Source organism: Arthrobacter sp. KBS0703, from assembly GCF_002008315.2.
Lineage (GTDB): Bacteria > Actinomycetota > Actinomycetes > Actinomycetales > Micrococcaceae > Arthrobacter.
The window spans coordinates 3643610-3756438 of sequence record NZ_MVDG02000001.1 but is presented as its reverse complement, the minus strand read 5'-3'; the positions used below and the strand labels follow the sequence as shown (position 1 = coordinate 3756438).

The following is a 112829-nucleotide window of genomic DNA, read 5'->3' as shown; positions in this document are numbered from 1 at the left end:
GGCGCGCGTGGAAGCCTCGATGGCCACCTTGGGCTACCGGCCCTCCGCCCTGGCCCGCGGCATGCGCGGCAGCAGTTTCACCCTGGGTGTCTTCGTGGTGGACCTGCACAACACGTTCATGTCGGTGCTTATCGAGGGGATCCGTACGGAAGCGGAGCTCAACGGTTACCAGGTCTTCATCGGGGAGGCGAGCAGGGGGCTTGCCCAACAGCGGCAGATGATCGAGGCCATGGTCGACAGGAAGATGGACGGCCTTCTCCTCATTGCCCCGTTCGGCACCGCAGACGACCTTGAGGATATAGCGCGCGGCACCCCGACCGTTGTCCTCGGCCGGCATGGGCCGAGCCGTTCCTACGACACGGTGGCCAGCGATGACATCGCGGGCAGTGCGCTGATTGTGGACCATCTGGTGTCCCTGGGCCACCGGCGGATTGCCCACCTCATGCACGTCGGGAGGGAGAATAACGAGAGCGGCATGCCTCAGGTAGTGCGCGCCACGGGATACAAAGACGCGATGATGCGGAACGGCCTCGAAGCCGAGATCGATGTCTGGGAAGGCCGGTGGAGCCAGGAGGGCGGTCAGCATGCCGCCGGGCTGATGGCGCAGCGGAAGAACCGGCCCACTGCCGTTCATGCCGGAACAGACATGGCAGCCCTCGGCGTTCTCGCCGGGCTCCACGAAGCCGGAGTCAGGGTGCCTGAAGACTTCTCCGTGGTTGGCTACGACAACGTGTTCGCGGCATCACTGCCCCAGGTGGGACTCACCTCGGTGGATCAGTCGGGCATCGAGATGGGCGCGCTGGCGGCGAAGCTGCTGGTGGAGCGCATCCAGGGGCGTCAGGAAGCTGTTTCGGCCATCGTGGCCCCGCGGCTCGTCATCCGCAGGACCACGGCGCCCCCTGCCGGCATGTGAAGGGCTTAGGTCCTTGGGCGCCAGGTCGCTGTTGAGGACCGGATCTTGAGCTGGGGTTGTATGAGGGTCAGCTGCGTGGGCAGTTCGGAATTGCCGTCCGCGAGGCGTTCCATCAGCATCTCGGCGCCTGTGGTGCCGATCTGCTGCGGGAAGCCTGCCACCGAGGTCATCGGCGGAACCTGCCTCGCGGCGATGCGCGTGTCGTCGAAGGACGCGACGGCGATATCGCGGCCGGGTTCGAGCCCCCGGCGGCGCATCTCGCCGTAGACGCCTTCGGCCACAATGTCGTTGTAGGCGACCACCGCATCCGGAAGCCGGCCCAGATCGAAGAGCCGGCCCACCGCCGTCGCGCCTCCCTCGGGGGTGATGGGACTGCGGAACTCATCCACGCTCCACAGTTCGCAGCCTTTGCGCTCGAGCGATCCGCGAAGGCCTTCCTCCCGTTCCGTGAGGGACGGAGCGGGCCGGCCGCCGAGGAACGCAACGCTCCTGCAGCCCAGCGCGGAGAGGTGTTCCCCGAGCATCGTCGCGCCCTTGACGTTCTCGCTGCCGACGTAGTCGAAGCCGGCGAACCGGCGCGCGAGGAGCACCACCGGGACGTTGGCGGCATTGACCTGCTTGGCGAGCCTTTCCGGGTCCGTATCGGGAGCCGGGAGCAGGAGCAGCCCGTCGACCTGGCGCTCAATCATGGAGGCGATGATTTCGTGCTGCCGGTCGGCAAGGTCGCGGCTGTAGCCGATGAAGATCGTGTATCCGGCGTCATGGGTGATCTGGTCCACGGCCATGGCCAGCTCGGCAAAGTACGGGTTGATGATCTCGGTGACGATGAGGCCGATGGTCATGGACCTGCTCTGCCGCAGGTTGGCCGCCTGGCGGTTGTACACGTAGCCAAGCTGGTCCATGGCTTCGCGGACCTTCAGGGCGGTGGACTCCGGAATGCGGGAGCTGCCGCGAACGACGAGCGAAGCGGTTGAACGTGAGACGCCCGCGGCCTTGCTCACGTCTTCGAGGGTGATGCGCGGGGCCATGCTGTAGTCCTGCCGGTGAGTCGATAGGCGGAGAAGCGGCGCTCCCCGCCTATCGACTTTACCAACGCGGATGTCCCGGACGGGGGACATCCTGTCCGTCAGGCTGCCTTCTCGTGGATTGCGTCCCGCGGGTCTTCCAGGTTCCGGCCCCTGGTCTCGGGAACGGCGAAGGTCGCGGCGATGGTGATGGCCGTCAGCAGTGCGAGGTATCCCGCGATGGGAAGCCACGCGCCGGCGCCGGCACCCTGGACGGAGCTGCCACCCTCGGCGGTAACCGCGAGGGACATCAGCCAGGCACCGATCATGGGAGCGATGCCGCCGGCGATGACCGCGGAGCCTTCCCGGGCCACCGAGACGCCCAGGTACCGCTGCCGTGATCCGAAGAGTTCGCACATGAGGGCGCTTTGGGAACCGAACATGCCCCACGTGCCGACGCCCAGGCCGATGGAGACGACCACGATGGTCAGCACGGTGTCACCGAAGCTGAGCGCGTACCAGACGGGGAACGCGGCGGCCAGCTGGAAGACCGCGAACGCGCGGTACGTGCGGACCCGCCCGTACCTGTCCGTCAGCCAGCCGGCAAGGGGCACGACGGCGGCGCCTACGGCGGCGGCGAAGACCAGCGAGAGAGCCCCGATGGGGCCCTTGATGCCGATCGCTGCGCTGGAGACGTAGGCAATCGCGAGCGCCTGGTAGATGGACGAACCGCCGTTTTCCGCCATGCGCAGCCCGATTCCGAGCAGGACGGTCTTTCCGGAGCGCTTCAGGAGCGTCCTGAGGGGCCGCTCGGTGACCTGTTCGGAGGGTTCGAGTTTCGCGAAGGTGGGGGACTCCTTGAGGCGGAGCCGGATGTAGATGGCGATGCCGAGGATGAGGACGCTGGCCAGGAACGGCACCCGCCACAGCCAGGTCTCGGTGATCTTGACTGCCTGGTTCGTGTTCAGCAGCAGGAAATAGACCAGAGCCGCCGTAACCGTGCCCATCTGGACGCCGAGGAAGGGCAGGGACGCGATGAATCCGCGGCGGCGTGCGGGAGCGTACTCGGTCATCAGGATGGACGCGCCGGCCATCTCGGCTCCTGCGCCGAGTCCCTGCATCAGCCGAAGCGCTATGAGCAGGATCGGGGCGAACATTCCTGCGCCGGCCCCGTACCAGTCACCGGGGGAGCCGTTGTACGTGGGCAGGACACCAATGAGGGTGCTGGCGCCGCCCATCAGCAGGATGGTGGCGAGCAGGACGAACTTGCGGCCGAGCCTGTCACCCAGGCGGCCGAAGATGATGCCGCCCAGCGGCCGGATGGCGAAGCCCAGGAAGTACGTGCCGAAGCTCAGGATCAGGCCCGTCGCAGGGTTGCTGCCAGGAAAGAACAGGGGGCTGAACACGAGGGCGGAGGCCAGGCTGTACAGGGCGAAGTCGTAGTATTCCAGGGCGCTGCCCAGGGAGCTGGCCCAGGCAGCCCGGGCCAGGTCGCGGGTCGAAACCCCGGGCTCCTGGGCGGCCCCTGCTTGTGTTGTCTCGTAGTTAAGGCTCACGTGAGTGCCTGTCTGTCGTTGGTGACGGTGGAGTCGGCTGAACGCTTTCGGCCGGGCGAGCTGCCGCCGGCGAGGATCCTGTCCGCGACGCGAAGTGAATTGGCAGCGATGGTCAGCGCGGGATTCAACGCAGCCGAGGAGGGAAAGAAGGAGCTGTCCACGATCCAAAGGTTGTTGAGGTCGTGTGCCCGGCAGTCGGGCGTGAGGACGCTGCTGTTCGGGTCGTGCCCGGCCACCGCGGTTCCGCACTGGTGGGAGTTGGTCTCGATGCCCATCCGTTCGGTGAAGATCACCGGATAGCCGGCCTTTCGGATGGCCCGGCTGACCCGCCGGACCAGTTCCTTGTGGGGCGCGAGGTTGTTCGGCTCCCACCAGACGTGGATCTTGCCGTTGACGACGCTGACGCCGCTGTTCCGCCGCGGCAGGTCTTCGGTGGTGAGGTAGATGTCGATGCTGCGGTCCGACATGGCCTTCAGGAGCCAGGTCGGTGCCCAGCTTCGGGCCATCTTGAGCATGCTGGCGCGCAGCTTCCCGAGCATCTGGAGGTTCCCGAGGGGGTACGGGTTGGTCGGTCCGGCTTCGTACCAGTCGTTGAGGCCGAGCGTCTTCTGCCACAGGGTGCGGTTGATCTTGAACGGGTTGATGCCGATGAAGAACGTGCTGTTGTGCACCATGTAGTTCCGGCCCACCAGTCCGGACGAGTTGGCCAGGCCGCGGGGGTGTTCCGGAGTGGCCGATCGCAGCAGCAGCGCGGCCGAGTTCACGGCCCCGGCGGCGAGGATGAATTTGTCCGCCTCGACGCGGATGAGCCGGTCGCCGCGCTCGGCGAGGGCGGCGACGATGGTGCGCCCGTCCGGTCCCGGGATGAGGCGGATCACTTTGGTGTCCGTCATCAGGGTGGCGTTGCTTTCGAGCGCCGGGTTGATGGCGATCTTTTCGGCATCGGACTTCAGCCCGGCTTCGTTGGGGGCGCCGTCGCTGGTCGCGCACAGGGCACGCTTTTCCGGGGTGCCCGCGTCCAGGCCGTTGGCCATCCGGAAGGGGTGCAGCCCCTGGCGCCGCAGCGAGTCGGCCAGGTCCTGGACGGCCGGTTCGTGGTCCAGGGCGGGGTACGGGTAGGCCTCGGAGTGCAGCGGCTCGGTGGGGTCCTCACCGATCTGTCCGCGGACCTGGAAGAGCTGCTCGGCACGGCTGTAGTACGGTTCCAGGTCGGCGTAGCTGAAGGGCCACGCCGGTGAGGTCCCGTCCTGGTGCTGTGTTTCTTCGAAGTCGCTGGCGCGGAACCGGGGCAGGCATGCGCCGTAGACCTTGGTGCAGCCCCCAACCCAGTAGTAGACGCCCGGTTTGAAGGGGACACCGGTGCGGCCGTTGTACCAGGTGTCGGCATTCTTGTACCGGCCCTTGAGGTAGACCTCGTCCAGGTCCGAATTCTCCGGCTCGGCCGGGAGGCGGCGGCCGCGTTCGATGATGAGGACTTTGGCGTCGGAATCTTTCAGGGCGTAGGCCATGGTGCCACCGCCCATGCCGGAACCGATGATGGCGATGTCGGTCCGGACCGCCTCGTCCGGGGCCGCCGCCTCTGCCGGGGCCGCCGGCAGAGGCGCTTCGTCGATGCTTTCCCAGGACATGGTGGTCACCGGCTCCGCGGGGCTGCGTCGAGGCGGTGGGCTTCGTCGAACTGCTGGATCTGGTCAACGGTGTCCAGGAACCAGTAGTCCCCCCACATGACCGATTCATCGACGCCCAGGTCCTTGCCCTCGTGGTAGCTGCCGTGCTTGAGCATGCCCTCCCACTCTTCGTCCGGGCTGGCCAGGAAATCGTCTTCGGTGAGGCGGCGGAGGATGTTCACGGCGTAGTCGGCATAGATTGTGGCCTTGGTGCGGTCTTCGACGAGGCCGGCCAGCTGCCAGAACCCGCCGGCAGCTGCGGCAGCTGCGGAGGATTCATACGGACGGACGGGTGCGGGTTCTTCCCAGTCGTTCGGCGGCACGAGGCGCTCGCCGGTCTTTTCCATGTAGAAGTCGGCGGCCGCCACTGCCGTCTCGAGGAAGCGGCGCTCGCCGGTGAAGCGGTACACGGTGCCGAAGCCGTAGAGCGCCCAGGCCTGACCGCGGGCCCACGAGCCGTCGTCGGAATAGCCCTGCTGGGTGGTCTGCTTCAGGAACGCGCCGGTGGCGAGGTCGAACATGCCTTCGTGGGACGCCGACCCGTCGCCGCGCATAAGGAAGCGGCGGGTGGTGAGGCAGTGGTCCACGGCCTTGCGGGCCATGTCCTGGTCGCCGGTCTGCTGCGCGGCGTACAGGGCCATGTGGATGTTCATCATGATGTCGATGAACAGGCTGTCCGGTTGGCGGAAACTGGGCATGTAGCGGCCCGCCTCCCGGTAGCGGCTGGCCGTGGTGCGTCCGGCCTCGATGACGACGTCGCGCTTGGCGGTGTCGCCGGTGGCCTCAAACCAGCGCCGGTACGTGGACCAGAACAGGAAGCCGAGGTCGTGGACGGTGTCGTCGTCCTTGCGGTGTTCGATGAGCTCCGAGTAGTGCTCGGCGGCACCGCGGAAGCGGGCCCGGTCGGCGTCGCCGGCACGTCGGGCGAGCATCCACAGCTGGCCGCCGAGGAACCCCTCACACCAGTTGGTCCAGGCCTCGCCGTCAACCACCCATTTGCCTTCTTCGGTGTAGAGCGGGAACCGGTCCGGGTGTTTGGTGATGAGTCCGTCCAGTTTCGCGGAGGCGGTTTTCCAGGCCTTGGACGCGGCCTCGCGGAACAGTGCCGGCACTTCGTAACCGGTGGGGAGGGTGAGCGGCAGCATGACGGGCAGGACGGTGGCGGCGGTTGCCGGGGCTGTTGCGGTGGTGGCAGTCATGGTTGTTCCTTCGGGGTTTCTGTGGATTAGCGGCGGGGTGCGTCGGGGGCGTCGACCCACCGGGTATGGCGGGCGCCCACCTGGAGCTGGATGGTCTTCAGTTCGCTGAACTCGGCGAGGGCCTGGCGGCCGAGCTCGCGCCCGATCCCGCTTTGGCCGTAGCCGCCAAACGGCAGCTCCGGGTAGCCGTCCATCCAGCGGTTGACCCAGACGGTGCCGGCGCGCAGGTCCCTCGCGGCGGTGAGGGCCTCGTTGATGTCGTTGCTCCAGATGCCGGCGGACAGTCCGAAGGACGTGGAATTCGCGATCCCGACGGCCTCCTCGAGAGTGTCGTAGGGAAGCACGGACAGGACCGGGCCGAAGATCTCGTCGGTGGCAATGGACATCTGAGCCGTGACGCCGGTGAAGACGGTGGGCTGGTAGAAACGGCCGTCCAGGCCCGTGTCGAGCCGGTCGCCGCCGGTGAGAAGGTGGGCGCCGGCTTCGCGGCCTTCGGCCACGTAGCGTTCGACGACGGCGAGCTGGGCGTCGTTGACGAGGGACCCGACGAGGGTGTCGGCCTTCAGCGGGTCGCCGACGCGCATGTGCCTGGCCCGTTCGACGACGGCGGCGGCGAACTCATCGGCGATGGAGCGGTGCACGATCAGGCGGCTGCCGGAGTTGCAGCACTGGCCGACGTTGAAGTAGCCGCCGAAGACGCCGGCATCCACCGCGGCGGTGAAGTCCGCGTTGGGCGTGACGATCTGCGGGTTTTTCCCGCCGAGTTCGAGTTCCACCTTCTTCAGGTCCCGGCCGGCGGAGGCGGCGATGCTCTTGCCGACGCCCGTGGAGCCGGTGAAGCTGACCATGTCGATGCCGGGGTGCTCCGCGATGGCCGAGCCGACCACCCGGTCGCCGGTGACGATATTTACGACGCCGGCGGGGAAGCCCGCTTCGCGGATGAGCCGGCCGAGCATCACCGTGGTCGCGGAGGTGCTTTCGCTGGGTTTGATCACGGCGGTGTTGCCGGCGGCGAGGGCGAAGGGAAGTTTCTGGCTGATGATCAGCAGCGGGAAGTTCCACGGCGTGATCATGCCGATGACGCCGATCGGTTCGTGCACCACCAGGGCGAGGGTGTCGGGTCCCAGGGCGTTGTGGGCGTCGCCCTGGGTGTTGCGGGCCAGGCTGGCGGCGTATTCCCACAGCTCGGCGGTGCCGGCGACTTCGTTGCGGGACTGGGTGATCGGCTTGCCGGTCTCCAGGGTTTCGGCCAGGGCCAGTTCCTCTGCATCCCGGCGGACGAGCTCGGCGACCTTCAGCAGCAGCTTGGAGCGCTGGGAGCCGCTGGACTGCCGCCAGCCCCGGTCCAGTGCCCGCCGGGCCGCGCTGACTGCCCGGTCGACGTCGGCCTCGGCGCCCTTGGGGAACGAGGTGACCTCGACCTCGTGGGCCGGGCTCAGGCGGGTGAAGGTCTCTCCGCCCTGGGCCTGGGTGTCTTCGCCGTCGATGATCATCGGGCGGTAGGTGGGCTCGACGTCGTCGAGCGTGTAGCTCTTGGTTTCCATCTCGGGTGTCCTTAGAAAGTGTGTGATTCGCGGGCGGCGATTTAGTGGTCCGTGAAGTGCGGGGTGCGCTTTTCCCGGAAGGCTGCGACGCCCTCGGCGAGGTCATCGGTGGCGGCTGCGAGGCCGCCGGCCAGCGCCTCAAGTACTCTGGACGGCGCCCCGTCCGCTGCGGCGTCGATGATCTGCTTGCCCAGCTGCACGGCGAGCGGGGCGCCGGCAAGCAGATCGTTGCTGAGCTGCGAAACGGCCTCTTCGAGGCCCTTTTTGGGTGCGACGGCGGTGGCCAGCCCCCAGGCGACGGCTTCCTCGCCGGTGAGCTGACGGCGGGTCAGGACGAGTTCCTTGGCCCTTGCCCTGCCGATGAGTTCGGTGGCTCGCTCAGTGCCGCCCCAGCCGGGTACCGTGCCGAGGCCCGTCTCGGGCAAGGCAACGCGGGCTTCGGCGGCGATGACGCGGAAGTCGCAGGCCAGCGCGAGTTCCAGGCCGCCGCCGAACCCGAGGCCGTCGACGACGGCGATAGTGGGCTGGCGCAGGCGGGCCAGGGCATCGAAGGCCCGGTGGCCCGTGGCGATCCAGTCCCGCCACATCCGGGCCGCGGAGAGGCCGGCGAAGTGGTTGATGTCCGCGCCGACGCAGAAGACCTTCTCACCCGCGGTTCGTACGACGACCACCCGCGCCGCCGAAGCGGAAACCTCGCGGGCCGCGGCGGCAAGGTCATCGAGTAGTCCAAGGGTGAGGGCGTTCAGCTTCGCCGACCTGTCGATCAGGATGGTGGCGGTGTGGCCGTCCTCTGAGTATTCGACGGTGACCTGCCCGGTGATCTCTTCCGTTGCGGTGCTCATGGCTGGTCCTTTCGCTGGCCGCCGAGCTCGCCGGCCAGGTGTTCGGCCGCGCGCATCACGATGGCCCAAATGGTCAGGGTGGGGTTGATGCCGGGGCAGCTGGGGAAAGCGGCGCCGGAGTACAAGTACAGGTTGCGGGTGTCGTGCACGGCGAGGTGTTCATCCAGGACGGAACCGGCCGGGTCGTGGCCGAAGCGGGCGCCGCCGAGGTCGTGGCTGGAGCCGACGCCGGTGAAGTACGGGCCCTGCCAGGTTTTGGTGGCACCCATGTCCTTGAGCAGCCCGGTTGCCGTGTCCGCCATCCAGGAGGCCAGGCGGCGTTCGTTGTCCCGCAGCCGGTAGGTCACGCGGACCAGCGGCATGCCCAGGCCTGAGGAGTCGCGGTGCCGCGGGTCGATTTCCAGGCGATGGGAGGCGTAGGGCAGGGCGTCGGGCTGGATCCGAATCACGCCCTGTTGGGACCAGAGCTTCAGGTGGTCGCGGTAGCCGGCGCCCCAGCGCCGGACGTCCTCGGGCAGGGTTTCGCGGGCGATCTGCAGCGGCAGGGCCTGCTGCTCGGCGCCGAGGGTGGCGCCTCCGATGAAGCCGTGGTCCAGGGAACGGAACCCGGGGGAAAGGAAGTCGTCCAGGACCACGCCCTGCGCGGCCGGGCCGGTGTGCCGGTTGAACTCCGTGCCCGGGAAGAGCGCATCGACGTGGCCGAACATCTTGGTCATGTAGTGCATGCCCAGCTGCCCGGTGTTGTTGCCGAGGCCGTTCTCGTGCCGGGAATCGGAGGACAGGTACATCAGGCGGAGGTTTTCGTAGGTGTAGGCCGAGAGGATGACGGCGCGGGCGTACTGGCGCCGGACCCGGCCCAGGGGATCCACCCATTCGACGCCCCGTGCCGCGCCGGATTCATCCATGATGATGCGGGTGACGCGGGAATGGGTCCGCAGTTCGAAGTTGCCGGTGGCGATGGCCGCGGGCACGGGGCCGAGGCCGGGGTGCCAGCGGTCCCCGCGGAACGAGCCCAGCCCGTTGTTCCAGGCGCTGTAGCCGGTGGCGGGACGCCCGCCGTAAGACTCGGTGGTGAATCCGACGGGAACGGGGTGGGGGTGGAGGCCGGCGGCCCGCGTCGTCTCGGTGAACTTGTTGCCCAGGATGAACGGACGGGTGGGCGGCAGCGGCAGGGGCCTGCTGCGCTTGATGAACGGGTTGGAGTCGTCCCCGGCGATGCCGATCAGGTGTTCGAGCCTGGTGTAGAACGGCTCCAGCTCCTCGTAGCTGACGGGCCAGTCCGCCAGGGTGCAGTCCTCGGGCAGGGCGTCGGGCCCGTAGAGGCCGTCGTAGTGGCTCTTCGGCGCGAACTGCCAGGGGTGGAAGCGGCGCAGCCAGGACCCGTAGTGCCCGGCGGATCCGCCGACGCCGTTGACCATGCGGCCCAGGGAGAACGTGGCTTCCCGGCTGTCCTCTTCGTCGGCCGATTCGCGCCAGCGCGGGGTCTCCTGCTGGAACTTCGGGCCGAGTCCGCCGCGGGTGTAGTAAGCGTGTTCGAGTTCGTCGGGGAGGAACTCGTCCAGCGGCCGGAACGGTCCGGCTTCCATGCCGACCACGCTGAGGCCGGCTTCCGCGAAGACCTGGGCGCTGAGCCCGCCCATGGCGCCGACACCGACCAGCAGGACGTCCACTTCATCGGTCAGCTGCGGGTTGACGGCGTTCTCGTAGCCGAGCTGCTTCAGCTTGTGGCCCTCGGTGTCGCGGGGGATTTCCTGCATGGCGTCCGCGAGGGTCTTGATGACTCCGCCCTTGGTCACGTGCCCGGTGCTGAGGTTTTCCTCGGCCGAGTTTTCCAGCCAGGCACCGGGGTGCTTGAGGAACCTCCAGCCGACGGCGTCCTTGTTGCCGCCGTGGGCGGGGTCGGCGAACAGGCCTTCCTGCAGGTGGGCGACGACGAGCCCGAAAAGATCGCGCTGTTCCTTCGCCGGCAGCTGGGCTGTGAGTTCGCCCTGTTCGAGCAGGGCAACCACGTCCGTGCGCTCGTCCAGGGTGAGCGCGGCGAAGTTCCGCCCGTGCTTGTCCTCGGCGTAGCGGTCCAGGGCGCCGAACAGCCATTGGTACCGCGGAAGGTCCTTGCGTCCGTAGCCCTCCAGGGTCAGGTCCAGGTATTCGGTGACTCCGGCGTCGCGGACGTCGGGGCTGTCGCCGTCGGAGGGGAACATCGCTTCGAACAGGGCATCGGCGAGCTCGGTTTCGTACGGGGTGAGGATGCGGAGGCTTCTCATCGCAGGGGTCCTTTCAGGCTGTTCAGCCGGCGTCAGCGCGCGGCCAGGGAGGAAGTGCGCTGTTCGATCCGCTCGTGCAGCGGCAACGCGGGAAGGCGGAGGCCGACGGGGGCGTCGGCGAAGAGAGCGAGATCCATGGTGCGCAGTTCGTCCGAGACGATCAGCGGGAACTCGCTGCGGTCCAGGACGTCTTTTTGCAGGTCCACGCCGGGGGCGATTTCGGTGACGACGAGGCCGTCGGCGGTCAGCTCCAGCACGGCGCGTTCGGTGATGTATTTGACCTTCTGGCCGCGGGCCAGGGCTCTGGGTCCGGAGAACGTGACGGCGGAGACGTCGTTGACGAGCTTCGTGAAGGGCCCGTCGGAGCGGATGTCCAGGCCGGCCTCCCCGGCGGCAATGTCACGGCGCCCGGCCGTGAAAGCGCCCATGAAGACGATCTCCGGGGCCGAGGAGGTGATGTCGGCGAAGCCTCCGACGCCGGCCGTGACGTGGCGCTTCTTGGGCAGGTGGTGGACGTTGACGTTGCCGTGCCGGTCGATTTCCAGGAAGGAGAGCAGCGAGCGGTGGAAGCCGCCGCCCTGCAGGAGGGTGAACTGGTCGATGCTGGGCATGATCGCGTCCGGGTTCTGGGCGCAGCCGAAGGCGAAGTCCAGCAGCGGGATGCCGCCGACGGCTCCCTGTTCAATGACCCAGCTGACTTCCCGTCCCTGGTTTTCCTCGACCAGGACGTGGGGCACCAGGGCCGAAACGCCGAAGCCGAGGTTGACGATCTCCCCGGCCCTGAGCTCCTGGGCGGCACGGCGGGCGGTGATCTTCTCGATAGAGAATTCGATGTGGGGGAGCGAACTCAGCGGCCGGCGCAGCTGGCCGGAGATGGCGGGATCGTTGGGGGTGAGGGTGGTCTGCAGCTGGTCTTCGGCGATCACTACAGCGTCGATGAGGATGCCCGGGACTTTCACATGCTGGGGGTGCAGGCTGCCGGCCTCGGCCACACGTTTCACCTGCGCGATGACCACGCCGCCGTTGTTGTGGGCGGCGTAGGCGAGGTCCAGCGCACCGAGGGGCGAGCCTTCGTCCTCGAACGTCAGGTTGCCGTATTCATCGGCGGTGGTGGCGCGGATGATGGCGACGTTGGGGACCACCGAGGGGAAGAACAGCCACTCCTGCCCGGCCACCGCGGCCGTCTCGACGTGCGCCGCCGGGGTGGAGCCGTTCATCCGGCCGCCCTGGAGGCGGGGGTCGATGAAGGTGTCGAGTCCCACCTGGGTGAAGACGCCCGGCTGCTTCGCGGCGGCCGTGCGGTGCATCTGGTAGATGACGCCGGAGGGGAAGTTGTACGCCTCCACTTCATCCCGCTCGATCATCTGCCAGATCAGGGGCGGCTCCGCGCTGGAGGGTCCGGAGGGGTAGGAACCGGCGATGACCTTGCGCAGCAGCCCGGGCCGGGCGATGTGGTCGATGCCCTTGACCCCGTACATGTCTCCCGCTGCGATCGGGTGCACGGAGGTCAGGTTGGCCGGGTGGGTGGTTTCCTCGAACCGCTGGCCGATGCCGGCCAGGACGCTGTCCGGGCACCCGAGCGCACTGGAGGAGCTGACGGTGATGACGTCCTCGTCGTTGATGAGGTCCGCTGCTTCGCGGGCTGAGAGGATCTGTACCTTCTGCATGGCGTTCTTTCTGGCTGTTAGTTGATGTGGACGGTGCGTCCGGAGATTGCGGATTCCTGCGCTGCGAGGGCCACCTTGAGGGCCATGAGGCCGTCGCGGCCGCTCGCCGCTGGGACGCCGGTTCCTTCGACGGCGGCGGCGAAGGCGCGCAGGCCGGTGACGTAGAGGTCTTCGGAACAGTCGACGTCGACCGTTTGGCTGCCTGATCCGGTGGTCAGGATGACCTGGCCCCCGGTGTCCTGTGTCATCGCGTCGAGGACTTCGATGGTGCCTTCGGTGCCGTGGACTTCCAGGGAGGTCCTGGCGTATCCCACCGTGAAGGAATCATGGGTCTGGGCCAGGACGGGAGGGCGTCCGTCGTTCTCGTACCGGATGACGGTCATGGCGGCGTCCTCCTGGCCGCCGGTGTTCCACACGGCCTGCTGGACGGCCACGGCGGTGACTGCCACGGGACGTCCCAGCAGGGGGTTGAGGACCGACGCATCGTGGCAGGTGATGTCCAGGATGACGCCGCTTCCGGGCGTTCCCTGCCCCAGCCGCCAGCCGCGCAGCCGTTCCGGCAGGAGCACGGCGTGGGCGACCTTGGCCGAGAGGACGGTTCCGATGGCCCCGGCCGCCACCAGTTCGCGGACTTTGGCATGCAGGGGGCTGCCGGGGAGGTGGTGGTTGGCTGCCAGGGTGAGGCCCATTTCTTCCGCCAGTTCCACCATGGCTGCTGCCTGCTCCGCTTCGAGGGCGAGCGGCTTTTCGCACAGGACGTGCTTGCCGGCCTTGAGCGCCCTGGTTGCCTGGTCGAAGTGCTTGTCGTTGGTCGAGGAGATGTAGACGGCGTTGATGTCACCGGCCAGGAGTTCGTCCAGATCGGTGGTGGCGCTGGCCAGCCCGTGGCTGGCCGCGAAGTCGCGTGCCCGGTCGGCGGATCCGCTGAAGACCCCGACGGCGTTCCCGCCGCTGGTGCGGATGGCACCGATCACTCGCGTGGCGGCGATGTCGCTGGCGCCGATCAGGCCCCAATTCAGTGCTGGCATGGTGTTTCTCCTACGTTCGGGGTCGCCATTGGGCGGTGGAAGCTCGGACCTTAAGAGCCGGTTCGACAAGGAATCGTTGCGGCCCCAGCGACGAGTCGCGGATCCGGTGGAGCAGCATGTTCGCTGCCTTGCGGCCGATGAGGTCCGGGTATGTGGACACCGACGTCAGGGGCGGCAGCAGCAGCTCCGCCATCGTGATGTCGTCGAAGCTCGCCACCGACACGTCACGGCCCGGTTCAAGGTCCCGCCGGCGAAGCTCCGCGTAGATTCCCAGGGCCACCGCGTCGCTGTAGGCGATGATGCAGTCCGGCCAGATTCCCTGGTCAAGGACCCCGGATACACCCTGGGATCCGCCGCCGGCGTTGTTCGTGGTTGGCGCGGAGCGGGACGGATCGAAGGCCACACCGCTGCCGGCGAACCCGGTTTCCAGGCCCTTGATGCGTTCCGTCCGGGCCGATGAATGCTCCGGACCGCCGATCAGGACCGCGGAGGACGCGCCCAGCGAGGAGACGTGCCTGGCCAGCTGCTGACCGGCCGCGATGTTGTCCGGGCCGACGTAGTCCATCTCTTCGGAGAAGTAGCGGGCCAGCTGCAAGACCGGTACCGCGGAGCGGTCAATGATCTGACAGACCGGGGTCAGCTCGGTTCCTTCGGCCGGCAGCAGGAAAATACCGTCCACCTGCTGCTGGACCATGGTCTCGAGCTGCAGGGCCTGCCGCTCGACGTCGTCCCGGCTGTAACCGACGAACAGCGTGTAACCGGCCTCGTGGACAGCTTCCTCGATGGTCATGGTCAGCCCGGCGAAGTAGGGGTTGCGGATGTCCGTCACAATTAGCCCGAGGGTCATGGATTCGCTGCGGCGCATGTTGGCGGCGTGGCGGTTGTAGACGTAACCGAGCTCGGCCATGACGAGCCGGACCCGGTCCGCCGTCGCCTCCGGAATGCGGGGATTTCCGCGCAGGACCAGCGATGCGGTAGATCGAGATACTCCTGCGGCCCGGCTGACGTCATTCAGTGTCACCCTTTTCATTTCGTGTCCACCTCCTCCGAGAACCTGTTGATCATTTTTAGCACGTTATTCGGTCGGGCGGTAGACCGATCTACCAACATTTTTGCGAGTTATTTCCCGAAAACAAGCGGAATTTCGTTGATTGACCTGATGAGCGCGGTGCAGCGCGGTAGAAATAACGCCGTCGTCACACAAATCTATTGCATCGATCTACTTAACTATGTAACCTGAACCACAACGCAGGCTCTAGCCGGGCCTTATCCGGCGTCTGACAACCCAAAGGAGAGTAGTCATGCGTGCACTAAACAAGCTCAAGATCTCGTTGGCCGTAACGGCCGCGGCAAGCCTCATTGCAGTAACCGGATGTTCCGCCAACCAGCCCGCGGGAAGCTCCACCGGCGGCTCCGACAAACTCGAAATCACTTCATGGTGGACCTCCGGTTCGGAAGCCGACGCCCTGAACGTTCTGATTGACGGTGTGAAGGCGGCCAAGCCCGGACTGTCCGTGGATAACGCCGCAGTCTCCGGCGGCGGCGGCTCCAACGCCAGGCAGGCACTGGCGGCGCGGCTTCAGGCCGGCAGCCCGCCGGATGCCTGGCAGGTACACCCGGCCGGACAGCTCAAGAGCTACGTCGACGGCGGGCAGGTCGCGGACCTGACCGAGCTATGGACGCAGAACGATTGGGCATCCCAGATGCCCAAGGACGTGGCCGAAGTCCAGCAGGTCAACGGTAAGTACTACACGGTCCCGATCGGAGTCCACCGCGGCAACGTGCTCTGGACCAACCCCGCCGTGCTCGCCAAGGCCAACGTCAAGATTGATCCGGCAGGCGGCGTGGACGGACTGATCAGTAGCCTCAAGCAGGTTCAGGCGGCCGGGGCCACACCGGTGTGCCTGGGGGACAAGGACATCTTCGCGTCCTCCCAGCTGCTCGAGTCCATCATCATGTCGCGGGCCGGCGCCGACAACTGGAAGAAGCTCTTCAGCAACGAGTACTCCTTCGACGCACCCGAGGTAAAGCAAGCCCTCGAGGACTACAAGACCATCCTGTCCCTTGCCAACAAGGACCACTCCGCCATCACCTGGGATGAAGCCTCGAAGAAGATGGCAAACGGTGCCTGCGCCGTGAACCTCATGGGTGACTGGGCCTACGGCGAGCTGATCAACGCCAAGAAGAAGCCGGGCACGGACTTCGCCTGGGTGACGTTCCCCGGCAAGGAAGACATCTTCGACTACGTCGGTGACGGCTTCTCCATCCCGGCAAACAACATTCCGCACGCGGAAGCTGCCAACGCCTGGCTGAAGACGCTGATGGACCCCAAGGTCCAGACTGACTTCGCAGCCAAGAAAGGCTCCATCCCCGCCGTGAAGTCCGCCGACATCTCCGGTCTGTCCAAATACCAGCAGGAAGCCGCCAAGAGCTTCGCTTCGGCCAAGGTTGTTTCCTCCCTGGCCCACGCCCAGGCCGCGGGAGCGGAATTCGCCCAGACTTACGCGGATGCCGTTTCCACCTTCAACGGCAGCGGTAACGCCGATGCCTTCATCGCCAGCATGACGGCGGCCCAGAAGACCCAGCTCTAGCAGCCGGTCAGCCAACCAAGTCGCAAAGGGTGTGGCTGCAGACCCCTGCAGCCGCACCCCGGACAGGATCAGTTTTCATGACAACCTCAACAGCACTGCCGCCCGCGCCGGCCAGCCCCGGCCCGCGGCCCAAGAAACAAGTCCCCCATAACGTCAAGACCTCCCGCCGGGCAGCCTGGATCTTCGCACCCAGCCTTCTGGTCAGCTTCCTCTTCGTCTACGTCTTCATCGGCATCACGGTCTACATCTCCCTGTCGAACTGGAAGATCGGCACCAGCCCGGATCTGTCACTGCGCCAGCCTTTCGGAGGCACCTACGCCGAGATCGTGAAGGAACAGCGCTTCCAGGCAGACATCCGCAACGTGGTGATCTTCACCGTCATCTTCCTGGTCCTGGCCATCCTTGGCGGACTCATCGCAGCCCTCTTCATCCACCACGTCTCGATCGGCAAGGGCCTCTTCCGGACTGTCTTCCTCCTGCCCTACGCCCTGTCCTTCATCGTCACCGGTGTTGCCTGGCGCTGGATATTCTCCCCATCCACCGGCGTCAATGAAATCCTTCGGAGCATGGGCATCGAGAACCCGCCCGGCTGGACCACCGACCCGACCGTCCTGGGGGCACTGAACGACCCCTCCGGTACGGACTTCCTGAAGGTTCAATTCGGCATCCCGGTGGCGCTGCTTCCGATCATCTTCGCCGCGGCCTGGCAGCTCGTGGGCTTTGCAATGGCCATGTACCTGGCCGGCCTGGCCTCAATTCCGGAAGAACACCTGGAGGCGGCAAGCGTTGACGGCGCCAATATCTGGCAGCGCCTGCGCCACATCGTCCTGCCCCAGCTGTGGCCCTCCACCATCACCTGCTTCGTGCTCCTGCTGCACGTCGCCCTGAAAATCTTCGACCTCGTCGTCGCCATGTCCGGTTCCGGCCCCGGCTTCGTCACGGACGTCCCGGGCATCTACATCTACAACTACCTCACCAGCCGTTACGACAAAGCCTCGGCAATGGCGATCATCCTGCTCCTGCTAACCCTCGCGGTAATCGTTCCGTACCTCATCCGCGGATACCGCAAAGAGCGAAAGGCATAGAAATGGCTGTCGAAACCCTCGAAGCGACCCCTGCCCTGCCCGCCCGCACGTCGCGCCGACGCCCCGGGAAGCCGGCCCCCAAGCCCCGGTCCTGGAGCCTGCCCAGGTCCCCGGGCGGCTGGATCGTCCTGGCCGCCTGCGCCATTGCCACCCTTGGCATGCTGGTGCCCGTGTACGTCATCATCACCACGGCGCTCTCCGGAAGCACCGGGGCGCCCAACTTCTTCCTGGCCTTCCCGGACGCGCCCAGCCTGGATGCCTTCAAGGGGGCCTGGACGAAACTCCACGGCTCCCTGGCCAACTCGCTGCAGATCACCGTCCCGGCCGCACTGATTTCCTGCCTCCTCGGATCGATCAACGGCTACATCCTCTCCAAGTTCCCGTTCCGGGGCTCCAATGCCCTGTTCACGGTGCTGCTGGTCGGCATGTTCATTCCGTTCCAGGCCGTCATCATTCCCGTCTTCCAGTTCCTGAACATGCTGCACCTGCAGGGAAGCATCATCGGCCTGATCGTGGTCCACATCATCTACGGCATCCCGATCACCACACTGATCTTCCGCAACTACTACGAAGGCATCCCCAGCGCCATCATCGAGGCCGCCTCCATTGACGGCGCCGGGATCTGGAAAACCTATGCCCGCGTGATGCTGCCGCTGTCCGTGCCCGGTTTTGTCGTCGCCGGAATCTTCCAGTGCACCAACATCTGGAATGACTTCCTCTTCGGCTTCATCCTGGCCTCCCCGGCCGCGTGGCCTGCCACCGTGACCCTGAACAACCTCATCGGAACCACCACAGTCGACTACTCCGAGCTGATGGCCGGCGCCGTGCTCGTTGCCGCACCCACCGTCCTGCTCTACCTCGTCCTGGGCCGGTTCTTCGTCAGCGGGCTCACCGCCGGAGCCGTCAAATGAACCTGGACGTGCTCTGCGTCGGAGAAACCATGGCCGTCGTTACGCCGGCAAGGGCTCAGCCGCTGAGCGAGGCTGAGGAATGTCTGCTGGGTTACGGGGGAGCGGAGTCCAATGTCGCCGCGCACCTGGCCGAATTCGGCTACCGGTCCGGGTGGGCAAGCCGCCTCGGCCAGGACCCGTTCGGGGACCGCATCATGGAGGGCCTGACCGCCCGGGGCGTGGACGTCAGCCTGGTCGCCCGCGACAGCACCGCCCCCACCGGCGTGTACTTCAAGGACCCCGACCTGGGGCATGGTGCCAGGACGCTCTACTACCGGGCCGGGTCGGCGGCCTCAGCCATGGCGCCCGAGGATTCCGGCGCCTGGCCGCTGGAGCAGACCGGCTGGATCCACACCAGCGGCATCAATGCGGCCCTGTCGGCCAGCTGCTCCGCGCTGACAGAGCGCCTCCTGAGCCACGCCAGGACGAAAGGCTACAAGGTTTCCTTCGACGTCAACTACCGCCCCGCGTTGTGGAACGTGGACGTCGCCGGCCGTCGGCTGCTGGAACTCGCCGGCATGGCAACCGTGGTCCTCGTTGGCCTGGACGAAGCAGCAGCGCTGTGGGGCTGCGCCACCGCCGTAGAAGTCTCGAACCTGCTGCCCGGTCCCCGGCACGTGATCATCAAGGACTCCGCAACTGAAGCGGTGGAATTCGTCCGGGAACAAAACGGGGAAGAACGCGCCTTCCGCGTCCCCGCCCACCGGGTTGACGTCGTCGAACCCGTCGGCGCGGGCGACGCGTTTGCTGCAGGATATCTGGCCGGACTGCTCCGGGGAGACCAGCCCGCCGACCGGCTCGCCCTGGGCCATTCCTTCGCAGCCTGGACGCTCGGAACCCGCGCCGACTTCCGCCCCGGCCACGGCACCAGGCCCCGCAGCTACGCCACCCGCTGACGTCCGGTGATCGAGCTTGTCGAGATCCGGGAGTTAGCTCCCCGCCACCCCACAGCCCTAGCCCGGAAAGAGGATACTTTGGCACACGCACCCCTCCACGACTGGTTTGACGACGACTTCTTCCGCATCCCCGTCATCGCCGTACTTCGCGGGCTCACCCCCGATGAAGCCGTCAGGTCCGCTACGCGGGCCTGGGACGCCGGCGTCCGGCACGTCGAAGTCACCATCGAAACACCCCAGGCCGTCCGCGCGCTGGCAGCTGTGGCCAGCGCCGCCGCCGAACGGGGCGTGGCCGCGGGCGCAGGAACCATCATCAGCCTCGATCAGCTGGACGCCGCCGCCTCCGCCAATGCGTCCTTCACCGTTTCGCCGGGGCTGGATGACGGCATCGTGGAGGAAAGCATCCGTCGCGGCATCCCGCACCTGCCCGGCGTGGCTACGGCGAGCGAGATTCTCCGTGCCAAAGCCTTCGGCCTGTCCTGGCTCAAGGCGTTCCCTGCCTCGGTTCTCGGCCCGGAGTGGGTCAAAGCCATGAAGGGTCCCTTCCCCGACGTGCGATTCGTGGCCACCGGCGGCATGAAGGCCGCCAGCGCACGCACGTACCTGGCAGCCGGGGTCAGCGTCGTAGGCTTGAGCTCAGACTTCTCCTCGGACGAGGGCGCGGCCGCCGTCCGGGATCTGCTCGCATCCGTCGCCGGGAACGCGGTGCGCGGATGAAGGCAACAGTTCTCCGGACTTCCGAAAGGACGGTTGGGGTGATGACGTCAACAGACCCGCAGCGCCTCAAAGCCGTTCTCTGGGACATGGACGGCACCGTGGTTGACACGGAACCGTACTGGATGGCGGCCCAGCGCGATCTTGCCGCGACACATGGCGTGGAGTGGACCGCCGACGACGGCCGCTCCACTGTCGGGCAGGCCATGCAGGTCTCCGCGGCCATGCTTCAGAAACACGGCGTGCCGATGTCCGCGGAGGAGATCATCGACGAGCTCCTCAGGCGCGTTGTGGCGAAGCTCGAAGAGGGCATCCCGTGGCTCCCGGGCGCCGAAAGGATCCTCGCTGAACTCGCCGCGGCCCGGATTCCCTCGGCCTTGGTCACCATGGCCTTCAGCCCGGTCGCCACCCGCGTGGCATCCGCAGCACCCATCGGCACCTTCCACGCCGTCGTCGCCGGTGACATGGTCCCGCAGGGAAAGCCCCACCCGGCGCCATATTTGGCGGCCGCCGAACTCCTCGGCGTCGACCCCTCCAATTGTGTGGCCGTGGAGGATTCCGTCAGCGGCACAACAAGTGCGCAGGCCGCGGGCATGGACGTCGTGGTGGTCCCGGGAGTCGTCCAGCCCCCAGCCGCCGCCGGCCGCCACTTTGTGCCGTCGCTTGAGGCCGTCACCGTGGAGAGCCTCCGGAACATTCTCCGCGGGTAGGGCGGCGCCCTACCCGCCTCTTGACGGACGGACCAAAACCCGCCGGTGATCAGTCCGACCCGGGGGCGGCCGAAAAGGCCGGGCTCGGTTCATAGCGGATCGTTTCGGATCGTCCGCTGCGGAGGGATGCCGTGGCCGCCTCCGCGATGGCCTGCGCCTTCAGCCCGTCCTCCAGCGAGGGCGTGATCAGCGTACGGGTCCCTGCGCCGGCGCCGTCCGCACCGCCGTCCGGACCGCCCTTCAGGACGCCGTCCAGCGCATCGACAAAGTGGGCGAGGGCGGCCGCATAGGTGGGCTGGACCCTTTCGAACCAGCCCGGGTGCAGGCCGTCGTCGGTGACGCGTCCGGCCTGGTAGCGGGAGACGGCGCCAGCCCTGTGGCGGCGGGCCTCTGCCATGCCGGTGGACCCCATGATCTCGATGCGTTCGTCGTAGCCATAGCCGGTGCGGCGCGCACAGTCGATCTGAACCAGGGCGCCACCGTGGAGCCGGAGCGTCACCGCGGAGGTGTCGACGTCGCCGTACTCCGCGAGCCGGGGCTCGGCCAGGGCGGATCCGGTGGCGAAGACCTCCACCGGGTCGAGGCCGGTGAGCCAGCGGGCCAGGTCGAAGAAGTGGACGGTCTGATCGCGCATCTGGCCGCCGGACGTGGCGATGTAGGACAGCGGCGGCATCGCGGGGCCGCGGCTGGACAGCTGAATGAGTTCCACCCGGCCGATCTCACCGGCGTCGACGATCCGTTTGAGCTCGGCGTAATCGCGGTCGAACCGGCGGTTGAAGTCCACCATCACCGGAATCGCGCGCTCGGCGGCGAACGCTGCCGTCTCCCGGGCCCGCTCCAAGTCCAGGTCGATCGGCTTCTCGCACAGCACCGCCAGGCCGGCCTCGGCCGCCCGGCGCAGGTGCTGCGCATGCGTGTCCGTGGAGGATGCGATGAAGACGGCGTCGATGGCGGACGCGTCAAACACCTCGTCCAGGGAGCTGGCCGCCCGTGTGCCGTGGGCCGCGGCCAGGGTCCGGGCCCGGCTTAGATCGACGTCGTACACGAGGCGGAAGTCGACGCCGGGGTTTGCCGCAAGGTTGGCGGCGTGGACCGCGCCGATGAATCCGGCGCCGATGAGCGCAAAGCGTTGCATGGCTAGACCTGTGCTTTCTGTGTGGCGCCCGCCGGGACAGCCCAGGCGGCATCGTGGTGGTGGGAGGCGGCGACGGCTTCGACGAACCTGACACCGGCGAGGCCGTCCTCGCCGGTGGGGAAGCTCAGCTCGCGGGTGGCAGGCAGTGTTCCGTCCCGGCGGGCGCGCAGTTCCCCTGCCAGGTCGCGGTAGAAGTTGGCGAAGGCCTCGAGGAATCCTTCGGGGTGGCCCAGGCCGACCCGGGTGAGGCGCGAAGCGTCCTCGGACAGGGTGCTGAGGCCCTCGGTGAGGATGGTCGTGGTCCCGTCCAGGTCCTGAACCCTGAGGTGGTGCGGATCCTCGTGTTCCCACGCCAGGCTTCCCTGGTCACCGAAGACGCGGATGCGCAGGCCGTGGTTGTTGCCGGTCGCGGCCATGCTGGCCCAGAGCCGGGCGGGAACCTCGCCGGTCAGCTGCAGTTCGACGGTGGCGTGGTCGAACACGCGCCTGCCGGGAACCAGGCTGCGGAGCCGCCCGGACAGCCGCTCGGCCTCGAGCCCGGTGATGTAGCGCAGCAGGTGGAAGGCATGCGTGCCCAGGTCTCCCACCACGCTGGGGAACCCCGCAACGTCCGGATCGGTGCGCCAGGCGGCCTGCTTGTGCCCGAGCTGCTCCAGCGGAGAGGCGGCCCAGCCGGACGCGTGCTCCACGTCCACGAACGTGATGTTGCCCAGCCTGCCGTCGCGGACCATCCGGGCCGCCTGGCGCACCATGGCGTAGGCGGAGTAGCAGTGCGGGACCGCCAGCACCACGCCGTTCGCCGCGGCCACCCGGACCAGCTCCGCTGCGGTGGCCGAATCGCTGGTCAGGGGCTTCTCGCACACCACCGAAATGCCTGCTTCGAGAAACGTCCGGGCGATTTCGAAGTGGCTGTCATTGGGCGTGGCAACAACCACCACGTCCACGGCGTCCGCGCGGCCGGATTCCGCTTCGGCCATGTCCCGGTAGTCCCGGTAGACACGGTCCGCCGGCACGCCCAGCCCGCCGGCCAGCACCGCGGACTGGAGGGGATCGCGGCCGAAAACGCCGGCCCGCAGGTCGAACAGGCCGTCCAGCCGCATCGCATGGCGGTGGGTCTTGCCGATGTCCGCGCCGGAGCCGCCTCCCACCATGCCGGCCAGCAACTGTCGTGTGTGCGGTGCGCTCATGAAGATTCTTCCTGTTTGGACATTCCTTGGACCGGTCCATAATGGATGACGCGAGACAGCACCGTCAACCCCTTAGGCTGAGATGGCACCGAGAGGAGTAACCGTGACCCACCCGTCCGCCGCGAGCGGCGCGCCCGCCAACAGGCCCACCATCCGTGATGTCGCCACCCAGGCCGGGGTGTCGAAGTCGCTGGTCTCCCTTGTGCTGCAGGGGTCCGGAAACGTCAGCGAAAGCCGACGCCGGGCGGTGCTGGAGGCGATGGAGGAACTGGGATACCGCCCCAACAAGCTGGCCCGCGGGCTCTCGATGCCCCGCACCGGCACGGTCGGGGTGCTGCTGAACGACCTCCGGAACCCCTGGTTCGTCGAACTCCTCGAAGGGCTGACCGCCTCGCTGCACGCAGCCGGAGTGTCCCCCATCCTCGCGGATTCCTACACGGACCGCCGGGTGGGCCGGCGCTCGGTGGAAGCCCTGCTCGATCAGCGCATTGACGGGCTCGTGGTGGTGGGAACCACCACGGAATCGACGGCCATCGAAATTGCCGCCGCAGCCGTGCCGGTCGTCCTGGCCGGAACGCTAGACCCTGCCCTGCCGGGCGTGGACATCGTGGTCAACGACGACGAAGCGGGCGCGCGAAAGGCGACCGAGCACCTGCTGGCCCTGGGCCACCAGCGCATTGCCCATCTGCAGGGGCCCGACGAAATCGGAAAGCGCCGGCGGGCGGGCTACGAACATGCGATGAAGGCCGCCGGACTCGAACCGAGGGTGGTGTCGGGCGGCATGAGCGAGGAAAGCGGCTTTGCCGCCGCCGGCCGCCTTCTAGCCGGCGGCGGCCGGCCAACGGCAATCTTCGCTTTCAACGACATCGCCTGCATCGGCGCACTTTCCGCTGCGGCCGAGCACGGCCTGGCCGTGCCGGGGGACCTCTCGCTGGTCGGCTATGACAACACGTACCTCGCTCGGATCCGCCACATCTCCCTGACCTCGGTGGACAACGGCAACCTGGCCGTTGGGGTCCAGGCGGGCAAATTCATCCTCGAACGCATCGGGAGCCCGGATGTGCAGGGCCGCCTTCATCTCGTGTCCAGTGAACTGCAGGTGCGGGGGTCCACCGGCCACCCGCCTGCTGCGCCGTAACGCGGGAGGGCGGCGGAAGGAGCCCGACCGGTCGGCTCTGCGTGCCCACGTAGACTGGCAGCATGCGGTTGGTAGCGAGTGACATAGACGGAACGATCCTTGGGCACGACGGAAAAATCAGTGACCGCACCGTCCGCGCCTTCCACGCCTGCCGGAGCGCCGGCGTCGAACTCGTTTTCGTCACCGGGCGCCCGCCGCGCTGGCTGCACCCGCTCGAAGAGCAGCTGGGCCACACCGGCACGGTGATCTGTTCCAACGGTGCCGTGGTGTGGGACCTCGAGGCGGACAAGATGGTTTCCGCCCGGACCATGGCCCTCAACGATGTCTTCGAGGTCCGCCGGATCATCAAGAGCCTGCGCCCCGCGGCCCTGTTCGCCGCGGAAACCCTCACCGGCTTCCACCTCGAGCCCGGCTTTATCGAAAACGGCTCCAGCGAGCTTCTTGCCGAGTTCACCCCGGCGCCGCTGGCCGAGACGCTCACGGCGGATGACGCCGTCGTCAAATTCCTGGCGATCGTCCGCGAAGGCACCGCCGACGACTTCCTTGCCGAGGTGGCGCCCGCCGTCGGGAACCTCGCCACCGTCACGCATTCGGCGCCCACCATCGCCATGCTGGAGCTGTCCGTCCCGGGCGTCAACAAGGCCGTCACGCTGGCGGAGTACGCCGCCTCGCTGGGCATCGAAGCCGCGGACGTCGTGGCCTTCGGTGACATGCCCAACGATATCGAGATGCTCCGCTGGGCCGGCCACGGTTACGCCATGGCCAGCGGCCACCCCGAAGCGATCCGCGCAGCGGGGCAGCAGGCGCCGCACTTTGACGACGACGGCGTGGCCCAGATCCTCGAGGAAAGGCTCGCCGCGCTCGGCGTCAGGCTGCCGTAACACTGCCGTCTCCGGCCTGCCACCGTTCTCCCAGCTGGCGGTCAACTCACGTTCACGTTCGAACCCTAGAGTGGGGCGCGTCCGATGATGCAAGAGTGTTGCCGATAGGGGACGTCGTGGCCAGGAACAAGACACTAAACGCGGCCGATACTCCGTTGCGCCGCGCGGAACCGGATGCGCACTGGTCCGCCCTGCGCCCGGGGGACCGTGTCACCGTACGGCTCTCGCCGGGCTACGAAACCGGCGGGCTGATTTCTGCGGTCACGCCGGATCACGCGGTGGTCTGGGTTGACCTCGACGGCGGCCGCGGCCGCATGCTGCTGCACTGCGGCGACGGCGTGGAGATCCTGCCGGACTGACCGGCAGCCCGGGCCCTCCGCTACGCTTCGAAGGTGACCGAACCGCTCCCGTTCTTCTCCGCTGCCGGCACTGGTGCACATGCTGCCAAGGCCGCTCCCGGTGTGGGCAGGCCGGTCGCCCTGGCCCACCGCGGATTCTCCCGCGAGGGCCTGGAGAATTCGATGGCCGCGTTCCGCGCCGCCGTCGAACTCGGCTGCCGGTACGTCGAGACGGACGTCCACACCACCTCCGACGGCGTGCTGCTGCTCTTCCACGACTCCTCGCTGGACCGGCTCACGGACGGCATCGGGCGGATCGCCAGCCTTAGCGCGGACGAGGTTTCACGGGCGCGGATCCGCGGGACGGAGCCGGTGCCGAGCTTCGACGAACTCGTGGCGGCCCTCCCGGACACGCGGTTCAACCTCGACGTCAAGGACCGGCACTCCGTGCGCAGCCTCGCCGCCGCGATCGAACGCCACGGCGTCCATGACCGGGTGCTCATTGCCAGCTTCTCGGACCGCCGGCGGCGGGCCGTGCTGAAGCTGCTCAGCCGCCGCACCGCGTCCTCGGCCGGGATCGGCAGCAACGCCCTTGTGGTGCTGCTGGGCCCCCTGCTGGCCGTTCCGGGGCTGGGGTCGTTGGTGCGGGCCGCGCTGCACCGGGCCCTGCGCAGCGTCGACGCCCTGCAGGTGCCGGTCAGCTACAAGTCCGTTCCCGTGGTGACGCCGGGTTTTGTCCGCCGGGCGCACGGGCTCGGGCTGTACGTGCACGTGTGGACCGTCAATGAGCCGGCGGAGATGCGTCGGCTCCTGGACCTCGGCGTTGACGGGATCGTGACGGACCGTGCCGACCTGCTGAAGGAAGTCCTGCAGAGCCGCGGCGAGTGGTCCTGACCGGTTTCACAGCCCGGCGCTTGGGGCAGGGTCACCGGCCCTTTCCGCGCCGCGCGGCATCTGGCTGTTCCGGAATTATCAGCATGCTTACAATTAGTCCCGTGTCGTCGGTGACGGAAATGCCAAGCTTCACCGACCCCCGGCGTCATCAGCAGGTGACCCTAGCCACGGAGGACCGCAGGAACATGAGCAGCTACCATCCCGAAAACGACCCCGCCAACCCGGACCGGCCCGCCCCGCGGGACAGTGCGGATGAACAGTCAAAGACCACACAAGAGGACTCGGCCAGCTCGCCGAATCCGGATCCGCTGAACGGCAACATCACCGGCCTGGAACCGGGCGGCGGAGTCCCGCCGGGGGAGACGCCGCCCGCCGAAGACCAGATGAGCGGGGACCAGGGGCACGGGGAGTAGCCCTGCGCCTGCTTACGCCAGCCAGCGCTGGCCGAAGGATGTGCCGCCTGAACGGGGCGCCGGCCGCAAGACGCCCCGCGCTGCCCGGATGTCGGAAAGGGTAAGCGCGTTCCCCTGCATTGCTGGCAGGATGGTGCCATGCGTATCCTGATCGCCCCGGACAAGTTCAAGGGGTCCCTCACCGCCGTCGAAGCCGCCGCCGCCATCGCCGAGGGTGCCCTCCGCGTGTATCCCGACGCCATCGCCACCCAGTTCCCGGTGGCCGACGGCGGCGAAGGAACACTTGAGGCGGCGGTCGCTGCCGGCTACGAAGAGCGGATCAACACGGTGGTGGGCCCCATCCTGGCCCCGGTCGGCGCGGCCTGGGCGCTGCGGAAAGACGGCGCCGGCGGAGGCACTGCAGTGATCGAGACAGCGCAGGCTTCGGGCCTCGCCCAGATGGAGCCGACGCCCGAGAACTCCCTCCGGGCGCACAGCTACGGCTGTGGCCAGCTGATTGCGGCCGCTCTGGATGCCGGTGCCACGGAGATCGTCCTGGGCGTCGGCGGTTCCGCCATGACCGACGGCGGCAGCGGCGCCTTGCGCGCCCTGGGCCTCAAGCCACTCGACGTACGGGGAAACGTGGTGCCGCTGGGCGGCGGATCCCTGGCCGATGTGGTGTCGATCGATGTCTCGGGGCTGGACCCGCGCCTGTCCGCCGTGACGTTCAGGATCGCCGTGGATGTCCAGAACCCGCTGTACGGCAATACCGGCGCCGCGTATGTGTTCGGCCCGCAGAAGGGCGCCGACGCCGCCGCCATGGAAAACCTCGACGACGGCCTGCGCAACTGGGCGTCCCTCCTTCGGGAGGCCACGGGCCGGGACGTCAACGTACCGGGCGCGGGCGCGGCCGGCGGCTTCCCGGCGTCGTTCCTTGCCTTCACGCATGCCACGCTGGAAGGTGGCTTCGCGCTCGTGGCGGGGCTGACGGGACTGGACGAACAGCTCAAGGACGCCGACCTGGTGATCACCGGCGAGGGCTCGATGGACTCGCAGTCGCTGACGGGCAAGGCGCCCATCGCGCTTGCGGACGCGGCCCGGGAACGGGGGATCCCGGTGATCGTCGTGGCCGGCAGGATTCTGGTTACACCGGAGGACCTGGCCCAGCACGGCGTGGTGGCCGCGGCGCAGCTGCTGGACGTTGCCGACAGCCCGGAAGACGCCATCGCCAATGCCGGCAAATACCTCGCCTGGGCCACGCGGCAGGTTCTCGAAGGGGCCTGACCGCCTCCGACCAGCCACAGCCTCCGACCAGCCACCCGTCTCGAACTGCGCTGTCTCCGACGGCGGGCGGCTCAGGCTCCGGTCTCGTAATGCGGTTCGGCCACCGGTTTGGACTCGGGCGAGCCCTTCTCGCGCAGGTAGACCGACATGCCCACCAGCACCGCGACGGCGAGGAATTCGCTCTGCCAGTTCTGGAAGGACTCGAACCAGAAGCGGCTGGTGGCGAGGTAGCCCAGGACGCTCACCGTCGGTTGGCCGTGCGTTTCCTGTTCGCTGTTGTATTCCTCGCTGCCGCCGATCGCGTGCAGTGCGAACGAGGCGAGGAACAGCAGCAGGAACATGATCGAGAGAGAGTGTTCATAGAGCTTGAGCACCACGCCGCCGCGCTTGACGGGCCACGGCGTGGAAGGCTTGATGGTCGCGTCGCGCGGATCCTGGTCCTGCGGCGCGTCCTTGCCCATGGGCTTGGATTCCGAGGACCCCTTTTGGAAGAGGAAGACGGTGAGGATGACGTACATGCCCATCTGCAGGAACTCGGATTCCCAGTTTTCGAAAGTGGCTTCCACAAAAGCGCCGGTCCCCAGATACTGCGCGACGGTGACGGCGGGCTCGCCGTGGGTCAGTTGGTCGTCGCTGTAGCTGCTGGCGCCGCTAAGGATCATGCCGCCGAAAAAGATCAGGAACAGCGCCACATTTGCCAGCAGCAAACCGTGCTCTTTGACCCACTTGCTCATTAATCCTCCGTGTTTAGTTGAGTTGAAGCCCCGGCTGACCGGATGCACCCGTCCCGCACTGAATGTCCCCGCCTGGCCCGGCAACCTATTTCCGCGCCTGCCGTTGCAGGTGGAGCGGCACATAGACCAAGAGGATGGCGAGCACCGCGAGGAGCGCGGCTCCCGCGATGAGGCCGACGCTGCGGCCGGCCGTGACATCGAAAACGAGAGCGGCTGACCCTACGCTGAGGGTCGCTACACCGCCTAGGGCGATCTTGGTGATGTTGTCCGCGCTGGTCACGAGCGTTTCCTTGAGCCGTTGCCGGAAAAGCCGCCGGTGCACGCTGACCGGCAGCAGGATGAAGGCGGTGGTCAATGCGGCAAGCGCCACATTCACGAGGTAAAGGTTGGTCTGAAAGCCGTCGAGCGTTTGGAACCGCTGCTGGAACGGCAGCGTCAGCAGGAAGCCGGCAAGGATCTGCACGCCCGTCTGCAGCACCCGCAACTCCTGGAGCAGTTCCATCCAGTTCCGGTCGAGCTGTTCCTCACGGGTCTCATTCCTGCCGCTGCGAGCCGGGCTGTCGGGATCGGTCATGCATCCTCCTCCCTCGGCGTCGCTGCTGGCGCTTTTGCTCCAAACCTAGGCTCAACCCTAGTCGAATTCAACAACTGCTAAGTTTGCTGTCTATTTTCTGCCAGATGATGGACTTGGTCCTTGAAACTGCGTTAGGTTCGAAGAGCCGGACCGTCCGGCCGTACCGGAGCGGGGATGGACGTTGGGGGCGGACCTTGGACCTGACGCCCCGAATGCCGGCCCTGAACGATGCACCGTTATTAGCCCGACACTGTGAGTAGGTGGACTATGAGTGATTCAGCGAAGCAGCCTGACCAGCCCGCCGATCCCCGCGGGACGTACCATGCAGGACCCTTTCCGAAGCAGGAACAGAAACAGCCTGGCCTGACGGCCCCGATGGATCCCCAGCCGGACCATGGCGAGTTGAGCTACGAAGGCAGCGGCGCCCTGCAGGGCAAGGCTGCGCTGATCACGGGCGGCGACTCCGGCATCGGCAAGGCTGTCGCCATCGCCTTCGCCAGGGAAGGGGCCGACGTCGCCATCTCGTACCTCCCCGAGGAAGAGGACGACGCCCAGGACACCGCCGAATGGATCCGCAAGACGGGCAGGCGTGCGCTGCTCCTCGCAGGGGACGGCAGGACCGAGGAGTTCAGCACAGGGATCGTGGACGACGCCGTGGCGGAGTTCGGCCGGCTCGATGTGGTGGTGCTGAATGCCGCCTACCAGAAGAACCGCGACAGCTTCGAATCGCTCCCCACCGAAGAGTTTGACCGCGTTTTCAAGACCAACGTGTACTCGCTGCTGTGGACCGCCCGCGCGGCCGTGCCGCACCTCAAGGCCGGGGCGTCCATCATCACCACGGCTTCCATCCAGGCGTTCAACCCGTCCCCGGGGCTCATCGACTACGCCATGACCAAGGCGGCACAGGTGGCCTTCACCAAGGCCCTCGCCCAGGAGCTGGGGCCCAAGGGAATCCGTGTCAACGCCGTGGCGCCCGGCCCCATCTGGACCCCGCTCATCCCGGCCACCGAATGGCCGGACAAGCTCCCCACGTTCGGCCAGGACACGCCCCTGCAGCGGGCAGGCCAGCCCGCCGAGCTGGCGCCCGCCTACGTCCTGCTGGCGTCCGACGCGGGTTCGTACATGTCCGGGGCAGTGGTTCCCGTCACCGGCGGCAAGGGGCTCTGACTGCGGCGCCCGCACTTCCAGAATTTCCAGCCAACCATTTCCAGCCAACCAGGAGGAAAAACATGAGCCAGGACAACCAGCACGAAGCCCCCGAGGTGGCGGGAGGTTACGGCACGCCCACTGTGGAGCAGGAAACCGGGGATGCCAAGCAGTTCGCCCAGCCCCGTGAGGAAGAGGATTTCGATGCCGCGGGCCTGAACCAGGAAAGCCCGGACGGCCAGACCTTCGAGACCGGAACCCCCAACCTCAGCCACTTCGCCGAGGAGGACCAAGACAGCGCCGGCGAGCCCGGGGCGGGCCGCTTTGGAGGGACCGACGAACAGCTCCATGCGGAAGGTGACAGCAGCGGAGCAGGATTCGGCCAAGGCTCAGGGGGGTCTCCCATTCCCCGCGATCCCGGTGCTCCCCCCGGGGCAGAGCAGGACGACGTCGCCGTGCCGTCCGCGGACGCCGAAATCGATGAGGGCAATGCGGACGAGCCGCGGTCCGGGCGGTTCTCCTCGGAACCGGGCCAGGAGGCCGCGGGCGTGCCGGACGGCAGCGGGAACGATCTGCCGAAGGAAAAGTCACCTAATGACGACGACGAGACCTTCGACGCCGGGTAGCCTTCGGCCCGCTTAGTCCGCCGCATTTCTGCACCACTTTGGAGCCCGAAAAGCCCTTGGCGTCCCGGATTTCCGGGGCGCCAAGGGCTTTGCTGCGCTGAAAACGGTGCAGAAATGCGCGCGGGGAAGCCTGAAACCGCAGGCCTAGCGCTTCTTCGAAGACCGTTTGGCGGCCGCGTTGATGGCCGCCTTGGCCGCCGGGGGCAGGTTGTGCTGCGCCGGACCCTCGGTTTCCGGTTCGGCCGCCGTTCCGCGGGCCTTCGCGATCGCCTTCATGCCGTGGTAAATCACCAGGGCGGCGGCGGATCCGAGCGCGATGCCGGTGAACTTCAGGTCGCCGATGGTCCACGTGTAGTCCGCGATGCCGATGATCAGGGCGACGGCGGCGGTGGTCAGGTTAACGGGGTTGGAGAAGTTGACCCTGTTCTGGACCCAGATCTTCACGCCCAGGATGCCGATCATGCCGTACAGCATGGTGGCGGCGCCGCCCAGCACGCCCGGGGGCACGGTGGCGATCAGTTCGCCGAACTTCGGGGAAAAGCTCAACAGGATGGCGAAGATGCCGGCCACCCAGTACGCGGCGGTGGAGTAGACCTTGGTGGCTGCCATGACGCCGATGTTTTCCGCGTACGTGGTGGTGCCGGAACCGCCGCCGAAACCGGCCAGCACGGTAGCCGCACCGTCGGCCATCAGGGCGCGGCCGGAGACACCGTCCAGGTTCTGTCCGGTCATGGCGGACACGGACTTCACGTGCCCGATGTTCTCGGCCACGAGCACCAGCACTACCGGCACGAAGAGGCCCACCACGCCGAGGTGGAATTCCGGAGTCTGGAAGTGGGGCAGGCCCACCCAGGCGGCCGCGTCCATCTTGGCGTAGTTCACTTCACCGCGGATCATGGCCGCGAGGTAGCCCACCACCACGCCGACCAGGATGCTCAGGCGCCCCACGATCCCGCGGAAGAGCACGCTGACCAGGATGATGGTCACCAGTGTGATGAGCGCTGTCACGGGCGCGGCGTCGAAGTTGTTCTTGGCGGCGGGCGCCAGGTTGAGGCCGATCAGGGCCACGATGGCGCCGGTGACGATTGGCGGCATCAGCCGGTTGATCCAGCCCGCGCCGAATTTCTGGACGATCGCACCGATCGCGGCAAGCCCGACGCCGGCCAGCACCACACCGCCCAGCGCGCCGGCCACGCCGTACTGCTGCTGGGACGCCAGGATGGGCGCGATGAACGCGAAGCTCGATCCGAGGTAGCTGGGCACGCGCCCCTGCGTGATCACCAGGAACAGGATGGTGCCGATGCCCGAGAAGAAGAGCGTGGTGGCCGGCGGCATGCCGGTGATGATGGGCACCAGGAACGTGGCGCCGAACATGGCCACCACGTGCTGCATGCCCACGCCGATGGTCAGGGGCCAGGTGAGCCGTTCACCCGGGGCCACCACTTCACCCGGGCGGACGGCCTTGCCATTGCCGTGCAGCTTCCATTTGGTTCCGAGCATGCTCATTGCCGGGGCCTTTCAGAGGGGTAGCCCGCACTGTCGGGGGCTGGGATCTTTCGGGTGCAACAATACCGCGCTGCGGCCCCGTGCGAGAGGGGCAGCGCGAGTGGGCTGGTGGGAAAGGGACCGCGGCGGGAGGGCCGGCGCGGAAGCGAGCGTGCGAAAGGTCACGCCCCGTAACCGCCCGTCACGGGAAGAGGACACCCGCGCAGGAAGTTGAAACCATGGAGTGCCCGCGCGTCCCGGCAGGGACGGCGGCCAAGTGAAAGGGACACCGAATGACAATCGCCCATGAAGAAGCCGTTATCGATTCCGCCGCCGTGGACGCGATCTTCGCCGAAGCCCGCACCGCCAACGCCTTCACCGGCGAGGTCACGGAGCAGCAGGCCCGCGCCATCTATGAACTGACCAAATTCGGCCCCACCGCCTTCAACTCCCAGCCGCTGCGCGTCACCTACGTGCGCTCGGCGGAGGCCCGCGCCAAGCTCGTGGACGGGCTGTCCTCCGGAAACCGCGCCAAGACGGCTTCCGCGCCCCTCGTCGCGGTCCTCAGCTACGACACCTCCTGGCAGGACCAGTGGGACAACTTCCTGCCCGGCTACAACGCCCCGAAGGCCATGTACGACGCCTCGCCGGACCTTGCGACGTCCACGGGCAACAACAACGCGCACCTTCAGGCGGGGTACTTCATCCTGGCTGTGCGTTCGCTCGGCTTCTCCGCGGGTCCCATGACGGGCGCGGATTTTGCCGCCATCGACGCCGAGTTCTTCCCGGCGGGCGACCAGAAGAGCTTCCTCGTGGTCAACATCGGCCAGGCCGCAGCCGGAGCCTGGGGCGAGGCGAAGCCGAAATTCGCCTACGAGGACGTCGTCCGCACCGTCTAGTCCTGAATTGTGCGGCTCCCAAAAGGGTCGGGCAGCCAAAACGGTCCCGGCGCGAAATGCCTCCGGCAATATGGGGGACATTCCGGAGGCATTCGGGGCAGCCTTTCTGCAGCAGGACTGCACGGCAAGCATCCGCGCCAGTTCCAATGTTAGTCCTGTTCAGGTCCGGCTGGAGAGGTGCCCGGTGCCAAACTTGGGGTATGCGGAACCTCATCATGGTCGCGTTCGCCGAACCCGTGGCGGAAGGTCAGGAATTCCGGCGGACCGACTGGCCGTTGCACATCACCCTGGTGCGGTTCGACGTTGGGAACGACGGCGACACCGCCCGGTTCGCGGGCCTCGCCGAAATGCCGGCCAAGCAGGCGCTGGGCACGGTCCTGGCCGTGGGCGGAGATGACCGTTTCGGGCGCCAGGGGTCCGTTCCGGTCAGTCTCGTCGAGGCTGACCCGGCACTCCAGGCGCTGCACGATTCGCTCGTGCAGGCCGTGGAGCAGGTCTCCGGACGCGTCGCCAGCCCGCACCATACGCGGCGGAACTTCCGCCCCCACGTGTCCCACCACGGCGACAAACGCCTGAACCAGGGCGACGCCGTCGTGCTTGGCCAAATAGCGCTCGTGGACATGGCGCCGGATGGCAACCACACCATCCGGCGCATCCTCGAGCTGTGGGAGCTTAGGAAATAACCCCGTCCACCAGCGCCTTGGCCTCGGCCTGGACCTGCTTGAGGTGGTCGGCGCCCTTGAAGGACTCCGCGTAGATCTTGTAGACGTCCTCGGTGCCGGACGGGCGGGCGGCGAACCAGGCGTTCTCCGTGACCACCTTCAGGCCGCCGATGGACGCGCCGTTGCCGGGAGCCTTGGTCAGCTTGGCGGTGATCGCCTCGCCGGCCAGCTGCGTGGCGGTGACGTCCGTCGGCGACAGCTTGCCGAGCGCTGCCTTCTGCTCACGCGTGGCCGCGGCGTCGATCCGGGCGTACACCGGGGCGCCGAACTGGTCCGTGAGGCCCTTGTACAGCTGGGACGGAGACTTGCCGGTGACGGCGGTGATCTCCGAAGCCAGCAGGGCCAGCAGGATGCCGTCCTTGTCCGTGGTCCACACGCTGCCGTCCATCTTGTTGAACGAGGCGCCGGCTGATTCCTCGCCGCCGAATGCGCCTTCGCCGGAGAGCAGGCCGGGCACGAACCACTTGAAGCCCACGGGCACCTCGACCAGTTTGCGGCCCAGGCCGCCCGCCACGCGGTCGATGATGGAGGAGGAGACGAGGGTCTTGCCCACCACCGAATTCGGGTTCCAGCCGCTGCGGTTGCGGTACAGGTAGTCGATGGCGACGGCGAGGTAGTGGTTCGGGTTCATCAGGCCGCCGTCGGGCGTGACGATGCCGTGGCGGTCGGCGTCGGCGTCATTGCCGGTGGCGACGTCGAACTTCGCGCCCTCGGACATCCGGTTGATGAGTGATGCCATGGCCGACGGCGACGAACAGTCCATCCGGATCTTTTCGTCCCAGTCCAGGGTCATGAAGGCCCACTGCGGGTCCACGGTGGGGTTCACCACCGTGAGGTCCAGGTGGTGCCGTTCGCCGATTTCGCCCCAGTAGTCCACCGATGCGCCGCCCATGGGATCCGCTCCGATGCGGACGCCGGCCTCGCGGATGGCGTTCAGGTCCAGCACCGACGGGAGGTCGTCCACGTAGCTGCTGAGGAAGTCGAACTTGCCGGTGGTCTCGGCGGCGAGGGCGTCGGCCACGGGGATGCGCTTCACGCCGCGGAGCCCGTTTTCCAGCAGTTCGTTGGCGCGGTTGGCGATCCAGCCGGTGGCGTCCGTGTCAGCGGGGCCACCGTGCGGCGGGTTGTACTTGAAGCCGCCGTCAGCAGGCGGGTTGTGGCTTGGCGTGACCACGATGCCGTCGGCCTCCGGGGCGCCGGCCGGGGCGTTCCGGTTGTAGGTGAGGATGGCGTGGCTCAGGGCCGGGGTGGGGGTGTAGCCGTGGCGCGCATCAATGAGGACGTTGACGCCGTTTGCGGCAAGCACCTCCAGGGCGGAGTTCTGCGCCGGTTCGCTGAGGCCGTGGGTGTCCTTGGCGAGGAACAGCGGTCCGGTGATGCCCTGGCCGGCCCGGTATTCCACAATCGCCTGGGTGATGGCCAGGATATGCCCTTCATTGAAGGACGCTTTCAGGCTGGATCCGCGGTGCCCGGAGGTGCCGAACGCCACGCGCTGTCCGGGGTCTCCCAGATCAGGCTTGACGTCGTAATACGCGTCCAGAAGAGCGGTCAGGTCAACAAGGTCTTGGGGTTGGGCAACTGTGCCCGCGCGGCTAGCCATGGCACCAGCATGCCAGACGACGGCGGGGCGCAGCACGGCATGTCCGAAATCCGGCCCCTGTGACGCCGGATGTCTGCAAATAGGGCCGACTACTTGGACGGATTTGGTTTCAGGAACTGAGTACAGGGGCCAAAAGTACCTATATACCGGCCGATTAGGGGACTGCTACGTTCAAAACAACAATGACGACGGCGGGCGTCCGGCCCGGGTGGAAAGTACCGGCGGCGCCTCGCGCGGGCAGCGGCGCGGAACCTTGCGTTCGGGGGAGCGGTTGACCGGAAGTGCGCTGCCGTCTGAAGGGCGAGGAACTCAGGGGGGAAAATGGGGGCTGCAGATGGCGCATTCGAGCGTACCCGGCTGGCCTCAGAGCGGATTGCGCGGCTGAAGCGCGACCTTGACCGGGCGGACCATGACGCGGGGTCAGGTGGAGCGGGCGTGGTTCCGGGCTCTGATCAGCTGATGGCCGCCAAACTTGGAGAGCTGGTTCCGTGGGGCTGGCTCCTGCTGCACGACGTCCACTGGCCCGGGCGGCCCCTTGCCCGCCTGGATCACGTGCTGGTGGGCCCTGGCGGCGTGATGGTGATCGGTGCCAAGGGCTGGACGGGCCGCGTGGAGGTCACTGACGGCGTGCTGCGCCATAACGGCTACGCGCAGCATCCGGCCATCGAGGTGGCCCTGGGACAGGCCGCCGCTGTGGCCGCCCTCCTTCCGGCGTCACGGCGGCGCTTCGTCCGCTCCCTGGTCTGCATCGCCGGGCAGGCCGGCGTGTCCGGAACCACCGGCTCGGGCATTGAAGTGCATGGAATCGACACCGTGGTGGCAGCGGTGGCCGGAATGCCGGATGTGCTGGATTCCCCGGCAATTGCGGAGCTCTACGCCCAGCTCGGGCGGCTGCTGACCCAGCCCCAGGTCCCGGAGGCAACCGGCTTCGGGGGCCGCCCCGGGCGGGTCGCCGTGGCGAAGAACGCAGGGAGCCGCCCCGATGGCCTGGGCTCCACGGCGCCCCGCGCGTCAACCACACAGCCGCCGGCGGCCGGCTCGTCTGCACAATCTGCTGCCGCGGCTTCATCGCCCGCACCGCAGCCCGCTTCTCAACGTTCCGGTCAGCCGCAGTCGGCTCCGCGCCACGCGGCCGGCCTGAACTCCGGGTTTCGGCACGCCACTGTGCTTCCGCCGACGGCAACTCCGTCAGCAGCCCGGCCGCTGTACCCAGCAGGCAGGGAGTATTCGTCCGGGGCTGCGCTTCGTTCCGTCGGGATGGCCCTCATCGCCGGCTTTATCACTACGGCGCTCCTTGCCCCGCCCCTGTGGCTGCTGTGGGAGCTGCTGCCCCAATAGCGCCGGGCCGGAGAAAGCGCTTCGCAGCACTGGCCGCCGCCGACGCAGGAGGATCAAAAGTCCTGGTGCGGCGGTAGTGTTTTGTTCAGGACTTAATGAGGGGAATTTCCATGACAGAGCAGCGCCCCGCCGGGACGGGCGGCGACCAAACACCTGACGGCTACCAGCCGCCGTCGTCCATTCCGCCGCAGGGATCGGATATCCCGGCGCCGCCGCTCTACACGCCGCCGGGAGAGCAGTACGGCCAGCCGTACGGGCAGCAGTACGGCGAGCCGGGCGGACAGAATGACCGGGCCGGAGAAGGGTACGGAAGCCCGTATTCGCAGCCCGGGAGTCCGTACGCCCAACCGGGCGGCCCCTACGGCCAGCCCGGCCAGTACGGCAGCCCGTACGGTCAGCCGGTCCAGTACGGCAGCCCGTACGGCCAGCCTTCCTACTACGGCATGGCCCCCGCCCCGAAGAACCTCAGCATCGCCAGCCTGTGCTGCGGGATTGCGGTCTACGTGGGCTTCGGGGTTTTCCTCCTGCCGCAGCTGGCAGCGGTCATCCTGGGCCACATGGCCCTGCGGCGCGAACCGTCCGGCCGGGGCTTCGCCATTGCGGGCCTCGTCATGGGGTACATCGGGATTGCCCTGACGGTCCTGGCGATCGTGGCACTGGCGGTGCTGGCCAGCCTCGCCACCACGTCGTCCAGCACCTTCTGACGGGTACACGGCCGGCACGGTCTGGCTCCTAGGCTGTCAGCGCATCGATCAGCCGCGCCTGGTTGGCTTCCAGCCAGCGGCCGCGGCGGGTAATCAGGCCGCCCACGCCGTCGGCCCACATCCGGGCCCAGCCGCCTCCAAGGGTGCGGGCGTTCTGCGCCATGCGGTCGTGCGAGAGCCTGGCGGCCACCGCGCCGAATTGCGGCAGCCGCCGTCGTTCCTCTTCCGTCCACCCGTAGGCGTCGGCGAAGATCCGCAGCCGCCGGAACGGATCCACGGCTTCCCAGCCGTCCCACGCGTCCGACGGGTCCCGGAGCGGCGCCCAGTGCATCGCCGTGTTGAAGGAATCCTTGAAGCCCGTGCTGGGCCCGGCGAGGTCGAAGTCCACGACGCCCACAGCCCGGCCGCCGCGGACAACCACGTTCTGCGGGGTCACATCGAGATGGCAGACCAGCCCGCCCTGATCCTGCCGGGCGGGCCGCGGCGGGAACGGATGCCGGGACGGCCCAAAACCCGCCGACGCCTCATGCAGCCGGCGCACCAGCAGCGCCAGGGAGCGCAGCAGCTCCTCGGACTGCGCCCACTGTTCCGGAACTGCCCCGGCGCACTCTCCGGGGACGAACGTGGGGACGTCCCGGCCGGCCTCGTCGCGGCCCAGGAAACGGGGCGAGCCCTCAAAGCCGGCGTCCTCCAGCCAGTCCAGGTAGCCGGCCACGGCGTAGCTCTGCGGCTGGTGCGGGCGGCGGACGGTGCCGCCCACCCGCACCACGCCGTCGGTGACGTCTCCCGCCGGCAGGAGTTCGACGTCGGATGCCTCACCGGGAGCCGCGACGTAATGGCGCCGCTCGACGGGGAGGCGTGTCACGGGGTTCACGCGGTTAGCGTACGCCGCTCATCAATTTCCTGATAGCCGGCGACGCGGCAGCCAGCGCAACAGCCAGCAGCATGCCGGTGCCGCCGATGCCGACGAAGTACGGGAGTTCGTCGTCCGGGTTGTACAGCCCCGCCAGGATGCCCGCCAGGGTGGTGCCGAGCGAGACGGACAGGAAGAACAGCGCCACCATCTGGGTGTGGAAGGCCTGCGGTGCGAGCTTGGTGGTCACGGACAGGCCGATGGGGGAGAGGAACAGCTCGGCGAGAGTGAACAGGAACAGGATTCCCACGAGGGCCAGCAGGGGCGTCTTTCCTCCGCCGGCGAGCGGAATGAACGCCAGGAACGCCAGGCCCATCACGAACAGGCCGATCGAGAACTTGAGGGCTGAGCCGGGCTGCCTGGAGCCGAGCCGTGTCCAGAGAGCGGCCATGACCCCGGCGAAGACGATGATGAACACCGGGTTGATGGACTGAACCCAGGCGGCCGGCATTTCCCAGCCGAACAGGTTCCGGTCCAGCTTCTCCTCGGAGTACACCGCGATGAACGTGAACTGCTGCTGGAACAGCGCCCAGAATGCCGCGGAGGCAATGTACAGCGGGATGAAGGCTGCCACGCGCTTGCGTTCGGTGCCTGTGACTTTCTTGCTGGCGAAGATCAGCGCGAAGTAGAGGACGGATGCGCCGATCGCGGCGTAGGCCACGGTCGTGGCGAGGTTCTCCGCGTTCACCACACCGGTGGCGAGGAGCAGGGCGAGGACCGCGGCGACGCCGAGGAAAATGAGCCCGTACCGGGAGCGCAGCGCGGCCGGCAGCGGGCTGGGCACACGGTGCGCCTCCTCCGGGAGCTTCTTGCGGCCCGCCGCGTAGATCACCAGGCCCAGGGCCATGCCGACGGCGGCGGCCCCGAAGCCCCAGTGGAAACCGTTGCTTTCCTGCAGCCAGCCGGTGACGAGCGGGCCGATCAGCGCGCCCAGGTTGATGCCCATGTAGAAGATCGAGAAGCCAGCGTCGCGGCGGTCGTCCTTCTCGCCATACAGCGTGCCGACGAGGGCGGTGGCGTTGGCCTTGAGGCCGCCGGAGCCGACGCCCACGAGGACCAGCCCGGCGATCAGGCCGGGAATTCCAGGCACCAGCGCCAGGGCTATGTGCCCGCACATGATCATGACGGCGGAGCCGAACAGCACGCGTTCGGAACCGAACAGCCGGTCCGCAAGCCAGGCGCCGAGGATGGTGGAAAGGTAGACCCCGCCGCCGTAGGCGCCCACAAGGCCGGCGGCCAGGCCCTGCTCAATTCCGAGGCCGCCCTCGGCCGCCGTGAAGTACATGTAGTACAGCAGGATTCCCTGCATGCCGTAGAAGGAGAACCGCTCCCACATTTCCACGGAGAAGAGGCTGGCCAGCATCTTTGGGTGGCCAAAAAATGAAGTATCGCCCGGCGTTGTAGCGGGGCGATCGGATAAATGAGTTGTGCTCATTTACTTAAGGGTGACACTCCGGATCCGGATTGTCACATGTTCGGTTGCCCGCAGCAACGGCTTCCGGCCCCGCGGGGCCTAGAATCCCAGCTGCGCCGCCGTCTGCAGGAGCAGGGTCTCCGAACCCGGCTGGCCGATCAGCTGGACGCCCATCGGAAGCCCTTCGCCGGCGGCTCCGCCCGTCCAGTGCACCGGGATGCTGACGGCAGGCAGGCCGCACACGTTCACCATGGAGGACCACGGCGCGAACTCGCACTGCCTGCGGTAGTCTCCGTCGGCGTCGCCGGCCCACTCCGCAACGGGCCAGTGACCGTCCCCGTGGCCGGAGCCCGTAAACCAGCCGACGGGCCGCGGCGTTTGCGCCAGGGAGGGCGTGAGGATCAGGTCCCACTCGGCGTACTGGGCCACGGTGTCGCGCTGGAACTGGCGAAGGAAGGCCAGCGACTCGTTGAGTTTCGAGGCGCTCCGCTGCTGTGCGCGGCGCCGGAACGTCCGGGTCAGGGGGGTCAGGAGGGCTTCGCGCTGCGGTGCAATCCGGGCAGCCCCGACCCCCGCCGTCCACGCCGTCGTGAACGCGTCCGGGTAGCGGTTGTCGTAGCGGACGGACGTTTCGACGACGTCGTGCCCGGCACCGGTCAACAGGCGGACCCCGGCCTCAAGCGCCTCCAGGGCCTCGGCATCCGGCGTGAACGGGAAGATGCCGGACCAGGGGCTGTCCAGGCTCACGCCGACACGCAGCTTTGCGGGTTCGCGGGTGACGGCTTCAAGGTACCCGCCTGCGGACTCCGGGCCTGAAGCCCGGCCCGAATGCCGGCCCGAACCGTGGCCTGCGCCCGACGGTCCGCCGTTGGGGCCGTCCGTGGTTCCGCCGGAGGATCCGTCCCGAACCAGCGCGTCCAGCATCAGCGCGGCGTCCGCTGCCGAGCGCGCGAGCGGCCCGGTCACCACCAGCCTTGCCGGGTCGCCGCCGCTTTCCCCGGCGGGGACCAGGCCCCGCCCGGGTTTGAGCCCCAGCAGGCCGCAGGCCGCGGCCGGAATCCGGACCTGTCTCTTATACACATCTCCGCCGTCCGTTCCCGGTGCGAACGGGACCAGCCCGGCGGCCACCGCGGCGGCACTGCCGCCGGAGGAACCGCCCGAGCTGCGGCTCAGGGAATACGGATTCCGCGATGGTGGGGCGATGCGGTTTTCGCTGTAGGCGGTCAGTCCGAACTCGGGCACCTGCGTCTTGCCGAGTGAAATGGCGCCGGCACTTTTCAACGCCGCAGCCAGGGCTCCGTCCAACGGGGCGGGGCGCCGTTCCAGTGCGGCGCTGCCATGCGTAGTGACCACGCCGGCCACATCAGTGAGGTCCTTGAAGGCCAACGGCACGCCATGGAGCGGCGGCAACTCCTGTTCGGCGGAGCGCCGCGCGTACACGTCGTCCGCTGCTGCTGCGTCCGCCATGGCCATGTCGGCGGTGACGGTCACGAATGCCCCCAGCCTGGGATTGGATTCGTCGATCCTGCCGAGGAAATGGGCAGTCGCTTCCCGCGCGGACAGCTCGCCCGATCGCAGGGCATCCCTGAGCTGGACCGCGGACAGCTGGTGGATATCAGCCATGGAAGCCGGACTCCGGGCGCCCTGGCAGTCGTCTTCCGCGGTCAGCGGAGGCGGCACGTATTGAGCGGGGGCGGGCAGGCACTGAGGCTCTCCTTCGGGGTCTCCTGACCAGCGTAACCTGAGCAGTCCGGAGGTGCGCGGCCCGTTGCTGGCGATACGCTGGTGCTGAGAGCTTGGGCCAAGGAGAGGACTCCCATGAGCGACTTCGATACCGTTACCGTCAACGATGTTCCGGCGGACGCCACTATCCTGGACGTCCGGGAGGACTACGAGTGGGTGGCCGGACACGCGGAAGGCGCCGTGCACATCCCGCTGGACCAGCTTCCGGCACGCCTCGACGACCTTGACCCGGACGATGACCTTTACGTCATCTGCCGCACAGGCGGGCGGTCTTTCCGCGCCGCGCAGTGGCTCGTGGGCCAGGGCTATACGGCAATGAATGTGGCCGGGGGCATGGACCAGTGGCTCGAATCCGGGAAGCCGCTCGTCTCAGACAACGGCCTCAAGCCAGTGGTTCTCTGACCTCCGCGCCGTCCCGTACATAACACCAAAGGAATGCGCATGCCTGCCGCCCGCCCCACCTATACGTTCCTTGGCCCTGAGGGCACGTTCACGGAGGCGGCCCTCATGCAGGTTCCGGACGCTGCGGAGGCAGTGCGCATCCCGTCGTCCAACGTCAACACCGCGCTGGACAAGGTCCGCGACGGATCCGCGGACGCCGCCATGGTGCCCATTGAGAACTCGGTGGAAGGCGGGGTGACAGCCACGCTGGATGCCATCGCCACGGGTCAGGAACTCCGGATCATCCGGGAGGCCCTGGTGCCCATCAGCTTTGTGCTCGTGGCCAGGCCCGGCGTGGAAATCTCGCAGGTCCGCAGGGTCTCCACGCACGGCCACGCGTGGGCGCAGTGCCGGCTCTGGGTGGATGCCAATATTCCCGGAGCGGAATACATTCCGGGGTCCTCCACGGCGGCCGCGGCAATGGGGCTGCTGGAGGACAACCCGCATTACGATGCCGCCATCTGCGCGCCGATCGTGGCCGCGGAACAGCCGGGGCTCCATGTGCTGGCAGAGAACATCGGAGACAACCCCGGAGCGGTGACCCGCTTCGTCCTGGTCAGCCGTCCGGGGGTGCTGCCGGCCCGGACCGGCGCGGATAAGACGACGGTAGTGGTCCCGCTGCCCGAGGACAGGCCGGGTGCCCTTATGGAGATCCTGGACCAGTTCGCCACCCGCGGCGTCAACCTGAGCCGGATCGAGTCCCGGCCCACAGGCCAGTACCTGGGCCACTACTTCTTCAGCATTGACGCCGACGGCCACGTGGCAGATGCCCGGGTGGCCGACGCCCTCGCCGGCCTGCACCGCATCAGCCCGGCAACACGCTTCCTGGGCTCGTACGGCCGCGCGGACGCGCAGAGCCCGGTGGTCCCGCCGCACACGTCCGACGAAGCATTCCGTGCTGCGCATGCTTGGGTCGGAGAGATACTTGCAGGCGAAACTCTCGGCACCGGAATGACGGTCAAAGCTTCGCCCACAGCGTAGACAAATGCCCGTTGGGGCACTTCCCTGCCCTTGTTACTGTGCGTATGCTTGCCTGATCAACAAGGGGGGTGGCCCCAACGAAGGGAGCGGGTCATGTCAGACGGAACCAGCACCGACAACGACGGCCAGGGAATGATCGTCAATCCCAAGCCGACCTCCGAAAACCAGGACTGGGACGGGGACGATGCAGACCGGGCGGACCGCCTGCGCTTCGAAGAGGAACAGGCCATGATCCGGGAGCAGTCCGAGGCCCGCGCAGCCGCCAAGGCCGCCGCCGACGCCGCCAAGCATCCCGGTACGGCCAAGACCGCCTAGGCATCCATTCCGCGGTGGCTCTTCCGTCCTGCACAGTCCAGGGCCGTTGCGCCGTCCAGACCATCCAGCCAGTACTCAACGGCTGATCCCGCCGTTCCCGCCACTGATCGCTACTGGCGGGCTGTGTCTTCCCTGACCCGCACCAGCAACGACCTGGGCTCCACGTGAACGGTGACCTTTGTGGCGTCCCCGGAAGTATCGCCGTCGAGCTGCGTGGGCATGGGTTCCGGGCACTTGATGACCACCTTGCCGGACCGGTAGACGCTCATGACGGGCAGGTGCCGCTTGTGCTTGAAGAGGATTTTCGCGTACATGGCCAGCCATCCGACCGCGCTCCGGGGGCTCATGACCACCACGTCGAGCATGCCGTCGTCGATCATGGCCTGGGGGATGAGGTCGATCCCTCCCGGAACAAGCCCGCAGTTGGCAAAGAGGACGCTCCGGATCTTGCGGGCCTGTTCGGGCTCGTCGTCCAGTGAGATCGACACTTTCTTCCGACGGCCGGGCAGGTGGCGGACGCCCGCCTCCGTATAGGCGAGCCAGCCCACGGCCCGCTTCAACCCGGCGTTCGTGTCGCCCACCACCTCGGCATCCATTCCGATCCCGGCAATCACGAGGAACGCGTGGTTTGAGGAGTGGCCGGTCTGCGAGTTCTCAATCCGCATCCGCGCGGTATCGATGTAGCGCTGGTGGCCAAAGAGGGCAGTCTGGACGCTGCCGTAAAGGTCATAGACGTCCACGTCGACGTTGCGCGCCAGGAGGTTGCCCGTGCCCAGCGGGATCAGGCCCATCGCCACCCCCGTGTGTGCGAGGGACTCTGCCACGACGCGTACTGTTCCGTCGCCGCCGCCCACCAGGACGACGTCGGCCCCGTATTCCAGCGCCGCCCGCACCTGGGAATGGCCGGGGTCCTCCGCCGTCGTTTCAAAGAAACGCGGGGCCTCCCAGCCTGCCGTCAGGCAGGCCCGCTGGATCGTGGAGCGCGCTTCCGAGGACTTGGCCTTGACGGGGTTCAGGACCACGGCAACACGCTGGTGTTCGAGGCCGTGCTCGTGGGCGTTCTCCCGCACGGCGCTGCGGGCGTGTGCTGCCTTGAGCTTGCGCACGCCCCACCAACTGGAGACGGCGAACGCCAGTGCCCCAGCGATCAGGACGTAGAGAAGCAGGTCGCTCATGGTGCTCCAACACTATCCCGCCCGGCGGCGCCCACAGATCAGCAACCAGTCCGGTCATCCGCTGCGGGGAGGGTTGCCGGCGGCGTCCGCCCGGACAGCGCTCCGGATTCGATACTCTTGTCTGGTGATCGACGTAAAAGACCTCAGCGACAACCCGGACAAGTTCCGCGCCAGCCAGCGCGCCCGCGGCGCGGACGAAACCCTGGTGGACGCGATCATCGACGCGGATTCCGCGCGCCGGGCCGCGCTGATCAGCTTCGAAAACCTCCGCGCCGAACAGAATGTGTTCGGCAAGAAGGTGGCCCAGGCCAGGGGCGAGGAAAAGCAGGCGCTCCTGGCAGAGGTCCGCGAGCTCGCCGGGGCTGTCAAGGCCGCGTCAGCGGAGGCCGATGCCGCGCAGGCCAAGCAGGAAGAGCTGCTCCGCACCATTCCGAACCTCATCGAGGACGGCGTGCCGGAAGGCGGCGAGGACGACTTCGTTGTGGTCAGGACCGTCGGCACGCCCCGTGAATTCCCCGACTTCGAACCGCGGGACCACCTTGAGATCGGCGAACTGATCGGCGCCATCGACATGGAGCGCGGCGCCAAGGTTTCCGGCTCACGGTTCTACTTCCTCCGCGGCGTGGGCGCAAGGCTCGAGATGGCCCTGCTGCAGATGGCCATGGACCAGGCCATCGAGGCCGGCTTCGTTCCCATGATCACCCCCACCCTGGTCCGTCCCGAGACCATGCAGGGCACCGGCTTTGACGTCAAGCACGACGCCGAGATCTACCGTCTCGCCGAGGACGACCTTTACCTGGTGGGAACCTCCGAGGTGCCCCTGGCCGGATACCACGCGGACGAGATCCTGGATCTCACGCCCGGACCCATCCGCTTCGCCGGCCAGAGCTCCTGCTACCGCCGCGAGGCCGGCTCGCACGGCAAGGACACCCGCGGCATCATCCGCGTGCACCAGTTCAACAAGGTGGAGATGTTCATCTACACCACTGCCGAAGAGGCCGCCGCGGAACACGAACGCCTGCTGGCCTGGGAAGAGGAGATGCTGGCCAAGTGCGAGCTGCCGTACCGTGTGATCGACACCGCCGCGGGCGACCTCGGAATGTCCGCGGCCCGCAAGTATGACTGCGAAGCCTGGGTCCCCACGCAGGGCGCCTACCGCGAGCTGACATCCACCTCCAACTGCACCACGTTCCAGGCCCGCCGCCTGAACATCCGTGAACGCGTGTTCAGCGAGGACGGCACACCCAAGGGCACCCGTCCCGTCGCCACCCTCAACGGCACCCTGGCCACCACCCGCTGGATCGTGGCCATCCTGGAACACCACCAGAACCCGGACGGCTCCGTCAACGTGCCGGCGGCCCTGCAGAAGTACATCGGCGGGCTCCAGGTTCTCCCCGTTCTCTAGGCCGGTTTCTGCAGGCAGCGCCGCGAGGCGTGCGCCCCTTCGAACGCGGGGGCAGGTAAACACTCACAGCGGGGAAAACCTGTGAGTATTTACCTGCTGTTCACACGGTGCTGTGGCCTGCGTCCTAGCGGGTGTCAGGGGTGTCTGCTCTACTAAGAGGCATGACTACATTGACTGAAAACTCAGCCGCTGGCATCGAAGACCAGCAAGAAGTACAGCAGAAGCTGATGATCGCCCTGGACGTTGACGGAACCCTGGTGGACCACGACGGCCACATGTCCGCCCCCGTCCGCGAAGCCGCCCAGGCCGTGGTAGCCGCCGGCCATGACGTCATGATCGCCACGGGCCGGTCCCTTAACGCCACCCTTCCCGTCATTGAGCAGATCGGGATCGACCGCGGCTACGCCGTCTGCTGCAACGGCGGCGTGACCCTGCGCCTGGATCCCGAGCTGGCGGACGGCTATGAAATTATCCACAAGGCCACGTTCGATCCCGGCCCCGCGCTCCGTGCCCTCCGCAAGCGCCTGCCGTCAGCCAAGTACGCGCTCGAGGACGAGAACGGCAACTTCCTCTCCACCGAGCGCTTCCAGGACGCGAGCTTCGGTGTGGAGGCCATCGGCGTCGATTTCCAGACCATGCTGGAGGCCACGGCCGTCCGCGTCGTGGTCTTCAGCGCCGAAAACACGCCCGAGGAATTCAACGAGGCCATCGAACACATCGGCCTTGCCGGCGTCACCTACTCGGTGGGCTGGACCGCGTGGCTGGACATTGCCGCCGCGGGAGTCACGAAGGCCAGTGCGCTTGAAAGCCTGCGCCGCAGGCTCGGCGTGGAGGCGTCCGGCACCATTGCCATCGGCGACGGCCGCAACGACATCGAAATGCTCACGTGGGCGGGCCGCGGCGTCGCCATGGGCCAGGCCCCGGAGGAAGTGGTTGCCGCGGCGGATGAGGTCACCAAGTCCGTGTACGACGACGGCGCCGCGCACGTGCTGCGCGGACTCCTGTAAGCGCCGGGCTGCTCAGGCGTTGCCGCGTTAGGGGCCCGGCGGGGTAACGGGGCCTTGGCGGTCCTCGGGAACGCTTACCGCACCTCGAGGATCATGGAAAGCAGCCTGGCTGCGGCTGGCCGGGCGGCGTGCTCCTCGTTCCACTGTGACCTCGCCACGGCCTTGCTGACGGCCTGGGAGGTGATGCCCAGTTCCGCTGCCACGGCCTTCTGCTGCCCGCGAACGCCGGGGGTCAGCAGGTCCAGGACACGCCATTCGGCCTCGCTCCTGTCCCGGACAATATGGCCCAGGAGCCGGAGCACCGATTCGGATTCCGCTGCCACTTCCGCCAGGGGTCCCTCCACGGCCACCGGAATGCGCTCTTTGCCGTAGCGGAGCCGGTCCACGGCCCGGCGTGCGTAGACCAGCCCGTGCCCGGAGGCGTCTTTGATCTGGTTCGGCAGCGGCTCGTTCACGGGGCCGACCCCGATCCCCACGAACCAGCTGCCGCACCGCAGTGCGATCATGGCGGCTTCCACAGTCTGGTGGGCACAGTCCAGGATCCCTTGGACTTCGTCCTCCACGGAGCGGTCGAAGTCAAGACGCGCAGGAATGTGCCGGAGGTCCTTGAGGAGCTGCGGAACCCGGTCGCCGTCGCGCCGGCTGTCTGTTTGGTTGATAGTCAGCGTGAACATGGTGGAAATCAGACTACCCGGTGGCTGCCGGGAGGCAAGATCTCCTGGCGTGGGACGTTACGCAGCTCACTTCGGCCCGCGGGGGGCGCTGGGGAGGGGCCGGAAAGTGGTCCGGAAAAACGCGACGGCGGCAGGTGCGGTTCACAAGGAACCGCACCTGCCGCCGTCGTAGGTTAAAGCGGGTACTGGGACCACGCCGTCAGGAAGACGGTGGGGATTAGTGTGCTGCGGGCACGTAACGCTTGATGGAAGCCTCGAGTTCGGCTTCGGCAGCGGCGCGGTCGGCCCAGCCCTCGGCCTTGACCCACTTGCCGGGTTCCAGGTCCTTGTAACGGGTGAAGAAGTGCTCGATTTCCTTGATCAGGAACTCGCTGACGTCGCTGATTTCCTGGATGTGGTCGAACCTGGGGTCGGCCGGCACGCACAGGACCTTGGCGTCGCCGCCGCCGTCGTCGGTCATGTTGAAGACGCCGATGGGGCGGGCCTCAACGATGACGCCCGGGTGCAGATCGAAGTCCTGCAGGAGCACCAGTGCGTCCAGCGGGTCGCCGTCTTCGCCGAGGGTGTTCTCGAAGAATCCGTAGTGGGTGGGGTACTGCATGGAAGTGAAGAGGACGCGGTCCAGGCGGACTCGGCCGGTCTCGTGGTCGACTTCGTACTTGACGCGCGATCCCTTGGGGATCTCGATGGTCACGTCATGCTTCATGGAATGCTCCTCGACGATTGCTTGGTGTTCGCGGCACGCGAAAAGGAGTGTCAGTGCCGCCGACTACTATTGAGGATATAGCGACAGGCCCAGGTTTCAGGAACTAGTGGGGTAATTTCAGAACTTTGAGGACCAGCAGCATGAGTGGCACCACCGGCACAGCAAGCAGCCGCGAAAGGCTCCACACGCTGATCCGGGCCTGGCCCACGGCCCTGCTCACGCTTCTGCTTGCCGCACTGGCGCTGCCCGCCGGAATGCTCATTGCCCCCGCACTGACCGGCCCGGACCAGTCCGCCCCCGGCGCCGCCCAAACCCCCGCATGGCAGCTCGTGCCGGAACGCCTGTCCGTCCCCCAGGGCATCGGGCCGCTCAGCAACGCGGCGCCAGTTCCCGTCCCGGCGAAGGTGGCGGCAAAGCTGGACCCTGCCCTCAAGACCGACGGCGGCGGGACGTTCACGGGCGTGGTCCAGGACGCAGCCACGGGCCAGGTGCTCTTCGACCGGAACGGTGCCGCCAACAGGATCCCGGCGTCGAACATGAAGCTGCTCACCGCAGTGGCGGCCCTGCGGGCCATCGGCCCTGAGGCGCGGTTCAGCACCAAGGCCGTTTCCGTTTCCCCGGCGAAGCCGCAGGCGTCACCGCCGGGCGCAGCCCGCGCCGGGACGCGCTCCGTGGTGCTGGTGGGCGGCGGGGATGTGCTGCTGGGTGAGGGCGAATCCGCCGCGGACAAGGTGCTCGGCCATGCGGGGCTGGCCACCTTGGCCAACCTGACCGCCGAGTCGCTGCGCAAGGACGGGTTCACCGGCAAGGTGGAGGTCCTCGTTGACGATTCACTTTTCACCGGGCCTTCGCTGAACCCGGCCTGGAGCCCGGAGGACGTGGCAGCCGGGGAGATGGCCCCGTTGTTCCCGCTGGCGCTTAACTCTGCGCGGTTCGATCCCGCAGAGACCACGGGGCCGCGGCCCCAGGATTCCGCCCTTGCCGCGGGCGAGGCTTTCGCGGCCCGGCTCCGGGCGGCCGTCGCGGCTGCGGGAGTGACGGTGGCGCCCGCCGTCGCACGTGTTGAGGGGAAGACGGCGGCAAATGCCGCCGTGCTCGGGGAGGTGCAGTCGGCAACCGTCAGCCAGCAGGTCGACCTCATGCTCCAGACTTCCGACAATTACCTCGCCGAAACCCTCGGCCGGATGTCGGCTGTTGCCACCGGCCAGCAGGGGAGCAGCGATTCCGCCAGGACCGCGGTCCTTAACCAGCTCACGGGCCTGGGCATCCCCACGGGCGGCATGGTGGCAGCGGATGTATCCGGCCTGGCGCTGGACAACCAGGTCTCCGCCCGGCAGTTCTCGGAGGTGGTCCGTGCCATCACCACCGGCCCGGATACACGCCTGAGGGCAGCGCTGGCAGGCTTCCCCGTGGCCGGCCTGACGGGGACGCTCGGGGACAGGTACATCGATGAGTCCACGGCCGAGGGCGCCGGGCTGGTCCGGGCCAAAACGGGAACCCTGAACAGCGTCATTGCCCTCAGCGGTTACGTGGTGGACGCGGACGGCCGGCTTCTGGTGTTCTCCTTCATCGGCAACGGCCTGACTGCGGGTGCGGAGGGCAACAAACCCGCCCTGGACGCCTCGGCCACGGTGCTCGCCGCCTGCGGCTGCAACTAACGGTCAAGGCCCGCTTCCTGCCGGCGCCGGGCCCGGCTGCCGACTGTTCGCCGGTGAGCGAACTTTAAGGCGCGTTGCCGGGCGCGTGTGTTCTGATGGTGCGTATGGAGTCAACCGCAGGCCAGACAACAGCACCGGCCCAGGCCCTGATCAACTGGGAGCTTGCCGCGTCCGCAGCAGCACGGCTTGCTCCGGCAGGCCCTTCGCTTAGCGCGAAGGAGATCGGCGAAGCCGTAGACCAGTTGCGCGCCCTGGCCGATGCGTCGGTGCCCCACGTTCACCACATCACCGGGCTGGAGGCCGCGCGCGATCTCCGCGACTCCTCGGTCCTGGTGGTGGACCGCGCTTCCTGGGCAAAAGCCAACACCCAGAGCTTCGCTGTCATGCTGAAGCCCGCCATCGAAAAGATGCTCGAGAACCGGCGCGGGAACATCAGCCCCGGTGCGGCGAGCGTCAGCGGAGCCATCACCGGCAGCCAGTTGGGCGCGGTGCTGGCGTTCCTTTCCAGCAAGGTACTGGGCCAGTACGATCCGTTCGCCGCGCTCGCCGAAGGTTCCCATGCGCCCTCGGGCGGGCGATTGCTGCTCGTGGCCCCGAACATTATCTCCGTGGAGCGCGAGCTCAACGTGTCCCCCGAGGATTTCCGGCTCTGGGTGTGCCTCCACGAACAGACCCACCGCGTCCAGTTCGCCGCGGCGCCCTGGCTCCGGCACCACATGCTCAACGAGATCGACAGCCTCAGCGGCCACCTCCTGGGCAACGTCGACTCCCTCATGGAACGGGCGTCGGCGGCCGCCCGGTCGCTGAAGGACCGCACCGCCTCAGGCACCACGCCGGGCCGGGGCGCCATCCTGGACCTGCTGCAGAACCCCGAGGAGAAGGCCGCGCTGTCCCACCTCACCGCCGTGATGAGCCTGCTCGAAGGCCACGCCAACGTGGTGATGGACGCCGTGGATGAGAGCATCGTGCCCTCCGTGAAGACCATCCGGCAGCGTTTCAACGCCCGCGGCAAGGACAGGGGCGCCATTGAGAAATTCATCCGCAGCCTTCTGGGCCTCGACGCCAAGATGAGGCAGTACAGCGACGGCGCCAAGTTTGTCCGCGCCGTGGTGGAAGTGGCCGGCATGGAAGGCTTCAACCGGGTCTGGGAAGCGGCGGAGAACCTGCCCACCGAGCCGGAGATCCACGACGCCAAGATCTGGATCGACAGGATGGGGCTCTAGTTTCCGTGCAGGGCGCATCAACGGCCTCAGTGCCCGATTCCGACGGCGGCGGCCCTGCCCCGAGTACGGGCCGGCGCCGGCCCGGCCGGCTGGCGCCCGTCCTCGGCACCGCGCGGAAGATGCTGCAGGAAGCGCTCTCCCAGGCCGGTTACCCGGAACGGATCCTCGTCGCCTGCAGCGGAGGCCCCGATTCGCTGGCCCTTGCCGCCGTCGCTGCCTACTTCGCCCGCCGCGGCCACGTGGACGGCCACCCGGTAGCTGTGGGGGCAGTGGTGGTGGACCACCAACTGCAGCCCGGTTCCGCGGACGTCGCGGCCCGAACGGCAAAGACCCTAGGCGAGCTTGGTCTCAGCCCGGTGCAGATCCGCACCGTGGACGTAGCGACCAGCGGTGTGGGCCCTGAGGCGGCAGCCCGGGACGCACGGCATGCCGCGCTTGAAGCGGCAGCGGCCGAGTGGGGCGCGGACGCGATTCTCCTGGGGCACACCCTTGATGATCAGGCGGAGCAGGTGCTGCTCGGCCTCGCGCGCGGCTCCGGCACGAGGTCGCTGGCGGGCATGCGTCCGGTGCGCGGAAGGCTGCTCCGGCCTTTCCTGGGCCTCCGGCGCGCGGACACGGTCGGGATTTGCCGGGCGGAGGAGCTCGAACCCTGGCACGATCCCAGCAACGCGGATCCTGCTTTTGCCCGCTCCCGGACCCGCGTGGAAGTCATGCCGCTGCTGGAGGACAAGCTGGGCCCCGGCGTCGCGGAGTCCCTCGCCCGGACCGCCGCCATCCTCCAGCTGGACGCGGACTATCTGGAGGACGTGGCCAATAACACCTATGCCTCGCTCGCAGAGCGCACCGGTCCCGATGTCGGCCTGCCGGAGGCGGCCCTCAACGAACTGGCCCCGGCCATCAGGTTCCGGGTGATCGCCAAGGCCGCCGCCGACGTCGGCGGCCAGCAGCCCAGCTACCAGCGGCTCCTGGCGGCGGAAGCGCTGCTCCGCCGGCAGGGTTCGGCAGGGCCAGTGGAGCTGCCCGGCGGAGTGAGCGTCTACCGCCTGTCGCTCGCCCAGCTGCTGGCAGGCGAACCGGACGGGGAGCAGAGCGGCGCCGGGGTTCCCCGCGAGGGCGCACGCTGTGGGAAGCTTGTATTCCGGCTTCGAAAACCGATCCGAAAATAGTCGCACCCGCATCTACACTTCCCCGCATCTACACAGGAGCTATTGGTGGATTCATCCGACGTCCAGGCAGACCTCAAGCACGTTCTCTACACCAAGGAACAGATCCAGCAGCGCATCACCGAGCTCGCGGCGCAGATCGACAAGGACTACGAAGGCCGTGAAATCCTCATCGTGGGCGTGCTCAAGGGCGCGGTCATGGTCATGGCGGACCTCGCACGTGCACTGCACAGCCACATCTCCATGGACTGGATGGCTGTTTCCTCCTACGGCTCCGGCACGCAGTCCTCCGGCGTGGTGCGCATCCTGAAGGACCTCGACACCGACCTCATGGGCAAGGACGTGCTCATTGTCGAGGACATCATCGATTCCGGCCTCACGCTGTCCTGGTTGAAGACCAACCTCGAGTCCCGCGGCACCGCATCCGTGGAAATCTGCACGGCCTTCCGCAAGCCGACGGCCGCGAAGGTGCAGATCGACGTCAAGTACGTCGGCTACGACATCCCCAATGAATTCGTGGTGGGCTACGGCCTGGACTACGCCGAAAAGTACCGCAACCTGGACTTCGTCGGCACGCTGGCCCCGCACGTCTACGAATAACGGGTCCTGTAGCCGTTTTACCGCGCATTTCTGCTCCACTTTGGGCGCCCACGCCGCCGTCGAACCTTGGAAACAAGGGGCCGACGGCGGCGTGAGCCGGTTAATAGGGTGCAAAAATGCGTAAGTGACCGGCCCTGGCTGCCGGGCCGGGCACGTTGGCCGGGCTAGCGAGGGGTACGTGGCGGCGTGGCCAGGGTCTGGCGAATCTGTACCAGCATCTCGTCCGGGCGGTGCAGCACGTCCTCGTACAGGTATCTCAGGACGCGGTAGCCGGTGGCTGCACCGACGTTGTTCCGCCTGATGTCCTTCTTGAACTGCGGCTTGTTCAGGTGGAAGCCCACGCCGTCGATCTCGACAATGAGGCAGCCGTTGATGAGGAAGTCCACGTAGCCGATGCCGTCGAGGTAAACCTGCGTCCGGGCGTCGAAGCCGTGCCTCCGGAACAGCACGCGGGCGACTGTCTCAAGCAACGAATCCGACCCGTGTTCGACCAGGCTCAGGACCGCACGTGCCCGGCCGTTGCGGGCGCCCGGGAGAAGCCGCCGCAGGAAATCCGGATCGGTGTCGCCGCGGTTGTAGGCGCATTCCACCATCACCAGGGCCTCCAGCTCAGGTAGGCATTGGAGGGAGTGAACCAGGACGTCCTTTAAAGGCAGGATCGGAGGAAGCAGCGTCGAGACATTTCCGCTGATCCTGTGGGCTGGATGGCCGGCGGGGAGCCTGCGATGCGAGGCCGCCAGGTGCGGACGGTCCGGTGTTCGGATGGTCCACAGTGCGTAATGGCCCGCGGCCGAGACACACGTGACAGCGGCGTTGAGCTCATATGCGCGGACGAAGTCCGGATCGGCCTGGGGCAGGCGGTAGACCCCGTGCCGGTGCTTGAGCATCAGGCCGCAGTTCACGGCATGGTCGATCTGACCCCGCGTGAAGCCCGCCTTTCGGAGGTGCGCGAGCCTGGTCACTCCGCCCTGCCGGGTGAGGAAATCCGCGGGAAGCATGCTGTTCAGCCCGCACCGCGCCTTGGAGTTGCTGCAGGTGCCGGGCTGGCTATGTGGACAATCCGGTCCGTTCCTGGGCTGTGGAGGGGGAGTGGCGGCGTGATCATCCGGCATTTCTGCACCTCTTTGGCGGCCGGGGACGGTCCGGGCCCAGCAAATCAGCGGCATCCTGATCCTGGCGCCCGTGGAAGTGGTGCAGAAATGCCGCAAGCGGGGGGGCCAAGCGCACCGCCCCACGCGAAGCCGGCCGTGCCCGCGGGCCTAGCCCGGTCGCACCCTGCTACGCCCAGAGGGAACTTTTGCCCTACACCGTGCGTGATTTACTCCGGACGGTGTATAGCTAGAAGCGAAGCAGCACCACACGCGCGCAGTCCACGCGCCGTGCAGCACTACCAGGAGGGACGGGGCCAGCCCCCGAACAGATGAAAGCTAAGAGTTTCTTCAAAGGCCCGGGCATCTGGATCATTGTTGTGGTCGGCATGCTCCTGCTCGCCTTTGCTACGTTGGCTCCGGGCGGTGCGACACGGATCGACACCCAGCCGGGCCTTGAGCTTCTTGCCCAGAGCGGCAAAGTGGAACAAGCCAAGATCTTTGACGGCGAGAACCGCGTGGACCTCGTCCTGAAGGACAACCTGGTCATCGACGGACAGGACAAGGGCAAAAACGTCCAGTTCTTCTTCGTCAACGACCGCGGGCCGGACGTCGTCAAAGCCGTGACCGACTCGAACCCCTCCAAGGGCTACACGGACCAGCCGGTGGAGAGCAACTGGCTGTCAGGCCTGTTCTCGCTGCTGATCCCGGTACTGCTGCTCGGCGTCCTGTTCTGGTTCCTGCTCTCCCGCATGCAGGGCGGCGGCTCGAAGGTCATGCAGTTCGGCAAGTCCAAGGCCAAGATGGTCAATAAGGACATGCCGCAGGTGACCTTTGCGGACGTTGCAGGTGCCGACGAAGCCGTTGAGGAGCTCCAGGAAATCAAGGAATTCCTTGCCGAACCTGCCAAGTTCCAGGCCGTGGGCGCCAAGATCCCTAAGGGCGTGCTGCTGTACGGTCCTCCGGGCACCGGCAAGACCCTCTTGGCGCGCGCCGTCGCAGGCGAGGCCGGCGTGCCGTTCTTCTCCATCTCGGGCTCGGACTTCGTTGAAATGTTCGTCGGTGTTGGCGCTTCCCGCGTCCGCGACCTCTTCGAGCAGGCCAAGTCCAACGCGCCCGCCATCATCTTCGTGGACGAGATCGATGCCGTCGGCCGCCACCGCGGTGCTGGCATCGGCGGCGGCAACGACGAACGCGAGCAGACCCTCAACCAGCTCCTGGTTGAAATGGACGGTTTCGACGTCAAAACCAACGTCATCCTCATCGCCGCCACCAACCGCCCCGACGTGCTGGACCCGGCGCTGCTCCGCCCCGGTCGCTTCGACCGGCAGATTTCCGTTGAAGCCCCGGACCTCGTCGGCCGCGACCAGATCCTCAACGTCCATTCCAAGGGCAAGCCCATGGCGCCGGACGTGGACCTCAAGGCAGTGGCCAAGAAGACGCCCGGCTACACGGGTGCGGACCTGGCCAACGTGCTCAACGAGGCGGCGCTGCTGACCGCCCGCTCCAACGCCAACCTGATCGACGACCGCGCGCTGGACGAGGCCATTGACCGCGTCATGGCCGGACCGCAGAAGCGCAGCCGGGTCATGAAGGAACACGAGCGCAAGATCACGGCCTACCACGAAGGCGGCCACGCGCTGGTTGCCGCGGCACTGCGCAACTCCGCGCCGGTCACCAAGATCACCATCCTGCCCCGCGGCCGCGCCCTGGGCTACACCATGGTTGTGCCGGAGAACGACAAGTACTCCATCACCCGCAACGAGCTGCTCGACCAGATGGCCTACGCCATGGGCGGCCGCGTCGCGGAGGAGATCGTCTTTCACGATCCGTCCACCGGCGCCTCGAACGACATCGAGAAGGCCACGTCCACGGCCCGCCAGATGGTCACGCAGTATGGCATGAGCGAGCGCGTGGGTGCGGTCCGCCTTGGCCAGGGCGGCGGCGAGCCGTTCCTTGGCCGGGACGCCAGCCACGAACGCAACTACTCGGACCAGATTGCCTACATCGTGGATGAGGAAGTCCGCCGCCTGATTGACCAGGCGCATGACGAGGCCTACGCCATCCTCACCGAAAACCGCGACGTCCTGGACCAGCTGGCGCTCGAGCTGCTCGAGCGCGAGACCCTGAACCAGGCTGAGATCGCGCACGTCTTCCGCGACATCCGCAAGCGCGACTTCCGCGAAGTGTGGCTGTCCAAGGAAACCCGTCCCGTCCAGTCCGCCGGACCGGTGGAATCGCGGCAGGAGAAGGCCGAGCGCGAGGCCCAGGAGGAAGCCAAGGAAGCCCGGCTGGAGGAACCGCTGGACGCCATTCCGCCGCATCCGCAGGGCGTTCCCGAAGACGCCACCTTCCAGGGTGGAGTAACGGAGGCCGGTCCGGGCGGCCACCACGGCTAAGCTCTTTGGTGTGACTCACTTCGACGACGACGACCTTTCCGCCTCCGCCGACCACTCGGCGGAGGGCGGATCCGGCCGGCACCACAAGGTGGACAGGCCGCGAATTGAAGCGGCGGTGCGGGAAATCCTGCTGGCCATCGGCGAGGATCCGGACCGCGGCGGCCTGCATGACACCCCGCGCCGCGTGGCCAAGGCCTATGCCGAGGTCTTCGCCGGCCTGCACCAGGATCCGGCAAGCGTCCTCTCCACCACCTTCGACCTCGACCACGAGGAGCTGGTGCTGGTGAAGGACATCCCGTTCTACTCCACCTGCGAACACCACCTGGTTCCGTTCCACGGGGTGGCGCATGTGGGCTACATCCCTTCCCACGAAGGCAAGGTCACGGGACTGAGCAAACTCGCACGGCTGGTGGATATATTCGCCCGCCGGCCGCAGGTGCAGGAACGCCTCACCACGCAGATCGTCGAAGCATTGGTCACGCACCTCAAGCCGCGCGGAGCCATCGTGGTGGTGGAATGCGAACACATGTGCATGTCCATGCGCGGCATCCGCAAGCCCGGGGCCAAAACCGTCACAAGCGCGGTCCGCGGGCAACTTCATGACCCGGCGACCCGTGCCGAAGCCATGAGCCTCATACTCGGAAGGTAATAAACAGACTATGGATTCCCTAGCTGCAGCACCTGGAACCGGACCCGCCACATCACCCCTGCCCGTCCTGCGCAAACCGCGGCCGGCAGCCAAATTCGAAGACCTGCCCACCGGCCGCACGCTGGTAATGGGCATCCTGAACGTCACCCCGGACTCCTTCAGCGACGGCGGCAAGCACCCGACGCCGGACACCGCCATCGCCGCCGGCCTGCGGATGTTCTACGCGGGAGCCGACATCGTCGACGTCGGCGGTGAATCAACGCGCCCGGGTGCGGAGGAAGTCAGCCCCGAGGAGGAGCAGCGGCGGGTCCTGCCGGTCATTGAGGCCCTGGTCAAGGCCGGAGCGCTGGTCAGCATCGACACCACCCACACGTCCACGGCGGAAGCCGCGCTCGACGCCGGGGCCACGATCATCAACGACATCTCAGGCCTCAGCATCGAACCGGGAATGGCCGAGCTCGTGGCCGCGCGCAAGGCGCCGTACGTCCTGACGCACCGCCGCGGCGATGCGAAGACCATGACGTCCCTGACGGACTACGACGACGTCGCGAACGACGTCGTCTCCGAGCTCAACGGCGTCCGGGACAAGCTCTACGCGGCCGGCGTGCTGCCCGAGCAGATCATCATTGACCCGGGCATCGGCTTCTCCAAGACGGACGAGCAGAACTGGGAGCTCCTCGGAAACCTCGGGCGGCTGGAGGAGATGGGGCACAAGGTCCTCGTGGGCGCCTCCCGCAAGCGGTTCCTCGGCACCCTCCTCACCGTGTCCGGCAAGGCTGCGCTCCCGGAGGAGCGCGACGCCGCCACCGCAGCCATCACGGCCATCAGCGCAGCCCGCGGGGCGTGGGCTGTCCGCGTGCACGACGTCGGATCCAGCCTGGACGCAGTCAAGGTCGCGGCCCGCATGGCCCCCGGTCCCGGCCACTAAGCAGGCGGGCACGATGGACAGGATCTCACTGAGCGGTGTCACGGCCACCGGCTACCACGGCGTGTTCGACTTCGAACGCCGCGAGGGCCAGCCGTTTGTTGTGGACGCCGTGCTGCACCTGGATTTCAGCCGGGCTGCGGCGTCGGACGATGTCCGGGACACCGCCCACTACGGCGAGGTGGCAGGCCGGATCACGGACTGGATCACCGGTGAGCCCCTCAACCTGATTGAGGCCCTGGCCGTGCGCATGGCCGACGGCCTGCTCAACGAATTCAAGATCGACGCCGTGGAGATCACGGTGCACAAACCAAAGGCCCCCATCGAGGTCCCGTTCGGGGACGTCGCCGTCAGTGTCTACCGGGAGCGGCCATGATCACCCAGTACACCCGGGCGGTACTCGCCCTGGGCAGCAACCTTGGAGAGCGGAACGACACGCTGACCGAAGCCGTGGCGGACCTCGTCGACCGGCCCGAAGTCCGGCTCCTCGCGGTGTCACCGGTGGTGCAGACCAAGGCCGTGGGCGGACCTGCCGGCCAGCCGGACTTCCTGAACATGGTGATCTCCGTGGAGACGTCCCTCGCGCCGCTGGAGCTGCTCAAGCACTGCCAGTCGGTCGAAAACAAGCACCACCGGGTCCGCGAGGTGCACTGGGGGCCGCGGACGCTCGACGTCGACATCATCGTGTACGGGGATCTGGAAAGCTCCGATCCCGTGCTCACCCTCCCGCATCCCCGCGCGGCGGAGCGGGCGTTCGTGCTCTACCCCTGGTCCGTGATCGAACCGTCGGCCACCCTGAACGGCGTGCGCATAGGCGAACTGGCGGCCCAGGCCGCCGACTACCGTGACCTCACCCCGTTCGACGGGTTCGGGGACTTCGACGGCGTGCCCACAGCGGGGGCGGTGTAAGGCCGTGAAGCCCATGAACCCGCTCCTGCTTGCCGTGGTCGGCCTGGCCGTGGCCGTTGCGGGCTGGTCCGCCGCCGTCCTGACGAGCCGGTACGGCATGGCCACCCCGGTGTTGCCGGCCACCGCTTTCGTCACGATGGGCGTGATTGTCGCCCTCACCCTGGTCCTGGGCATCAGGGTCCTGCGCTGGCGCAACAGTGCCAAGAAGAAGACCCCGCTCAATCCGATCCTCGCCGCGAGGACCCTCGTGCTCGCGCAGGCCTGCGCGTACGCGGGATCCGTCCTGCTGGGCTGGCACGTCGGTATTTTCGTGGACCAGTTGCGGATCTGGAGCCTGCGCAGCACCCTGGACATCACCTGGCTTGCCTTTGGCATGGCGGGCGGCGGCCTGGTCATGGTGGTGGTGGGGCTCGTCGTCGAACGTTTCTGCAAGATCCCGCCCGAAGACGGCGACACCGATTCGACGCAGGGCCTGCCCGGCCAGGGCCACCGCGGCAAGGCAAAAGGGGAAGGCGAGTATGCATACCGCGGCGATTGATCCGCCGGGAATCACGTGGCTCCGCGTTTCCCCCAAATACGTCACGGTCCGCCTGGTCGAGTGGGCCCTCGGCAACCTGATCGTTATTGCCGTGCTGAGCCTGCCCCTGCTCTTCACCCGCCTCGGCTGGTGGAGGTGGCCGCCCCTCTGGCTGGCCGTCGCCGTGCCCGCGTTCATGCTGGTGCTCGCACTGTGGCGCCTGCTCCTGATTCCGCGCCAGGTGCGCGCCATCGGCTATGCGGAGCGCGACGACGACCTCCTGATCCGCGGCGGCATCTTCTTCCAGCGCGTCATGGTGGTCCCGTACGGACGCATGCAGTACGTGGACATCAGCGTGGGTCCGGTGGAGCGGCGGCTGGGGCTGTGCACGCTAAAGCTGCACACGGCGTCAGCCTCAACCAACGCCTCGATCGCCGGGCTGCCTGCCGAGGAAGGTGCACGCCTGCGCGAACAGCTCTCAGCGCGCGGTGAAGCCAGGCTGGCCGGGCTGTGACCGCCGGCGGTCCCATGGCTGTTCCCGGAGAAGAGTACGACGGCGAGTGGCTGCGGGTGCATCCGGCCTCGCCGTTCGTGCGGGGCTGGGTGGCGCTGGCCGCGATCGGGTACTTCTTCGGGCGTGACACCTTCGAAAGAATGCTCCAGGGTGAGCCGCTAATGGACGGCCGGATTGCCGGACGGGCGCCGTGGCTGCTGGCCGGCGGGGCCCTTGTCCTGGTTCTGGCAGTTCTCGGGTTCATCCTGTCCTGGTATTTCACCCGGTACCAGGTGGCGGGAGGCTACGTACGTGTCAACACCGGCTTCCTGTTCAAGCAGCAGCGGCAGGCCCGGCTGGACCGGGTCCAGGCGATCGATATCGTGCAGCCCCTGCTGGCGAGGATCTTCGGGCTGGCAGAACTGAAATTCGAGGTGGCGGACGCCGGCGAGTCAGCGGTCAGGCTCGCGTACCTGCGGATCGACGATGCCCGGCAGCTGCGGGCCACCATCCTGGCCCGCGCATCGGGAGTTGAACTCGATCCCGGGCGTCCTGAAGCAGCCGCGCCCGAGGCGCCCGAGCAGCAGGTCCTGCAGGTCCCGCCGTCGCGCCTGATCGGTTCGCTGCTGCTCAGCGAGCAGAGCGTCTTCATCGTGCTGGGCGGCGTGGCCTCCGTGGTGCTGTCCGCGGTCACCGAAAACCGGGCGTTCTTCCTGTACCTGATCCCCGCGGCGCTCGGCTTGTTTGCCGCGTACTGGGCGTCGTTCCACAGGGGCTACAACTTCACGGCGGCCATCTCCCCGGACGGCATCAGGCTCCGCTACGGGCTGCTGGACACGCAGGCGCAGACCCTTCCGCCGGGCAGGATCCAGGCGCTGAGGGTGTCGCAGCCGCCGCTGTGGCGGATCTTTGGCTGGTACCGGATGCAGGTCAACGTCGCCGGGTACGGGGCCGCCGGCAGCAACGGCGAGGCGGGCTCCCGCACCACCCTGCTGCCGGTGGGGAAAATCGGTGACGTCCTGAACATGCTGGCCCTGGTTCTGCCGGATCCGGGTACCGCCGACCCCCTGCGCGTTTTCCGGGCCGGGCTGTACGGCCTGGATTCCGACGGCGGTTTTGTCACCACGCCGCGCCGGGCCCGCCCCTGGCGCCGCTCGGCTGGCGGCGCAACGGCTTCGCCGCGACCGATACCGCCCTGCTGATGCGATCGGGACGCTGGTGGCGCCAGCTCGTGGTGGTGCCGCACCAGCGCACCCAGTCGATGGCGCTGCACCAGGGACCGCTGGCGCGCAGATTCGGGCTGGCCGACCTCGTGCTGCACACCACGGCCGGGCCGGTGGCGCCGCGCGTCATCCAGGCGGACGTCGGGGAGGCCCTGGCGCTCTTCGATGACCAGGCGGCCCGCGCCCGCGCCGCCCGCAAACGGCAGACCAGCGAACACTGGCTCGCGCAGGTGGCCACGCTGGTTGCGCCTGCCGCGCTGGTTGAGCCTGTCGAAACCGCGGTTCCCGACGAGCCCGATCAGCGGGTTTCGCACCGGGCGTCCAGTCCAACTCAACAGGAAGGCCCGCAACGTGGCTAAGCCCGGACGCCTCGGCGTCGGAATCATCGGGGCCGGCAAGGTCGGCGCGGTCCTGGGCGCAGCCCTGCGCGCGGCCGAACACGCCGTCGTCGGGGTTTCCGCCGTCTCGGACGCAAGCCGCGAGCGGGCCGAAACGCTGCTCCCCGGAGTCCCCGTGCTTGACGTCCAGGACATCGTGGAGCGCTCGGAGCTGGTGCTGCTGGCCGTGCCGGACGACGCCCTCGAAGGACTCGTGGCGGGGCTGGCCAAACTCGGCGCCTGGCAGCCGGGACAGCTGGTGGCACACACGTCCGGCCGTCTCTTATACGCGTCTAGATGTGTATAAGAGACAGCCTCCATCCCGTGCGAGCCTCCGGGGCCGTGCCGCTGGCGTTGCATCCGGCCATGACCTTCACCGGCATGAGCCTGGACCTGACCCGGATCCTGGACTGCACGTTCGGCGTCACCGCGGACGCCGCCATGCTGCCCATCGCGCAGGCCCTTGTGGTGGAGATGGGCGCGGAACCCGTGGTCATCGCGGAGGGCGACCGCGTCATTTACCATGCTGCCCTCGCGCACGGTTCCAACCACCTGGTCACGCTCGTGGCGCAGGCGTCCCAACTGCTCAGCGAAGTGGGCGTGGACGCGCCGGAACGCATGCTGGGGCCGCTGCTGCGGGCCACCTTGGAGAACGCGCTCGCTTCCGGCGAGTCCGCGCTCACCGGCCCCGTGGCCCGCGGTGACGCGGGGACCGTGGCCGCTCATGCGCTGGCGCTCCGGGAGCACGACGCCGGTGCCGGCGGCGACATCCTCGAGGCGTACCTGGCCATGGCGCGGGCAACAGCGCGGCGCGCTGAAGGGCGGGGGCTGCTGAAACCGGACCAGCTGGAGGGCATCCGCAACGCCCTCGCCAGCACAGATGACGACGGCCCACAGGCCCCGGGAGGAAACTGATATGGGAATCCGACTAGTGACCACAGGAGCGTCGCTCCGTGCCCAGAGCCGCTTGCTCCTGACCCAGAAACACGGCTCCTCCCTGGGCCTGGTACCCACCATGGGTGCCCTGCACGAGGGACACGCGCGGCTGGCGCGGGCCGCTGTCGAGCAGAACGACGTTGTGGTGGCGTCCATCTTCGTGAACCCGCTGCAGTTCGGCGAGGCCGCGGATCTGGAGCGGTATCCGCGGACGCTCGAGGCCGACATGGCCCTGCTCGAGGAACAGGGCGTTGACCTGGTGTTCGCCCCGTCTGTGGAGGAAATGTACCCCGGCGGCAGGCCGATGGTCCGGATCACCGCCGGCGCGCTGGGCGACAAATGGGAAGGCGCGTCCCGTCCGGGGCATTTCGACGGCGCCCTCACCGTGGTGGCGAAGCTGCTCCATTTGGGCATCCCCGGCACCGGACTCCCCGGGAACGGTGCGTTCGTCACCGGCGCGGCAGGAGGCCTGCCGGGTTACCGGGCCTACTTCGGGCAGAAGGACGCCCAACAGCTTGTCCTGGTTAAGCGGATGGTGGCTGATCTGAACTTTCCCGTCGAGATCGTCGGCGTGCCCACGGTGCGCTCAGATGACGGACTGGCGCTGTCCAGCCGCAACCGCTTCCTCTCGGACGAGGAACGCCAAGCCGCCCTGGTGCTGTCGCGTTCGCTGCGGCTCATCGAGGACCGGGCCAACGCGAACGAGGCCCTGGATGTGGACTCGGCCCGGGCGCTCATCGAATCCCAGCGGCTGGTTGAGCTGGACTACCTGGATGTGGTGGATCCCGGAACGCTGGAGCCGCTGGCCGAGAACTGCCGCGAGACCCCGTTCCGCGGTGAGGGGCTGGCGATCGTTGCGGCAAAGGTGGGTGCAGTGCGGCTCATCGACAACGTGCCGCTCAGTTCCTAGCACCACAGCTTCTCCCCATGTACGGGAATGAGTCCGGCCCTTACACTGTTGGAGTCTGCAGCGGCGGTGTCCGCAAGCCATCACTCCCAACTCCGCGAGGGTCTCTCCATGTCTACCGAAGTCACGTCAAACTCCCACGGTGAACCCGTGCGCGAGCCAGACGCCGCGTTGAACCAGCCCGCCGGAGCGGCTCCAGCAACGAAGCAGCCGGCCAGTGCAGCCCCGACCGGGACCCTGCCGGCCGACAAGATGTCCCGCGAGTCCGTGACCGTCATCGTCACACTGCTCGTGGCCACCTTCGTGGTGATCCTCAACGAGACCATCATGAACGTTGCCCTGCAGCGGCTCATGGTGGACCTGCGAGTGGACGCCCCCACGGTGCAATGGCTTTCCACGGGCTTCATGCTGACCATGGCGGTGGTGATCCCCACCACCGGATTCATCCTGCAGCGGCTCTCCACGCGCGCCGTCTTCCTGCTGGCCATGGGCCTCTTCGCCGGCGGAACCGCACTCGCCGCTGCCGCGCCCGGCTTCGAAGTCCTCCTGCTGGCGCGAATCGTCCAGGCCGGCGGCACCGCCATCATGCTTCCCCTGCTGATGACCACCATCCTGACCCTGGTTCCGCTGGCACGCCGCGGGGCTGTCATGGGCAACGTCAGCATCGCCATCTCCGTGGCGCCGGCCATGGGTCCCACGGTTTCAGGCCTGATCCTGGAACACTTCTCGTGGCGCTTCATGTTTGTCTTCGTCCTGCCCATCGCGCTGGCGGCGCTGGCGATCGGTGCCAGGTTCCTGACTAACGTCGGCGAAACAGAGAAATCCAAGCTCGATTTCGTGTCGGTGGTGCTGACCATCCCCGCATTTGGCGGCCTGGTATACGGCCTAAGCCAGATCGGCGGAAGCCACGGCGGCGACGGCGGAGCGAGCACGATCGCCGTGGCGGCCCTGGTCATCGGCGTAGCCGGACTCGTCGCGTTCGTGCTGCGCCAGCTCCAGCTGCAGAAGTCCGAAGCCCCGCTGCTGGACCTGAGGGCGTTCAACTTCCGCATGTTCACGGTGTCCGTGCTGCTCATGGTGGTGGCCATGGTGGCGCTGTTTGGCGCCGTCATCCTGCTTCCCTTGTACCTGCAGGAAATCCGCGGGCTGAAGTCCCTCGAAACCGGCCTGGCCCTGCTGCCCGGCGGCCTCGCCATGGGCCTGCTCGGACCGGTAATCGGCCGGCTGTTCGACAAAGTGGGCCCCTTGCCGCTCACGGTGTCGGGATCGTCCCTGATGGTGCTGGCGCTGTGGCAGTTCTCGATGCTGAACGCCAGCACGCCGGTGTGGTGGATCATCGCACTGCACGTCGGCTTGAGCCTGGGGCTCGCCCTGCTGTTCACGCCGGCCTTCACCACCGGGCTGAATCCGCTGCCTCCGCACCTGTACTCGCACGGGTCCGCCATCATGAGCACCCTGCAGCAGGTTGCCGGTGCCGCCGGCACGGCGCTGCTGGTGTCCATCTTCGCCGTGGTCTCGGCAGGATCCGGGCTCGTCGCCGGGATGAACGCCGCGTTCCTGACGGCCACCATCATCGCAGTAGCCGCCGTCGTTCTGTCCGCCATGATGCGCAAGACGTCCGGCGCCGCATCAGGAGCAGCGGCCCACTAAACGCGAACGGGCACTTAAGCCCCTCCCGCTGAGCGCGAACCGCCAGATAATGCCCGCAAATCCTCATTTTGAGGGCATTATCTGCCTGTTCGCGCCGTGGTAGGGGGCAGGCTCAGCCGGCGAAGAAGTCGCTGAGTTCCGTGATGAGCTTGTCCGGTGCGCGGTTGACGCCGTCGTGCCCGAAGCCCGGCAGGATGGTGTAGCTGGAGCCGGACAGGACGTCGTGGATCTGGCCGCAGGCCACGCCGAAATAGGCAGGGCTCTTCTCGCCCACAATGATGAGCGTCTCCAGCGGCAGTTCCAGGAACGGCTCCGCCGGCATGTCCGCGGCGATGATGGCCTTGATCTCACGGACGCCGGTGCGCATCATCTCGCGCTGCTGCTTGCCGACCGACGTGCCGGCCGTGAGCTTGTTGGCCAGGGTCAGCATGGACAGCGGCATGCGCGACGAGAACGCCCCGCCGGCCTCAAGCCCCCGCTGCAAGACGGCGAGGGCGCGGTCATCGTCTCCGGCCGCCGTCGCGCGCTCATATTCTGTGGTCCAGTCAGCCTTGACGCTGTGGTTGACGGAAACGGCGGGGTCATAGACGGCGAGCCGCTCCACGGGGAGGGTCCGTGCCGCGTGAATCGCCACGGCGCCGCCGAAACTGTGGCCGAAAACGTCCGTGCTGGACGTGTGCTTCATCACCGCATCGAGGTCGCGGATGTCGACGTCCAGCGTGTAATCCGCAGGCTGCTCGGACGATTCGCCGCGGCCCCGGCGGTTGAAGGTGTGGACCGGGCGGCCCAGTTCGGCGCTGAGCTTCTGGGCGAAGCGGGTGTAGTCGGCGGCCGTCACCATGGAGGCCGTGACGACGACGACGCCGGAACCCGCCGATGCGAGCTCCGCGCCCGTGGTGAACAGCTCAAGTTTGCCGTCGTCGGGTGTGCTGATGATCTCGCGCGTCATGCTCCGAGCCTAGCCGAGGCCGGGCCCCGCTGACAGCCCGGCCCGCCCGAGCGCCGGCCCGGTGGTGACCCGATGCCCGGCGGCTGCATGCTTAGCGACGCAGCCTGCCGTCGGTGCCGTCAAGGAAGCGCGCCATCCTGATGGCCAGGCGCTTCCCGGGGCGGATGGGACCCTCGTGCAGCTGGCCCGGAACCACGCCGAACTCGATCGCCGGAACTGCCGCGGCCAGCTGGCGCCCCATGTCGGCAAAATATCCTGGGCTCCAGCCGCCGCTGAGCATGAGCGTGGGTGTGGACACTCCCACGAAATCGTCCGGGCGGGCGTCGGTGTCCAGCACGGCCCGCATTTCCCTGACGGCAGTCGGCAGCAGCTCCCGCATCTCGGCGCCGAGGCTGGTCCGCGCGGACAGGATGCTCAGCATCCGGAGTGCCCCGAGCGGCAGGTGGGAGACCGGCCCCGCGGTCTCCAGGCCGTGCACCAGAAGTGCCCAGGCGTGGTCCAGCTGCCCCGCCGTCATGGCCTGCTCCAGCTCCGGACGCCAGCGGCGGCCCAGGTTTCCGGACAGCGACACCGCGGCGTCATAGGTCACGAGCCGCCGGAACGGAATGCCGCGCGCCGCCTGAAGAGCCACAAAGCCGCCGTAGCTGTGGGCCACCACATCCTCTGATCCCGTCGCCCGCATGACGGCCGCGAGGTCGCTGATCTCGGTGGCCAACGAGTAACCGTCCGGCTGCTGCGCAGACCCGGCCCTGCCCCTGCGGTTGTAGCAGTGCACCGGCCGGCTCAGCAGGAGACTCAGGTTGCGGGCGAACGGACGGTACAGTGCCTGTCTCTTATACACATCTAGATGTGTATAAGAGACAGCCGGGCGCCGCCGGCGCGGGCGGGTCACCGGCGGCGGGGGAGCCGCCGTGCGTTACCGCGAGGCCCGCAGGCCGGAAGGAATGCACCTCAAGCTGGCCGCCGCCTGTCTCTTATACACATCTAGATGTGTATAAGAGACAGGTCCACGTCTCCACAGCGAGAGTCTATGCCCCGCTCCTGACAGGAATCCGGCAGCGGCCGCCGGCGCATCGGCGGCCCCGAAAGCCGGGTACGCGAAGTCCCGGTAAACTTGATGATTGTGACTTCCCAAAACACCCCTGCCCCCAAGAATGCCCCAGAGCCGGTCGACGCCAGCGAACAGATGCGCATCCGCATGGAAAAGCGCGCCAAGCTGATTGAACGCGGGGCCGAGGCATATCCGGTGGGTGTTGAGCGCACGCATTCACTCAGCGAGATCCGGGAAAAATACTCGCACTTGGAAGCCGACGAGACCACCGGGGACGTCGTCGGAATCACCGGACGCGTGGTGTTTGTCCGGAACACCGGCAAGCTCTGCTTCGCCACGCTGCAGGAAGGCGGCGTGGACGGCAAGGGCACTCGGCTGCAGGCCATGCTCAGCCTCGCCAACGTCGGCGAAGAGGCGCTCGCGGACTGGAAGGCCCTGGTGGACCTGGGCGACCACGTCTTCATCAAGGGCGAGGTCATCTCCTCCCGCCGCGGCGAGCTCTCCGTCATGGCGGAGTCCTGGTCCATGGCGTCCAAGGCACTGCGCCCGCTGCCGGTGCTGCACGCGGGGCTGAACGAGGAAACCCGCGTCCGCCAGCGCTACGTGGACCTGATGGTCCGCGATGAGGCACGCGAGATGGTCTACACCCGCGCGGCCATCACCCGCTCCATCCGTGAAAGCCTGTACCGCCACAACTACGTGGAGGTGGAGACCCCCATCCTCCAGCTGGTCCACGGCGGCGCCCTGGCGCGGCCGTTTGAAACGCACATGAACGCGTTCGACCAGAAAATGACCCTCCGCATCGCCACCGAGCTCTACCTCAAGCGCGCAGTGGTGGGCGGCATCGACCGGGTCTACGACATGGGCCGCGTATTCCGCAACGAGGGCGTGGACTCAACCCACAGCCCCGAATTCACCACCCTCGAATGCTACGAGGCCTGGGCTGACCAGTTCGTCATGGCAGACCGCATCAAAGAGATCATCCTCGACGCCGCGGACGCCGTGGGCGCCGGACGCACCCTGCAGACCGATGCCGGCGAGATCAACCTCGACGGCGACTGGGCCTGGCTGGCCGTGTACCCGGGCCTTTCCGAAGCCGTTGGCCAGGAGATCACCCCGGACACCCCGCTGGAGGAACTTCGCGCGGTGGCGGAGAAGCACGACGTCAAGGTGGACCCGAAGTGGGACGCCGAGAAGCTGGCCGTGGAGCTGTTCGGCGAGATCGTGGAGCCCACGCTGCTGAACCCCACGTTCGTGTACGACTACCCACCGTCGGCCCAGCCGCTGGCCCGCCCGCACCGCGAGGACGGCCGCCTCATCGAGGCCTGGGACCTCATCATCGGCGGCATGGAGCGCGGCACCGCCTTCTCCGAACTCATCGACCCCGTCATCCAGCGGGAACGGCTCACCGAGCAGTCCCGGCACGCGGCCGCCGGCGACGTCGAGGCAATGCAGCTGGACGAGGACTTCCTCCGTGCCCTCGAGTACGGGGCGCCGCCCATGGGCGGCATCGGCCTCGGCATCGACCGCCTCGTGATGCTGTTCACCGGCGCCGGCATCCGCGAGACCATCCTCTTCCCGCTGCTGAAGCCCGAGGGGCACTGACCGTGGACTACGTAGCCGTACTGCTGCCCTCGCTCGTGGTGGGCCTGCTTTTCTGGTTCGCCATGAAGTCGATCTTTAACGCTGACAAGTCCGAGCGCCAGGCCGAGGCCCTGTCTCTTATACACATCTAGATGTGTATAAGAGACAGGGTCCGTGCCCGCCGGCGCTTCCGGGCCCGCCGGGCCTGCCGCCGGGCCGACGAGTGCCGGGCCGGCGGCTGCCGGACCCCGGCCGGGTCCGGCCACGGACGCTGTCTCTTATACACATCTAGATGTGTATAAGAGACAGGAATCAGACAAATAGCAGGCAACATTCTTTCCGGGTGCTTTCCACAGGGAACCATTGCGCGTTTTGACGCGTTGCCTTAATGCGGGAGATACTTCAATAGTTACATCCTGCTTTTCTGGATTCAGGACCCTTTCCAAAAGAGAGAATTTTCATGGCACAGAAAGTTAATATCGTCCTCGTGGACGATCTGGATGGGGGATCGGCGGACGAAACTGTCCGCTTTGGGCTGGATGGTGTGAGTTACGAAATTGACTTGTCATCCGCCAATGCTTCAGAACTGCGGTCCGCGCTGGAACGCTTTGTTTCCGCTGGCCGCAAAACGTCCAGCGGCCGCCCCGCCCGCACCAAGACATCGGGCGGACGCAACCAGGACTCGGCGCAGATACGGCAGTGGGCGCGGGACCACGGATACACGGTTAATAGCCGCGGCCGCATCCAGGCTGAAATTCAGGAAGCCTACCAAAAGGCAAATTCCTAGTCCGCTGGGACTCTGAGCATAAGAACGGCGCCTCCGGTGTTTACCGGGGGCGCCATCCTTTAAGCCCGGGGTTCTTTCCCGCCGCCATAAGCGGCCGCCGTCCCCTCTTGGCGGAATCATCTGCCGGGCGGAGTAATCCGCCAGCTCGCGAATACCGGATCTTCATCATCGGCCATATCCGTAAATGTGACGAAGCCATCAGCTGTTATTCCGGGCCGGTATTGCCGCCGAAGGGAACGCAATGCGCGGGCGGGCGGCGCGGGGCAGCGAGGACGCCCGAGGAGACGTTTTGGGCAGCGCACGGCCGGTTCCGGCGGCCGGGTGCGGAGTCGGCGCAAGCGTCACGGTTTCCCCTGTGGCGAACAAGCTCCCCAAGTCTGGATCTCCCACGTAGCATCAAAGTACGTCGTAGCTAGGAGTGTGGCGAAATGTTTGAGCGATTTACGGACCGTGCCCGTCGCGTAGTTGTGCTTGCCCAAGAAGAGGCACGCATGCTGAACCACAATTACATTGGTACCGAACACATCCTCTTGGGTCTGATCCATGAGGGTGAGGGTGTTGCCGCCAAAGCTCTTGAGTCCTTGAGCATTTCGCTCGACGGCGTCCGCGAGCAGGTGCAGGAGATCATCGGCCAGGGCCAGCAGGCGCCCTCCGGCCACATCCCCTTCACCCCGCGTGCAAAGAAGGTGCTGGAGCTGTCGCTGCGCGAGGCCCTGCAGCTGGGCCACAACTACATCGGCACGGAGCACATCCTGCTGGGACTCATCCGCGAGGGTGAGGGTGTTGCGGCCCAGGTGCTGGTCAAGCTCGGTGCGGACCTCAACCGCGTCCGCCAGCAGGTCATTCAGCTGCTTTCCGGCTACCAGGGCAAGGAAACCACCGGCGCAGGCGTCGGCCCCGGACAGGCTGAAGGCACACCTGCCGGCTCGGTTGTCCTGGACCAGTTCGGCCGGAACCTGACCCAGGCCGCCCGCGAGAACAAGCTGGACCCCGTCATCGGGCGCGAATCCGAAATGGAACGCGTCATGCAGGTCCTTTCCCGCCGCACCAAGAACAACCCGGTGCTTATCGGCGAGCCCGGGGTCGGCAAGACCGCCGTCGTCGAAGGCCTGGCCCAGGCGATCGTCCGCGGCGACGTCCCGGAGACCATCAAGGACAAGCAGCTGTACACGCTGGACCTCGGGTCCCTCGTGGCCGGCTCCCGCTACCGCGGCGACTTCGAAGAGCGCCTGAAGAAGGTGCTCAAGGAGATCCGCACCCGCGGCGACATCATCCTCTTCATCGATGAAATCCACACCCTTGTGGGTGCCGGTGCCGCGGAAGGCGCCATCGATGCGGCCTCGATCCTGAAGCCGATGCTGGCCCGCGGTGAGCTGCAGACCATCGGCGCCACCACGCTGGATGAGTACCGCAAGCACATCGAGAAGGATGCTGCACTGGAGCGCCGCTTCCAGCCCATCCAGGTGAAGGAGCCGTCGGTCGCTCACGCGATCGAGATCCTCAAGGGGCTGCGCGACCGCTACGAGGCGCACCACCGGGTCACCATTACCGACGGCGCCCTCGCCTCGGCAGCGAACCTCTCCGAGCGCTACATTTCGGACCGCTTCCTGCCGGACAAGGCGATCGACCTCATCGACGAAGCCGGTGCCCGGCTCCGCATCCGCCGCATGACAGCTCCGCCGGAGCTGAAGGAGATGGACGAACGCATCTCCGAGCTGAAGATGGAGAAGGAGTCCGCGATTGACGCGCAGGACTTCGAGGGTGCTGCTGCGCTGCGTGACAAGGAGCAGAAGCTCATCACGGAGCGTTCGGAGAAGGAACGCCACTGGAAGACCGGCGGCATGGACGACATCTCCGAGGTGGACGAGGACCTAATTGCCGAAGTCCTCGCCAACTCGACGGGCATCCCGGTGTTCAAGCTGACCGAGGAAGAGTCCTCGCGACTGCTGAAGATGGAAGACGAACTGCACAAGCGCGTCGTCGGCCAGAACGAGGCCATCAGGGCCCTGTCCCAGGCCATCCGCCGCACCCGCGCAGGACTGAAGGACCCGAAGCGCCCCGGCGGTTCGTTCATCTTCGCCGGCCCCACGGGAGTCGGCAAGACCGAGCTCGCCAAGGCCCTCGCCGAATTCCTGTTCGGTGAAGAAGACGCTCTGATCACCCTGGACATGTCCGAATACTCGGAGAAGCACACGGTGTCGCGGCTCTTCGGTGCCCCTCCGGGCTACGTGGGCTACGAAGAGGGCGGGCAGCTGACCGAGAAGGTCCGCCGCCGTCCGTTCTCCGTGGTCCTGTTCGACGAAGTGGAAAAGGCCCACGCGGACCTCTTCAACTCACTGCTCCAGATCCTGGAAGACGGCCGGCTGACCGACTCCCAGGGCCGCGTGGTGGACTTCAAGAACACCGTGATCATCATGACCACCAACCTGGGCACCCGGGACATCTCCAAGAGCGTTGCCACCGGCTTCCAGTCCGGCACCGACACCCAGACCGGTTACAACCGGATGCGGGCCCGGGTCACAGAGGAGCTCAAGCAGCACTTCCGCCCCGAGTTCCTGAACCGTGTTGACGACGTCGTGGTGTTCCCGCAGCTGACGCAGGACGAGATCATCGAGATCGTGGACATGTTCGTGACGCGCCTGGAGAAGCGCCTCAAGGACAAGGACATGGGCATCGAGCTGACCAAGGCCGCCAAGGTCCTCCTGGCCACCCGCGGTTACGATCCCGCCATGGGTGCCCGGCCGCTGCGCCGCACCATCCAGCGCGAGATCGAGGACCAGCTCTCGGAGAAGATCCTGTTCGGCGAGCTGCACTCCGGTGACATCGTGGTGGTGGATGTGGACGGCGAAGGCGACGACGCCAAGTTCACCTTCGCCGGCAACGCCAAGCCGCGCATTCCGGAAATCGCCCCGAGCGCCTAGGCTCGAACCGCACTCCAGCGACCAGGAAGCCCCGCCCGCCCCGCAAGGGAGCAGGCGGGGCTTCTGCGTTGCCCGCCCCCATCCCCATAACCGGCCTTCGCCCGTTTGGCCGGCCCTGACCCTCTCAACCGGCCCTGACCCCCTTAACCGGCCCCGGGCGCGGCCGGTCTTGCGGGGCAGGGCCGGTCGCGTTGCTGTGGGAGGTCGATCCTGCGGGGCAGAAGCAGGCCCGCCGCATCACCCGCAGCGCCAAGGGCGAGGCCGGTGCCGCGTTCGCGGCCAACGGCGACGTCTACTTCACGTCCGCCCGCCCCGACCCGGAGAACACCGGAAACGCTGACAGTGACAGCGATTCCGTGACTGCCCTTTGGCTGCTGCCGGCCGACGGCGGGGAGGCCCGGGTGGTGCTGTCGAGGCCCGGCGGAGTGGAAAAGGTGATGACGGCGAGGGACGCGGACGCGGCCTTCGTGGTTGCCGCCGTCCTCGCGGGTTCCACGGACGAAGACAGCGACGCCGAACGCCGCAAGAGCCGCAAGGACAACAAGGTGGCGGCCATCCTGCACAGCGAATACCCCGTCCGGTACTGGGACGCTGACCTCGGCCCCGCCCAGCCGCGGCTGTTCGCCGTGGAACCCGGGACGGAGAAGGAACCCGGCAAACCCGGCACTGTGGACAGCGCCGCGCCGCTGAAGCTCAGGAACCTCACGCCAGCGGCGGGATCCAGGCTCCGTGAGGCCGAGTCGGTCATCAGCCCGGACGGAAAAACCATCTACACGAGCTTCGCCAAGCCGTTGGCCAAAGCTGACCTGCGCTCCGTCCTCGTCGCGGTGGACGTCGCCACCGGCACGCAGCGGGTCCTCCTCGACCGCGAAGGGATGAGCTACTTCCCGGGGCCCGTCAGCCCGGACGGGAGGTTCCTGGCCGTCGTCAGCGAAAGCGACACCACGCCGCAGGAGGCCCCGCAGGTCAAGCTCCATCTTCTCGACGTTTCCGGCCCGGCCGGTGTGGAGGACCTCACGCCCCTGGCTCACGACTGGGACCGCTGGGCGCACGCCCAGTCCTGGCTCCCGGACAGCTCGGCCCTCCTGGTCACCGCGGACGACGACGGCGCGTCGCCCGTTTTCAGCGTCACCGCTGCGGCAGGAGCCGCACAGGGGAGCGTCGCCCGGGTGACGCCGGACGCGGCGGCCTACACCGACGTTGTGGTTTCACCGGACGGCGCGGGCGCCTACGCGCTCCGCAGCTCCTACGAATTCCCGCCGGAGCCCGTGCGCATCGATCTGGCCACCGGGGGCGTCACCAGATTGCCGGGGCCGGCTGAGCGCCCGCAGTTTGCGGGCTCGCTGGAACGGGTGGAGACGACGGCGGCCGACGGCGCGCGCGTTCCCGCCTACCTGGCGCTGCCGGCAGGGGCGTCGGCGGACAGCCCCGCCCCCCTGCTGCTGTGGATCCACGGCGGGCCGCTGGGGTCCTGGAACGCGTGGACCTGGCGCTGGAACCCCTGGCTGCTGACGGCCAAGGGCTACGCCGTCCTGTTGCCGGACCCTGCCCTGTCCACGGGCTACGGCCAGTCGTACATCCAGCGGGGCTGGGGCAGCTGGGGCAAGGCGCCCTACACGGACCTGATGGCGGTCACGGATTCGGTGGTGCAGCGGCCGGACATTGACGAAAGCCGGACGGCCGCGATGGGCGGGTCCTTCGGAGGTTACATGGCCAACTGGGTGGCCGGCCAGACGGACCGGTTCAAAGCGATCGTGACGCATGCCAGCCTCTGGGCACTGGACCAGTTCGGACCCACAACGGACGCGTCCCAGTACTGGCTCAAGGAAATGACGGCGGAGATGGAGCTGGAGAACTCACCGCACCTCCACGTGGAGAACATCCGGACGCCCATGCTGGTGATCCACGGCGACAAGGACTACCGCGTGCCCATCGGCGAAGGCCTGCGGCTCTGGTACGAACTGCTCTCCAAATCCCAGCTCGCCGCCGACGAGAACGGCCAGACCAGCCACCGGTTCCTGTTCTACCCGGACGAGAACCACTGGATCCTGCAGCCGCAGCACGCCAAGGTCTGGTACGGCGTAGTGGAGCACTTCCTCGCCAGGAACGTCCTGGGCAAGGAGCTCCCGCTACCCCCCGAACTCGGCCTCTAAACCACCCCCGCCACCTCCTGCTACCCAACCGTGGTCACCTCGGGCTCGCCGTCCGTGGTCACCTCCGCAGCGACCGGACAGCCATTTGCCGGCGCCTCGCTCGTTCCTCGCTTAGACGGCGCCTACACAAATGCCTGATCAGGTCGCCGCTCAAGCGCACGTTGCCAAACGCCGGGAAGGGTTGGGGCCGGACCGGCCAAGGACCCAAGGTGCGGTACGGCACGAGGCGAAGGAGGCTGGGGCATTTACGTAGCGTGCGTCTAAGCGAGGAACGAGCGAGCACGCGGTAAATGTCGCAGTCTCCGAGCCGGAGGTGAGTCGGAGGTGAGACGGCGCGGCCGCTGCGGGTGGGCTGGGTCGTGGAGGCGGTCGCCGTAAGATGGGGGCTGTGACTGACGCCTTCTCTATTCGCCCCGCACGCACCAGTGACGTGGCTGCCATCAAGAGACTCGTGGCGCCCCTGGCCGACCAACGGATCCTGATGGCCAAGGAGACGGTGGCGTACTACGAGAGCCTGCAGGAGTTCCGGATCGCGGAGTCGGCTGACGGAGAGGTGATCGGCTGCGGCGCCCTTCACGTCATGTGGGAGGACCTCGCGGAGGTCCGCACGCTGGCAGCCTCGGATGCCTGGCGGGGGAAGGGCGTGGGCCACGTCCTCGTCGAGAGCCTGCTGGAGGAAGCCGCGGCGCTCGGTGTCTCGCGGGTGTTCTGCCTGACGTTCGAGGTGGACTTCTTCAAGCGGCACGGCTTCGAAGTGATGGCCGACCAGTCGGCGCTGGACCCCCAGGTGTACTCCGAACTCCTCCGCTCGCATGACGAGGGCGTGGCCGAATTCCTGGATCTGGCCCGGGTCAAGCCGAACACCCTCGGCAACACCCGGATGATCAAAACCCTCTAGGAATCTCCCCGGCCTCCGGGTGGCCTTCCGGATAGATGCTGCGGGTCTCGGACCGCTGCCCGCGCCTCCACTCCGGAGGGTGGAGCCTCGGCAGGATTTTGGCGACGGCCAGCGCCGCGTACATCACCGTGTTCACGGCGACGAACGCAGCCATCATGGCGAACCAGTCCGAATAGAGAAGCGGCTCCGGCAGGAGCAGCCCCGCAGGGGTCGGGCCGAATCCAGTCATCACCGCTCAGCCCACCTTCGCCGGGGCCGAGACTTCCTGCGCCGGTAGGGACGGCCCCTGGCGTGTGATGTGCTTCCAGCTGGCCTGCCGGCCCAGGGAAATGTCAATGATGCCCTTGACGTAGGCAACGTTGAGGAACATGTCGAACACCAGCTCGGGGAAGACGGTGAGGGCCAGGAGCCGCGCCCGCCAGCCCCCGGGCCACGCGGTGATCACCCGCTCGGCTGAGAACAGCACGCCCAGCCCCAGCCAGAACGGGAACCAGATCCAGGTGTCCTGGGCGAGTGCCATCAGGGCTATGAGCAGCAGGTACGAACTCAGGGCGATGACGCCGTAGCCCAGGCAGAACTGCTGGGCCCAGTACCGTGCCGTCTGCGGAGTGAACCCGTACGCGCCGAGGTTCTCCAATGCACCACGCTGCCACCGGAGGCGCTGGGCCCACAGCGTGCGCCAGGTGGGCATGAGCTCCGTGACTACCGTGCACTCCGCGGGAGACACCATGAGCGCGCCGAGGGACTTCAAAGCGATGGTCAGCTCGTTGTCTTCGGTCAGTGCGGCAGTGTCGTAGACGTCGCCGTGAACGCCTGGCAGGGAAGGGCCGCGGTATTCGGCCACAGCCCGCAGCGCCGCCGGCCGGAATATGGAGGCCGTCCCCGTCAGCACAAAGACCCTGCCCCGCCGGCGACGCATGTCCCGGGCATACCTGATGTACTCATTGCGCTGGAACTGGCCGATCAGCCCGTGCCCCTGTTCCCCGTAAAACAGGCCGCCGAGTGCCATCAGGGCACGGTCCCTCGTGAACCGCCCGGCCGCGGCCGCCAGGAAACCGTCGTCGAGCACGGTGTCGGCGTCCATGGCCATGACAAGGTCGTTGTCGCCCTGCCGGGGGAGGAGTTGTTTCAGGGCTTGGTTCAGGGCGCCGGCCTTCTTCTGCGTATTGCCCTCCGATTCGAAGACTTCGACTCCGGCCCGGCGGGCCACTTCCGCGGTTGCGTCGGTGCAGTTGTCCGCGACGACGATCACCCGGTCCGGCGGCCGTGATTGCGTCAGGAGCGACGACAGCGTTGACGGCAGCGAAACGGCCTCATTGTGGGCCGGAATGAGCACGGTCACGGTCAGCGGGCCGGCGTAGGCACCCCGCGTTGCCGCCATCACCAGCCGCGGAGCCAGCGGCTGGGCGGGGCTTGCCGAGCGCCGCGCACGGGTGGCCACCAGCCGCTCTGTGAGCGCCACCCCGGCAATCAGCAGAAGCGCGACGGCGATCGCCGCCGCCAACAGCCACGCCGACGGCGCATCGGCCACGTAGAGGACGCTCCACAGCCCGAGGATGATCCCCCGGCTGGGGGAGTGGGCGGTCACCGGAACCTCTGTGGAGACCATGAGCCACAGCAGCGCGGCGGTGCCGACGGCGAAGGCGGCGATCAGCAGGGCGGCGGCCCCCTGAAAGGGACGTTTCGAGTTCATTGAGGGTACCCCCGCTACGCGGATTTGCCGGTCCAGTGACCGTCTATCGACGCCATAGTGCCAGCGGTAGTGCGGATTTCCCGCTGGAACGAATCAAGATCCGCTCAACGTTCCCTCAACAGGATCTTTCTTTTTGTACATTTGCTGGATAAACTTTCGGGAACGCCGGAAGGGACAGTCATTGGGGGCTGTCCCTTCCGCTGTTCCCGCGCTGTTGCAGCGACTGCCCGCCGGGGTTTCCGCACATGGCGGTCACCAGAGCTACCGAAGGCCGGGTCCCGGTAGTAGGGTCAAATCACATCTTGACCGATGTCAATATCGAAGTACCGAGAGCCCAGGAGCCCGGCCGTGAAAAAGCTCATCAATGACCCCCGCGCTGTGGTGGACGAATCAGTGGAAGGATTTGGGCTCGCCCATGCCGACCTCGTGACAGTCAACGCAGATCCGAAGTTCGTTACCCGCCGGGATGCCCCCGTGGCGGGGAAAGTAGGCCTGGTATCCGGCGGCGGCAGCGGGCACGAGCCCCTCCACGCCGGATTCGTCGGGTTGGGAATGCTCGACGCCGCTGTGCCCGGCGCCGTCTTCACGTCACCCACCCCGGACCAGATCATCCCGGCCACACTCGCCGTCAACTCCGGCGCAGGAGTGGTCCACATCGTCAAGAACTACACCGGCGACGTCCTCAATTTCGAGACGGCCGCGGAGATGGCACAGGCAGAGGGCGTGGAGGTTCGCACGGTACTGGTCAATGATGACGTCGCCGTTGAGGACTCCCTCTACACTGCCGGTCGCCGGGGCGTTGGCGGCACGGTCCTGGTCGAGAAGATTGCCGGCGCCGCGGCTGAGCGGGGCGATGACCTCGATGCCGTTGCGGCCATCGGGGACCGGGTGAACCAGAATGTGCGGACCATGGGTGTCGCGCTCTCCGCATGCACCGTCCCGCATGCGGGCTCGCCGAGTTTCGACCTCAAGGACGACGAGATCGAGATCGGCATCGGAATCCACGGTGAGCCAGGGCGGCACCGGATCGCCATGGAGGGAGCCGACGGCATCACCGACCGCCTGCTCGAACCCATACTCGGCGATCTCGGGGTGGCCTCCGGAGACAAGGTCCTTCTGTTCGTCAACGGCATGGGCGGGACGCCGCTGAGCGAGCTCTACATTGTCTATCGTCGGGCCGCGCAGGTCCTGTCGGACCGGGGAGCCACCGTGGAGCGCTCCCTCGTCGGGAACTACATCACAGCACTGGAAATGCAGGGCTGCTCCATCTCGGTACTCCGGCTCGATGACGAACTGACTGCCCTCTGGGATGCCCCCGTGCACACCCCCGCCCTGCGCTGGGGCGTGTAGCCGTGGGGCTGGACGTCAACTGGGCCGTGAAATGGCTGACGCTCTCCGCTCAGGCGATGGCGGAGCACAGGGTGGAACTCATTGAACTGGACAGGGCCATCGGCGACTCGGATCACGGGGAGAACATGGATCGCGGCTTCCAAGCGGTCTTGGACAAGCTGGCAGAATCCCCGCCGGAAACCCCGGGGGCTGCGCTCAAGCTGACGGCCATGGCGTTGATGTCCAAGGTGGGCGGGGCCGCCGGTCCGCTCTACGGCACGGCGTTCCTAGATGTGTATAAGAGACAGGCACCGCGCTTGGCGACGCCGCCTACATCGATGCCGCGGCGCTCGCCGCGGCGCTGGGCGCCGCACGGGACGGCATCGTGGCCCGGGGCAAGGCGGAGTCCGGCGACAAGACCATGGTCGATGCCTGGACTCCCGCCGTCGAAGCCGCCGCCGCAGCGGCCGCCGACGGCGACACCCTTGCCGTGCTGATTGCCGCGGCGGAAGCCGCAGAAGCAGGGGCCGTGGCCACCGATCCCCTCGTGGCACGCAAGGGCAGGGCCTGTCTCTTATACACATCTAGATGTGTATAAGAGACAGCCCGGGGCCGCCTCGAGCGCTCTGATCCTGCGTGCCGCAGCGGGGGCCGCCGCGTGACAGTGCGCATCGTTGTGGTTTCCCATAGTGAAAAGATCGCCGACGGCGCCGTGGAACTGGCAGCGCAGATGGCGCCGGACGTGATGATGGTTCCGGCCGGCGGAACCTCCGACGGCCGGATCGGCACCAGCCTTGAAAAGGTGATGTCCGCCCTGGAACTCGCCGCCGGCGGCGAGGGCATTGTGGTGCTCACAGACCTCGGATCGGCCGTCATGACCGCCGAGTCGGCGCTGGAATTCGCGGAAGCGCCGGATACGGTGCTGCTCGCCGACGCGCCCATTGTGGAAGGCCTCGTGGCGGCGGCCGTGGCAGCCCAGGGCGGCGCCAGCGTCCACGCGGTCAAACGGGCAGCGGAGGCAACCCACGGCTACCCCGCGTCGCGGCCCAAGGACGAGGAACATGTTCCCTCCGCCGCGCACGTTGCCGCAGGGGCCGCGCACGCCGGAGAAGCCCGCACCGGCGTCCCGCAGCCAGGAGTTTCCGTAGCTGCGCCGGCTCCCGCCGTTCCGGACGCGAGCGGCGACTTTGAGCTCGTCAACCTGGCCGGCATGCACGCCCGGCCAGCGGCAAAGATCGCCGGCGGCCTTGCCGCGCTCGACGCCGAGGTGACGGTTAACGGCGTCGACGGCGCCTCCATGACGGGGCTCATGACGCTGGGGGCAGGCAAAGGTTCGGTGCTCCATGTGGAAGCGTCCGGCCCGGACGCGGAACGCGCCGTGGCCTATGTGGAGGGCCTGGTCAAGGCAGGTTTCGGAGAACCCTGAAGCCCTTCGTGAACGGTCCCGGTGGCCCAACAGCCATGCGTCCCAACAGCTGAAGGGGCCCGGCAGCCTAGCGGTCCTGGCGGAGCCCGGCCTCATCCAACACCACGGAAGCGGAGATAAACCGCCCGCACGGTTGGCCGAACGGGTAGTCGCCCCGCGGAGTGAAGCGCAGGGTGCGCGCGGGCAGGGGGCTGCCGTCGATGGAGGTTCCCGTGGCCGTAACGTCTATCGGCGACTCCGTCAGGACGTCCAGCATGAGCATGCCCCGCTTGGTGCCGTCCGGCGAGGCCGTGGCTGAGCACGGGCGGTCCGGTCCGCGGCCGTCCTGCTCCGGAACATCTGGGCCTGGAAAGCCGCGCCTCGGAACATCGGGCGGCACGGCGGGCTCGCAGCCCAGGTCCACGGAAATGCTGCCGGCCACCAGCGTCAGGTCATTCTCCCGGCACACTCCCTCCTGGCAGGCCTTGACGTGGAGGGCCTTCACCGCAGGGGCGTAGCTTGCCGCCACCGTGACCGACACGCCTGAGGCCTGGGCGATCGCGGGACAGGCCACCTCGAACATGTGGCATCCGGAGACGAGTACGGTCGTCGCAACTGTGGCCAGAAGTACCCCTGCCTTGCCCATACTTCAGCGTAAATCCGGCTCAGTGCCGCGCGGACCCGGAGGCAAAAACTGGTGCAGACATCGTTACCCCTGCCACTGGAACGACTGCCAATTCGAGATCAAAGGGCGGCCCCCACAAGCCCCGGCCGGGGCCCGTCCGCCAGATGTGCAGCTACGCGGGCAGCCTGTACCCGCCCTGATGCTGCTCGGCGAGGCCGTCCGCCAGAAGCCCTGCCAGCGCCCGCTCCAGCTGCTCGGGAGGGCAGTTCAGGCGGTGCAGCGCGGCGAGCGGGACGCCTGTCTCTTATACACATCTAGATGTGTATAAGAGACAGGGATTTGGGCTCGCCCATGCCGGAACATCTCCGCCGGCACCGGCGCGTCGGCCAGCCGCAGGACGGCCATCACGCCGCCGCGGACCTGGCGGTCAGTGCCGTGCCAGGCCTGGCCCTTGGGCGTGTACGACGGCGGCGGCTCGCCCGCCGACATTCCCTTCAAAGGTGCAGGGCCTGTCTCTTATACACATCTAGATGTGTATAAGAGACAGGTGCAGACCAGCGCCCCCAGTTCCATGACTGAGGCGTTCCAACGGACGGAACTGCCGACGTCGTCCGGCAACAGTGCGGCGGCCAGCCGCATTTCCGCAGCCGTCAGCGCCGGAGCGGGCAGTGCGCTGCCCGAAAAGAGCCGCGCGTGGACGCGCCGGATGTTGGTGTCCACCACTGTTTCGCGCCGCCCGAAGGCAAAGGCGGCGACGGCGGCCGCGGTGTAACCGCCCACGCCCGGGAGGCTGAGCAGCTCGGCGTAGCCCCCGGGAACCTCCCCGCCGTGGTCCTGAACGATCGCAGTGGCCGCGCCGTGCAACCGGAGGGCACGCCGGGGGTAGCCGAGGCGGCCCCACGCGCGGACCGCTTCACCTGCCGGTTCTCCGGCCAGGTCAGCGGGTTCGGGCCAGCGCCGCAGCCACTCTTCCCAGACCGGGAGCACCCGCACTACGGGGGTCTGCTGGAGCATTATTTCGCTCACCAGCACACCCCACGGAGAGCAGTCGGGCGATCTCCAGGGCAGGTCGCGGGCTTCGTCCCCGAACCAGTTCTCCAGGGCGCGGTGGATCGCCGGCAGCCCTAGTCCGGCAGGGGCGTCCGTGGACGCGGGGGAGGAAACGGTTTTGGTTTTGATGCCAACACTCTAGTTGAAATCCGGTCCGGCCATGCCGGGGCCCGGATTGTCAGCTGGCTTCCTGATGTATGTCCGGTTCCATTCCGTTGGGCCGAGTTCCGTTGGGCCGTGCGGGCAGGCGTTTCACATGGCCGTGAAGCGTCTCGCCTCCCCGGCCGTTGGCGGCCGGCACCGCAAGCGCGACCACAAAGCTGGCACCGTCCGGATCCGCGCAGCGGATGGTCAGGCTCCGCGTTCCCTCGGGAATCGACGGAGCAAAGAACTGCAGCTGACGGGCGCCAATGGTGGCAACCTGATCCAGCCGGTACTCCGTGCCGAAGTGATCGTGGATGGCAATTTCCGGGGTGTTGGGCTCCGAGCCGTTGGTGGATGCAAGGTGCAGGTTGACCACGATGCCGGTGTTCCAAATCTCAACGGCGAGAACTGTGAACTCCGTTCCGTGGCTCTGGTGCTTTCCAAAAGTCAGCGGCAGCAGGACGCGTTCAAGGTGACCGACAGACACATGATTTTCCATCAATGGTCCTCTCCTACTAGGCCCGGTAAGTGGTAACCGGGATTCAATTTTAGTAAGCCTGCTGACAGTTGTCACGGGAAATTGAACAACGAATTGAACATGGCTGGTCCCGGGCCCGGCGTGGTGGAACCCCATAAACCCCGGCCGTTCTCTAGCCTAGGAGGATGGGTAGGCAAGACGATCCGACATCCGGCGCGGGCCGGGTTCCGGTGCAGAAATCGGCGATGAAGAAGAAACCGGCAGCAAAGGCGCCGGCCGGAAGAACAGCGGGAAAAAAGTCTGCCGGTCCGGGCTCCCGGACTGTGCGGAAGCCGAGCCCGGCAGTGTACCGGCGTCGTCGCCTGTTCGCCGGGGGAGCGCTGCTGCTGGTCCTGGGACTGATCGCCGGCGGGATTGCCACAGTGTCCGCCGCGGTCAACGCCCAGACGGAGCAGGTAGCCGCCACGGAGGGCGGAAGTACCTCGCAGCCGAGCGGCGGGCAGACTGCGGGGGCGCCGTCCGCGACCCCCTCCGCCACGCCGTCGGCCTCACCCGCCTGTGACCAGAAGCTCGTGACCGTTACTGCCGCCACGAACAAGGCTTCCTACGGCCCGGACGAAAAGCCGATATTGACCCTCAAGGTCACGAACGGCGGCAAACTGCCGTGCAAGGTGAACATCGGCACGTCGCAGATGCAGTTCCTGGTCACCAGCGGCTCGGACCGGATCTTCTCCTCCGGTGACTGCCAGGCCTCCAGCAACGACCTCGTCAAGTCCATCGCCCCGGGCAGGAGCGAGACGGCGAACTTCCCGTGGCCGCGCAGCCGCTCGGTGCAGGGCTGCGCCAAGATCGCGGAGGGGTCCGCCGCCGGCAGCGGATACTACGTGTTCATCGCCAAGCTCGGCGCCAAGGTCAGCCCGCCGGCCGTCTTCCAGCTGAGCTGACGCGGGTTTAGAGGAAGCGGTCGAGGAGGCTGGCTTCGGCCATCCGGCTGAGCCCCTCGCGCACCGTGCGGGCACGCTGGTCGCCGATGCCGTCCACGGTCATGAGGTCGTCGATGCTCGCGGCCATGAGGTGCTGCAGCCCGCCAAAGTGGTCCACGAGCCGGTCCGCCACGGCCTTCGGGACGGCCTTCAGCCCGGACAGCAGGCGGTAGCCCCGCGGCTGGACGACGGCGTCGAGCGTGTCCACTCCGCCGGCGAACCCGATGATCCCGGCGATCTTGCCGAGGTCGATCAGCTCGGTGGGGCCCAGGCTGAGCAGGGCACTGACCGCACCGTCGATGTCCTCGGGCGACGCATTCGGCCCGGCGTAGTCGCGGATGATGATGTCGCTGCCCGGCCCGCGGCCCACCGTGAGTTCGTCCAGCTGGAGGGACAGGAGCCTGCCGTCCTCGCCGAGCTCCAGCACATACTGGGAAATCTCCTCCGAGATCCGGCGCACCATTTCCTGGCGCTGCAGCGTGACGGCGACGTCGCGCACGGTCACCATGGCCTCGATTTCCAGGGCGGAGAGCGAACTCGTGACCTGGTCCAGCCGGGACCGGTAGCGTTCCAGCGTGGCGAGGGCCTGGTTGGCGCGGGCGAGAACCTTCTCGGAGCCCTCCAGCACGTGCCGCAGCCCGTTCACGTAGAGGGCGATGATCTGCATGGACTGGCTTACGGAGATCACCGGGACGCCGGTCTGGATGGCCACGCGTTCTGCGGTCCTGTGGCGGGTGCCGGATTCCTGCGTTTCGATGCTTGAATCGGGAACCAGCTGGACCGCGGCGCGGAGGATGTTCCCGGCGTCCTTGTCGCAGATGATGGCGCCGTCCATCTTGGCCAGCTCGCGCAGCCGCGTGGGGGAGAAATCGATGCCGATGTCGAAGCCGCCGGAGCAGATCGATTCGATGGTCCGGTCCGATCCCAGTACAATCAATGCGCCGGTGCGTCCGCGGAGAATGCGTTCCAGGCCGTCCCGCAGCGGGGTTCCCGGGGCCACCCTACCCAAAGTCGCTTTCAGCGATTCTTCAGGGCTGCGAGCCATAGACATTCCCTTCAAAGGTGCAGGGCGGCCCTGCAGGTATGCCGGTTTTCAGGAGTCTGCCGGCAGGATCAAAAGTACTCGGTTTCCCGCATGCACCATCCTAGACGTACATTACCCCAAGAACCGCACGGACAAGCCTCAAAGTGCCCCGTCGAACGTCTGCCGGGAAGCCCCCCGAAGTGCCTCCGGCGGCGGCCGGCGGACGGCCACTTTGGGCCCGCCTTCCGCACGGTTTCCGGCCCTGCGATAAACTTGAAGCCTTGGCTGGCGAGTCACCGCCGCCACCCGGAAGCTGAATTCTCCTGAGCCCCAGATTCATCAGGGCTTCTGACCTTTCAGGCCCCCGCACATATTTCCGAAAACCAGGATCCTCCGCGGATCGCAGCGAAAGTAGCACCGTGTCCCAAGAAGTCCTCAGCCCCGCCCGAGTCCATGAGATTCACAAGCAGGCGGGCCGACGCCGGACGTTCGCTGTCATCTCACATCCGGACGCCGGCAAGTCCACGCTCACCGAGGCCCTCGCCCTGCACGCCAAGGTCATCGGCACGGCGGGAGCCTCCAGCGGAAAGGCCAACCGCAAGGAGACTGTCTCGGACTGGATGCAGATGGAGAAGGACCGCGGCATTTCCATCAGCTCCGCGGCGCTCCAGTTCTCCTACCGCGACACCGTAATCAACCTGCTGGACACCCCCGGCCACGCGGACTTCTCGGAGGACACCTACCGGGTGCTGGCCGCCGTCGACTGCGCAGTGATGCTCGTGGATGCGGCGAAGGGCCTGGAAACCCAGACCATGAAACTCTTCGAGGTCTGCAAACAGCGGAACCTGCCCATCATCACGGTCATCAACAAGTGGGACCGCCCGGGCCTTGACGCGCTGGCGCTGATGGACGAAATCACCGAACGCACCGGCCTCCAGCCCATGCCGCTGACATGGGCCGTGGGCATCTCCGGTGACTTCCGCGGCGTGTGGGACCTGCGCAACGACCGCTTTGCCCGGTTCCAGCGCAACAACGCCGGCGCCAACATCGCCCTCACCGAGTACTTCACCCCGGAGGAAGCCGCCGCCAACCAGGGGGACGACTGGTCCAACGCCGTGGACGAAGCCGGACTGGTCATCGAATCCAACCTTGAATTCGACGTCGACGCCTTCCACGCGGGCAAGGCCACGCCCATCCTGTTCAGCTCCGCGGCGCTGAACTTCGGCGTCAAGGAGATCCTGGACGCCCTGGTGGCTGTCTCTTATACACATCTAGATGTGTATAAGAGACAGGTGTTGGGCTCCGGCCTGTGGACGCGCCCTTCGCCGGATTTGTCTTCAAGGTCCAGGCCGGCATGAACAAGGCCCACCGCGACCACGTCGCCTTCATCCGCGTCTGCTCGGGCGTGTTCGAGCGCGGCATGGTGGTCACCCAGACGCGGACTGGCAAGTCCTTCGCCACAAAGTATGCGCAGCAGGTGTTCGGCCGCGAACGCGAAGTCATCGATGAGGCATTTCCCGGCGACGTGGTTGGCCTGGTCAACGCGTCCTCGCTGCGGGTGGGCGACAGCCTCTTCCTCGAGGACCCGGTGGAATTCCCCGCGATTCCGCTGTTCGCTCCGGAACACTTCCAGGTGGCCCGTTCCAAGGACCCCAGCCGCTTCAAGCAGTTCCGCCGCGGCATCGAGCAGCTCGAGCACGAGGGCGTCATCCAGGTGCTCCGCTCCGACATCCGCGGTGACCAGGCGCCGGTGCTTGCCGCCGTCGGCCCCATGCAGTTCGAAGTGGTGGAGGACCGCATGGCCCACGACTTCAGCGCACCCATGCGGCTGGAACGACTCCCGTATTCCATGGCAAGGATCTCGACGGCGGACGCCATGCCCACGCTGGCCAACGTGATCGGCGCTGAGGTGCTGCTGCGGTCCGACGGCGAATACCTCGCCCTGTTCAACGACGTCTGGGCACTGCGCCGCATCGAGAAGAACCACCCCGACCTCACGCTCGTGCCGATCGGAACGCACAACCCCGCCAAGTAGCCGCTGCGGCCATCCGCCGGCCCCACGGATCCGAATACTCCATGGAACCCGGGGTTGTCCGGTCCTCCGGGCCGGGGCGGTGTTCCGGTCGGCTGAGCGGTGCCGAATTGTCTAACGCCGGGCGTCAGGTCCGGTTCCTGGAAGCAAGGTGTGCCATGTCTGCAGTTTCATCCCGGGCCGTCGTTACCGGCATGGGCTCGCTCAACCCCCTCGGCGCCACGGTTCCCGAAACCTGGACCTCAATGCTGGCCGGGCGTTCGGGCATCGCCGCCCTGAGCGAGGCCTGGGCCCACGCCCTGCCGGTGCGGATCGCGGGACGCGTCACGGCCGATCTGGCGTCCCTGCTGACTACCCGCGAGCTCAAGCGGATGGACCGCTGCGGACAGCTTGCGCTCGTTGCGGCCCGTGAGGCCTGGGCCCAGGCTGGAACCCCCGACGTCGATCCCGAACGGCTCGCCGTGGTGATCGGTTCAGGCTACGGGGGCCTGGACACCACGCTCGCCCAGACCCGTGAGCTGGACACCGGCGGTCCGCGGAAGGTCTCGCCGCACACCCTGACCCGGATCATGGTCAACGGCCCGTCCGCCTGGGTTTCCATCGATCTTGGCGCCCGCGGCGGGGCACGCACCCCCGTCAGCGCCTGCGCGTCCGGCGCCGAGGCAATCGCGCAAGGTGCCGAGATGATCCGGTCCGGAGCGGCCGACGTCGTGATTGCCGGCGGCGTTGACGCGTGCGTCAACGACCTCATCATCAGCGGCTTCTCCCAGATCAGGGCCCTCTCCACCCGCAACGACGACCCGCAGGGGGCGTCGCGTCCGTTTGACCGGGACCGTGACGGCTTCGTCATCGCGGAAGGCGCCGGCATCCTGGTGCTGGAGAGCGAAGACCATGCCCGGGCGCGCGGCGCGGAGGTCCTGGGTGCCATAGCCGGTGGCGCCGTGACCTCGGACGCCAGCGATATTGTGGCGGCCGACCCGGACATGCAGCGCAGGGTCATGGAGAAGGCGCTCGCCTCGGCGGACCTCAGCGGGGCGGACATCGGATTTGTGCACGCCCACGCGACGTCCACTCCGGTGGGCGACAGGCTGGAAGCGCAGGCCATCCGGGCGGTGATCGGCACCGCGGTGCCGGTGACGTCCACGAAGTCGCTGACCGGGCACCTGCTCGGCGGCGCCGGCGCACTGGGTGCCATCGCCACGCTCCAGGCCCTCCGGACCGGCGACCTTCCCGGCACGTACAACCTGGGCCGCGTCGACCCCGAGGTGGACCTCAACGTCATCACCGGAACCGTCAGCGGCAGCACCGCGACGGCGGGCCTCGTCAATGCGTTCGGCTTCGGCGGACACAGCGTGGCGCTGGTGGTCACTGCGTCCTAGGCAGGGCCCTGTTTGAGCCTCCGGGCGGGTCACGCCAGGGCCTGTCTCTTATACACATCTAGATGTGTATAAGAGACAGTTCTTCCGCGGGGTGCGCGTCCGGATGAGGGCGGCGCTCCCGGCGGCGAGGCCGAGGAGGCCGGCCGCTTATACACATCTAGATGTGTATAAGAGACAGTGCCGAAGGTGTTGTCCGGTGCGGCCGAGACGGGCGCGGTGGCAGACGCCGCCGTTGCATCGGCGACCTTCGCGTCCGCCGCAGTCGTGTCCGCAGCAGCAGTGCCGGCGCTCGCGCCATGGCCGTGTTCATCAGCGGCGGCCGTGGTGACGAAAGCGGGAACCGGGTGGTCGGGTTCAGCCTGGCCGGCAGCCTCGGGCTCATTCCAGTTCACCACCGTCCCGTCGGAGTAGGTCTGCGCCGCCGGCAGGGCCACCGTGGTGCCCGCGGCAGGGAGCCTGCCAACCGAGATCGAGAACGTCTGGTACTCGTGCTGTCCAAGCTGATGGGCCTGGTCTGCCGTCCAGATGACGGAGGACGCGGCTTTCGTGATCGTCGCGCCGTCGACCGTGACGGGGGCCGGAAGTTTGGCTTCGGTGACCTTGGCCGTCCAGCCTTCCATGGGCTTGACCGACACCGAGGTGAACGGTGTCCCGGTGGGCAGCGTGACGGTCAGTTTGGTGGTCTTGGCGGTCTCGGACTCGTTGGGAACTTTGAATGTCAGCTGGGAGAAGCCGCCGGCGGAGGTTGAGGCCGGATCCACTCTGACGTGGGCCGAGGCCGCGCCGGCGCCCAGGGCCATGAGGCCGGCTGCGGTGGCCAGGACGGTGGCGGATTTCAGCGTGCGTGTAGTCGGGAAGTTCATGATTCTTGCCTTTCGCGGGGGCTGCCGCACTCACGGCGGCGGACAGTGCTTGGGGATGGTGGGTAGGCGAATCCCGTTCACCGGTCCCCAGGACTGAGCAGGCAGGTCAGGGCATGGTGCACGGGCGGAGCTTGGCAGGAGGCCCGCGAAGGCTGTCCTGGCGAAGGTTGCGCCGCGGCGTGGGAACGAATGCCAGGTGGAAGATGGCGGCTTCGGGGCTGACGGGCATGGTCCCGGCGGGGCGTGGGAGCTGCACGAGCGGACGGAGCCATGCCAGGAGCTGCCACAGCGCCTCTTCGCCCTAGTGGAGCAGCCAGGCTGTACACACCAGCGCAAGGAGATGTCCGGCCGTCATGTCCGGTGCCTCGGCGGCCTCTCCGGTGTGAAGGGAGAGGGCCACGGAATCCGTTGTGGAACACCCGGCGCCCGGGGCAGCCCCGTGGTGCGGGGGCTGCCCGGCCAACGACGGCGGGCACACGGCTCCGCGGCTAAATGACGTGAAGGCCGTGTGCAGGATGAGTTGCCCGGCTCCCAGCACGCCCAAGAGTGTCAGGAAGGACAGCTGCCGGCCGGCGAGCCAGGCCGCCGGCGCCAGTAGGACTGTCTCTTATACACATCTGGACGGCGGTGGCCGCCGGTCCGGAAGCGCTCCGCCGCCGAGCACATGCCCGGCGGCGGCCAGCGACATCGTCATGCCCGTAACCAGGGCCGCACGGAAAAGGCGCAGTGAGCCGCGAAGATCCATCTGTGCCTCCCCTCCGGGCGCAGGCTTCTGTGACATGCCGACGGTAGGCAGGGCAGCGTGGGAAAACCTTGTGCCAGGGCCCGCAGATGGTCATGATGGCCACCCCGGAAAGGTGGTCCGCGAACCGGCCCCGGGTCATAAACTGAGGCAGGATGTTCGGCCGACGACGGAGGATGGTGTGCCATGGGCTCGCGGTTCAGAACGTGGCGGCTGCGCTGGGCCATCGGAGGTCTGCTCCTTGCCGTCTGCGCGACCGTTTTCCCTTTGGCTGCGGCGCAGCCGGCGGCCGCGCACGACGTCGTTGAGACGGTGGAGCCTGCTGACGGGTCCGTCGTCGCCGCAGTTCCGGGCATGGTCCGGCTGACATTCAACAGGACGCCGATCGCGATCGGCTCGCGGATCCTGGTCAACGACGAAAGCGGCACCAACCAGTCCGACGGGCCCGTGGTTATCGTGGACAACCAAGTCGCCCAGGCCATCAAGGCCGGTGCCCCCGCCGGCCGGTACAGGGTTGTTTGGCGCGTGGTGTCCTCCGACTCCCACCCCATTGAGGGAAGCTTCATCTTCACGGCCGGGCAGGCGAACGGTATCCGGCAATCCGGAACTGCGCGGCCCGCAGCGCAGGCGCCCGTCCAGACGCCCGCGGAGGAGGCCGGATTCCCCTGGGGCGTGGCCGCAGGAGGGATGGCGCTCGCGGCTTGCCTGATCGCGGTGGGTGCCTATGTGCGGCGTCGCCTGGCCCCCAACGAAGCCGCCGCGAGCACTGGGAACGGGCCCTGACGACCAAACCTCAGGACCCGGCCGGCAGCGCGTGATGATCGCCAGCAGAAGCTGGGGCGGTCCCGGCGGGCGACTAGAATTGAGCCACTGCCAGATTGGGCCAGCGCCGGAATTGAACCACCTGAATCCGGCCCCGCCGCCCGCGCCGCTGATCTTCCGGAAAGGACCGCCGATGTTGCCTCGCGCCCCGTTCCGGCTTTTCCGGACCGCGCTGATCGGGTCCATCCTTGTGGGATTCTCCGCCGGCGGGCACCTTGCCGCCGGCGGCCGGCTTCCGGAGCCGGCAATCCTCGCGGCGCTCTGCGCCGTGTCCATGGTCCCGGTGGCCGCACTAACGCGGTTCCGGCTCACCTTCCCCGCGCTTACCGGCCTGCTGGGTGCCGGGCAGCTCTGGCTGCACTGGGCCTTCGACGCATTGTCGGCCGCGTCCTCCGCGGCGGCGCCCCCGCAGCTGATGCCGGGCCATGCCCAGCACTCCGGGATGGTCGTGTCCGCGGAGGCCTTCGCCGGTGCCGCACCGGCCCACGAAGCCGCCTCCGATGGCCTCATGTTTGTAGCCCACGCTGTCGCCACCTTGGCCGCAGCACTGGTCATGGCCCGCGGAGAACAGGCCCTGGGAGTCGTGGCCCCCTGGCTGCGCCCCTTGGTCCGCCAGCCCCAGCCGGTCGGCATCGTTCCGGCCCGTGTCCCGGGCCCCTGCGGTGCGCCGGCCATTCTCCCGCCGGCCAGCCCCGCTCTGCGCCTGCCCTCCCTGCGGGGACCTCCCGGACTGGCGCCGGCTGCCTAGCAGGACCCTTCACTACGGACAGGGACCGACGGTGGCGCGCACCACCTTCCTTCCCGGCGCCCGCCATGCTGCGGGCCTGTTCCTGATGATTTTTTCTTTGTGAAAGGCACACCTGCCATGAATAGCTTCCTTCGCCGTACCCTGAAGACCGCAGCCGCCGCCTCGATGACGGCGGGGCTCCTGGCCGCCAGCGCCGTGGCCGCTTCCGCTCACGTCACCGTCGATCCGTCCAAGACCGCCGAGGGCGGATTCACCAAGCTGACCTTCAGCGTCCCGAATGAATCCGAGACCGCCAAGACCAACCGGCTCGAGGTCAAACTCCCCACCGACACCCCGCTGACGTCGGTCTCGGTCAAGCCGATCGACGGCTGGAAGGCGCAGGTTGTCAGCACTGCACTGCCCAAGCCGGTGGAGATTGACGGGGCCACAGTGACCAAGGCACCTACCAGCGTGATCTGGACCGCCGACACCGCCCACCAGATCGGCCAGAACGAATTCCAGACCTTCACGCTCTCGGTTGGCCGGCTCCCGGCTGCCGGCACCACGGTGACGCTGCCCGCCGTGCAGGGCTACACCGACGGGACCACTGTTAACTGGGCCGATACGGAAGACGCCGGCCACGATCACGCCGCAGCGTCCGCATCAGCGTCCGCGCCGGCGTCCGCGCCGGCGTCAGCATCCGCAGAAAAGGAGCACCACCCGGCGCCCGCCTTCGTCACCACCGCAGCCGAAGCCACGGGCTCCGCAACCGCGACGCCGGAAGCGGCACCTGCCGCCTCAACGGCGCCGGCTGGTTCGTCCAGCGGCAGCGAAACCGCAGGCCGGTTGGGGCTGGTAGCAGGCGTGCTCGGCCTCGCCGCGGGCGTCACCGCGCTGGTACGCACTCGGGCCCGGAAGAACTAGCCGTTTTCTTCCAACGCGGCGGTCACCCAGGGTCCCGGCCCGGTGGCTCTTACGACCGGCAAGGATTTCAGGCCCCTGGGTGGAGCAGTGCTTTCTGGCCAAGCCCTAGCCCTCTCGGTCGATTTGGAGGTAGCTGAGTCCGCTTACATCGAGCCAGTAGCTGGTGGGAGTCTCCACGAGTCGCAGAAGGACGCCGTCGCAGGAACTGCAGCGCACAACGATTCCCGGGGCGTCGGCATAGACTGCCGCCTCCCCGAAGACCCGGACGGCGCCGCAGTTTTTGCACCGTCCGATCGCTGCGATGATGTCGATGCGGAACAGTTCCCACAGAGGCCCTGCCGCCGCGTTTCCGTCCAGATGAGGTATCGGATTACCCGCGATTCCGGCGATGTCATGGTCCTCGACGCGCGGGTCCTCGACGTGCGGGTCCTCGGCGCCTTGGGAGGGCAATCCGCTTATGCCAGTCACCGGAGTCCTCCAGTTCCGCCGAAGCGTTCGGTCTTGATCGAGGTGGCCGGGTAGCCCGCCTGCACGAGCCATCCTGCGACCGTTTCGACAAACATCGTCTGACCACAGATGAATATGTCGGGGCCAGCCTCCGCCGGCAGGACGGTCGCCAGCAACGTTTCGGCCGTGAGCCGCTTCGGAGCACCCGCCCAGCCCGGGGGAACTTTGCGGGTGTAGACGTAGTCGACCGTGAGTTTGGGGGACTCCCGGCTCAGAGTAAGCAGCTCCTCCCGATAGAACCCCGCCTCCGGCGATTTGAGGGAATACAGAAGCCGGAACGGTGACGGATTCTCCGATGCCTCATGCGCCCGGATCATGGACATGAGCGGCACGATGCCGGACCCTCCGGCGATCAGCTGAACAGTGTTCGTGTCCGTCGGCCGCCAGACGAACCAACCACCCACCGGCCCCCGTATTTCCAATTGATCGCCGACCATCAGGTCCCTGACCAGGTAAGGGGAGACTTCCCCGTCGGTCAATTCATCGACCGTGATCTCCAGGATTTCGTCCATGCCGGCTGTAGCGACGGAGTAGGACCGTACGGCGGTGTACCCGTCGTCGGCCGTGAGCCGGATATCGATGTGCTGGCCGGCGAGGCTGCCGTTCAAACCGTCGACCCTTAGCCCGATGGTTCTGGAAGTTTCCGACTCAGGAACGCCGCTGACGACCTCGGCGACACGCCAGAGCGTGCTCATGCGGGCGCCCTCATGAGTAGCGCTCCTCGCGCCACGGATCGCCGTGCATGTGGTAACCATTCGATTCCCAGAAACCGGGAATGTCCTCCCGCATCAGCTCGATGCCGTTGATCCACTTCGCGCTCTTCCAAAGGTACAAATGGGGCACCAGCAGGCGGGCCGGTCCACCGTGGGCCCGTTCCAGTGGCTCACCGTCGAATTCCCAGGCCACCCACGCCTTGCCGCCAAGAAGGTCCCGCAGCGGAACGTTGGTCGTATAGCCGCCGTAGGAGTGGGCCGTCGTGAATTCGGACGCTGTTTCCACGTCCTCGAACAAAGTGTCCAGGGATACCCCGCGCCACGAAGTGCCCAGCTTGGACCAGCTGGTGACGCAGTGAATATCGGTCCGGATATCAACCTGCGGTAGTGCCATGAATGCGTCCCAGGACCACGCGTGGCGCTGCCCCGCCTCGGTTGTAATGAAGAATTCCCAGTCTGCCCTGGCGACATAAGGTGCAGGGCCCGCCGTCAATACGGGAAAGGTGCCCGTCTCGTGTTGACCGGGTGGTATCGCTGCATTGCCGGTCCGCCGTTTTCCGTGAAAACCAGACGAGATAATGCCCATTATTCACCTCCGATGCGGAGACCTCCGATCGGCTTTGATCGGTTCCCCAACGATATGGCAACGGCCCCGCGGGGTCCAGACATTCACCGTTGCCTCACTGCCCGGCATCCTTGGTGCAAGGCTTTCACCCGCCCCGTTGTTAGCTGACAGCGATGAGAGGCTTCCGCTGTATTTCCGGGACCACCGGGAATGGCTGTCTATACCCAATCTTCTGAATCTGATCCTTGACCCCTGCCTTGGCCAGGTCATCGCAACTCCCACACAGATCTTGGGGGCTGCGGCGACCGCTGAAACTTTTGCCGAGTGGGACTACGTCCTTGGTGCAGAGTTGTTCGGAGCTCGCGGACGCGGTGCACGTTAAAGATGAGGCGGAACACGGCCAGCGGCGTTCTCGCCGCTATTGAGTGGATTCCTCCTGCGGGGCCTGACTGACCGTGCCTTGAAGACTGCCGGTGTCCTCGTCGCGGATGCGAAACCACCGCGAGGATAAAGCCGAGCCTCGGCAAGTCCGTTCCGTGGTGCTCAGGCGTCTGCGCCCTGCGTGAAGTAGTTGTAGGCGTCGTAATAGGTGATTTTCGGCTGCTCGGGAATACCAGCTTCTGCGCTATAGGGCCCGATCTGGTCCCGTGCGAAGGCGTCATACAGCTCCCGGGACTTCCAGAGATCCGTTACGAGTATGCCGTTGTCCGTCGCGACTACCCAGTGGGACAGTGCGCCGGCCGGGCCCGGGCCGCCCCGGGAGAGTCCCATTTTTTCAATGACCTGGTCGTATTGTTCCAGTGTGGCGCCGTTGAATTACATGATGACTGCAACCGCCATTTCCTTATCCTTCCAACGGGCGGGCTGTGGGGAACGGCCCGCAATTGACCTGATACGGCCCGTCATACGCGCGGGACAGTCGTTCGTCAACTTCCCGCGGAAAACGGCAACGGTGGGTCGATCGGACGTCTGAAGGGTCCGGAAAAGAGGGCTCTCCGGGCCCGCCGGATCCGCTGCGGAAGGGGGCATTTCCGATCGCGGTTCCGACCGTGGAACGCCGGTATCTCCTCGGGATTTCAAGCTTCTTCAAACGCCGATAACCGGCCTTTCGTTCACTTAGGAAATTTGCAGCGGTTAATCGGCAGAACGTGCAGAGCCAGCCCTGACTGCCGACGCGACTTGATGGGCTTCGCAAGCAGTGATCCTGCCGTATCGAAGCGAGATCGGAAGCGTCGGGCGGCATCTGAAGCATGCCTTGAAAACCTGACTCCCGCTTCTGCAGAACTAATGTTGCGCTGGCCTCGAATGCGACGAAGGAATGAGCCATCGGCCGACTTCCTTGATGGGTGATGCCCAGGCCTGGACCAGCCCTTGCAGCCTGACCACTAGAGTGATTTTGAGCGGTCCACGGCTGGGGTCAATTCGGGTTCTGCTCGGCTGGGAATTAGGAGCCGTTGGGGTGGCTCCCTGGCCGTAGTAGTAGCGGAGAATTAACGCATCCGAGGATGTTGCCGGGAACCTTTCGGGCGCCAGACGGTGGCGCGACCCCGCCCGGCGGGGAGGAGTAATCAGGTGAGCGAGGTTATCCAAAGACTGATGGCTGCCTTCAATAACCACGACCTCGAGTCAGCGGCCGGGTTATTCCATGAGTCATACAAGAGTGTGCAACCGGCCCACCCGGCCAGGGCCTTCGTGGGTCGGGCGCAGATGCACGCGAACTGGGCAGCCATGTTCGCCGGCATTCCCGATTTTCACGCAGAAGTGGTCCGCTCGGTGGACGACGGCAATGCTACGTGGAGCGAATGGACTTGGACCGGCACGCACACTGACGGGCAGCCCTTCCGCATGCGCGGCGTGACGATCTTCGAGAGTGAGGACGGTCTCATAACGGCCGGTCGCCTCTTCATGGAAGAGGTTGAACGAGAAGACATAGGCATCGCCGAGGCAGTCCAGGCGTTGTCTGGCCGCTTGCCGGAAAATCCATAACCGGGTCCCATTCGCAAACGTGAGCCGTTTACGCCCGCGGACGCCGAGGTGAATAGGAGGCCGTTTACAGGCGCCCCGATGGCCGAATCTCCCATCGAGCCACACTCAAAAACGAACGCCGATAACGGACCTCTCGGCGGGCTATGGGCCGCGGCGGGGGGGGCACCCCGTCTGAGTACAAGGGCAGTGAGGCCTGTAAGAATGGGCTGCATGGACAAATCTGAGGCCGGGACCGGGGCTGGACAGGACTCTGTCCTGGAGGTTCGCGTAGAGCTGGTCGACAGCGTGCCTGACATTTTGGCGCCTGTTCGAGCTCCCGGGCTCCCTGGCTCTGAGCCAGCTACACCAGATACTGCAGGCAGCCTTTGGCTGGGAGGACGCGCACCTGCACAGGTTTGTCACCAACGACCCGTTCGCGCCGCTGCGCCCGGTCAACGGTGAGATTCCTGAGGTCCTGCAGTGGCTTCCGCGGCAGGTGTGTGAGGAACGGGAGGACAGGCCCGAGGAGGAGGGCTCCCTGGATCAGCTGCTCGCCCTGGGTTCTGGCGCAGCCCTTTATGAATACGACTTTGGCGACAGCTGGCTCCACCGGCTCGAGCTGGTTTCCCGCCGGCACGCGGACGGAGACAGTCCGCCGGCCCGACTGATCGACGGCGCCCGCCGGGGCCCGCTGGAAGACTCCGGAGGTTTTCCCGGATACGAGGAGATCATGGATGCCCTGGCCGACCCGTCGCATCCGAACCACGTCGAACACTGCGCCTGGGTGGCCGAGATAGCCGGCTCCGATGCGCCTTTTGACCCTGCCTTCCTGGACATCCCCGCCGTAAACCGGGCACTGGCCGAGCAGTTCTGACCCCCGCAGTCCGTGCAGAAACGCCACGAACGAGGGCAGGAAACAGCCCCTCTTGAAGCCACTCCCCCACGAATTTTAGAACGCCGATAACCATCGTTACGTCAGGCTGGCATTCGGAAAAGTTCGTTGAGAGCGTGAAGCCCTAACCTTCCGCCAGCTGCTTACCCAAGAGGTTGCCGTGATCGCGTCGGCTAGGCCCGTCGATGCCACGGGACTGTGACGTCCGCGGGAACCCCGCGCCTCACGGTCAACCATGAAGGTCCAGGCCGAGTGGCCCGTCAAGACCCAGAGCCGGCCGCAGGCCTCCGCCGGAGGCGGAACAGCAACAGCAGTGGCCCGCGCCGGCAGACCGGCGCGGGCCACCCGCGTTAACGACCGGGCCACCCGCGCTTACTGCTCGGCCACCCGCGTTAACTGCCCGTCCGGCCGACTGGCGCCGCTAGCTGATCAGCAGACTCAGGGCCTCGGTCAGGTGGCCGACTTCCCGCACCGAGAAGCCCGCCGGCACCGGGCCCGGGCCGTTGTGGCTGGCGGGCACCACTGCGTGCGTGAAGCCCAGCCGGTGCGCCTCCTGGATGCGCTGGTTGATGCCCGGCACAGGACGGACCTCGCCGGCCAGCCCCACCTCCCCGAACGCGATGAGCCGCTGCGGCAGCGGTTTCTTCGCCTTGGCAGACGCGACGGCCAGCGCCACGGCAAGGTCCGTGGCAGGCTCGCTGAGTTTCACGCCGCCCACCGTGGCCACGTACGAGTCGTCCTTCTGCAGCAGGCAGCCTGCCCGCTGCTGGAGCACAGCCAGCAGCATGGCCACCCGCGAGCTGTCGAGGCCGCTGGTGGCGCGGCGCGGCTGCGAGTTGGCGCTCTCGGCCAGGAGCGACTGCACCTCGGCCAGCAGCGGGCGCCTGCCCTCCATGGTCACCGTGATGCAGGTGCCGGAGACGGGATCCTTGGTGCGGGTGACGAAGAGCCCGCTGGGGTCCGCGAGGCCCTCAATGCCGTCCTCGTTGAGGTCGAAGCAGCCCACGTCGTCCGTGGGCCCGTACCGGTTCTTGACCGCACGCAACAGCCGGAGGCGGGAGTGGCGTTCGCCCTCGAACTGGCACACCACATCCACGAGGTGCTCCAGGAGGCGCGGCCCGGCGATGGAGCCGTCCTTCGTCACGTGCCCCACCAGCAGCGTGGTCATGTTGCGGCGCTTGGCGGCCGCGATGATGGACGCGGCCACCTCACGCACCTGGGAGACGCCGCCCGAACTGCCCTCCACGTCCGCGCTGCTCAATGTCTGCACGGAGTCCACCACCAGGAGCTTTGGTTCCACCTTCTCCACCTGGCCCAGGGCCTGGCCAAGGTCGGTCTCAGCGGACAGGTAGAGGGTGTCCGCGAGGGCGTTGATCCGCTCAGCCCGCAGCTTGACCTGCGCCGCGGATTCCTCGCCGGTGACGTAGAGGACGCTTTGGCCCGTCCGGGCAAACTTGGCGGCCACGTCCAGCAGCAGTGTGGACTTGCCGACGCCCGGCTCACCAGCCAGCAGGATCACGGCGCCCGGCACCACGCCGCCGCCCAGCACCCGGTCCAGCTCGTCCACGCCCGTGGGCAGGAAAGCGGCGGTGGTGGCGTCCACCTCGGCGATGGGGCGGGCGGGCTCCAAAACGGTAGTGGCCGCCGTCGTGCGGGCCACGGCGGCGCCGGTTTCCTCAACGGTTCCCCACGCCTGGCACTCACCGCAGCGCCCCACCCACTTGACCGTGGTCCAGCCGCATTCCGCGCACTTATAGCCCGGTGTTTTGGACGCCCGGGAAGTCTTTGTAGCCATTGCTCCACACTATCCGGAGCCCCCGACATTCCTGCTCCGCGGGCTTCCGCTCCTACAGCGGCGGGAGGATGTCCCGGGCCTCGCGGGAATCCATGCCGGCGGCCTCCAGCAGGTCCACCATCAGCGGCCGGAAGAGCATCACCACGGTCTCACCCTCCAGCCGCTCCACTTCCAGCATCTTCGGATGCAGCCGGCCCGCGATGGCACCCAGCTCCTGCCTGGCGCTGCGGAGGTGGGCACGCCGGGCGCCCTCGTGCACCTCGGCCAGCCCGAGCGAGAGTTCGTCGATGGCAGCTGCGGTCTCCTGTAGGACCTCGGCGATGTTCTCGGTGGCTTCGTCGGAGAGCGCCGCGTGGTTGATGGCGCTGGTCAGCCTGCGGGCAAAGACGCGGCTATTGCGCAGCGCGAGGTCGATGTAATCCAGCGACTGCTCCAGCCGGTCGATTTCATCCCGGTGCCTCCGGTAGGCCGGTGCCAGCGTGGCCACCTCACCAGACGTCCGCAGCGACTGCCGCATGGCGTCCACCAGCGGCTGGCAGTTCCGGCCGCGGATCAGCGCATGCCACGCCTGCGTGGAGTCGCTCTGCATCAGCGCGGCGGCACATTCGCGCAGCACTTCCGCCAGCTCGTGGAGCAGCTTCTGGACATCCTTGCGCGGTTCGCGCCGTGGATCCTTCGGCACCAGGATGGTGACCAGCAGCGCGAAGACGCCGCCCACCACGGCATCGAGGCTGCGCGTGAACGGGCCGCCCGGCGGTGCCGGCAGCAGCACCACCAGCAGCGACTGCAGCCCCAGCTGGGTGGAGAAAATGGTTCCGCTGTCCAGGAAACGGGCCAGCAGGATCGAGAAAAGAAGGACGACGGCGGCCTGCCAGATTCCGGCGCCCAGCCAGTGGAGCAGCAGGTCGCCCACCGCAATGCCGATGGTGCAGCCCAGCCCCACCTCAATCACCCTGCGCAGCCGCGGGTCCCGGGAGAACCCCAGGGCGATGAGCGAGGACGTGGCGGCGAACAGCGGCCCCGAATGCCCCAGGACGTACTCGGCGAACGCGTAGGCACCCACCGCGCACAGCGTCATCTGGATGGCGGGGACCAGCGAGTTCCGGCTGCGGACCAGCCCGGTGCGGATCCGGCCGCGGAGGAACCGTCTGCTTGCGGAAAGTCCGGTCTGGGCCATGGCTTCAGTCTATTGCCGCAGCCGCCCCCGGCATTGCCGCCCCGGATTGCCGGCTTCGGGCGAATCAGTAACCGGGCGGGTCAGTAGCCGGCGGGGGCGTCGCCGTCGTTGGACGTGGTGTATTCGGCGGCGAGTGCTTCGGAGCCGCGGGCAAGAATGGCGACGTCGGCGCCCACCAGGACAAAGGCGGCGCCGGCGTCGAGATAGGCGCGGGCGGTGGCCGGGTTGAAGGCGTTCACGCCGGCTGGTTTGCCTGCCGTCCTGGCGGCGGTAATGCAGTGTTCGACGGCGGCGCGCACCTCGGGGTGTTCCTGCTGACCCAGCAGCCCCATGGAAGCGGCGAGGTCGGACGGGCCGAGGAAGATGGCGTCCACCCCGTCGACCGCGAGGATGTTTTCCACTGCGGCGACGGCGGCTTCGGATTCGATCTGGACGGTGACGCTGACGGTTTCGGACGCGCGGGTCAGGTAGTCCGGAACGCGGTTCCAGCGTGCGGCCCGGGCCAGCGCCGAGCCCACGCCGCGGACGCCGTGCGGCGGATACCGCGTGGCGGCCACCGCTGCCTCGGCCTCGGCTGCTGAATTGACCATGGGGATCAGCAGGTTTTGGACGCCGAGGTCCAGGTACTGCTTGATGAGCACGGTGTCGTTCACCGGCGGCCGCACCACCACGTGCCCGGGGTAGCCGTGCACCGCCTGCAGCTGGGCCAGGATGGATTCCAGGCCGTTGGGGCTGTGTTCGGCGTCGATCAGGAGCCAGTCCAGGCTGGCCCCGGCACAGATCTCGGCCACGAGCGGGCTGCCGGAGCACACCCACATGCCCGCCAGGGGACGGTCCGCCGCGGCCAGGGCGTCGCGGAACGTTTTATCGGGTTCTACTCGAAGCGGCATGTGATGCTCCCCAGGGGTCCGTAGTCGGCGTGCACGGTATCGCCCTTGTACACCCACAGCGGGCGCGTGAAGGACCCGGCCAGGATGATGTCTCCGGCCTTCATGCCGTCGCCGTGCGCGGCGATCTTGTTGGCGAGCCAGTGCACGCCGTTGGCCGGGTGGTCCAGGACGCCGGCGGCCACGCCGGTCTCTTCGACGGTCTGGTTCTTGTAGAGGATCGCGGAGACCCAGCGGAGGTCGGCGGCGTCCGGGCGGACCGGGTTGCCGCCCACCACCATGGCGCCCATCGCGGCGTTGTCCGCGATGGTGTCCACGATGGTCCGGCCCTCCATCTCTATCCGGGAGTCGAGGATCTCGAGGGCGGGAACCACGTAGTCGGTGGCATTCAGGACGTCAAAAATGGTGCAGCCCGGGCCTTTGAGTGCGTCCTTCAGGACGAACGCCAGCTCCACCTCCACCCGGGGGTGCGTGTACTTGTCCCACTGCACCGAGCAGCCGGTTTCGAGGACCATGTCATCGAAGATCGCGCCGTAGTCCGGTTCGGTGATGCCCGTGGCGGCCTGCATCGCCTTGGACGTGAGGCCGATCTTGCGGCCCACCAGCGTGCGTCCGGCTTCCTCATTACGCCGCCGCCACAGCTGCTGCACGGCATAGGAGTCCTCCACCGTCATGTCCGGGTAGCGGGCAGTCAGGCGCTGCACCGGCTTGCGGTTCCGGCCGGCCTCGAGCAGTTCGTCGGCAATCGCTTCGATCGTCTTCGCGTCCAGCATGGTTTAGACCTGCGCCCCGAGCTTGAAGCCCTCCACTGCGGAATCGTCCTTGCGGGTGTAGGAGAAGCCGTCGGCGCCCACTGTCACGGCCATCTCGCTCTTTTCCTCGCGGACGATCACGGGTTGCGGGTTGCCGTCCAGGTCCAGGACGAGGGAGGCTTCGGTGTACCAGGAGGGGACGACGGGGTTGCCCCACCAGTCGCGGCGTTGGTTGTCGTGCACGTCCCAGGTCACCACGGGATTGTCCGGATCGCCGGTGTAGTAGTCCTGGGTGTAGATCTCGATGCGGTGGCCGTCCGGGTCCAGGATGTAGAGGTAGAAGGCGTTGGAGACGCCGTGCCGGCCGGGGCCGCGCTCGATCCGGTCGGAGATGCGCAGGGCGCCCATCTTGTCGCAGATCTGGATGATGTTGTGCTTCTCGTGCGTGGCGAACGCGACGTGGTGCATGCGCGGGCCGTTGCCGCCGGTCAGGGCGGTGTCGTGCACGGTCTGCTTGCGGTGCATCCACACGGCGTACGTGACGCCGTCGGAATCCTGGATGTCCTCGGAGACGCGGAAGCCGAGGTCCTCCAGGTACTTGCGGCCGCGGGGAACGTCCGGGGTGACCTGGTTGAAGTGGTCCAGCCGAACCAGTTCGCCGGCGGAGTAGAGGTCGTAGCGCTGGGTGAGGCGTTCCACGTGCTCGGTTTCGTAGAAGAACTCGTAGGGGAAGCCCAGCGGGTCCTCGACGCGGACGGAGTCGCCGATGCCCTTGGTGAAGCCTTCCTTGCGGCGTTCGGTGCGGCAGCCAAGTTCCTTGTAGTACGCCTCGGCGGCGTCGACTTCGGCGGGGGACTTCACTCGGTAGGCAAAGGCCGCGACGGCGGCGACGGGTCCCTTGCGCAGGACCAGGTTGTGGTGGATGAACTCCTCGAGGGAACGCAGGTAGATGGCGTTCTCGTCTTCCTCGGTGACGTGCAGGCCGAGGACGTCGACGTAGAACTCGCGGGATTTGGCGAGATCGGTGACCACGATTTCCATGTACGCGCAGCGGACGATGTCCGGTGCGGGGACGGAGGGCTTGGGGATGATGTTGTTCATGGGATTCTCTCTTCGTTGAAAGGGGCCTGGCTGGCGCCGGCCGAGGGGGTTATGCGCCGAATTTGGGGGTGTGGACGGTGCCGAGCGTGATGTGCACGGCCTGCTGGTCGGTGTAGAAGTCGATGGAGCGGTAGCCGCCCTCATGTCCCAGCCCGGAGGCCTTGACGCCGCCGAACGGCGTCCGGAGGTCGCGGACGTTGTGGCTGTTGAGCCAGACCATGCCGGCCTCGACGTTCTGGGAGAAGTTGTGGGCCCGGGTCAGGTCCTGCGTCCAGATGTAGGCCGCCAGGCCGTACTTGGTGTTGTTGGCCAGGGCGAGGGCTTCGTCGTCGTTCTCGAAAGGGGTGATCGCGACGACCGGGCCGAAAATTTCCTCCTGGAAGATCCGCGCGTCGGGGGCGACGTCGGCGAAGACGGTGGGGGCGATGTAGTTGCCCTCCGGGAGGTGATCCGGGCGGCCGCCGCCGGCCAGCAGCCGGCCTTCGGACTTGCCGATCTCGACGTAGGAGGCCACCTTTTCGTAGTGTTCCGGATGGACCAGCGCACCCACCTGGGTTTTGGGGTCGTGCGGATCGCCGACGACGATCTTCTTCGCGCGGGCGGCGTACTTGTCGCAGAACTCGTCGTAGATGGCGCGTTCGACGAGGATGCGGGAGCCGGCGGTGCAGCGCTCGCCGTTGAGGGAGAAGACGCCGAACAGGGCGGAGTCGATCGCGGCGTCCAGGTCGGCGTCGGCGAAGATCACGCACGGTGACTTGCCCCCAAGTTCCATGGACAGGCCCTTGAGGTTGGCGGCGGCGTTGCGGAAGATGGTCTGGCCCGTGGTGGTTTCGCCGGTGAACGAGATCAGCGGGACGTCCGGGTGCTTGACGAGCGCGTCGCCGGCTTCCTCGCCGAGGCCGTTGACCAGGTTGAAGACGCCGTCGGGCAGGCCGGCGTCCTTGAAGATCCGGGCCCAGAGTGAGGCGGACAGCGGCGTGAACTCGGCCGGCTTGAGGACCACGGTGTTGCCGGTGGCCAGGGCGGGCGCGAGCTTCCAGGACTCCAGCATGAACGGGGTGTTCCACGGCGTGATGAGGCCGGCGACGCCGATCGGTTTGCGGTTCACGTAGTTGATCTGCGAGCCGGGGACCTTCATGGCGTCGTCGAACTGGGCCACGATCAGGTCCGCGAAGAAGCGGAAGTTCTCGGCCGCCCGCAGCGCCTGGCCCTTGGCCTGGGTGATCGGCAGGCCGGTGTCGAAGGTCTCGAGTTCGGCGAGGCGCTCCTCCTGGGCTTCGACGGCGTCGGCGATCCTGTTCAGGATGCGGGCGCGTTCGCGCGGTTTCATCTTCGGCCACGGTCCGTTCACGAACGCTTCGCGGGCGGCGGCGACGGCGAGGTCGATGTCCTCCTTCTGGCCGGCCGCGGCGGTGGCGTAGTTCGTGTTGGACACTGGGTCCAGTACGTCGAAGGTCTTGCCGCCCACGGAGTCAACGAACTCGCCGTTGATGTAGTGCTGGATGTGGGTGGGCAGGTTCTCGGGGACGTAGTGGGATGTGGTTTCCGGTGCAGTGAACGTCATTGTTGATTTCCTTACTGATGGTGCAACGCGGGGTCACTTACGGCCCATTCGGGGCGCTCTATTGGGCGCTAAGTGACCCCGCGTTGGTTTGGGCGAGGTACGCGTCCAGAGTGGCGGAGCGGTGGAGCCGTGCTGCTTTTTCGATGGCGTCGGCGTCGGCGCCGGTTTCAATGAGTTTCAGGAGGGCTTCGTGTTCGGCAACGGAGTCGTGGGCCCTGCCGGGCACGAAGCGGAACGTGGAGGACCGCAGTGACGCGAGCCGGTTCCAGCCGCGGTGGACGAGGTCCAGGATGTGCGGGTTGGGGCAGTGCTCGAACAGGACGCTGTGGAAGTCCTGGTTCAGGCGGGTGAAGCGGACGGGGTCGAAATGCTGCAGGCATTCCCGCATTTCCTCGTTTACGGCCCGGGCGCGGGCAATGTCCGCCGCCCCGATCAGCGGGGCCGAGAGTGCGGTGGCGGCACCCTCCACGATGCTCAGGGTCTGCATCGTGTAGAGGTATTCGGTGGGATCGATCCCGGACACTGTGGCGCCGACGTTCCGCTCGAACTTCACCAGCCCCTCGGCCTCGAGCCGGCGGATGGCCTCGCGGACCGGAACCACGCTGACGCCCAGGTCCTCGGCGATCTTGGCCAGGACCAGCCGGTAGCCGGGGGAGTAGGTCCCGTCCACGATCCGGGCCTTGACCGCCTGGTAGGCCTGTTCGGATTTGCTGCCGGTGGCGCCGTTTCCGACTGCGGTGCCGGCCCTGGCTACAGTCTCAGTCATTGGCCTTGTCCGTTTCCCATTGTTCGTACTTGCGGCGCCATTCGGCGTTCAGCGGGTAGAGGCCGTCCACGCTGTTGCCCTGTTCCACCATCTCCGCGATGAAGGTTTCTTCGCGTTCCTGGGCGATGGAATCGTCTGCGAGCTCTTCGGCCAGGGCCGGCGGGATGACTAGGATGCCGTCGGAGTCGGCCACGATGATGTCCCCGGGCTGCACGGTGGTGCCGCCGCAGGCGATGGTGATGTCCGTGTCCCACGGGATGTGCCGGCGGCCCAGGACGGCCGGGTGCGGGTTGGCGTAATACGTGGGCATGTCCATTGCTGCCACGGCGGCGAAGTCGCGGACCCCGCCGTCGGTGATGATGGCGGCAGCGCCGCGGACCTGGGCGCGGAGGGCCAGGATATCGCCGATGGTGCCGGTGCCCTTTTCGCCGCGGGCCTCCATCACCAGGATCTCGCCCTCGTTGACGGAATCGATGGCCTTCTTCTGGGCGTTGAAGCCGCCGCCGTGGGTCTTGAACAGGTCTTCGCGGTTGGGCACGTAGCGCAGGGTTCGGGCCAGGCCCACGATCCGCTTCTCCGGGCGGGTGGAGGTGAGGCCGTCGATGCTGACGTTGTTCAGGCCGCGCTTGCGCAGCTGGGAGGACAGCGTGGCGGTGCAGACGCTTTCCAGTTTCGCCTTCAGCTCCGGGGTAAGGACCGGCCCGACGGCGGCGCCCTCCACGGCGGCAAGACCGGCCGCTTCCCGGGAGCCGTACGCTTCCTCCCGCTGGAGATCATCGGTCTTGGGCCGGGCGCCAAAGTCCGCGAACGGTGTCGTGCCTTCCGCAACCAGGGTGACCAGCCGGCCGGTGGTGAGGCCGGAAGCGGCGCCGCCCGCCGTCGTCGTGCCGGCGCTGACTTCAACCTCGACGACGTCGCCCGGGTTGGCCACGGAGGCGCCGGCCGGGGTGCCGGTCAGGATCATGTCCCCCTCTTCGAGCGTGAGTAGCTGGGACAGGTCGGCGACGAGCCTTGCGAAGGGGAAGAGCAGGTCTTCGGTGGTGTCGTCCTGGACGAGGCGGCCGTTGTGCCAGGTGCGGATGCGCAGTTTTGCGGGGTCCACCGTGTCGGCGGGGATCAGCCCGGGGCCGACCGGCGTGAAGCCGTCGCCGCCCTTGGACCGGAGGTTGGAGCCCTTGTCCGCGTAGCGGAGGTCATAGACGCCGAGGTCGTTGCTGGCGGTGACCCACTCGACGTGGCTCCAGGCGTCCTCGAGGCCGACGCGGCGGGCCGGCTTGCCGATGATCAGGGCGATCTCGCCTTCGAATCCGAGGAGTTCGCAGCCGGCGGGGCGCTCCACCGTTGAAGGGGCTTCCGCCGAACCGAACGACAGGGACGACGGCGGCTTCAGAAAGTAGGAGGGCTGCTCCGGCGTGCGGCCGCGCTGGGCTGCCCGGCTGGGGTAGTTGATGTGCACCGCGATGACCTTGCGGGCCGCGGCCAGGATGTGGTCGGTGACCTGTTCCAAGAATTACTCCTCATCGAGTACGAAATCGTATACGATAACTATCATCCACGAATCGAGGGACCGTCAACCCCTTGTTTGGCGGAGTTTTCGAAGCGCTTGTATCCCGCGTCATACCTGGCGTACAGTTTTGGATCAATATAAACGTTCCATATTGGAACGAGTAATTCTAATATCGAACACAACGGCGATAGACGGCCACACAACGAAGTGAGGAAAGCCCGTGCAGTTTCACCACCACGGTTACGTATCCGGTGACCCCCGGGTCCAGCCGGCCGCCGGCGTCGGCATCAACCGCCCCGAAGAGCTGCCCGACGAGGTCGAGGTGCTCATTGTGGGCACCGGCCCCGCAGGCATGCTCACCGCCGCCCAGCTGTCCCAGTTCCCCGGTGTCACCACGCGCGTCGTGGAGCGCCGCGGCGGCAGGCTCGCCATCGGCCAGGCCGACGGCATCCAGGCCAGGAGCGTCGAGACGTTCCAGGCCTTCGGCTTTGCCGAGCGGATCATCGCCGAGGCATACCGCATCACCGAGATGGCGTTCTGGAAGCCGGACCCCGCAGACCACTCCCGCATCATCCGGGCCGCCCGCGCCGTCGACGACCCGGCCGGCATCAGCGAGTTCCCGCACCTCATCGTCAACCAGGCGCGCGTCCTGGACTACTTCGCCGAATTCATGGCGAACTCGCCCGCCCGCATGTCGCCGGACTACGGCTACGAATTCCGCAGCCTCGAAGTCACCGGCCAGGGCGAATACCCCGTCACCGTGACGCTGCTCCACACGGCCGGACCCGACGAAGGCCGGGAGCGCACGGTCCGCGCCAAATACGTCGTAGGCGCTGACGGCGCGCGCAGCAAGGTGCGGGAGTCGATCGGCTGCACCCTCGCCGGGGATCAGGCCAACCACGCCTGGGGCGTGATGGACGTCCTGGCCGTCACGGACTTCCCGGACATCCGCACGAAGTGCGCCATCCAGTCCGGCGAGGGCGGCAGCATCCTGCTGATCCCGCGCGAAGGCGGCCACCTCTTCCGCATGTACGTGGACCTCGGCGAAGTGGACGCCAACAGCAAGGGGGCCGTACGCAACACCACCATCGAGCAGATCATCGCCAAGGCCAACGACATCCTGCACCCCTACACGCTCGATGTCCGGAACGTCGCCTGGCACAGCGTGTACGAGGTGGGCCACCGCCTCACCGACCGGTTCGACGACGTCCTCCCGGAGCAGCGGGGCACCCGCACGCCGCGCGTATTCATCGCCGGCGACGCGTGCCACACGCACAGCGCCAAGGCCGGCCAGGGCATGAACGTCTCCATGCAGGACGGCTTCAACCTGGGCTGGAAGCTGGGGCACGTGCTCGAAGGCCGCAGCCCGGAGAGCCTGCTGTCCACCTACTCGGCCGAGCGCCAGGTCATCGCGAAGAACCTCATCGACTTCGACAAGGAATGGTCCACCCTCATGGCGAAGAAGCCCGAGGAGTTCGATAGCCCCTCCGAACTCGAGGACTTCTATGTCAGCACGGCCGAGTTCCCCGCGGGCTTCATGACCCAGTACGCCCCCTCCATGCTCATCGCCGAGCCCGATCACCAGGACCTGGCCACCGGGTTCACCATCGGTAAACGCTTCAAGTCCGCGCCCGTGGTGCGGGTCTGCGATACGAACCCGGTGCAGCTCGGCCACCAGGCGAAGGCGGACGGCCGGTGGCGCATCTACGTCTTCGCGGACGCGGCCGCCGCAGGTGCCCCGTCGCCGACCACGGACCTGGCGGCGTGGCTGGCCAGTGCACCGGAGTCGCCGCTCGCCGCCACACCCGAGGGCGCCGACCGCGACGCCTGGTTCGACGTGAAGGTCATCTACCAGCAGGACCACACGGGCGTCGACATCGGCGCAGTCCCGGCGGTGTTCAAGCCGGAAGTCGGCCCGTTCAAGCTCAGCTACCTTGAGAACGCCTACGGCACCGACCCCACCGCGGACATCTTCGAGCTGCGCGGCCTGGACCGCGGCGGCGTGATGGTGGTGGTGCGCCCGGATCAGTACGTGGCGAACGTCCTGCCGCTGACGGCGACCGCCGAGCTGGGCGCGTTCTTCGCGCCGCTTCTGAACCGGCGTCAGACCGCCGTGGCCTGAGCCGGCCTGGTCCGGTATTCGGCAGCGGCATACACGCCCAGGATCCGCACCTCGGTGGTGAAGAAGTCCAGCTCCTCCAAGGCAAGCTTCAGCGGCAGGTCCTCCGGGTGTCCCTCTACGTCGGCCATGAACATGGTGGCAGCGAACTCGTCGCCCACCATGTAGCTCTCCAGCCGGGTCATGTTCACGCCGTTGGTGGCGAACCCGCCCAGTGCCTTGTAGAGCGCGGAGGGAACGTTCCGGACGCGGAACACGAAACTGGTAACTGCCGGCCCGGGCAACTCATCCCGGGTCGGCAGTTTCTTTTCCGGCGCCAGGACCACAAAGCGGGTGGTGTTGGAGGGGTCGTCCTCGACGGCGGATGCCAGCACTTCCAGTCCGTAGAGTTGCGCTGCCAGCGGGGGAGCGAGGGACAGTTTGGCGGGGTCGTTCCAGTCCCGGACCTCCCGGGCTGACCCTGCCGTGTCTCCGGCGATCACGGGCTTCAAGCCGGCGCTGCGGATGAGCTTCCGGCACTGGCCCAGGGCGTGGATATGGCTGTGGACCTCGGTGGCGGCCTCAATGGTACTGCCAGGGATGCCCAGCAGGTCGAAATGGATGGGCAGGAAGAACTCGCCCACTATCTGCAGATGGGACTGGGGCAGCAGAATATGGATGTCAGCCACCCGGCCGGCAATTGAGTTCTCGATCGGGATCATGGCAAGGTCCGCCTCGCCGCTGGACACCAATTCGAAAGCGTCCTCAAAACTGGCGCACGGAATATTTTCCAGCTCGGGGAACATCTGGATGCAAGCAATATTGGAGTTGGCGCCGGGCTCACCCTGGTACGCAATCTTTTGGGCCATGCTCCGTATGGTTTCACGCGTGGTGCCCTGCCACTCACCCGGGCGGCCGTAGATGTCGTAATTGTCGCCCGACATGACACCAAGGAGGCCGGGGCCGCCCATGGCGCCCCCGGCCTCCGCCGTCGCTATCTTGGGTTCCGCGTCCTAGCCGTTGATCACCTGCGGCACGCCGAGGGCTTTGAGGCCTTCGACGCCGAATTCCAGGCCGTAGCCGGACTGCTTTGCTCCGCCGAAGGGGACGCGCGGGTCCACGGCGCCGTGCTTGTTGATCCACACCGTGCCGGCCTCGATCCGGGCAGCGACCTGGCGGGCGGCGCTGATGTCCGGGGACCAGACGGAGGCGCCGAGCCCGATGTCCAGCGCGTTCGCCATGGCCACGGCTTCGTCCACGCTGCTGTACCGGATGATCGGCAGGGCGGGGCCGAACTGTTCCTCGGCAACCAGCGGGTTGTCGTTGTCGATGTCGGCCACGAGCGTGGCGGGGTAGAAGTGGCCGGGCTGGCCGGGGTCCGGGTTGCCGCCGAGCAGGATCCGGGCGCCGGATTCCCTGGCGGCTTCTACGAGCCCTGCCACGATTTCGTACTGGGCCCTGTTCTGCAGCGGGCCGAGGACGTTGTTCTCGTCGAGCCCGACGCCCATGGGCATGGCCTTCGCCACGGCGGTGAGCTCTCCGCAGACGGCGTCGTAGATGTCGTCGTGCACGTAGAGGCGCTTGAGGGCGGCGCAGGTCTGGCCGGTGTTGATGAAGGCGCCCCAGAAGAGACCCTCGGCGATGGCCTTGGGGTCGGCGTCGGGCAGGACGATGCCGGCGTCGTTGCCGCCGAGCTCGAGGGTGAGGCGCTTGACGGTGTCGGCGGAGGATTTGATGATCGCCCGGCCGGCGGAGGTGGAGCCGGTGAACATGATCTTGCCGACGGCGGGGTGTCCGGCCAGGCGGGCACCCACCTCGCGGTCGCCGGAGACCACCGTGAGGACGCCGTCGGGGAGTTCCTCGTTGAGGACCTTGGCAAGGGCCAGGACGGACAGCGGCGTGTATTCGGAGGGCTTGACCACCACCGTGTTGCCCATCCGGAGGGCGGGGGCGATCTGCCAGATGGTGATCATCATGGGCCAGTTCCAGGGGCCGATCGCGCCGACGACGCCGATGGGCCTGTAGTGCAGTTCGGCGTAGGTCTCGCCGTCGTCCACCACGGTTTCCGGGTGGAGCACGGTGCCGGCGGCGGCGCGGAGCCAGGCGGCGCAGGCGCCGACCTCGAAGCGTGCGTTGGGGCCGTTCAGCGGCTTGCCCTGTTCTCGGGAGAGCAGCCGGGCAAGTTCTTCGGCGGAGCGTTCGACGGCGTCGGCCGCCTTGAGCAGCGCGGCGCTGCGTGCGTCGTGGCCCAGGGCAGCCCAGGCCGGCTGGGCTTCCGTGGCGTCAGTGATGGCCCGGTCCAGGTCCTCGACGGTGTGCACGGGAGCTTCGCCGACAATCGTGCCGGTGGCAGGGTCAAAGATGGTCCGGCTGCGGGAACCGGCGTTGGGGGTGATCGAGGCCAGCAGGGCGTCGTAAGTTTCCATGGGGTACTCCACTTCGAGTAGGCAATGCGCACCGGCCTGCGTGGCCTGAGGCTATGTCTCGAGTCTGCCTGGCTCCCTACGGGGCGTCTTGTGTATCCGCGAACGGTTCTTGACCTCAGGTGAACAGCTGCATCCGGCCGGAGCGCCAGCGTGACTGCGCTCAGGAACAACAAATGATCGCTGCACGACAAGGCGCCTCCGGGCTTCAGTGCCATTCTGGATCTTATGGCGAAGCCCACATGCGCGGCCCCGGCACTGCTAGGCAGCCCGCAGGCCAATGGGCGCCGTCGTCCAAGAACATCTCCCAGCACTCATGACCGTTAAGAAGGATCAAATGAGTATTTCCAATTCCGAGTCCCGGACAGCAGAAGCACAAGCCAGCCCCCGCCAGGAACACTCCACCGCCCTGCGCGCCGGCAGCATCGGTGTTCTGGGAATTCTCTTCTTTGTCCTGTCCGCGCAGGCCCCGCTGACCGGGATAGTCGGCGCCGCGCCCCTGGCAGCAGCGCTCGGCAATGGTGCCGGCGCCCCGGGGGCCTACCTCGTCGTCGGCATCGTCATTGTAATCTTCGCCGTCGGGTTCGTCGCCATGAGCCGCAAGGTCCAGACCAACGGTGCCTTCTACGCGTATGTGACTGCAGCGTTCGGGCGGAAGACCGGCGCCGGTGCCGCGTGGCTGGCCCTGCTGGCGTACAGCACGGTGCAGGCCGCGATGTACGGGCTCTACGGTACCGCTTTCTCCGGCCTGCTGGCGTCGGCAGGAATCAGCGTTCCCTGGTGGCTGCTGGCGGTGGCCACCATGGCAGGGGTCCAGGTTCTTGGGTCTATGAACATCGAGCTCGGCGCCCGGGTCCTGGCTGTCTTGGTTGGCCTGGAAGTCGCAATTCTCCTGCTGTTCGGGTTCTCCGTGCTGTTCCACGGCGGCGGCCCGGAAGGCCTGAACCTGGCAGCCTCGTTTTCCCCCGAGGCCATTGCGGGCGGCGCTCCCGGCGTGGCCATCATGTTCGCGGTGGCGTCCATGTTCGGCTTCGAATCCACGGCCATCTACTCCGCGGAGGCCAAGGATCCGCACAAGACCGTTGCCCGCGCCACCTACCTCTCGGTGGGCATCATCGCCGTGTTCTTCTCCTTCATCACCTGGATGCTGGTCAGTTTCTACGGGCCCTCACAGGTGGCCGGCGCCGCCGGCGCGGCACTCGAATCCGGGGACGCGACGTCGTTCGTCATCGGCCCGCTCGTTGAGATGTTCGGCCCCTGGGCCGGCATCACGGCCGGAATCCTCCTGGTGACGTCCCTCCTCGCCGGCATTATTGCCTTCCACAACGGCATCAACCGCTACCTTCATTCACTGGCGCTGCGCGGCTCCATGCCCGCCGTCGTGGCGCGGACCAACAGGCACTGCGCGCCCGCGGTGGCGGCGTGGATCCAGACGGCGGTGGCCGTGCTTCTCGTGGCGCCGTTCGCGCTGCTGGCCATGGATCCGGTGCTGACCCTCTTCTCCTGGTTCAGCGGGCTCGCTGTCGCGGCACTGCTGGCGCTGTACATGCTGTCCTCGCTCGCCGTCGTCGCCTATTTCCGCCGGGAACCGGTGCCGGGGCAGTCCTGGCAGACGCTCATAGCCCCGGTGCTGGCTTCGCTGTTGCTCGCCTGGGTGCTCTACCTCGTGGTCAGCAACTTCACCTCCCTCATCGGGGGAAGCACGCAAACCGCCGCGGCACTCCTGGCGACAGTCCCGGCGCTCTTCGCGGCAGGGGTGCTGGTGGAGATCCGGGTGGAGAAGCGGGCGCGGACCCTAGACCCTGAGGTTGCCGGGTAACGGACGACGGCGACGGCGGCGGCGGCGCGGGCGGCGGGTTGGCGCCGCCCGCGCCAGGCGAGACCGCCGGCAAGCAGCAACAGCGCCAGCAGGGACGCCGCGGCTCCCGCGGCCAGCTCAGGTCCGCCGGGCCACCGGCCGGTCAGCCCCAGGAACGCCGGCACCGTGGCCGAGGCCTGGCCGGCGAGGACGAGGGACCAGCCAATCAGGGGGCCAGGCGTTCGAAGCCCAACGCCAGTTGCAGGAAGAGCAGCATCCACAGATAGGTCCAGCAGAGCTGTCTCTTATACACATCTCAGAAACGGATCCGCTCCGGACCAGGCGGCAGCCAGCACGAGCCCGCACACGCCCACCAGTCCGCAGAACCAGCCGAGGCCCCTGGACCCGAGTGCCAGCAGGTAGTCCAGGCCCCCATAGACATAGGTCAGTCCGAACAGGAACATCCCGGCCGCGCCGTGCAGCGCTTGCTGGCCGCCGCCGTTAACGCCCGGAGGGGCCGCAGCCAGATAGGTGACACCCAAGGCCAGCTGAATGCTG

The 112829-nt window shown here is 67.3% G+C and carries 103 protein-coding genes and 5 pseudogenes (2 of these 108 running past the window's edge); 58 read left to right on the top strand and 50 right to left on the bottom strand.

Going from position 1 to position 112829, the window contains the following annotated elements; translation table 11 throughout:
- On the top strand, positions 1–913 hold the 3' portion of the coding sequence (locus B1A87_RS17465; RefSeq protein ID WP_260680914.1) for a LacI family DNA-binding transcriptional regulator. It extends 119 nt beyond the left edge of the window; the window shows 913 of its 1032 coding nt (coding positions 120–1032); its start codon lies beyond the left edge, outside the window; it ends in the stop codon at positions 911–913.
- A 5-nt stretch (positions 914–918) separates the two neighbouring features.
- On the opposite strand, the gene B1A87_RS17460 is transcribed toward B1A87_RS17465, so the two are convergent.
- The 10 genes from B1A87_RS17460 to B1A87_RS17415 form a co-directional block, all read right to left on the bottom strand.
- The gene (locus B1A87_RS17460; RefSeq protein WP_078027474.1) at positions 919–1941 is read right to left on the bottom strand and encodes a LacI family DNA-binding transcriptional regulator; all 1023 of its coding nucleotides are present in this window, start codon (positions 1939–1941) and stop codon (positions 919–921) included.
- A gap of 98 nt (positions 1942–2039) precedes the next feature.
- Positions 2040–3473 (bottom strand): MFS transporter, encoded by a 1434-nt coding sequence (locus B1A87_RS17455; protein ID WP_078027473.1) that lies wholly within the window; start codon positions 3471–3473, stop codon positions 2040–2042.
- Positions 3470–5101: a GMC oxidoreductase gene (locus B1A87_RS17450; RefSeq protein WP_078027524.1), complete on the bottom strand. Its 1632-nt coding sequence runs from the start codon at positions 5099–5101 to the stop codon at positions 3470–3472. The genes B1A87_RS17455 and B1A87_RS17450 overlap by 4 nt, the downstream gene beginning before the upstream one ends.
- A 5-nt stretch (positions 5102–5106) precedes the next feature.
- Entirely contained in the window at positions 5107–6339 is a 1233-nt protein-coding gene (locus tag B1A87_RS17445; RefSeq protein WP_078027472.1) for a glycoside hydrolase family 88 protein, read from the bottom strand.
- Between the two features lie 26 nt (positions 6340–6365).
- Positions 6366–7883 carry an aldehyde dehydrogenase family protein gene (locus tag B1A87_RS17440; RefSeq protein WP_078027471.1) on the bottom strand — a complete coding sequence of 506 codons (1518 nt, stop codon included), beginning with the start codon at positions 7881–7883 and terminating at the stop codon, positions 6366–6368.
- Positions 7884–7924: 41 nt separating this feature from the next.
- Positions 7925–8725 (bottom strand): enoyl-CoA hydratase/isomerase family protein, encoded by an 801-nt coding sequence (locus B1A87_RS17435; protein ID WP_078027470.1) that lies wholly within the window; start codon positions 8723–8725, stop codon positions 7925–7927.
- Complete coding sequence (locus B1A87_RS17430) at positions 8722–10989, bottom strand: GMC family oxidoreductase (protein WP_078027469.1); 2268 nt, start codon at positions 10987–10989, stop codon at positions 8722–8724. The genes B1A87_RS17435 and B1A87_RS17430 overlap by 4 nt, the downstream gene beginning before the upstream one ends.
- 32 nt (positions 10990–11021) lie before the next feature.
- Positions 11022–12656 (bottom strand): acyl CoA:acetate/3-ketoacid CoA transferase, encoded by a 1635-nt coding sequence (locus tag B1A87_RS17425; protein WP_078027468.1) that lies wholly within the window; start codon positions 12654–12656, stop codon positions 11022–11024.
- A 17-nt stretch (positions 12657–12673) separates the two neighbouring features.
- Complete coding sequence (locus B1A87_RS17420) at positions 12674–13684, bottom strand: Gfo/Idh/MocA family protein (protein ID WP_078027467.1); 1011 nt, start codon at positions 13682–13684, stop codon at positions 12674–12676.
- Between the two features lie 10 nt (positions 13685–13694).
- Positions 13695–14714, bottom strand: a complete 1020-nt coding sequence (locus tag B1A87_RS17415; RefSeq protein ID WP_078027466.1) for a LacI family DNA-binding transcriptional regulator — start codon at positions 14712–14714, stop codon at positions 13695–13697.
- 271 nt (positions 14715–14985) lie between these two features.
- Between B1A87_RS17415 and B1A87_RS17410 the strand changes: the two genes are divergently transcribed.
- The 6 genes from B1A87_RS17410 (at position 14986) to B1A87_RS17385 (ending at position 20630) form a co-directional block, all read left to right on the top strand.
- Positions 14986–16275: an ABC transporter substrate-binding protein gene (locus B1A87_RS17410; RefSeq protein WP_078027465.1), complete on the top strand. Its 1290-nt coding sequence runs from the start codon at positions 14986–14988 to the stop codon at positions 16273–16275.
- Positions 16276–16352: 77 nt separating this feature from the next.
- Positions 16353–17360 carry a carbohydrate ABC transporter permease gene (locus B1A87_RS17405; RefSeq protein WP_078027464.1) on the top strand — a complete coding sequence of 336 codons (1008 nt, stop codon included), beginning with the start codon at positions 16353–16355 and terminating at the stop codon, positions 17358–17360.
- A 2-nt stretch (positions 17361–17362) separates the two neighbouring features.
- Positions 17363–18271, top strand: coding sequence for a carbohydrate ABC transporter permease (locus tag B1A87_RS17400; protein ID WP_078027463.1), 909 nt, complete (start codon positions 17363–17365; stop codon positions 18269–18271).
- A complete protein-coding gene (locus B1A87_RS17395; protein ID WP_078027462.1) occupies positions 18268–19206 on the top strand; it encodes a sugar kinase in 939 nt (312 codons plus the stop codon). The genes B1A87_RS17400 and B1A87_RS17395 overlap by 4 nt, the downstream gene beginning before the upstream one ends.
- 78 nt (positions 19207–19284) lie before the next feature.
- Positions 19285–19923, top strand: a complete 639-nt coding sequence (locus B1A87_RS17390) for a bifunctional 4-hydroxy-2-oxoglutarate aldolase/2-dehydro-3-deoxy-phosphogluconate aldolase (protein ID WP_078027461.1) — start codon at positions 19285–19287, stop codon at positions 19921–19923.
- Between the two features lie 41 nt (positions 19924–19964).
- Positions 19965–20630, top strand: coding sequence for an HAD family phosphatase (locus tag B1A87_RS17385; RefSeq protein ID WP_260681071.1), 666 nt, complete (start codon positions 19965–19967; stop codon positions 20628–20630).
- A gap of 49 nt (positions 20631–20679) precedes the next feature.
- Here the strand turns inward: B1A87_RS17385 and B1A87_RS17380 are convergent, their stop codons facing one another.
- Positions 20680–21765 carry a Gfo/Idh/MocA family oxidoreductase gene (locus B1A87_RS17380; RefSeq protein WP_078027459.1) on the bottom strand — a complete coding sequence of 362 codons (1086 nt, stop codon included), beginning with the start codon at positions 21763–21765 and terminating at the stop codon, positions 20680–20682.
- A gap of 2 nt (positions 21766–21767) precedes the next feature.
- Positions 21768–22952, bottom strand: coding sequence for a Gfo/Idh/MocA family protein (locus B1A87_RS17375; protein ID WP_078027458.1), 1185 nt, complete (start codon positions 22950–22952; stop codon positions 21768–21770).
- A gap of 103 nt (positions 22953–23055) precedes the next feature.
- Between B1A87_RS17375 and B1A87_RS17370 the strand changes: the two genes are divergently transcribed.
- The 6 genes from B1A87_RS17370 to B1A87_RS17345 all read left to right on the top strand — a co-directional run bounded on the left by B1A87_RS17370 (position 23056) and on the right by B1A87_RS17345 (position 27879).
- A complete protein-coding gene (locus B1A87_RS17370) occupies positions 23056–24090 on the top strand; it encodes a LacI family DNA-binding transcriptional regulator (protein ID WP_260680913.1) in 1035 nt (344 codons plus the stop codon).
- 62 nt (positions 24091–24152) lie between these two features.
- Positions 24153–24971 (top strand): Cof-type HAD-IIB family hydrolase, encoded by an 819-nt coding sequence (locus B1A87_RS17365; RefSeq protein WP_078027456.1) that lies wholly within the window; start codon positions 24153–24155, stop codon positions 24969–24971.
- A gap of 116 nt (positions 24972–25087) precedes the next feature.
- On the top strand, positions 25088–25330 hold the full coding sequence (locus B1A87_RS17360; protein WP_078027455.1) for a hypothetical protein: 243 nt from the start codon (positions 25088–25090) through the stop codon (positions 25328–25330).
- 33 nt (positions 25331–25363) lie between these two features.
- Complete coding sequence (locus B1A87_RS17355) at positions 25364–26203, top strand: glycerophosphodiester phosphodiesterase (protein WP_078027454.1); 840 nt, start codon at positions 25364–25366, stop codon at positions 26201–26203.
- A gap of 185 nt (positions 26204–26388) precedes the next feature.
- On the top strand, positions 26389–26616 hold the full coding sequence (locus tag B1A87_RS17350) for a DUF6480 family protein (protein WP_078027453.1): 228 nt from the start codon (positions 26389–26391) through the stop codon (positions 26614–26616).
- Positions 26617–26754: 138 nt separating this feature from the next.
- Positions 26755–27879 (top strand): glycerate kinase, encoded by a 1125-nt coding sequence (locus tag B1A87_RS17345; RefSeq protein WP_078027452.1) that lies wholly within the window; start codon positions 26755–26757, stop codon positions 27877–27879.
- Between the two features lie 71 nt (positions 27880–27950).
- Here the strand turns inward: B1A87_RS17345 and B1A87_RS17340 are convergent, their stop codons facing one another.
- Positions 27951–28613, bottom strand: a complete 663-nt coding sequence (locus B1A87_RS17340) for a DUF6766 family protein (RefSeq protein ID WP_078027451.1) — start codon at positions 28611–28613, stop codon at positions 27951–27953.
- A gap of 85 nt (positions 28614–28698) precedes the next feature.
- Entirely contained in the window at positions 28699–29187 is a 489-nt protein-coding gene (locus tag B1A87_RS17335; protein ID WP_078027450.1) for a DUF6328 family protein, read from the bottom strand.
- A 267-nt stretch (positions 29188–29454) separates the two neighbouring features.
- Between B1A87_RS17335 and B1A87_RS17330 the strand changes: the two genes are divergently transcribed.
- Complete coding sequence (locus B1A87_RS17330; RefSeq protein WP_078027449.1) at positions 29455–30354, top strand: SDR family oxidoreductase; 900 nt, start codon at positions 29455–29457, stop codon at positions 30352–30354.
- A gap of 62 nt (positions 30355–30416) precedes the next feature.
- Entirely contained in the window at positions 30417–30959 is a 543-nt protein-coding gene (locus B1A87_RS17325; RefSeq protein WP_078027448.1) for a hypothetical protein, read from the top strand.
- Between the two features lie 144 nt (positions 30960–31103).
- Here the strand turns inward: B1A87_RS17325 and B1A87_RS17320 are convergent, their stop codons facing one another.
- Positions 31104–32465, bottom strand: a complete 1362-nt coding sequence (locus tag B1A87_RS17320) for a uracil-xanthine permease family protein (protein WP_078027447.1) — start codon at positions 32463–32465, stop codon at positions 31104–31106.
- 272 nt (positions 32466–32737) lie between these two features.
- Here B1A87_RS17320 and B1A87_RS17315 point away from each other — a divergent pair, with 272 nt between their 5' ends.
- Both B1A87_RS17315 and B1A87_RS17310 read left to right on the top strand, forming a co-directional pair.
- Positions 32738–33343 (top strand): malonic semialdehyde reductase, encoded by a 606-nt coding sequence (locus B1A87_RS17315; protein WP_078027446.1) that lies wholly within the window; start codon positions 32738–32740, stop codon positions 33341–33343.
- Between the two features lie 200 nt (positions 33344–33543).
- Entirely contained in the window at positions 33544–34026 is a 483-nt protein-coding gene (locus B1A87_RS17310; protein ID WP_078027445.1) for a 2'-5' RNA ligase family protein, read from the top strand.
- Here the strand turns inward: B1A87_RS17310 and pgm are convergent.
- A complete protein-coding gene (gene pgm / locus B1A87_RS17305; RefSeq protein ID WP_078027523.1) occupies positions 34016–35665 on the bottom strand; it encodes a phosphoglucomutase (alpha-D-glucose-1,6-bisphosphate-dependent) in 1650 nt (549 codons plus the stop codon). The genes B1A87_RS17310 and pgm overlap by 11 nt on opposite strands.
- A 321-nt stretch (positions 35666–35986) precedes the next feature.
- On the opposite strand from pgm, the gene B1A87_RS17300 reads away from it, so the two are divergent.
- Positions 35987–37003, top strand: coding sequence for a nuclease-related domain-containing protein (locus tag B1A87_RS17300; protein WP_144275862.1), 1017 nt, complete (start codon positions 35987–35989; stop codon positions 37001–37003).
- A gap of 110 nt (positions 37004–37113) precedes the next feature.
- Positions 37114–37707 carry a DUF4190 domain-containing protein gene (locus B1A87_RS24740; RefSeq protein ID WP_078027443.1) on the top strand — a complete coding sequence of 198 codons (594 nt, stop codon included), beginning with the start codon at positions 37114–37116 and terminating at the stop codon, positions 37705–37707.
- Between the two features lie 28 nt (positions 37708–37735).
- Here B1A87_RS24740 and B1A87_RS17290 read toward each other — a convergent pair whose 3' ends face one another.
- From B1A87_RS17290 to B1A87_RS17280, 3 genes are all read right to left on the bottom strand, one after another.
- Positions 37736–38581, bottom strand: a complete 846-nt coding sequence (locus B1A87_RS17290) for a phosphotransferase (RefSeq protein WP_144275861.1) — start codon at positions 38579–38581, stop codon at positions 37736–37738.
- Between the two features lie 4 nt (positions 38582–38585).
- On the bottom strand, positions 38586–40055 hold the full coding sequence (locus tag B1A87_RS17285; protein WP_078027442.1) for a peptide MFS transporter: 1470 nt from the start codon (positions 40053–40055) through the stop codon (positions 38586–38588).
- Between the two features lie 78 nt (positions 40056–40133).
- On the bottom strand, positions 40134–41657 hold the full coding sequence (locus B1A87_RS17280) for an amidase (RefSeq protein WP_144275860.1): 1524 nt from the start codon (positions 41655–41657) through the stop codon (positions 40134–40136).
- A gap of 195 nt (positions 41658–41852) precedes the next feature.
- On the opposite strand from B1A87_RS17280, the gene B1A87_RS17275 reads away from it, so the two are divergent.
- The 3 genes from B1A87_RS17275 (at position 41853) to B1A87_RS17265 (ending at position 43514) form a co-directional block, all read left to right on the top strand.
- Positions 41853–42179 (top strand): rhodanese-like domain-containing protein, encoded by a 327-nt coding sequence (locus B1A87_RS17275; RefSeq protein WP_078027441.1) that lies wholly within the window; start codon positions 41853–41855, stop codon positions 42177–42179.
- Positions 42180–42218: 39 nt separating this feature from the next.
- On the top strand, positions 42219–43199 hold the full coding sequence (gene pheA / locus B1A87_RS17270; RefSeq protein ID WP_078027440.1) for a prephenate dehydratase: 981 nt from the start codon (positions 42219–42221) through the stop codon (positions 43197–43199).
- 93 nt (positions 43200–43292) lie between these two features.
- Positions 43293–43514 carry a hypothetical protein gene (locus B1A87_RS17265; RefSeq protein WP_078027439.1) on the top strand — a complete coding sequence of 74 codons (222 nt, stop codon included), beginning with the start codon at positions 43293–43295 and terminating at the stop codon, positions 43512–43514.
- A 110-nt stretch (positions 43515–43624) separates the two neighbouring features.
- Here B1A87_RS17265 and B1A87_RS17260 read toward each other — a convergent pair whose 3' ends face one another.
- The gene (locus tag B1A87_RS17260) at positions 43625–44689 is read right to left on the bottom strand and encodes a diacylglycerol kinase family protein (RefSeq protein WP_078027438.1); all 1065 of its coding nucleotides are present in this window, start codon (positions 44687–44689) and stop codon (positions 43625–43627) included.
- A gap of 124 nt (positions 44690–44813) precedes the next feature.
- Between B1A87_RS17260 and serS the strand changes: the two genes are divergently transcribed.
- On the top strand, positions 44814–46094 hold the full coding sequence (gene serS / locus B1A87_RS17255; protein WP_078027437.1) for a serine--tRNA ligase: 1281 nt from the start codon (positions 44814–44816) through the stop codon (positions 46092–46094).
- A gap of 161 nt (positions 46095–46255) precedes the next feature.
- Entirely contained in the window at positions 46256–47101 is an 846-nt protein-coding gene (locus tag B1A87_RS17250; protein WP_078027436.1) for an HAD family hydrolase, read from the top strand.
- Positions 47102–47175: 74 nt separating this feature from the next.
- Here B1A87_RS17250 and B1A87_RS17245 read toward each other — a convergent pair whose 3' ends face one another.
- Together B1A87_RS17245 and B1A87_RS17240 are read right to left on the bottom strand one after the other, a co-directional pair.
- Positions 47176–47775 (bottom strand): hypothetical protein, encoded by a 600-nt coding sequence (locus tag B1A87_RS17245; protein ID WP_078027435.1) that lies wholly within the window; start codon positions 47773–47775, stop codon positions 47176–47178.
- A gap of 217 nt (positions 47776–47992) precedes the next feature.
- Positions 47993–48481 (bottom strand): inorganic diphosphatase, encoded by a 489-nt coding sequence (locus B1A87_RS17240; RefSeq protein ID WP_078027434.1) that lies wholly within the window; start codon positions 48479–48481, stop codon positions 47993–47995.
- Between the two features lie 140 nt (positions 48482–48621).
- On the opposite strand from B1A87_RS17240, the gene dacB reads away from it, so the two are divergent.
- The 4 genes from dacB to hpt all read left to right on the top strand — a co-directional run bounded on the left by dacB (position 48622) and on the right by hpt (position 53125).
- Positions 48622–50139, top strand: a complete 1518-nt coding sequence (gene dacB, locus B1A87_RS17235; RefSeq protein WP_078027433.1) for a D-alanyl-D-alanine carboxypeptidase/D-alanyl-D-alanine-endopeptidase — start codon at positions 48622–48624, stop codon at positions 50137–50139.
- Positions 50140–50243: 104 nt separating this feature from the next.
- The gene (locus tag B1A87_RS17230; RefSeq protein WP_078027432.1) at positions 50244–51362 is read left to right on the top strand and encodes a zinc-dependent metalloprotease; all 1119 of its coding nucleotides are present in this window, start codon (positions 50244–50246) and stop codon (positions 51360–51362) included.
- A 119-nt stretch (positions 51363–51481) separates the two neighbouring features.
- Entirely contained in the window at positions 51482–52528 is a 1047-nt protein-coding gene (gene tilS, locus B1A87_RS17225; RefSeq protein WP_185982412.1) for a tRNA lysidine(34) synthetase TilS, read from the top strand.
- 45 nt (positions 52529–52573) lie between these two features.
- The gene (hpt, locus tag B1A87_RS17220; RefSeq protein ID WP_078027431.1) at positions 52574–53125 is read left to right on the top strand and encodes a hypoxanthine phosphoribosyltransferase; all 552 of its coding nucleotides are present in this window, start codon (positions 52574–52576) and stop codon (positions 53123–53125) included.
- A 164-nt stretch (positions 53126–53289) separates the two neighbouring features.
- On the opposite strand, the gene B1A87_RS17215 is transcribed toward hpt, so the two are convergent.
- Positions 53290–54123 (bottom strand): endonuclease domain-containing protein, encoded by an 834-nt coding sequence (locus B1A87_RS17215; protein ID WP_078027430.1) that lies wholly within the window; start codon positions 54121–54123, stop codon positions 53290–53292.
- Positions 54124–54545: 422 nt separating this feature from the next.
- On the opposite strand from B1A87_RS17215, the gene ftsH reads away from it, so the two are divergent.
- The 11 genes and pseudogenes from ftsH (at position 54546) to B1A87_RS17160 (ending at position 65198) form a co-directional block, all read left to right on the top strand.
- Entirely contained in the window at positions 54546–56612 is a 2067-nt protein-coding gene (ftsH, locus tag B1A87_RS17210) for an ATP-dependent zinc metalloprotease FtsH (protein WP_078027429.1), read from the top strand.
- A 10-nt stretch (positions 56613–56622) separates the two neighbouring features.
- Entirely contained in the window at positions 56623–57261 is a 639-nt protein-coding gene (gene folE / locus B1A87_RS17205) for a GTP cyclohydrolase I FolE (protein WP_078027428.1), read from the top strand.
- 10 nt (positions 57262–57271) lie between these two features.
- Entirely contained in the window at positions 57272–58189 is a 918-nt protein-coding gene (gene folP / locus B1A87_RS17200; protein ID WP_078027427.1) for a dihydropteroate synthase, read from the top strand.
- Between the two features lie 13 nt (positions 58190–58202).
- On the top strand, positions 58203–58562 hold the full coding sequence (folB, locus tag B1A87_RS17195) for a dihydroneopterin aldolase (RefSeq protein WP_078027426.1): 360 nt from the start codon (positions 58203–58205) through the stop codon (positions 58560–58562).
- Positions 58559–59095, top strand: coding sequence for a 2-amino-4-hydroxy-6-hydroxymethyldihydropteridine diphosphokinase (gene folK, locus B1A87_RS17190; RefSeq protein WP_078027425.1), 537 nt, complete (start codon positions 58559–58561; stop codon positions 59093–59095). The genes folB and folK overlap by 4 nt, the downstream gene beginning before the upstream one ends.
- A gap of 4 nt (positions 59096–59099) precedes the next feature.
- The gene (locus B1A87_RS17185; RefSeq protein WP_078027424.1) at positions 59100–59633 is read left to right on the top strand and encodes a DUF3180 domain-containing protein; all 534 of its coding nucleotides are present in this window, start codon (positions 59100–59102) and stop codon (positions 59631–59633) included.
- On the top strand, positions 59614–60126 hold the full coding sequence (locus B1A87_RS17180) for a PH domain-containing protein (RefSeq protein ID WP_078027423.1): 513 nt from the start codon (positions 59614–59616) through the stop codon (positions 60124–60126). The genes B1A87_RS17185 and B1A87_RS17180 overlap by 20 nt, the downstream gene beginning before the upstream one ends.
- Positions 60127–60140: 14 nt before the next feature.
- Positions 60141–61687, top strand: a pseudogene (locus B1A87_RS17175) (PH domain-containing protein).
- Positions 61680–62620: pseudogene (locus tag B1A87_RS17170) on the top strand (Rossmann-like and DUF2520 domain-containing protein). Before B1A87_RS17175 ends, B1A87_RS17170 begins: the two co-directional pseudogenes overlap by 8 nt.
- Before the next feature lies 1 nt (position 62621).
- Positions 62622–63551 (top strand): pantoate--beta-alanine ligase, encoded by a 930-nt coding sequence (locus B1A87_RS17165; RefSeq protein WP_078027421.1) that lies wholly within the window; start codon positions 62622–62624, stop codon positions 63549–63551.
- A gap of 108 nt (positions 63552–63659) precedes the next feature.
- Positions 63660–65198: a DHA2 family efflux MFS transporter permease subunit gene (locus B1A87_RS17160; protein ID WP_078027420.1), complete on the top strand. Its 1539-nt coding sequence runs from the start codon at positions 63660–63662 to the stop codon at positions 65196–65198.
- 112 nt (positions 65199–65310) lie between these two features.
- Here the strand turns inward: B1A87_RS17160 and B1A87_RS17155 are convergent, their stop codons facing one another.
- The 3 genes from B1A87_RS17155 to B1A87_RS17145 all read right to left on the bottom strand — a co-directional run bounded on the left by B1A87_RS17155 (position 65311) and on the right by B1A87_RS17145 (position 67282).
- Positions 65311–66147 carry an alpha/beta fold hydrolase gene (locus tag B1A87_RS17155; RefSeq protein WP_144275859.1) on the bottom strand — a complete coding sequence of 279 codons (837 nt, stop codon included), beginning with the start codon at positions 66145–66147 and terminating at the stop codon, positions 65311–65313.
- Positions 66148–66238: 91 nt separating this feature from the next.
- A complete protein-coding gene (locus B1A87_RS17150; protein WP_260681069.1) occupies positions 66239–66988 on the bottom strand; it encodes an alpha/beta fold hydrolase in 750 nt (249 codons plus the stop codon).
- 75 nt (positions 66989–67063) lie between these two features.
- Complete coding sequence (locus B1A87_RS17145) at positions 67064–67282, bottom strand: hypothetical protein (RefSeq protein WP_144275857.1); 219 nt, start codon at positions 67280–67282, stop codon at positions 67064–67066.
- Here B1A87_RS17145 and lysS point away from each other — a divergent pair.
- Together lysS and B1A87_RS24150 are read left to right on the top strand one after the other, a co-directional pair.
- Positions 67265–68803 (top strand): lysine--tRNA ligase, encoded by a 1539-nt coding sequence (gene lysS / locus B1A87_RS17140; protein WP_078027418.1) that lies wholly within the window; start codon positions 67265–67267, stop codon positions 68801–68803. The two genes, B1A87_RS17145 and lysS, sit on opposite strands and share 18 nt — an antisense overlap.
- Before the next feature lie 2 nt (positions 68804–68805).
- On the top strand, positions 68806–68934 hold the full coding sequence (locus tag B1A87_RS24150) for a hypothetical protein (protein ID WP_260681088.1): 129 nt from the start codon (positions 68806–68808) through the stop codon (positions 68932–68934).
- Here B1A87_RS24150 and B1A87_RS17135 read toward each other — a convergent pair.
- A complete protein-coding gene (locus tag B1A87_RS17135; protein ID WP_144275856.1) occupies positions 68931–69116 on the bottom strand; it encodes a hypothetical protein in 186 nt (61 codons plus the stop codon). The two genes, B1A87_RS24150 and B1A87_RS17135, sit on opposite strands and share 4 nt — an antisense overlap.
- Positions 69117–69242: 126 nt before the next feature.
- Here B1A87_RS17135 and B1A87_RS17130 point away from each other — a divergent pair, with 126 nt between their 5' ends.
- From B1A87_RS17130 to B1A87_RS17115, 4 genes are all read left to right on the top strand, one after another.
- Positions 69243–69569: an Lsr2 family protein gene (locus tag B1A87_RS17130; RefSeq protein ID WP_078027416.1), complete on the top strand. Its 327-nt coding sequence runs from the start codon at positions 69243–69245 to the stop codon at positions 69567–69569.
- Positions 69570–69997: 428 nt separating this feature from the next.
- Entirely contained in the window at positions 69998–72490 is a 2493-nt protein-coding gene (locus B1A87_RS17125; RefSeq protein WP_078027415.1) for an ATP-dependent Clp protease ATP-binding subunit, read from the top strand.
- Positions 72491–72681: 191 nt separating this feature from the next.
- On the top strand, positions 72682–74643 hold the full coding sequence (locus B1A87_RS17120) for a prolyl oligopeptidase family serine peptidase (protein ID WP_260680912.1): 1962 nt from the start codon (positions 72682–72684) through the stop codon (positions 74641–74643).
- Between the two features lie 379 nt (positions 74644–75022).
- Positions 75023–75541, top strand: coding sequence for an amino-acid N-acetyltransferase (locus B1A87_RS17115; RefSeq protein ID WP_078027413.1), 519 nt, complete (start codon positions 75023–75025; stop codon positions 75539–75541).
- Here B1A87_RS17115 and B1A87_RS17110 read toward each other — a convergent pair.
- Together B1A87_RS17110 and B1A87_RS17105 are read right to left on the bottom strand one after the other, a co-directional pair.
- On the bottom strand, positions 75528–75770 hold the full coding sequence (locus tag B1A87_RS17110) for a hypothetical protein (RefSeq protein ID WP_260680911.1): 243 nt from the start codon (positions 75768–75770) through the stop codon (positions 75528–75530). The two genes, B1A87_RS17115 and B1A87_RS17110, sit on opposite strands and share 14 nt — an antisense overlap.
- A 6-nt stretch (positions 75771–75776) precedes the next feature.
- Entirely contained in the window at positions 75777–77234 is a 1458-nt protein-coding gene (locus tag B1A87_RS17105; RefSeq protein ID WP_078027412.1) for a glycosyltransferase family 2 protein, read from the bottom strand.
- A 348-nt stretch (positions 77235–77582) separates the two neighbouring features.
- On the opposite strand from B1A87_RS17105, the gene dhaK reads away from it, so the two are divergent.
- The 3 genes and pseudogenes from dhaK (at position 77583) to dhaM (ending at position 79989) form a co-directional block, all read left to right on the top strand.
- Positions 77583–78584, top strand: a complete 1002-nt coding sequence (gene dhaK / locus B1A87_RS17100; protein WP_078027411.1) for a dihydroxyacetone kinase subunit DhaK — start codon at positions 77583–77585, stop codon at positions 78582–78584.
- Between the two features lie 2 nt (positions 78585–78586).
- Positions 78587–79225: pseudogene (gene dhaL / locus B1A87_RS17095) on the top strand (dihydroxyacetone kinase subunit DhaL).
- Positions 79222–79989 carry a dihydroxyacetone kinase phosphoryl donor subunit DhaM gene (dhaM, locus tag B1A87_RS17090; RefSeq protein ID WP_078027409.1) on the top strand — a complete coding sequence of 256 codons (768 nt, stop codon included), beginning with the start codon at positions 79222–79224 and terminating at the stop codon, positions 79987–79989. The pseudogene dhaL and the gene dhaM overlap by 4 nt, the downstream one beginning before the upstream one ends.
- A 67-nt stretch (positions 79990–80056) precedes the next feature.
- On the opposite strand, the gene B1A87_RS17085 is transcribed toward dhaM, so the two are convergent.
- From B1A87_RS17085 to B1A87_RS17075, 3 genes and pseudogenes are all read right to left on the bottom strand, one after another.
- Positions 80057–80614, bottom strand: coding sequence for a hypothetical protein (locus tag B1A87_RS17085; protein ID WP_078027408.1), 558 nt, complete (start codon positions 80612–80614; stop codon positions 80057–80059).
- 151 nt (positions 80615–80765) lie between these two features.
- A pseudogene (locus B1A87_RS17080) lies at positions 80766–81625 on the bottom strand (A/G-specific adenine glycosylase).
- 196 nt (positions 81626–81821) lie between these two features.
- Positions 81822–82274, bottom strand: coding sequence for a hypothetical protein (locus B1A87_RS17075; protein ID WP_078027406.1), 453 nt, complete (start codon positions 82272–82274; stop codon positions 81822–81824).
- A 176-nt stretch (positions 82275–82450) separates the two neighbouring features.
- On the opposite strand from B1A87_RS17075, the gene B1A87_RS17070 reads away from it, so the two are divergent.
- A complete protein-coding gene (locus B1A87_RS17070) occupies positions 82451–83209 on the top strand; it encodes a hypothetical protein (RefSeq protein ID WP_144275855.1) in 759 nt (252 codons plus the stop codon).
- A gap of 7 nt (positions 83210–83216) precedes the next feature.
- Here B1A87_RS17070 and disA read toward each other — a convergent pair whose 3' ends face one another.
- Positions 83217–84293, bottom strand: a complete 1077-nt coding sequence (disA, locus tag B1A87_RS17065; protein ID WP_078027405.1) for a DNA integrity scanning diadenylate cyclase DisA — start codon at positions 84291–84293, stop codon at positions 83217–83219.
- A 398-nt stretch (positions 84294–84691) separates the two neighbouring features.
- Here disA and B1A87_RS17060 point away from each other — a divergent pair.
- Positions 84692–86307: pseudogene (locus tag B1A87_RS17060) on the top strand (peptide chain release factor 3).
- Between the two features lie 155 nt (positions 86308–86462).
- A complete protein-coding gene (locus B1A87_RS17055; protein WP_078027403.1) occupies positions 86463–87683 on the top strand; it encodes a beta-ketoacyl synthase in 1221 nt (406 codons plus the stop codon).
- Positions 87684–87712: 29 nt separating this feature from the next.
- On the opposite strand, the gene B1A87_RS17050 is transcribed toward B1A87_RS17055, so the two are convergent.
- On the bottom strand, positions 87713–88546 hold the full coding sequence (locus B1A87_RS17050; RefSeq protein ID WP_144275854.1) for a YcnI family protein: 834 nt from the start codon (positions 88544–88546) through the stop codon (positions 87713–87715).
- Positions 88547–89153: 607 nt separating this feature from the next.
- Positions 89154–89327: a hypothetical protein gene (locus tag B1A87_RS23120; RefSeq protein WP_185982353.1), complete on the bottom strand. Its 174-nt coding sequence runs from the start codon at positions 89325–89327 to the stop codon at positions 89154–89156.
- 147 nt (positions 89328–89474) lie between these two features.
- Here B1A87_RS23120 and B1A87_RS17045 point away from each other — a divergent pair, with 147 nt between their 5' ends.
- From B1A87_RS17045 to B1A87_RS17035, 3 genes are all read left to right on the top strand, one after another.
- Entirely contained in the window at positions 89475–90071 is a 597-nt protein-coding gene (locus B1A87_RS17045; protein ID WP_078027400.1) for a copper resistance CopC family protein, read from the top strand.
- Positions 90072–90243: 172 nt separating this feature from the next.
- On the top strand, positions 90244–90858 hold the full coding sequence (locus tag B1A87_RS17040) for a hypothetical protein (protein ID WP_078027518.1): 615 nt from the start codon (positions 90244–90246) through the stop codon (positions 90856–90858).
- Between the two features lie 117 nt (positions 90859–90975).
- Positions 90976–91761 carry a YcnI family protein gene (locus B1A87_RS17035; RefSeq protein WP_078027399.1) on the top strand — a complete coding sequence of 262 codons (786 nt, stop codon included), beginning with the start codon at positions 90976–90978 and terminating at the stop codon, positions 91759–91761.
- 105 nt (positions 91762–91866) lie between these two features.
- On the opposite strand, the gene B1A87_RS23335 is transcribed toward B1A87_RS17035, so the two are convergent.
- The 4 genes from B1A87_RS23335 to B1A87_RS17015 all read right to left on the bottom strand — a co-directional run bounded on the left by B1A87_RS23335 (position 91867) and on the right by B1A87_RS17015 (position 94317).
- Complete coding sequence (locus B1A87_RS23335) at positions 91867–92229, bottom strand: DUF6510 family protein (RefSeq protein WP_260680910.1); 363 nt, start codon at positions 92227–92229, stop codon at positions 91867–91869.
- Positions 92226–92963 carry a ferredoxin reductase gene (locus tag B1A87_RS17025; protein WP_078027398.1) on the bottom strand — a complete coding sequence of 246 codons (738 nt, stop codon included), beginning with the start codon at positions 92961–92963 and terminating at the stop codon, positions 92226–92228. The genes B1A87_RS23335 and B1A87_RS17025 overlap by 4 nt, the downstream gene beginning before the upstream one ends.
- Positions 92964–92973: 10 nt before the next feature.
- Positions 92974–93567, bottom strand: coding sequence for a sulfite oxidase-like oxidoreductase (locus tag B1A87_RS17020; RefSeq protein ID WP_078027397.1), 594 nt, complete (start codon positions 93565–93567; stop codon positions 92974–92976).
- Positions 93568–94089: 522 nt separating this feature from the next.
- The gene (locus B1A87_RS17015) at positions 94090–94317 is read right to left on the bottom strand and encodes a hypothetical protein (RefSeq protein ID WP_221937591.1); all 228 of its coding nucleotides are present in this window, start codon (positions 94315–94317) and stop codon (positions 94090–94092) included.
- 801 nt (positions 94318–95118) lie between these two features.
- Between B1A87_RS17015 and B1A87_RS17010 the strand changes: the two genes are divergently transcribed.
- Both B1A87_RS17010 and B1A87_RS17005 read left to right on the top strand, forming a co-directional pair.
- Positions 95119–95532, top strand: a complete 414-nt coding sequence (locus B1A87_RS17010; protein ID WP_078027396.1) for a nuclear transport factor 2 family protein — start codon at positions 95119–95121, stop codon at positions 95530–95532.
- 289 nt (positions 95533–95821) lie between these two features.
- The gene (locus tag B1A87_RS17005; RefSeq protein WP_313902510.1) at positions 95822–96385 is read left to right on the top strand and encodes a plasmid pRiA4b ORF-3 family protein; all 564 of its coding nucleotides are present in this window, start codon (positions 95822–95824) and stop codon (positions 96383–96385) included.
- 439 nt (positions 96386–96824) lie between these two features.
- Here B1A87_RS17005 and radA read toward each other — a convergent pair whose 3' ends face one another.
- From radA to B1A87_RS16965, 8 genes are all read right to left on the bottom strand, one after another.
- Positions 96825–98198, bottom strand: coding sequence for a DNA repair protein RadA (gene radA, locus B1A87_RS17000; RefSeq protein WP_078027395.1), 1374 nt, complete (start codon positions 98196–98198; stop codon positions 96825–96827).
- Between the two features lie 52 nt (positions 98199–98250).
- A complete protein-coding gene (locus tag B1A87_RS16995; protein ID WP_078027394.1) occupies positions 98251–99375 on the bottom strand; it encodes an aromatic acid exporter family protein in 1125 nt (374 codons plus the stop codon).
- Positions 99376–99455: 80 nt separating this feature from the next.
- Positions 99456–100265 (bottom strand): HpcH/HpaI aldolase/citrate lyase family protein, encoded by an 810-nt coding sequence (locus B1A87_RS16990; protein WP_185982352.1) that lies wholly within the window; start codon positions 100263–100265, stop codon positions 99456–99458.
- A complete protein-coding gene (gene hpaH / locus B1A87_RS16985) occupies positions 100250–101035 on the bottom strand; it encodes a 2-oxo-hept-4-ene-1,7-dioate hydratase (protein WP_078027393.1) in 786 nt (261 codons plus the stop codon). Before hpaH ends, B1A87_RS16990 begins: the two co-directional genes overlap by 16 nt.
- Positions 101036–101038: 3 nt before the next feature.
- Positions 101039–102115: a 3,4-dihydroxyphenylacetate 2,3-dioxygenase gene (gene hpaD / locus B1A87_RS16980; protein WP_078027392.1), complete on the bottom strand. Its 1077-nt coding sequence runs from the start codon at positions 102113–102115 to the stop codon at positions 101039–101041.
- Between the two features lie 49 nt (positions 102116–102164).
- Positions 102165–103679 (bottom strand): 5-carboxymethyl-2-hydroxymuconate semialdehyde dehydrogenase, encoded by a 1515-nt coding sequence (gene hpaE, locus B1A87_RS16975; protein ID WP_078027391.1) that lies wholly within the window; start codon positions 103677–103679, stop codon positions 102165–102167.
- Positions 103680–103737: 58 nt separating this feature from the next.
- On the bottom strand, positions 103738–104445 hold the full coding sequence (locus B1A87_RS16970) for a GntR family transcriptional regulator (protein ID WP_078027390.1): 708 nt from the start codon (positions 104443–104445) through the stop codon (positions 103738–103740).
- On the bottom strand, positions 104438–105952 hold the full coding sequence (locus B1A87_RS16965; RefSeq protein ID WP_078027389.1) for a fumarylacetoacetate hydrolase family protein: 1515 nt from the start codon (positions 105950–105952) through the stop codon (positions 104438–104440). The genes B1A87_RS16970 and B1A87_RS16965 overlap by 8 nt, the downstream gene beginning before the upstream one ends.
- A 220-nt stretch (positions 105953–106172) precedes the next feature.
- On the opposite strand from B1A87_RS16965, the gene B1A87_RS16960 reads away from it, so the two are divergent.
- Positions 106173–108074, top strand: a complete 1902-nt coding sequence (locus B1A87_RS16960; protein WP_078027388.1) for an FAD-binding monooxygenase — start codon at positions 106173–106175, stop codon at positions 108072–108074.
- On the opposite strand, the gene B1A87_RS16955 is transcribed toward B1A87_RS16960, so the two are convergent.
- Both B1A87_RS16955 and B1A87_RS16950 read right to left on the bottom strand, forming a co-directional pair.
- On the bottom strand, positions 108056–108919 hold the full coding sequence (locus tag B1A87_RS16955; protein WP_078027515.1) for a prephenate dehydratase: 864 nt from the start codon (positions 108917–108919) through the stop codon (positions 108056–108058). The genes B1A87_RS16960 and B1A87_RS16955 overlap by 19 nt on opposite strands.
- A gap of 144 nt (positions 108920–109063) precedes the next feature.
- Positions 109064–110476, bottom strand: a complete 1413-nt coding sequence (locus tag B1A87_RS16950) for an aldehyde dehydrogenase family protein (protein WP_078027387.1) — start codon at positions 110474–110476, stop codon at positions 109064–109066.
- 334 nt (positions 110477–110810) lie between these two features.
- Here B1A87_RS16950 and B1A87_RS16945 point away from each other — a divergent pair, with 334 nt between their 5' ends.
- The gene (locus B1A87_RS16945; protein WP_078027386.1) at positions 110811–112292 is read left to right on the top strand and encodes an APC family permease; all 1482 of its coding nucleotides are present in this window, start codon (positions 110811–110813) and stop codon (positions 112290–112292) included.
- Between the two features lie 284 nt (positions 112293–112576).
- Here B1A87_RS16945 and B1A87_RS24145 read toward each other — a convergent pair whose 3' ends face one another.
- Positions 112577–112829, bottom strand: the 3' portion of a protein-coding gene (locus B1A87_RS24145) for an AmiS/UreI family transporter (protein WP_260681066.1). 50 nt of this gene lie beyond the right edge of the window; only the last 253 of its 303 coding nucleotides appear in the window; the start codon falls outside the window, past its right edge; it ends in the stop codon at positions 112577–112579.

What these genes read in the sequence shown, in the direction of transcription:
- B1A87_RS17460 (WP_078027474.1), bottom strand. Translation starts at nt 1,941, where the DNA reads ATGGCCCCGCGCATCACCCTCGAAGACGTGAGCAAGGCCGCGGGCGTC.
- B1A87_RS17450 (WP_078027524.1), bottom strand. Translation starts at nt 5,101, where the DNA reads ATGTCCTGGGAAAGCATCGACGAAGCGCCTCTGCCGGCGGCCCCGGCA.
- B1A87_RS17445 (WP_078027472.1), bottom strand. Translation starts at nt 6,339, where the DNA reads ATGACTGCCACCACCGCAACAGCCCCGGCAACCGCCGCCACCGTCCTG.
- B1A87_RS17440 (WP_078027471.1), bottom strand. Translation starts at nt 7,883, where the DNA reads ATGGAAACCAAGAGCTACACGCTCGACGACGTCGAGCCCACCTACCGC.
- B1A87_RS17435 (WP_078027470.1), bottom strand. Translation starts at nt 8,725, where the DNA reads ATGAGCACCGCAACGGAAGAGATCACCGGGCAGGTCACCGTCGAATAC.
- B1A87_RS17430 (WP_078027469.1), bottom strand. Translation starts at nt 10,989, where the DNA reads ATGAGAAGCCTCCGCATCCTCACCCCGTACGAAACCGAGCTCGCCGAT.
- B1A87_RS17425 (WP_078027468.1), bottom strand. Translation starts at nt 12,656, where the DNA reads ATGCAGAAGGTACAGATCCTCTCAGCCCGCGAAGCAGCGGACCTCATC.
- B1A87_RS17420 (WP_078027467.1), bottom strand. Translation starts at nt 13,684, where the DNA reads ATGCCAGCACTGAATTGGGGCCTGATCGGCGCCAGCGACATCGCCGCC.
- B1A87_RS17415 (WP_078027466.1), bottom strand. Translation starts at nt 14,714, where the DNA reads ATGAAAAGGGTGACACTGAATGACGTCAGCCGGGCCGCAGGAGTATCT.
- B1A87_RS17410 (WP_078027465.1), top strand. Translation starts at nt 14,986, where the DNA reads ATGCGTGCACTAAACAAGCTCAAGATCTCGTTGGCCGTAACGGCCGCG.
- B1A87_RS17405 (WP_078027464.1), top strand. Translation starts at nt 16,353, where the DNA reads ATGACAACCTCAACAGCACTGCCGCCCGCGCCGGCCAGCCCCGGCCCG.
- B1A87_RS17400 (WP_078027463.1), top strand. Translation starts at nt 17,363, where the DNA reads ATGGCTGTCGAAACCCTCGAAGCGACCCCTGCCCTGCCCGCCCGCACG.
- B1A87_RS17395 (WP_078027462.1), top strand. Translation starts at nt 18,268, where the DNA reads ATGAACCTGGACGTGCTCTGCGTCGGAGAAACCATGGCCGTCGTTACG.
- B1A87_RS17385 (WP_260681071.1), top strand. Translation starts at nt 19,965, where the DNA reads ATGACGTCAACAGACCCGCAGCGCCTCAAAGCCGTTCTCTGGGACATG.
- B1A87_RS17380 (WP_078027459.1), bottom strand. Translation starts at nt 21,765, where the DNA reads ATGCAACGCTTTGCGCTCATCGGCGCCGGATTCATCGGCGCGGTCCAC.
- B1A87_RS17375 (WP_078027458.1), bottom strand. Translation starts at nt 22,952, where the DNA reads ATGAGCGCACCGCACACACGACAGTTGCTGGCCGGCATGGTGGGAGGC.
- B1A87_RS17365 (WP_078027456.1), top strand. Translation starts at nt 24,153, where the DNA reads ATGCGGTTGGTAGCGAGTGACATAGACGGAACGATCCTTGGGCACGAC.
- B1A87_RS17350 (WP_078027453.1), top strand. Translation starts at nt 26,389, where the DNA reads ATGAGCAGCTACCATCCCGAAAACGACCCCGCCAACCCGGACCGGCCC.
- B1A87_RS17345 (WP_078027452.1), top strand. Translation starts at nt 26,755, where the DNA reads ATGCGTATCCTGATCGCCCCGGACAAGTTCAAGGGGTCCCTCACCGCC.
- B1A87_RS17340 (WP_078027451.1), bottom strand. Translation starts at nt 28,613, where the DNA reads ATGAGCAAGTGGGTCAAAGAGCACGGTTTGCTGCTGGCAAATGTGGCG.
- B1A87_RS17335 (WP_078027450.1), bottom strand. Translation starts at nt 29,187, where the DNA reads ATGACCGATCCCGACAGCCCGGCTCGCAGCGGCAGGAATGAGACCCGT.
- B1A87_RS17330 (WP_078027449.1), top strand. Translation starts at nt 29,455, where the DNA reads ATGAGTGATTCAGCGAAGCAGCCTGACCAGCCCGCCGATCCCCGCGGG.
- B1A87_RS17325 (WP_078027448.1), top strand. Translation starts at nt 30,417, where the DNA reads ATGAGCCAGGACAACCAGCACGAAGCCCCCGAGGTGGCGGGAGGTTAC.
- B1A87_RS17320 (WP_078027447.1), bottom strand. Translation starts at nt 32,465, where the DNA reads ATGAGCATGCTCGGAACCAAATGGAAGCTGCACGGCAATGGCAAGGCC.
- B1A87_RS17315 (WP_078027446.1), top strand. Translation starts at nt 32,738, where the DNA reads ATGACAATCGCCCATGAAGAAGCCGTTATCGATTCCGCCGCCGTGGAC.
- B1A87_RS17310 (WP_078027445.1), top strand. Translation starts at nt 33,544, where the DNA reads ATGCGGAACCTCATCATGGTCGCGTTCGCCGAACCCGTGGCGGAAGGT.
- pgm (WP_078027523.1), bottom strand. Translation starts at nt 35,665, where the DNA reads ATGGCTAGCCGCGCGGGCACAGTTGCCCAACCCCAAGACCTTGTTGAC.
- B1A87_RS17300 (WP_144275862.1), top strand. Translation starts at nt 35,987, where the DNA reads ATGGGGGCTGCAGATGGCGCATTCGAGCGTACCCGGCTGGCCTCAGAG.
- B1A87_RS24740 (WP_078027443.1), top strand. Translation starts at nt 37,114, where the DNA reads ATGACAGAGCAGCGCCCCGCCGGGACGGGCGGCGACCAAACACCTGAC.
- B1A87_RS17285 (WP_078027442.1), bottom strand. Translation starts at nt 40,055, where the DNA reads ATGAGCACAACTCATTTATCCGATCGCCCCGCTACAACGCCGGGCGAT.
- B1A87_RS17280 (WP_144275860.1), bottom strand. Translation starts at nt 41,657, where the DNA reads ATGGCTGATATCCACCAGCTGTCCGCGGTCCAGCTCAGGGATGCCCTG.
- B1A87_RS17275 (WP_078027441.1), top strand. Translation starts at nt 41,853, where the DNA reads ATGAGCGACTTCGATACCGTTACCGTCAACGATGTTCCGGCGGACGCC.
- pheA (WP_078027440.1), top strand. Translation starts at nt 42,219, where the DNA reads ATGCCTGCCGCCCGCCCCACCTATACGTTCCTTGGCCCTGAGGGCACG.
- B1A87_RS17265 (WP_078027439.1), top strand. Translation starts at nt 43,293, where the DNA reads ATGTCAGACGGAACCAGCACCGACAACGACGGCCAGGGAATGATCGTC.
- B1A87_RS17260 (WP_078027438.1), bottom strand. Translation starts at nt 44,689, where the DNA reads ATGAGCGACCTGCTTCTCTACGTCCTGATCGCTGGGGCACTGGCGTTC.
- B1A87_RS17250 (WP_078027436.1), top strand. Translation starts at nt 46,256, where the DNA reads ATGACTACATTGACTGAAAACTCAGCCGCTGGCATCGAAGACCAGCAA.
- B1A87_RS17245 (WP_078027435.1), bottom strand. Translation starts at nt 47,775, where the DNA reads ATGTTCACGCTGACTATCAACCAAACAGACAGCCGGCGCGACGGCGAC.
- B1A87_RS17240 (WP_078027434.1), bottom strand. Translation starts at nt 48,481, where the DNA reads ATGAAGCATGACGTGACCATCGAGATCCCCAAGGGATCGCGCGTCAAG.
- dacB (WP_078027433.1), top strand. Translation starts at nt 48,622, where the DNA reads ATGAGTGGCACCACCGGCACAGCAAGCAGCCGCGAAAGGCTCCACACG.
- B1A87_RS17230 (WP_078027432.1), top strand. Translation starts at nt 50,244, where the DNA reads ATGGAGTCAACCGCAGGCCAGACAACAGCACCGGCCCAGGCCCTGATC.
- tilS (WP_185982412.1), top strand. Translation starts at nt 51,482, where the DNA reads ATGCTGCAGGAAGCGCTCTCCCAGGCCGGTTACCCGGAACGGATCCTC.
- B1A87_RS17215 (WP_078027430.1), bottom strand. Translation starts at nt 54,123, where the DNA reads ATGCTTCCCGCGGATTTCCTCACCCGGCAGGGCGGAGTGACCAGGCTC.
- ftsH (WP_078027429.1), top strand. Translation starts at nt 54,546, where the DNA reads ATGAAAGCTAAGAGTTTCTTCAAAGGCCCGGGCATCTGGATCATTGTT.
- folP (WP_078027427.1), top strand. Translation starts at nt 57,272, where the DNA reads ATGGATTCCCTAGCTGCAGCACCTGGAACCGGACCCGCCACATCACCC.
- folB (WP_078027426.1), top strand. Translation starts at nt 58,203, where the DNA reads ATGGACAGGATCTCACTGAGCGGTGTCACGGCCACCGGCTACCACGGC.
- folK (WP_078027425.1), top strand. Translation starts at nt 58,559, where the DNA reads ATGATCACCCAGTACACCCGGGCGGTACTCGCCCTGGGCAGCAACCTT.
- B1A87_RS17180 (WP_078027423.1), top strand. Translation starts at nt 59,614, where the DNA reads ATGCATACCGCGGCGATTGATCCGCCGGGAATCACGTGGCTCCGCGTT.
- B1A87_RS17165 (WP_078027421.1), top strand. Translation starts at nt 62,622, where the DNA reads ATGGGAATCCGACTAGTGACCACAGGAGCGTCGCTCCGTGCCCAGAGC.
- B1A87_RS17160 (WP_078027420.1), top strand. Translation starts at nt 63,660, where the DNA reads ATGTCTACCGAAGTCACGTCAAACTCCCACGGTGAACCCGTGCGCGAG.
- B1A87_RS17155 (WP_144275859.1), bottom strand. Translation starts at nt 66,147, where the DNA reads ATGACGCGCGAGATCATCAGCACACCCGACGACGGCAAACTTGAGCTG.
- lysS (WP_078027418.1), top strand. Translation starts at nt 67,265, where the DNA reads ATGATTGTGACTTCCCAAAACACCCCTGCCCCCAAGAATGCCCCAGAG.
- B1A87_RS17135 (WP_144275856.1), bottom strand. Translation starts at nt 69,116, where the DNA reads ATGTTGCCTGCTATTTGTCTGATTCCTGTCTCTTATACACATCTAGAT.
- B1A87_RS17130 (WP_078027416.1), top strand. Translation starts at nt 69,243, where the DNA reads ATGGCACAGAAAGTTAATATCGTCCTCGTGGACGATCTGGATGGGGGA.
- B1A87_RS17125 (WP_078027415.1), top strand. Translation starts at nt 69,998, where the DNA reads ATGTTTGAGCGATTTACGGACCGTGCCCGTCGCGTAGTTGTGCTTGCC.
- B1A87_RS17115 (WP_078027413.1), top strand. Translation starts at nt 75,023, where the DNA reads ATGGGGGCTGTGACTGACGCCTTCTCTATTCGCCCCGCACGCACCAGT.
- B1A87_RS17110 (WP_260680911.1), bottom strand. Translation starts at nt 75,770, where the DNA reads ATGACTGGATTCGGCCCGACCCCTGCGGGGCTGCTCCTGCCGGAGCCG.
- B1A87_RS17105 (WP_078027412.1), bottom strand. Translation starts at nt 77,234, where the DNA reads ATGAACTCGAAACGTCCCTTTCAGGGGGCCGCCGCCCTGCTGATCGCC.
- B1A87_RS17085 (WP_078027408.1), bottom strand. Translation starts at nt 80,614, where the DNA reads ATGGGCAAGGCAGGGGTACTTCTGGCCACAGTTGCGACGACCGTACTC.
- B1A87_RS17070 (WP_144275855.1), top strand. Translation starts at nt 82,451, where the DNA reads ATGGGTAGGCAAGACGATCCGACATCCGGCGCGGGCCGGGTTCCGGTG.
- disA (WP_078027405.1), bottom strand. Translation starts at nt 84,293, where the DNA reads ATGGCTCGCAGCCCTGAAGAATCGCTGAAAGCGACTTTGGGTAGGGTG.
- B1A87_RS17055 (WP_078027403.1), top strand. Translation starts at nt 86,463, where the DNA reads ATGTCTGCAGTTTCATCCCGGGCCGTCGTTACCGGCATGGGCTCGCTC.
- B1A87_RS17050 (WP_144275854.1), bottom strand. Translation starts at nt 88,546, where the DNA reads ATGAACTTCCCGACTACACGCACGCTGAAATCCGCCACCGTCCTGGCC.
- B1A87_RS23120 (WP_185982353.1), bottom strand. Translation starts at nt 89,327, where the DNA reads ATGTCACAGAAGCCTGCGCCCGGAGGGGAGGCACAGATGGATCTTCGC.
- B1A87_RS17045 (WP_078027400.1), top strand. Translation starts at nt 89,475, where the DNA reads ATGGGCTCGCGGTTCAGAACGTGGCGGCTGCGCTGGGCCATCGGAGGT.
- B1A87_RS17040 (WP_078027518.1), top strand. Translation starts at nt 90,244, where the DNA reads ATGTTGCCTCGCGCCCCGTTCCGGCTTTTCCGGACCGCGCTGATCGGG.
- B1A87_RS17035 (WP_078027399.1), top strand. Translation starts at nt 90,976, where the DNA reads ATGAATAGCTTCCTTCGCCGTACCCTGAAGACCGCAGCCGCCGCCTCG.
- B1A87_RS17025 (WP_078027398.1), bottom strand. Translation starts at nt 92,963, where the DNA reads ATGAGCACGCTCTGGCGTGTCGCCGAGGTCGTCAGCGGCGTTCCTGAG.
- B1A87_RS17020 (WP_078027397.1), bottom strand. Translation starts at nt 93,567, where the DNA reads ATGGGCATTATCTCGTCTGGTTTTCACGGAAAACGGCGGACCGGCAAT.
- B1A87_RS17015 (WP_221937591.1), bottom strand. Translation starts at nt 94,317, where the DNA reads ATGGGACTCTCCCGGGGCGGCCCGGGCCCGGCCGGCGCACTGTCCCAC.
- radA (WP_078027395.1), bottom strand. Translation starts at nt 98,198, where the DNA reads ATGGCTACAAAGACTTCCCGGGCGTCCAAAACACCGGGCTATAAGTGC.
- B1A87_RS16995 (WP_078027394.1), bottom strand. Translation starts at nt 99,375, where the DNA reads ATGGCCCAGACCGGACTTTCCGCAAGCAGACGGTTCCTCCGCGGCCGG.
- B1A87_RS16990 (WP_185982352.1), bottom strand. Translation starts at nt 100,265, where the DNA reads ATGCCGCTTCGAGTAGAACCCGATAAAACGTTCCGCGACGCCCTGGCC.
- hpaH (WP_078027393.1), bottom strand. Translation starts at nt 101,035, where the DNA reads ATGCTGGACGCGAAGACGATCGAAGCGATTGCCGACGAACTGCTCGAG.
- hpaD (WP_078027392.1), bottom strand. Translation starts at nt 102,115, where the DNA reads ATGAACAACATCATCCCCAAGCCCTCCGTCCCCGCACCGGACATCGTC.
- hpaE (WP_078027391.1), bottom strand. Translation starts at nt 103,679, where the DNA reads ATGACGTTCACTGCACCGGAAACCACATCCCACTACGTCCCCGAGAAC.
- B1A87_RS16970 (WP_078027390.1), bottom strand. Translation starts at nt 104,445, where the DNA reads ATGACTGAGACTGTAGCCAGGGCCGGCACCGCAGTCGGAAACGGCGCC.
- B1A87_RS16955 (WP_078027515.1), bottom strand. Translation starts at nt 108,919, where the DNA reads ATGGCCCAAAAGATTGCGTACCAGGGTGAGCCCGGCGCCAACTCCAAT.
- B1A87_RS16950 (WP_078027387.1), bottom strand. Translation starts at nt 110,476, where the DNA reads ATGGAAACTTACGACGCCCTGCTGGCCTCGATCACCCCCAACGCCGGT.
- B1A87_RS16945 (WP_078027386.1), top strand. Translation starts at nt 110,811, where the DNA reads ATGAGTATTTCCAATTCCGAGTCCCGGACAGCAGAAGCACAAGCCAGC.